A 112,881-nucleotide genomic window follows, 5' to 3' on the forward strand; every position below is an offset into this window, starting at 1 on the left:
TTCGATTACATCGAGATGTTTTACAACCCCAAGCGACGACATGGTTTCGCTGAGAAGCTGTCACCGATAGAGTTCGAACGTCGTTATTTTCTGAGGCAGGATGGTCTCTAGAAAACCGGGGCCTATTCACCATCCTGTTCTGCGCGCGGCCTGGATGGCTACTTATCCGTCGTCAGCACCACACGGAAACAGGTGCCGCCTGCCGGCAGGTTGCTCACGGTAATGACCCAGCCCTGCCGGGTGCAGATCCGTTTGACCAGCGACAGCCCCAAGCCCAGGCCCTCGCCACGGGGCTGGATACCGCGGACAAAGGGCTGGAAGATGCTTTCATGCTGCTCAAGCGGAATCCCCGAGCCGCTGTCCTCCACACGCAACCCCGCTGGTTCGAGCACCAGGCGCACGAAGCCCTGCTCGGTGTAGTGCAAGGCATTGCGCAGCAGGTTGCTAACCACCGTGCTGAGCAGGGTCGGGTTGTATAGACCACCATCCGCGCCTTCGTTGATGAACTGGAAATCCAGCCCCTTGTCCCTGAGCAGCGGCCCCCAGCGGTTGGCTTGCTCGCTGGCGATACTCGCCAGACTATTGCTGGGGGCCGGGGCACAGGCATTGGCCTTGTCACGCGCAAGTTGCAGAAAAGTCTGCACCAGCTCACGCATTTCTTCGCTGGCGCGGCTGATGCGTTGCAATTGATCGCGCTCACGTGGCCCCAGCGGGCTTTCGGCCAGCAGCTCGCAGGAGCTGGCGATCACCATTAGCGGGGTGCGCAACTCATGGCTGACATCGCTGGTAAACAACCGCTCGCGCTCCAGAGACTGGCGCAGCTGGCCCAGGGTGCTGTCGAAGGCATCTGCCAGCTGCCCCACTTCATCGTCCGGATACTCCGGAGCAAGGGCCGGCGCCAAGGGGTTGAGCTGGTCGCGATGGCGCACCTGACGGGCCAGGCGGGTAATCGGCTCCATGACCTTGCGCGCCATGATCACACCCAACGCCCAGGCAGCGATCACCGTCAGCAGAAAGCCCGCCAACACCACATCGAACAGGGCCTGTTCACGCGCCTCGAACTCTTCCTGCTGCTGCACCAGCATATAGGTACGGCCATTGAGTTCATGGGTGTAGACATAGAGCGCCTGGTCGCCCTCCATGACTTCGTTGAAGCCCAACGACAGCCCGGCAAACTGCTCGGGAATAGCATAGTCGGCCAGGTCGGAGGCGAAGAAGCGCGTCGCCGAGTCCAGCCGGGGCGGTCGGCCCTGGCTGATATCGGCATGCAGCACTTCGTTCAACTCACGGCTCAGCTCCTGCGACACCAGGTGCTCTTCAATAAAGTGCACCACCGCCACGATGCTCAGGGAGAACAACCCGCTGACCAGGGTGGTCATCAGCACGAAGGCGATCAGAATGCGCCGCGCAAAGGGTTGTTTAGAGACCATTGTCCGGCTCCGCCAGGCGGTAACCAACGCCATGCTGGGTATGCAGCAACGCCGTGGCGAATGGTTTGTCGAGCACCTGGCGCAGTTGGTGGATATGGCTGCGCAGGCTGTCGCTGTCCGGGCAGTCATCGCCCCACAGCGCCTCTTCGAGTACTTCACGGCGCACCACGGCCGGGCTTCTCTGCATCAGTACTGCCAATAGCTTGAGCGCCAGCGGGTTGAGTTTGAGCGCCTGACCGGCGCGGCTGACATGCAGGGTATCGAGGTCATAGAGCAGGTCAGCGACTTTCAACTGACGTTTGCGACTGCCTTGACTGCGCCGCAGGATGGCCTCGATGCGCGCCACCAGTTCAGAGAGGGCAAAGGGCTTGATCAGGTAATCATCAGCGCCCACCTGCAGGCCCTGAAGGCGGTCGTCCAGCGCATCGCGGGCGGTCAGCATAAGGATCGGCACTTCGTTGTGGCCGTCTTCACGCAGGCGTTGGCAGACCTGATAGCCGTCCATGCCGGGTAGCATGATGTCGAGCACGATCAGGTCGTAATGGCCGGTGGTCGCCAGGTGCAAACCGCTCAGTCCGTCCTGCGCGCAATCGACGGTAAAGCCTTTGAGTTGCAGGTAGTCCAGCACATTGGCAAGGATGTCACGGTTGTCTTCGATGACCAGAATTCGCATCGTTGGCTCTCTATTTCGGGGTTTAACGCTTTTTTCACAACGCGTTGACGCGCGCCTCACAGGCCCACTCACAGACTGCGGCACGTTCATCCAACAAGGATCATACGATGCCTCAACTCTACTTCGCCCAGCTGCGTTATCTGTCCATCATTGTGCTCGCGTGGCTGCTGGTGTTCTTCCTGACCCGCAGCGTATTGCTGGTCAGCCACCTGGGCGATGCCCACGGCAACCTGCTGCAACTGAGTGCGGTGTATGCCATCGGCCTGGTCTACGACCTGGGCTTTCTACTCTATGCCACTTTGCCCTTGGCGCTGTACCTGTTCCTCTGCCCGCCCAGACTTTGGCGGCAACGCTGGCACCAGCGCCTGCTGTTCGCCCTGGTGGCGTTCAGTCTGTTTGTCATGCTGTTCACTGCCGTGGCCGAATGGCTGTTCTGGGATGAGTTCGGCGTGCGCTTCAACTTCATTGCCGTGGATTACCTGGTGTATTCGGAGGAGGTGCTCAACAACATCCTTGAGTCTTACCCGATCTACCCGCTGCTGGCCCTGCTCGCCCTGCTGGCAACCGCTGCCAGCATTGCCCTGCGCAAACCCGTGCAGGCCGCACTGGATGCCCCCCTGCTGACCCCATCGCGGGCCTTTGCCAGCCTGGCCCTGGTACTGCTACTGACTGGGCTGAGCAGCCTGACCATCGGCCAGGATGCACCACGCGGCATGGGCGGCAACACCTACCAGCGCGAGCTGGCCAGCAATGGTCCGTTCCAGTTCTTCGCCGCCTTTCGCAACAATGAACTGGACTACCAGCAGTTCTACAGCACCCTGCCCGCTGACCGCGTCGCCAGCCTGCTACGCGATGAAGTGCGCGAACCCAACGCGCGCTTTATCGGCAGCGACCCGCAGGACATTCGCCGGCTGATCGACAACCCAGGGCCGGCCAAAAAGATGAACGTGATACTAGTGACGATCGAGAGCCTGAGCGCCAAATACCTTGGCAGTTTTGGCGACACCCGCGGGCTGACTCCCAGCCTCGATGCGTTGCGCCAACACAGCTTGGCCTTCAGCAACTTCTACGCCACAGGTACGCGTACCGACCGAGGCCTGGAGGCCATCACCCTGTCGATCCCACCCACGCCGGGGCGCTCCATCGTCAAACGGATTGGCCGCGAAAGTGGTTACGCCAGCCTCGGCCAGCAGTTCAGTGCGCTCGGCTATGACAGCGTGTTTCTCTACGGTGGGCGTGGCTACTTCGACAACATGAACGCCTTCTTCGGCGGCAACGGTTACCGGACTGTCGACCAGAGCAGCGTGGCCGAAGCGGACATGGCCTTCCAGAACGCCTGGGGCATGTCCGACGAAGACCTCTACAAGCAAACGCTCAAGGTAGCCGACAGCGACCATGCCGCCGGCAAACCGTTCTTCCTGCAACTGATGACCACCTCCAACCACCGCCCCTACACCTACCCGAATGGACGCATCGACATCCCCTCAGGCGAGGGCCGCGAGGGCGCGGTGAAATACACCGACTACGCCATTGGCCAGTTCCTCAAACAGGCCCAGGACAAGCCCTGGTTCAAACAGACTGTGTTCGTCTTCGTTGCCGACCACACCGCTGGCAGTGCCGGCCAGGAAGACCTACCCGTGGCCAACTACCACATTCCGCTGTTCATCTACGCCCCGGCTCTGCTCGAAGCGCAAACCTTCAGCGCCGTGGCCAGCCAGATTGATCTGGCCCCCACCCTGCTGGGCTTGCTCAACATTGATTACAGCTCGACCTTTTTCGGCCGCAACCTGCTGCGCAGCGACCGCGCGCCTGGCCGCGCCCTGATCGGCAACTACCAGCACCTAGGCCTGTTCGATGGACAGAACCTGGCCATCCTCAGCCCCCGCCAGGGCATGCGTCGCCACGACGATGCTCTGGGCATCAGCCGCGAGTCCACGAGCAACCGCGAAGACCCGCTGCTACAACGCGACATTGCCTATTACCAGGGCGCCAGCCATGCCTTTGAGCAACACCTGATCACCTGGCAACCGACCATCTCCCCTGCCGAACAGTTCAGCAAACGTTAAGCCTGGCCGCGCACAGTAGCGACCAACAGAGGAGTGCCGTCATGGCTCACAGCCACACCCGCTATTTTGATTTTCGCCTCGCCCTGGGGATTCCCCTGGCTCTGATGGCACTGCTTTTACTGATCGACCCCAGCGGCCTGGATTTCGCCCTGGCGCAGCTGTTCTACGAACCCGGCCAGGGTTTTGTCGGTCGCCACAGCTTCTGGCTGGAAGACATCCTGCATGATCGCGCCAAACAGGCGGTGATCGCGCTCGGGGTCCTGGCCATCGGCGGCTTTCTACTCAGCCTGCTGCCCAGGTGGCAGGCGTGGCGGCGACCGCTGGGCTACCTGGTGCTGGCCCTGGCATTGTCGACCAGCATCATCACACCCCTGAAGAAACTCACCGGCATGCATTGCCCCTGGAGCCTTAGCGAGTTCGGCGGCACGCAAACCTTTAGCCCACTGCTCGGTGAGCGGGCACCTACCGACAAACCTGGGCGCTGCTGGCCAGGTGGCCATGCCGCGTCCGGCTTTGCCCTGTTCGCGCTGTTCTTCGTGCTGCGCGACCGCCGCCCCCGGCTGGCGCGCATTGCCCTGGGGTTCGCATTGGGACTGGGCACGCTGCTTTCCGCAGGGCGGATGATGCAGGGCGCACATTTTCTCTCACACAACCTGTGGACACTGCTGCTCGACTGGCTGATCTGCACCCTCTGCTACCGCTGGCTGCTCTATCGCCCGCAGCCAGCGACTACGGCGCTGACCATCGACCACCGCCTGCACGAGGGCCAAACCTGATGCGTACCCTGCTGAGCAGCCTGCTCCTGTTGCTGTTGCTGACCACGCCACTGGCCTGGAGCAACAGTGCTCCCCACACGCGGCCGGCCGCCTGGGCGACACCACTGGACGCCCGCCTGAACCTCTATCGCATGGACCAGGGGCTTTACCGCAGCGCCCTGCCACAGGCCGACGATCAGCCGCTGTTGCAGCAGCTGGGCGTGAAGACAGTGATCAACTTCTACCAACGCAGCGATGCGCAGTGGCTGAATGCTCCCGGCATCCACCAGGTGCATCTGCCGCTGCGCACCGACCGCATTGATGATGCCGACGTGCTCGCCGTCTTGCGCAGCATCCGTCAGGCACAGGCCTACGGCCCAGTGCTGATTCACTGCAAGCACGGGCAGCACCGCACCGGTCTGATTGCCGCGCTGTACCGCGTGGTCTACCAGGGCTGGAGCAAACCTCAGGCCCTGGCGGAAATGCGCGGCGGCGGTTTTGGCGGTGAGGAGCGCCTGGCCGATGCCGAAGCCTACCTCCAGGACGTCGATATCAACGCCTTGCACCGCGCCCTGGCCAGCGGGGCCTGTAGCACCAGCCCCTGGGCACTGTGCAGCATCAGCAGCTGGCTGAATCATCAACTGGCCTGGAGGTGAACCATGCCACACGTACCCACGCGCAGCCGTAAAGGCCTGTATTGGCTGTTGGCCGGACTGATCGCCAGCCAACTGCTGGGCTGCCATAGCACCCGCGAACAACTCACCGCAGAAGGCTACCCGGCACCGTTTATCGACGGTTTCGAAGCCGGCTGCAGCAGCGGTCGGCAAGCGGCCGGTGCCCTGCAACCCTTTCGCAAGGATGTACCGCGCTACCTGCAGCAGCCCGACTACGCCACCGGTTGGGACGATGGTTTCCGCCAGTGCCAGGCCAGCCTGGAAAGCGACCTGCAACGCCGCTGGCATGAACAGGACGCAGACGATGACGCCTGGCGCAACGCGGTCGATCAGGGGATGGCCAAGGCGCTGCGCGCCAAGTGAGCATGCGCTGAGCGCTATTCCACAGCATGGATTACAGCTAGGCTGAACACCCACCTCGTGCGGAGAACCTCGCCTTGCTGCCCCGGATGCCCACACTCTTCGCCGTCATGCTGAGTGCGCTGCTGACCGGCTGCGGCGCAGCCAAACCGCTGACACTGATGTCCACCCCGGTGATCTACTACCAGGCAGCCATCGACCCTTTCGCGCACTTGCCTGAGACGGAGCGCGTGCCGGAGGTGTCGGTGTTCTACGCCACCAACCGCGCGCCCAGTAGCAGCGGTTATGGCAATCAGGTCAGCGACCGGCTGCACCTGGGCAGCGCCAGCGTTCGCCTGGGCGGCAGCGACGACCTGTGGCCGCAATTGCGCAACGCATCGCTCAGTGAAACCCGCCCGCGTGAGCTACCGCTGAGCCTGCTGCAAGCCCGGGAAGACGCCCACTTGCCACTGCACAGCGCTAACACTGGGACACTGCCAGCAGACGTGCAGGCGTATATGGATACGCTCAACCTGCAGCTGAGCAAGGCGCGCGACAAGGAAATCATCCTCTACGTGCACGGGGCGAAGGTGGACTTCGCCAACGCCAACCAGCTCACCGGTGAGCTGGTGCATTTTGCCGGGCGCGACTTCGTCGGCCTGGCGTTTGCCTGGCCTTCGCACCAGAACATCCTGAGTTACCTGCTCGGCGTCGATGTCGAGCGCGCACGCCAGGCCAGCCACGCGCTCAGTCAGTTGCTGGAACTGCTGGCCCAGCATAGCCATGCCGAGCGCATCAATCTGGTGGCCTACAGCGCAGGCGGACGCGTCACCTCGTTGGCCCTGCAGGAACTGGCAGCCCGACACGCCGAGCTGAGCCGAACCCAGCTGCAAACGCGCTACCGCATTGGCGCGGTGGTCTTCGCCGCTGCCGATGTGCCGGAAGAACTGTTCGAGCAACGCCTGCCCGGTATCAGCAGGATCGCCGAACAGGTGATGATCACCGTCTCCGACCAGGACGATGCCCTGCAATACGCCCACCTGCTGATGCCCGGTGGCCCACGGATTGGCAGCAGTCAGGCCGAGGCCAGCCTGCATCGCTTCACCCAGCGTCAGCACCTGGACAACGTCAACCTGCTGGATGTGTCGGGCCGCTAAGCCGAGCGCGGGTTCGATATCGTCGGCCATCACTACTGGTATCGCCATCCCTGGGTCAGCAGTGATGTAATCCTGCTGCTGCGCACCAACCTCAGCCCACAGGCCCGCGCGCTATCGCCTGGTGATCATCCGGCGCTGTGGTACATGCAGCACGATTACCCGGTGGCCGTTCGCAACGTCACCCGCGAGGTGCTCAAAGGGCAGTGGTAGATCAGGCTAGAACCAGCGAGGAGAAACAGAAGGCGGCCGATGTGGAACGGAGCGGGTAGCTCCGTTCCTGCGCCGCCGGGTAGGCGAGCGCAGCGCATCGAAATGCCAGAAGGGAAGAAACGCATCGTACCGGGCGGGTAACCCTCCGTTGCCGGGTGTACGACGGGCGCTGCAGAGCAGCATCAGGCACCTGGGCAAGGTGCCTGAGGGTGAAGCCGGTGTTGCCAACCACCCCGGCCGGCGAACCAGTCGAGGTGGGATGCTCGTAGAACCTGTTAGCCGATGGTCATCAGGCTGGCGTTGCCGCCGGCCGCTGCAGTGTTGATGCTCAGGGCGTGTTCGATCAGCAGACGCTCCAGCGGGATATCGGTTTCGCCTTTGTGCAGACCATGCACACCGATGATTGCGCCAGGACGCTGAGCCGCCAGCTGGCAGACTTCGCGCAGCTGATCGGAATCACCGTGATGGAGGATGGCGTCGAACACCGTTTCGCTCTCGCTCCACTGGCTGAGCAGGCTGATGCGTTGCTGCACGGCCTTGGGCAGCGCGGCAAACAGCTCGCGGGTCAGCTCGCTTTCCTGCCACAGCACCTGGCAACCCACGGCCAGGGCCGCCGCCAGTTGCACCAGCAGGTCGCTGCGCTCGTCCGCCAGGCACAGCACGTGCTCACGCGGCAGCAGGCTGTAGCTGTTGCGCTCGCCAGTCGGGCCGTTGAGCATCTGCACGGTGCCACTCTGCGCCAGTTCAACGTATTGCGCGCTTAGTGCGCTCAGGCTCGGTTCATGCTTGGCCGCCCACTCCTGCAGCGCCTGGATCACCTTGGCCTGCTCGGCCGGACGCTGGCTTTCGCCACCTTCCTGCTGCAGCTGCTTGGCCACGGCATCCTGCGGACGGGTTGCCAGCAGGCGGTACATATACAGCGGGCCACCGGCTTTCGGGCCAGTACCAGACAGGCCTTCACCGCCGAACGGCTGCACGCCAACCACCGCGCCAACCATGTTGCGGTTCACATACAGGTTGCCAACCTTGGCGGTGTTGACCACCTGAGCGATGGTTTCGTCGATGCGCGTGTGCACACCGAGGGTCAGGCCATAACCGCTGTCATTGATCTGCTGCAGCAGCTTGCCCAGTTCAGCACGCGGGTAGCGCACCACATGCAACACCGGGCCGAAGATCTCGCGCTGCAGTTCGTCAAAGCTGTCCAGCTCGATCAGCGTCGGCATGACATAGGTGCCACGCTTGATGTCGTCAGCCACGGCGCGGGCGGTCTGGAATACCTTGCGGCCCTTCTCGCGCATCTTCTCGATGTGCTGGTCGATATTGCCCTTGGCTTCCGCGTCGATCACCGGACCGATATCGGTGCTCAGCCGCTCCGGGTTGCCCAGGCTGTATTCGGCCATAGCGCCCTTGAGCATGTTGATCACCCGATCCGCCACGTCTTCCTGCACACACAGCACGCGCAGAGCCGAGCAACGCTGACCGGCGCTGTCGAAGGCCGAGGCCACCACATCGACCACCACCTGCTCGGTGAGCGCCGAGGAGTCGACGATCATGGTGTTGAGGCCGCCGGTTTCAGCGATTAGCGGCAGGGTACGCCCCTGGGCGTCCAGACGACCGGCGAGGTTGCGCTGGATGATCCCGGCCACTTCAGTGGAGCCAGTAAACATCACGCCGCGCACGCGCTCGTTGCCGATCAGGCCGGCACCGACGGTTTCGCCACGGCCCGGCAGCAGTTGCACGGCGCCGCTCGGCACACCGGCTTCGAGCAGAATGCGCACGGCTTGCGCGGCGATCAGCGGAGTCTGCTCGGCCGGCTTGGCCAGCACGGTGTTACCGGCCGCCAGGGCAGCGGCGACCTGACCACTGAAGATCGCCAGCGGGAAGTTCCACGGGCTGATGCACACCACCGGGCCCAGCGGGCGGTGGCTGTCATTGCTGAAATGAGTACGTGCCTGCGCCGCGTAGTAACGCAGGAAGTCCACGGCTTCACGCACTTCGGCGATGGCGTTGGCGAAGGTCTTGCCCGCTTCACGCACCAGCAAGCCCATCAGTTGCTGCATTTCCGCTTCCATCTGATCAGCGGCGCGATCCAGCACAGCAGCGCGCTCGGCCGGCAGGGTCGACTGCCAGATCTGCCCGCTGGACACGGCGCAGAGCACGGCATTGCGCACATCCTGCTCGCTGGCCTCGTACACATGGCCGACGATGTCGCGGTGATCAGCCGGGTTGCGCACCGGCTGTGCGTCGCCCAGCTCAGGGGCATCACAACCGAGCAGCGGCATGGCCTTGTAAACCGTGTTGGTGCTGCTCAGCAGCGCCGAGGACAGCGAACCCAGGCGGTGTTCGTTGGCCAGGTCGATGCCTTCGGAGTTCAACCGGGCGTCACCATACAGGGCGCGCGGCAGAGCGATACGCGGGTGCGGCAGACCGAGGCCGCCTTCCTGCGTGGCCATCTGCTCGACCTGTTGCACCGGGTCGAGCACCAGATCCTTGATCGAGATGCTGTGGTCGGCGATGCGGTTGACGAACGAGGTGTTCGCGCCGTTTTCCAGCAGACGACGCACCAGGTAAGCCAGCAGGGTTTCATGGCTGCCCACCGGTGCGTAGATGCGGCACGGACGGTTCAGCTTGCCATCGGCGACCTTGCCCACCACCTGCTCGTACAGCGGCTCACCCATGCCATGCAGGCATTGGAACTCGTACTGACCGGGGTAGTAGTTCTGCCCGGCCAGCTGATAGATGGCCGACAACGAGTGGGCGTTGTGGGTGGCGAACTGCGGGTAGATGGCTTCCGGCACAGCCAGCAGCTTGCGCGCGCAGGCGATGTAGGAAATGTCGGTGTACGGCTTGCGGGTGTACACCGGGTAACCTTCCAGGCCTTCGACCTGGGCACGCTTGATCTCGCTGTCCCAGTAGGCGCCTTTTACCAGGCGGATCATCAGGCGATGACGGCTGCGCTTGGCCAGATCGATGACGTAGTCGATCACATACGGGCAGCGCTTCTGGTAAGCCTGGATAACGAAGCCGATACCGTTCCAGCCGGTCAGGGCCGGGTCGAAGCACAGACGCTCCAGCAGATCGAGGGAAATTTCCAGGCGATCCGCTTCTTCGGCGTCGATGTTCAGGCCGATGTCGTACTGCTTGGCCAGCTTGGTCAGACCCAGCAGGATCGGGTACAGCTCGTCCATCACCCGGTCGTATTGCGCACGGCTGTAGCGCGGATGCAGGGCGGAGAGCTTGATCGAAATACCCGGGCCTTCGTAGATGCCACGACCATGGGAGGCCTTGCCGATGGCATGGATGGCCTGCTCGTAGGACGCCAGGTAGCGCTTGGCGTCTTCATCGGTCAGCGCGGCTTCACCGAGCATGTCGTAGGAATAGCGGAAGCCTTTGCTTTCCATGTTGGTAGCGTTGGCCAGGGCTTCGGCGATGGTTTCGCCGGTGACGAACTGCTCGCCCATCAGGCGCATGGACATGTCCACGCCCTTGCGGATCAGTGGCTCGCCGCCCTTGCCGATAATGCGGTTGAGCGACGTCACCAGGCCGGCCTCGTTGTGGGTCGACACCAGTTTACCGGTGATCAACAGACCCCAGCTGGCGGCGTTGACGAACATCGACGGGCTGTTGCCGAGGTGCTGGCTCCAGTTGCCGTTGCTGATCTTGTCGCGGATCAACGCGTCACGGGTGGCCTTGTCCGGAATACGCAGCAGCGCTTCGGCCAGGCACATCAGCGCCACACCCTCCTGCGAGGACAGCGAAAACTCCTGCAGCAAGCCCTGCACCAGGCCCTGACGGCCGCCGGCGTTCTTCTGGTTACGCAGCTTCTCGGCAATGCCCATGGCCAGCTTGTTGCTCGCCTCGGCCATGTCCTTGGGCAGACGCGCCTGCTCCAGCAGCATCGGTACCGCTTCGGTTTCCGGACGGCGATAAGCGCCAGTAATCGCCGCACGCAGCACCGATTGCGGGAGGATGCTTTCGGCGAAGTCGAGGAACACCTGCAGGCCCTGCTCAGTCAGGTTTTCCACCACTTCTTCGCCCGCCACAGCGGCTAGACCGGAGTGCTCGGCCGGAGTCAGGCCACCCTCGATCTGCTCGAGATAATTGAAGATCGCCTGCTTGATCAGCCAATGCGGCGTGCGGTCAATCGACTGCGCAGCCTGCTTGAGGCGATCACGGGTTGCATCATCGAGCTTTACGCCAAGGGTAGTGGTAGCCATTGGTTTGTCCTGTTATGAGCTGAAGCACGGCAAAGAAGCACCGGGAGCAATGTTGACCTCGCCCGTCATGGCCCTGAAAAGTGACGATGACCGCAAGCGGGGCACAAAAAACTGGCGAGAGATTAAACCTCCAGAGGCGCAAGGTGCAACTAGGTGCAACCAAACAAAGGCCAACCTTAAGCAACCCACCAGCCACCCCATAACTCCATCTCTCTGCGGCAACCCTCAAGTCTGGCGCTGCCCGCAGGGAAAACGCGATCTGCCGAGGTAAAACGGCTGTTTTAAAAAAGCCTGCACCTTCCGACGACAGGTACAACTCATACACACAACATGGTTGCACCCAATTACTCAACCCGCCTATTTGAGCAAAGCACAACCACCCGCATTGCGCACAACAGCCGACGGAGTGCGCGCCAGCAACCGGCGCGCCTGGCGGTACAACCCAGACGATGGAGTGAATAGCCGAGCAGGCCAGTCTCAGGCTAAGCTCAGTGGGGAATCATCAGGAGATGGCCATGACCGCCAAGGAAGCGCAATTGACTGAATTGCTCAGTCTGTCGACCCGCACCCTTACGCATTTGAGCGCGGCCATCACGGCCATGTCGTTCGAGTTGCTGAATACCCAGGACAGCGCCGTACACGCCACCGCGCACAAGATGATCGAGCGCATGCTGGCCATCAACACCGAGCTGGATCGGCAGTGGCAGCTGGTCGGCGAACTGGTCGGCACCCCGACAGAACCCGGCAACAGCCTGGAGCAGGTGGTTCTGCAGAGCCTGGAGCCGGTCAGCGACGAACACTGACCCGCCGCCAGGCCAGCCCCATGTTGCGCACCACTGCCATTATCCTCGGCACTGACCAGCTCAACATCTTCCGGCCCCCAGCTAACCCAGTTCTTCGAAACAGCGAAAAGCCTTATATAATATGTGGCATTTACTCATCGACCCACCAAGGATACGCCGTGAGCACTCTTCCACCCTGCCCTGAATGCAACTCCGAATACACCTACGAAGACGGCGAGCAGTTAGTCTGCCCGGAGTGCGCCCACGAGTGGTCCGCCACGAGCCCTGGCGACGAAACTAACAATGATGCGCGGGTGATCAAGGACTCGGTAGGCAATGTTCTACAGGATGGTGACACCATCACCGTAATCAAGGATCTGAAAGTCAAAGGCTCGTCCCTAGTGGTCAAGGTTGGCACGAAGGTCAAGGGCATCCGCCTATGCGATGGCGACCATGACATCGATTGCAAGATCGATGGTATCGGCGCAATGAAGCTAAAGTCAGAGTTCGTGCGCAAGGTCTGAACCAGTCTGCGCAAAGGCTAGCCCCCAGCCTGTACCGGGGCGTTGATTGGAATAAAAACGCCCCGGAGCAGCCTGCTCCGGGGGCACAAAAAATCAGTACGACTAGGCAGAGCACGGCAAGGTCTGCCGATACTGCTTGCTTCCAGGCTTGTTACCACCACAGAAACGAGACTACTGCTGCGCAGCGGAACATTGCTGCTCCTGCACTGGACAGAAGCCTCGGCAGCCGCCAGCGAAATCGCTTTATTACCGCCCTCAGATTAAACACCATGCGGCTGAACCTGCCTGCCAGTTCAACGCACCGCCAGCGGAAAACTGCGCCGCCAACGTCGCACGTGCCGCACAATTGGCTAGCATCAATAGCGAGCACTGCGCTCGCTGAAGCCCCTGGAGGACGCCATGCGTATTGTTGCGCTGTGTCTGTTGCTGCTGCCCTGGGCGCTACAGGCCGAGGATTGGAAAGTGGTAGGGGATGAGCAGTTTGCTCCCTACAGCTTTGTCACCGTCGAAAATGATCAGCCGCGCGGTCTGGATGTCGAACTGGTGGAAGCGGTGCTGCAGGAAGCCAAAATCCCCTACAACCTGCGGCTGTACCCCTGGGAGCGGGTCAAGCGCATGCTCGACCGCAATGAAGTGGTAATGGCCTTCCAGTTTGCCGGCACCCCCGAACGCATGCAGCAATACGAACTGGTCGGACCGATCCGCACCGGTTCCACGGTATTTATGACCACCGGCAAAACGGCCATCCGCGACTGGCAGCACCTGGATGACCTGCTGCCCTACGTACTTGGTCAGGTACGTGGCTACGCCTACCAATCGGACTTCGACAAGGCCGAGCTGCGCCGTGATACCAGCGCGCAGAACCCACGCCAGCTGGTGTCGATGCTACTGGCCGGACGGATCGATATCATCGTCGGTGATCGCGCACAGCTGATGTATTTCGTCCGCGAACAACGTGCCGAACAGGACGTACGCATCCTGCAACGGCCGCTGGTGGAAATGCCGCGCTATGTGGCCTTTGCCAAAGGTGATCGCGCCCGTGCCGAGCAGTTCGCAGCAGCCCTTGAGCGTTTGCGCCAGGCTGGTAGCCTGGATGCCATCTATAAACGCTGGCACTGACCCTGACTCCGGAGCCTCCATGCGCCATACCCTGCCTCTGCTCGCCACCACCTTGCTGCTCAGCGCCTGCGGCCTTGGTGAAACCGCCGCCACCGCCAGCCTGCAAGCCGAACAGGCAGCGCAGCTGCAACAGCAGACCGAACAACTCAAGCAACAGATCGAAGCAGCCAACGCGCAGAACAACAAACGCCTGGAAGAAGGATACTGACGCGCGCAGCGGGTGAGTGGCGAACGACGTTTCGGCGCAGGCTCTGGTGCTATTGCACCGGCAGGAAGTTCATAAACAGCAGACTCTGGGCATAGCTCACCCCCATACGCCGGTAACGCTCATCCAGCACATCGGTGAGCAAATCCAGACGCGCGACGATCTTGCCAAACTCCACGGCATAGCTGAGGTTGTGTCCATCCGCAGAAATCTCATTGGACAGCAGCCACGGCTTGCCCTCGGCATCGGTGCGCCGGGCCAGCATCCAACTGGCCTTCTCCATATTGCGCGCGGCGTTATGCACGAATTGTGGGTCCAGCGTGTCGCTCAGGTAGTACTCGGTGCGGCCGCCATGGGCGGTGATCAGCATGCTGGCCAGTGAATAGATAAACGCGCCAACCCGGTCACCCTGATACTCGGCGCTCAGGGCATAGCTCAGCGCGGCAATATCGGTGCGGCCACCCAACTGCGGCAACGGCTGATCCAGCTCAATGGCGCGGTGCACCGCACGCTTGGCGGCCTCGGCATCAGGCAGGCCGGTCTTGCGCCATTCGCGTGGGTTACGCAGGTACAGCTTGTCCATCAAGCGATAGAGGCTGTTGAGGTTATTGCGCATGCCCAGGGTGGCCATGCGGTCGGCGTGGCTCTGGAAGAATTCGGTGGGTTTGATCGGGCTGCTGTTGCTGATGATGCTCTGATGATCCTGCCGCGAAGCACAACCGCCCAACGCCAGCAGCGTGACCAGTGCCAGCCCGACCACAGCACCGCAGCGCCGCGACAGAGCCATGCTCGGCATGTCGTAGGCGCGTTGTTCCAGCCTGGGTAAACGCTGCACAGTACTCATCAGAGGAGGTCATCCGCTGCGGTGTGATGGGGGTAACGCTAGCAACAAAATCCAGATTGGCCAGTTTTTCTGCCCAAAGGCATGACTTGCAGCACAATCAAGCACCTAGCGATACAAGCTCAGGTTGTGTCCGAACAGACCACCGTCACGGCAAAAAGTTGAGAACCACCACCCGCATACCCGACGAACACCCCGTTGCAGAGCGGTTTTAACGGTATGATCCGCAGCTTTTTGCCGCCGAGAAGCCCATGCCGCACCTGCTTGTCCTGTTTTGCCTGCTGTTCGCCCTGCCCGCCTTCGCCGAAGCCCCACAAAGCTTCAATGCCGCCAAGAAAATCGCCTGGCAGATCTACGCCGCACGCCCCACCACCTTCTATTGCCAGTGTCACTACAGCGGTAACCGTGTCGATCTCGATAGCTGCGGCTACCACCCGCGCAAACAACAGCGCCACGCCCAGCGCGTGGAATGGGAACATGTGGTGCCGGCCTGGGTGATCGGTCACCAACGCCAATGCTGGCAACAAGGCGGCCGCAAGAATTGCGCGCGCAACGATGCACGCTTCAAGGCCGCCGAAGCCGACCTGCACAACCTGGTGCCGAGCATCGGCGAAGTAAATGGCGACCGCTCCAACTACGCCCTCGGCATGCTCAGCGACAAACCTACGCAGTACGGAAGCTGCCCGATGGTGGTCAACTTCAAGGCCAAGACCGCCATGCCGCCGCCGCAGGCACGCGGTGCAGCGGCGCGCATCTACCTGTACATGGCCGAACGCTACCAACTGCGCCTGTCCACACTCGACCGCCGCACCTACGAAGCCTGGAACCGCCAATACCCGATCAGCGAATGGGGGCGCTGGCGCAACCAGCAGGTTGGCTGCGTGATGGGCCACAGCAACCCCTATGTCGGCCCTATCGACCTGGGCCAGTGCCGCTCGCTGCAACGCGCTTCTGGCGAACACAGCAAACGCGGCTGAATACCGTTCAGCGCTTTTACACAGCCTTTACATTGGCCGCTGCAATGCCGAGCCCCGCGCAGTGTCGAAACAGGCAGCCGGGAAAGACCGGTTTGCAGAGGAGTTTCCATCATGCTGTCGCGTATCCCCCTTATCACAGGCCTGGTGACCAGCCTTGCGCTGCTTGGCCAGGCCCCGGCACAGGCCTCCAACCGCGACGCGGCCATTGCCGGCGCGGTGGTGGGGGCGGTGATTGGCGGTGTCATCATGAGCCAGAGCCGCCCGGTGCAGGTGTATGAACCGCCACCACCGGCGTACTACCCACCACCGCCAGCCGCCTACTACCCGCCGCCAGTGGTGTATTACGAGCCGCGCCCGGTCTACTACACCCCCGGCCCGGTGTATTACGTCCCCGAACCACCCCGCCGCCACCGTTGGCATGGCTATCAACACCGCCGCCACCACGACGGCTATGGCCGCCGCTGGTAACAAAAAGCCCCGCCAGAGCGGGGCTTTTTTGTAGGAGAAGGGTAAAGGTCAAAGCACATTGCCATCACTGCACATTGCCATTAGCCTGTGCGCCGCCCAGGGACGGGCGATAGCAGATGGTCGTTCCTTGCGCATTAACCCGCTGTATCGACAAGGATTCGCCATGAAAAAGATTGCCTACCTGCTGGCCCTGACCCTGCTCGCCACCCTGACCGGTTGCACCATCAAGCACCCGATTGCCGAGGACTACCCCGCCTACCTGAGTAACAACACCGGGGATAGCCAACTGCCCAGCGCCAGCGGCCCTGCCGCCTACACCCTGAGCCCGGCCACCAGCAGCCACCATTACGAATTCCGCTCCGCCGTGGTGGGCCATGCCAACCTGTGGATCGTCAACTTCGGCCAGATGCTCGACAACACCCTGCAATCGGCGGACGTACAACAAGCCTTCGGCCGCCTCGAAGCGCGCCAGAGTGGTGATTTGCCGCTGCTGAGCTTCGAGCTGCAGGAATACCGCTTCGCCGACTTCCGCGCCTACATCACCTTGAAGGTGAACGTCAGCGCCGATGAACAGCAGCTGTTCTCCAAAACCTACAAGGTCGAGGGCAAAAGCCAGGGAGGCAAAATGTTCTGGGGCGGCTCCTTCGCCATGAAAAACGCCATCCAGCAATCCACCAAACTGGCCCTGGACGACATCCTGCGCGAGTTTATTCAGGACTATAACCAGCTCAATCTGGCCCAGAAGTAAGCGGTAAAGCATCGACCCAACGATGAATTGGGCCGATTGATACTGGATTGACCGGGATTACGCTTTTCGCCCTTACGGCGAGTCACTTTCTCTTTGCGCGCGCAAAGAGAAAGTAACCAAAGAGAAAGCGCGCCCGGCATCCGGGTTTCGGGGATCGCGTTGCTTGGAAGATTTGTGGACGACAGAGCCTAAAAGCCAAAGCAAAAGCATCGCGGCCATGGGCCGCTCCTACGGGTACGTAGTCGTAGCCTGTAGGGCGGGTGAAACCCACCATGCTTTTTGCTTTTCAATCCACGATTACACAGACGACGCCAAACGCCCCATCAGAAGGCCGAGTGGAATCGTTGCGCAAGGGGTTGAGCGGCATGGATGCCGCGAGAGCCGCGATGGGCCAGGGATGGCCCTTCGCGGCGGGCCCCTGGAGCAATGATGGAACGAGGGAAGTCGAGCGCAGCGAGACCCGGATGCAAGGGGCAAGACCTTTTGCTTACTTTTGGGGCGTTTGCCAAAAGTGAGCCGCCGTAAGGGCGGAACCGTTAGACCAAACAACACAAAAGCGGCGGGTACACACCAACCGCCAAGCAACACACCCGTAGGATGGGTTGAGCAACGCGATACCCATCACCCAAACACCCACAATTCACGCAACTACACTCAGCCAACCCGGCTTCTGCAAAGGACTGCAGCCATGACTGACTACCGCCGCGACCACACACCAGGCTCCACCTGGTTCTTTACCCTCAACCTAGCCGACCGCCGCCAGGCGTTATTAACCGAACAGATCGACCTGCTGCGCGCCAACTTTCGCAAGGTCATGCGCCAACATCCCTGGAAAATTGATGCCATCGTGATCTTGGCGGATCACCTGCACGCGCTATGCACCTTGCCCGCTGGTGATGCCGATTTCGCCGTGCGCTGGCGATTGATCAAAACCGGCTTTTCACGCGCCTTGCCCTATGGCGAACGAACATCCGCCAGTCGCCAGCGCAAAAACGAACGCGGAATATGGCAGAGGCGTTATTGGGAACATCGCATACGCGACCAGGCGGATTTCAACCGCCATATCGATTACATCCACCACAACCCGCGCAAGCATGGACATGTACAGCACGTAGCCGATTGGCCATGGTCATCGTTTCATCGGTATGTGCGAGCGGGGATATTGCCGGGGGATTGGGCGGGTAGCGAAGGGATAGATGAAGCCGTTGGCGAACGCAGCAGTGATGATTTCAGATAGCCATTATTGATGGGTATCGCTACGCTCAACCCATCCTACGGGTCTGACCTTTTTTCTAATACATAGAGAAACCACAATGAACATTGAGGCAACACTCGATAAAGCCATACAAAATCGAAAGACAGAAAACAAAATAGTCAAATCATCTGTAATAGCCTCTAGCACATGGACAACACTTATTGCCCCGATAATTATTGGCGCCGCAATAACCCGAGCGATACCAACCAACAACATAACACTTGCAGAAGGTATTTCCTACGCAACCTTTGCCGCCATACACATTTTATGCACAATTATAATATTCAGATCATCATCAATGCACTCTCTATCAAATGACGCAGAAGAAATAATAGAAGAAAACAAAAAGCTGAACGAAGTACTTCTACCAGAAGCAATCCAATACTCTAAACTCCAGCAACTTCAAACAATCACATGCTACCTCGCAACATTAGAATTAGAACAAGCAATTGAAGAGCTCAATAAATCAAAAAACCTTACCATCAGCGAATTTATACAAACAGCAGACGGACACGTTGCAAGAATACTAAAACCCCTCAGCGACAATCGCGAAGACTTGTTCATGTACAAAGAGGGCTCTCTTTACAATATAGCTCTCTATATCCACGCACCCGAAACCAATCTTCTGAACATAAGATGGCGCGACTGCGACAAAAGACTTAACCAAACCAATAGGAGCTGGCAACCAGGCTTTGGACATGTCGGCTTATCTTTCCTTCACAATGAAATCAAAATATGTCCAGACATATCAAAAAGCACTGAATTAACTAGTAGCTATACTGAGTCCGACACCAAACAATACCGTTCATTTCTATCAGTACCAATCTCTGAATGCCAGCGATCAGATCATGAGACAAATGGTGCTTCACAAAAACCTTTTGGAGTGATAGTTTTAACAAGCGCTGCGCCTGAGCAGTTCTCGCTACAGCGAGATAAAGTATTGATGCTAACAATAGCCAAGCTACTATCCATATACATAGACAAGCTGCACAGTAGTTCCAGCATGATAGTCAAGGAGGAAACCAATGAAGAGCAAGCCTAATTTCTTCTCAAACTATGTGAAAAGTGAACTTAGTACAGAAAAATCAATTTCAATGAGCTTTGAAGGCGAATTGATTAGCAGCCTCTCATCAAGCACATCCTTTGCAAAGGAATGGATCTCCGCCGAGCAAGAGGAAGGAGCCAAATATTTGATTCATATCATGAAAGAAAAAGCAAAATTAGCCAGCTAATAATTCGTTGAGCCATCGACAGAAAGGCCCGCTGTATAGCGGGCCTTTTTCTTTCAATGTGAGTTTTAGACTCACGCTAATGAGGTCGCCTCACTCCTCCGCTCAGACTTCCTCACCTGATACTCCCTCGCCGCCTGATGAAACGCCCCCAACAGCGCGTTGTAATCCGCCTTTTCCCAATAGCGATACTCGGGATGCCACTGCACCCCAACAGCAAACGCCTTGGCCCCAATCACACTGACCGCCTCGATCTGCCCATCCTCGGCCACAGCCTCAACCTGCAAGCCCTCGCCAAGTCGATCAACCCCCTGACCATGCAATGAGTTGACCTTGATCTGCCGCTCGCCGAACAGCGAATGCAACACGCCGCCCTCGGTCAGGGCGACGTTGTGCATCGGGCCGTAGGCCACGTCATCCGGTACGTCCTTCACCTCGCGGTGATCGAGACGCCCTTCCACCTCATGCACCTCGCGGTGCAGGGTGCCGCCAAACAGCACGTTCATTTCCTGCATGCCCCGGCAGATGCCGAGGAAGGGAATGCCGCGATCAATACAGGCGCGCAGCAGGCGCAGTACGGTTTCATCGCGGGGTTTGTCGGCCAGGCCGAGACCGGGGTGGTCGTCGCCGTAGAAGCTGGGGTGCACGTTGGAGAGTGAGCCGCCGAACATGATGCCGCTGACGCTATCCAGCACCGTGTCCATATCCAGGTCATCGCCGAAAGCCGGGATCATCAGCGGGAAGGCACCAAAGCCGGTGACGGCGTGGATGTACTTCTCGCCGACCAGGTGAAACCAGCCGATATCACGGCTGGTCAGCTGCCAACGGCACAGGGGAAGGCCAATCATGGGTTTGCTCATTGCAAGGAGTCCTCTTCATTAGTCATTGAAGTGGGCTGCCCTTGGGAGAGCGGGCTTGCGGGCCAGGAAACCCTGAACCCGCTCACCCAAGGGGTGCCGTAACCTGCGGTCACTGCACAAACGCCGCGCCCGCGCGGCTGGTTTGTTGCGTAAAGCGGTACTGCTCCCCTCGCCCATTTATGGGAGAGGGGCTGGGGGAGAGGGTTGAAAACACCGCAAAGCGGGCAACTGCCCCCTCTCCCTAACCCTCTCCCCAAAGGGGCGAGGGGACTGATCGCATGTACGCGGATGGTCGCGAAGATCGCCAGCAAGCTGGCTCCTACAGGTCGTCATCCACATCTAAAAAGGGGGCTGATCCTGCGATCAGCCCCCTGGGTGTTACTTAGCCATTACTCGGGAAGGCGAACTGCGCCGCTTCGTGGCTGGCGCGCTGCGGCCAGCGCTGGGTGATGGCTTTTTTGCGGGTGTAGAAGCGCACACCGTCCGGGCCGTAGGCGTGCAGGTCGCCGAACAGCGAGCGCTTCCAGCCGCCGAAGCTGTGGTAGGCCACCGGCACCGGCAGCGGTACGTTGACGCCGACCATGCCGACTTCGATTTCGTCGCAGAACAGCCGCGCGGCTTCACCGTCACGGGTGAAGATGCAGGTGCCGTTGCCGTATTCGTGGTCGTTGATCAGCTGCATGGCCGCTTCCAGGCTGCCGACACGGACGATGCACAGCACGGGGCCGAAGATTTCGTCGGTGTAGATGGTCATCTCAGGCGTGACTCGGTCAAAAAGCGTGCCGCCGACGAAATAGCCATTCTCATGGCCAGCCACCACTAAATCACGACCGTCGACCACCAGGCTTGCGCCCTGGGCCACACCGGCGTCGATATAGCCTTTGACCTTGTCACGCGCCGCGCCAGTTACCAGCGGCCCCATGTCCAGGCCGCAGGAGGTGCCGGCACCGATTTTCAGCGCCTTGATTTGCGGGACGATCTTCTCGACCAGGGCATCGGCAATCTGGTCGCCGACGCACACGGCCACGGAGATGGCCATGCAGCGCTCGCCGCAGGAACCGTAGGCCGCGCCCATCAGTGCGCTGACGGCGTTGTCCAGGTCGGCATCGGGCATCAGTACGGCGTGGTTCTTCGCGCCGCCCAAGGCCTGGACGCGCTTACCGCGCTTGGTGCCTTCGCTGTAGATGTATTCGGCAATCGGCGTGGAGCCGACAAAGCTCAGGGTTTTGACTTCCGGCGCTTCGATCAGCGCATCCACCGCTTCCTTGTCGCCGTGCACCACGTTGAGCACGCCTTTTGGCAGACCAGCCTCTTGCAGCAGTTGGGCGATATACAGGGTGGAGCTTGGGTCACGCTCGGACGGCTTGAGGATGAAGCAGTTACCGCAGACGATGGCCAGCGGGTACATCCACAGCGGCACCATGGCCGGGAAGTTGAACGGGGTGATGCCGGCCACGACGCCGATTGGCTGCAGGTCGCTCCAGGCGTCGATATTCGGGCCGACGTTGCGGCTGTACTCGCCCTTGAGGATTTCCGGGGCAGCGCAGGCGAATTCGACGTTTTCGATACCGCGCTTGAGTTCGCCCACGGCGTCTTCGATGGTCTTGCCGTGCTCTTCGCTGATCAGCTTGGCGATGGTCGCTTCATGCTGCTCCAGCAGTTGCTTGAAACGGAACATCACCTGGGCGCGCTTGGCCGGCGGGGTGTTGCGCCAGGCCGGGAAGGCGCTCTTGGCCGAGTCGATGGCCAGTTGCATGGTGGCGCGGTCGGCCAGGGCAACTTTCTTGGTGGCGGCGCCGGTGGACGGGTTGAACACATCAGCGCTGCGGCCGGTGCCGGCAGTCAGTTCGCCGTGGATCAGGTGGTTAACGATGGTCATGGCAGTTCCTTAATAACGGATCTTGTTTTTGTAGGAGCCAGCTTGCTGGCGATCAGCCTTAAAAGCATCGCCAGCAAGCTGGCTCCTACAGGGAATAGTGTTTGGATTAATCCAGGCTGTTCAGCACATCGCCAACGGCGTTGAACACGGAGTCCAGCTGCTCGGGCGTGGTGTTGAAGGTTGGCCCGAACTGCAGGGTGTCGCCACCGAAGCGCACGTAGAAACCGGCGTTCCACAGTTTGATGCCGGCCTCGAAGGGGCGGATCACCGGGTCGCCGTCACGCGGGCTGATCTGGATCGCGCCGGCCAGGCCGCAGTTGCGGATGTCGATCACGTTCTTGCTGCCTTTGAGGCTGTGCAGCTTGTCTTCGAAGATCGGTGCCAGGGCCGCCGATTGCTCGATCAGGTTGTCGCGCTTGAGCAGCTCCAGGGTGGCCAGGCCAGCGGCGCAGGCGACCGGGTGGCCCGAGTAGGTGTAGCCGTGGCCGAACTCGACCATGTGCTCGGGGATCGCCTGGTTCATAAAGGTGTTGTAGATCTCGCTGGTGGCGATCACTGCGCCCAGGGGAATCGCGCCGTTGGTGATCTGCTTGGCGGTGTTCATCAGGTCCGGCACCACGCCGAAGAACTCGGCACCGGTCCACTTGCCCATACGGCCGTAAGCGGTGATCACTTCGTCAAAGATCAGCAGGATGTTGTGCTGGGTGCAGATTTCACGCAGGCGTTGCAGGTAGCCGACTGGCGGCACGATCACCCCAGCGGAACCGGACATAGGCTCGACGATCACCGCGGCGATGTTCGAAGCGTCGTGCAGTTCGATCAGTTTCAGCAGCTCGTTGGCCAGCTCTACGCCGCCAGTGGCCGCCATGCCCTTGGTGAAGGCCAGGTGCGACTGCAGGGTGTGCGGCAGGTGGTCGGCGTCCATCATCTGGCCGAACATCTTGCGGTTGCCGCCGATGCCGCCCAGCGAGGTGCCGGCGATGTTTACGCCGTGATAACCACGGGCACGGCCGATAAATTTGGTTTTGCTCGGCTGGCCTTTCAGGCGCCAGTAGGCACGAGCCATCTTCACCGAGGTGTCGGCGCACTCGGAGCCGGAGTCGGTGTAGAACACGTGATCGAGGCCGGCCGGGGTCAGCTCGGTGATTTTCTCGGCCAGCTGATAGGACAGCGGGTGGCCGTACTGGAAGCCCGGTGCGTAATCCAGGGTGCCCAGCTGCTTGGCTACGGCTTCCTGAATTTCTTTGCGGTTGTGCCCGGCACCACAGGTCCACAGCCCGGACAGGCTGTCGAACACGCGGCGGCCCTTGTCATCGATGAAGTAATTGCCGTCGGCGCCGACGATCAGACGCGGGTCGCGCTTGAAGTTGCGGTTGGCGGAAAACGGCATCCAGTGCGCATCCAGCTTGAGCTGGCTGGCCAGGGACGGGACTTCGGTCTGCGGCATGTTCATGGTGCGGCCTCGCGTATGGGCGACTGAGCGATGTAGATACCGTGGCAGGGGCTTTAGCCGCGAGGCTCAGCAGCTGTCGCGGCTGAAGCCCCTCCCACAGAGAAAGCGAATCTGTTGCCAGCAAAGGTGCCACGGGCTTAGAGTCAGGAAAACATGACTCTTCATATCTTTAGTTAACTGGTTACTAAACAATGAGCACCCGCCGCCCCGACCCGCTGGCCCAGGTCAGTGACTTTGATATTCGCCTGCTCAAGCTGTTTCGCAGCGTGGTGGAATGTGGTGGTTTCTCCGCCGCCGAAAGCGCCCTGGGGATTGGCCGCTCGGCAATCAGCCAACAGATGAGCGACCTGGAACAACGCCTCGGCCTGCGTCTGTGCCAGCGCGGCCGCGCCGGCTTTGCCCTGACCGAAGAAGGCCGTGAGGTGTACCAGAGCACCCAGCAGCTGCTGGCGGCGCTTGAGAGTTTTCGCACTGAGGTCAACGGCCTGCACCAGCACCTACGCGGCGAACTGAATATCGGCCTGACCGACAACCTGGTAACGGTGCCGCATATGCGCATCACCAACGCCCTAGCGCGCCTGAAAGAGCGTGGCCCGGACGTGCATATCCACATCCGCATGACACCGCCCAGCGAGGTTGAGCAAGGCGTACTCGACGGCCGCCTGCATATCGGCGTGGTGCCGCAGACCGTGGCGTTGTCCGGGCTGGACTACCAGGCGCTGTACGACGAGCGTTCGCTGCTCTACTGCGCGGTCGGCCACCCGCTGTTCTATGTCGATGATCAGCAACTGGAAGACGCGCGGCTGAACGCTCAGGAGGCCATCGCCCCGACCTTCCGCCTGCCGCCCGAAGTGCAGAGCCACTACCAGGCACTCAACTGCACCGCCAGCGCCTCGGACCGCGAAGGCATGGCCTTTCTGATCCTCACCGGGCGCTATATCGGCTACCTGCCCGACCACTACGCTCAGGCCTGGGTGCAGCAGGGCCGCCTGCGCGTACTCAAGCCGGCCAGCCGCTTCTACGACATCAGCCTGGCCTCGGTGACGCGCAAGGGCCGCCGCCCGCATCTGGTGCTGGAGAGCTTTCTGCAAGCTCTGGCCGAGGCCTGAGACCCGGATCAGAACAGCGCCAAATACGCACAAGGACGGTGCAAAGCTCGCTTAAATAGGGCTTGTAACGCTTTTTCCGCCCCTTGCGCTTGTCACCTCGGCGGCGCTGGGGTATCAGTGCAGGCGTCCGAAAACCTGACCCCTGCGGAACCGCCCATGACTGTTGAAGTACTTGCGCACCGAGCCGATCCGACCAACAAACCTGCCGGCCGGATTCGGCAGAAAAACGAAGAGGCGATCATCAAGGCCGCCGAGGAAGAGTTCGCCCGCCACGGCTTCAAAGGCACCAGCATGAACACCATCGCGCAGAACGTTGGCCTGCCCAAGGCCAACCTGCACTACTACTTCAGCAACAAGCTGGGGCTGTATCAGGCGGTGCTGGTGAACATCCTTGAGCTGTGGGACAACACCTTCAACAACCTGACTGTCGACGACGACCCAGCCACCGCGCTGGCTGCGTATATCCGCGCCAAGATGGAATTCTCCCGCCGCCACCCGAAAGCTTCGCGCATCTACGCCATGGAAGTGATCAGCGGTGGCGAGCACCTTTCACAGATGCTCAATCAGGATTACCAGGCCTGGTTCCGTGGCCGCGCTGCGGTGTTTTCCGCCTGGAGTGCGGCCGGCAAGATGGACCCTGTGGACCCGGTGCACCTGATCTTCCTGCTGTGGGGCAGCACCCAGCATTACGCAGACTTTGCTTCGCAGATCTGCCGCGTCACCGGCCGCTCGCGCCTGGTGAAAGCCGATTACGAAGAAGCCGCCGACCAGCTGATCGCCATCATCCTCAAGGGCTGCGGCCTGACCCCGCCAACCAAAGACGCCTGATGCCCTTCACCCTGCTCGGCCCTTGCGAGTACCGCGAGGAAATTCGCAAAAGCCGCTTTATCGCCCTCGCCGCGCCGGTTGCCAGCGCGGCCGAGGCGCAGGCATTTATCACCGCGCACAGCGATGCCAGCGCCAGCCATAACTGCTGGGCCTGGAAGGTAGGGGCGCAATACCGTTTCAGTGACGACGGCGAACCCGGCGGCACCGCAGGCCGGCCAATCCTCGCTGCCATCGAAGCCCAGGTGATGGACCAGGTGGCGGTGCTGGTAGTCCGCTTTTACGGCGGCATCCAGCTCGGCACCGGTGGCCTGGCACGCGCTTATGGCGGCAGCGCCAATAAGTGTCTGCAAAGCGCCCCGCGCCGCGAGCTGATCGCCCGCGAGTCCTATCGCTGCCACTGCCTGTTTGCCGAACTGCCGCTGCTCAAGGCGCGCTTGGCGGAACTCGACTGCCTGCTGGAGAACGAAAGCTACGACGCCACCGGAGCCGAATTGCAACTGGCCCTCCCCGCACCCCGCGCTGCCGAACTGCAACGGCTGCTGGCGGATATAAGCCGTGGACGCATTGCGTTGCAACCGCTGTAGAGCCAGTCGCTGCTAAAGCCCCTCCCACAAGTAGCGCATCGCCCTACCGATTCGGCGAAATCCTGTCCTAGCGGTTAAACTTTGTCGCGACCCCGCCTGATAACGAGATCTGACCATGTACGACTGGCTCAATGCCCTGCCCAAGGCCGAACTGCACCTGCACATTGAGGGCTCGCTGGAGCCCGAGTTGCTGTTTGCCCTGGCCGAGCGCAACAAGATCAAACTACCCTGGAATGACGTTGAAGCGCTGCGCAGCGCTTATGCCTTCAACAACCTGCAGGAATTTCTCGACCTGTATTACGCCGGTGCCGATGTACTGCGCACCGAGCAGGACTTTTACGACCTGACCTGGGCCTACCTGCAAAAGTGCAAGGCGCAGAACGTCATCCACACCGAGCCGTTCTTCGACCCGCAGACCCACACCGACCGTGGCATTCCCTTCGAGGTGGTGCTGCGCGGGATCAAGCAGGCGCTGGTCGATGGCGAGAAACAACTGGGCATCAGCCACGGCCTGATCCTGAGCTTTCTGCGCCATCTGTCCGAGGAAGAAGCGTTCAAGACCCTGGAGCAGGCCATGCCGTTTCGCGATGCGTTTATTGCCGTCGGCCTGGACAGCTCGGAGATGGGCCACCCGCCGAGCAAGTTCCAGCGGGTGTTCGACAAGGCGCGCAGCGAGGGCTATCTGGCCGTCGCCCATGCGGGCGAGGAAGGCCCGCCCGAGTACATCTGGGAAGCCCTGGACCTGTTGAAGATCGAGCGCATCGACCACGGCGTGCGCGCCATCGAAGACGAGCGCCTGATGCAGCGCATCATCGATGAGCAGATCCCGCTGACTGTCTGCCCGCTGTCCAATACCAAGCTCTGCGTGTTCGATGACATGCGCCAGCACAACATCCTGCAGATGCTCGAACGCGGGGTGAAGGTGACGGTGAACTCGGACGACCCGGCCTACTTTGGCGGCTACGTCACTGAGAACTTCGCGGCTCTGTATGATAGCCTGAACATGACCCAGGAACAGGCCAAGCGCCTGGCGCAGAACAGCCTGGATGCACGATTGGTCTGAGGCTGAAAGTCGCCGCTAAAGCGCCTCCCACAGCGCATACACTCTGTGGGAGGGGCTTTAGCCGCGACAGATATAAACCTTAGTGATCCAGCTTGCGCCGCTTGCCGGTGACCATCGACAGCGGCAGGTTTTCTTTCAGGCGGTAGCTTTCAAACAGCGCCGCTGCGATGTGCAGGCCCACCAGGGCCATCAGCCCATCGGCGCAGAATTCATGGATCTGCAACGGCAGATCAGCGCCCCAGAAGTAATCGACCTCCTCCATCAGAAAGCCGGTCACGCCCAGGCCGAGCATCAGCAGCATCATGCCGATCATCACCAGGCCGCCCAGCGGGGAATGCCCCATGCGGTGGTAATCACGCCCGCTGAATAATGCCCGTAGGTGTTCGGCCAGGCGCGCCCGGGTCGGCCAGAAGTCCGCCCAGCGCGCTGCCGGTGTACCGATAAAACCCCACACCAGGCGAATCGCCAACCAGGCCACGGCGTAGTAACCGAACCAGCGGTGCCAGTTCTCGCCCTCTTCGGTGAAGAAGTAATTGGCCAGGAAAGCGCTCGCCAGAGACCAGTGGAACAGCCTGACCAGCGGGTCCCACAGGCGTGTGGTGGCAGTGTTCATCAGCCTTCAACGCCGCCTTTGATGGCCTTGCCAGTAACTGGATCGAAGTAGATTTCGACCTTCTTACCTTCTTTGTTGAAGCCGTAGATTTCGTAGCAGTTGCCGCCGGTAACTTTGAACTTCTTGATCTCGTAGCCCTGGGCTTTGAGGTCAGCCTGGAACTTGTCCTGATCCTGCCACTGCGCCTTGTCGGCGGTGGTGCATTGGGTGGCGGCGAAGGTCAGTGGGCTGGCCAGAACCAGAGACAACAGAAGCAGTTTGCGCATGATGAAGTCCTCGTGATGCAGGGGAAGTTGTGTGTCTGCGGGATCTACTTTCGCGCTTGAACCTTAAGGCTGTATTAGCCCGCAAAAATTCATCGCGCGGATGTGGGAGGGGCTTTAGCCGCGAGTCAAAAAGCTCGCGGCTAAAGCCCCTCCTACGACAGGACACATCAGAAGTCGAAATCGACCTTGGCCCACAACGTGCGGCCGGGCTCGTCGATACGGGTTTCGGCCGGGAAGCCGAAACCGGCATCACCGCCCAGGTTGAGGTGCTCGGCGTATTGCTTGTCGAGCAGGTTATCCACACCGGCGCTGAGCTTGACCTGCTCGCTGACGCGGTAGGCGCCATTGAGCGAGAACACGCCGAAGCCGGCGCTGTTGTCGAAGTCCTGCCCCACCACATTGCCGCGTCCATCTGCGATGCGGCCCTGGCCATCGACCACTCGCCACAGCGCGCCGACGCTCCAGTCATCACGCTGATAGGTCAGGCCCAGGCGTGCTTCCAGCGGCGGCATCTGCGGCAGCGCTTCGCCGTCACTGCTGTTCTTGCCCCAGGCATAGGCCAGGGTGGCATCGGTTTTCCAGTTGCTCGTCAGGTCATACGCCACACCCAACTCGCCGCCCATGATGCGCGCATCGACGTTGTCGGCCTGGGTGCTCATACCGCGATAGTCGAACAGAATGTAGTCACGCACCTGGCCGACATAAGCCGAGGCCCAGGCCTGCAGGGCGTCACCCTTGTACTGAATGCCGACATCAAGCTGGGTGGTCTTCTCCGGCTGAATGCCGTCGAAGGCGTTGTCTGCGCCAGCCGGGCCATTGAGCCCGGCGGAAAACAGCTCCCAGTAGTCAGGGAAACGCTGCACATGGCCGATACCGGCATAGACGGTGGTCGGCGAGCCGGACAGGTCGTGCTCGTAGCGCACAAAGCCGCTCGGCAATGTATCGGCGCGCGTCTCACCTGCCGTTGGGTTGGGCCGCGGCATACCCATCATGCTGCGAAAACTCTGCCGGTAGTCCTTGGCCGAGGCACGATCCACCCGCGCACCGGAGACCAGCCGATCATGCTCGGCCAGGCTCCAGGTGGCCTCGGCGAACGCGCCGTAGTTGTGCATCAGCGCGTCCTTGTCCCACGGGAAGCGATCAGCATCGACATAGGGCATGCCCATCATGCCGCCGTCGGAAACGCGCTGGCGGTGTTCGCTGCGCTGTGCATCGACGCCGGTGATCAGCTCGACATCCTGCCACTTCCAGGTGGCGGCAAGGCGCGCGCCCAAGGTACGGCGATCAACCTGCGCGGCCATCGGGCCAGGCATCATGCTGTTTGGATCGGGCATGCGCAGGCGGAAGTTGTCCATGATGTGGTCGGCGTAGTTGTAGTAAACCTTGGCCTCGACCTTATCCAGCACACCACCGAGGTTGCTGCGCTCCACGCGCAGGCCCAGGCTTTCACGCTGGAACTGGGTACCGTCCATGCTGCGGCCGCCATAGCGTGCTTCGCCATCACCACGGCCGGCGGTGAGTTCGATAAGGGTGTCGGCATCCGGCGTCCAACCCAGGGCCACGTCACCGTTCCACTTATCCCAGCGCGAGGGGATGGTGTCGCCGTTACCGTTGTCGTAATCGTCCGAGTGCGAGCGGTTACCGGTCACCCGCAGGTAGCCCTGCTCGCCGCCCACAGCGCCATCCAGGGTCTGGTCGAAACGGCCGTTGGAGCCCGCCAGCACGCTGGCATGCAGACGCGCGCCCAGCTCACCGAAACGCTCCGGCTCACGGTCGAAACGCACAACACCAGCCGAGGCACCTGGGCCCCAGATCACCGTTTGCGGGCCTTTGCTCACGGTCAGCAGGTCAAAGGTTTCCGGCGAGATATAGGAGCTGGGTGCATCCATCCGCCCGGGGCAGGCACCGAGCATCTGCCCGCCGTCGGTGAGCAGCAACAGGCGCGAGCCGAACATGCCGCGCAGCACCGGATCACTGTTGCTGCCGCCGCTGCGAATCGCGGAGAAACCGGGGATGGTCTTCAGATAATCCGCTGCATCACTGGCCGGCACCGGCTGGCGCGGATCCTTGGGGTCGGCCACCACGGTCAGCGGCGAGCTTTGCTGCACGGCGGTGACGACCGAGGGCGGCAATTGCAGCGCATGCTGCTCCGGGTCGTGTTCGGTGGTTTGCGCGGCATGCGCCTGAGTGGCCAACAGCAGGCCGACGCACAGCGGCGCCAGTCGAAAAGGTGCAGCGCTGATCAAAAGCGAACGAGTAGACATAGGTATTCCAGAATCGAGACAGAACCAGGGAGTGGCCGGTACCGCTCAACGGCACCAGCACAGGCAACAGGGCAATGGCGATCAGGAATAGGCAGGCGGTGCGCGGCTGCGCGAACCAGGGAAAATAGCTGAGCGGGCAACGCCACTGCGCACGGGCGCGGCATGCCGGTCAGCGGGTATCGCGGCGGCCAGCGCCAGGGTCGGGCTGACACAGCCAGTGGCTGGGCTGTTGAGCAACAGGGTGCAATAACCGCACTTGGCCCACAGCGCGTCGTGATCCAGCGGGTTGTTATGGCTACCGGCATGCTCCCCGCAGGCCAACTCCGTCAGCCAGGCCGGTTCAGCCGGCGCAGTGAGCTGCGACAGCAACGGCCCGACACTGAGCAATAGCATGGCCAACAGGGCCAGCCAGCTCGCGCGGTAATCGGCGGTGAGGGAGCGATTGTGAGGCATCACGACAACTCAAGAATCCTGCGCCGAGTATGACTAACGGCCTGAACAGGACGGCTGATGCAAATCAATGAGGGTGAACATCACCGAACAACAGCAACCCCGCTACAACGCAGCGGGGCTGGGCGTACAGATCAGTGCGCGTGGCCTTCGCCATGGGATTTCTCACCGGCAGGCGCATCCTTGTGTACGGCAATTTCCACGTCGACCTTGCCGGCCTTCTCGAAGGTCAGGGTGAGCGGGAAGCGCTCACCATCCTTGGCCTGCTGCTTCAGGTTGAACAGCATGACGTGGTAGCCCATGGGCTCGAACTTCACTTCACCACCGGCAGGAATGGCCACGTTCTGCACCTGCTGCATCTTCATCAGGCCATCGGCGTGAATATGCTCGTGCAACTCGGCCTTGCCCGCCACCGGGGTGCTGGCACTGAGCAGGCGGTCGGCTTCGCTGCCCTTGTTGTGCACCACGAAGTAGGCTGCAGCGGTGGGTGCTACGGCCGGCATTTCCCGCGACCAGGGATGTTCGATATGCAGCTCACCAGCGGTGTATTCGTGGGCGCTGGCGAACAGGCTCGGGCTCAGCAGAGCGGCAATCAGCAGGGTCTTTTTCAGCAGCATGGTATTTCTCCAAAGGTGGACTGACTGTCCATAACACGTGTTGTAACGCGAAGCCTTGGCGCGGGCCAAGCCCGCGCCGGTTAATCCATTCAGCCGTTGGCCAAACGCTGCCCGGGCAGGCGCGAGAGCAGCAGCCAGTCCAACGCCCAGATCAGCAACAGGGAAGCGCCCACCAGCGGGAAAGCCGCGCCCAGCAGGCCCATGATCACAATCGCGGCTTTCCAGCGTGGCAGGTCGTGGCGCAGTGGCGGTACGCCGAGCTTGCCGCTCGGCCGGCGCTGCCACCACATAATCAGGCCGCTGATCGCGCTCAGCAGTACCAGCAGGCAGACCGCGAGCATCAGCAACTGGTTGGCCAGGCCGAACAGCTTGCCCTCATGCAGCATGACCCCGGTTTCCACGGTTTTCGCCACCACGCCGTAATCCTTCCAGCGCACGTCGGCGAGCACTGCACCGCTGTACTGATCGATATGCAGAGTGGCGTCGTTACGCGGGTCGGCGGCGAACAGGGCGATGCTGTAGACCCCGGTTTCACCTTTCGGCAGGGTGATGCTGTAACCCGGCTGTACGCCACGCTCGGCCGCGGTGTCGACCACGTACTGCAGCAGGTTGGCCGGGGCGGCAGGCGTCTCGGCAGTGGCATGGCCGTTATGCGCAGCATGTGGATCGGAAGCCGGCAGCGGCGTGGTTTCCACCGCCCAGGCCACGGTCTGCTGACTGCTGGTGTTGAGGCTGCCAGCGAGCTTTCCGGACTGCGGTACGTCGTCCCACATCGCCGCCGGGAAGTGGTTCCAGGCACCGGCAAACTGGGCGCCCCAGAAGCCGGTCCAGGTCATGCCGGTGAGCAGCATAAACAGCAACAGCAGCGAGCCCCAGAACCCGGTGACCGCATGCAAGTCACGCCACAACAACCGCCCACGGGCACTCAACCTTGGCCACAGCACGCCCGCACCGGAACGCCCGCGCGGCCACCACAGGTAGAGGCCAGACACCACCAGCACAATGCCCCAACCGGCGGCCAGCTCGATCAGCCGATCGCCCAGGGTGCCGACCATCAGATCACCGTGCAGCTGGCGGGCGATGGCCTGCAGATTGAGCTGCGCATCCTGGCTGCCAAGAATCCTGGCGCTGTAGGGGTCAACAAACACATTCAGGCTCTGGCCCTCAGCCTCCAGGACAAACTGCGCACTGCGCTCGGCGTTCAGCGGCGGCAGGTACTGGCTGATGCTCGCCTGCGGATACGCCTGGCGCACCAACGCCAGCTGCTGATCCGCCGAGATGGCCTGCTCGGCAGGCGTGACCTGCAGCAGCTCGGCATACATCAACTGGTCAAGTTGCGGCTTGAACAGGTAGATGATGCCGGTGACCGAGAGCAGGATCAGAAACGGAATCACAAACAGCCCGGCATAGAAATGCCAGCGCCAGGCCAGGTTGTAGAACGAGACTTTATTCATCCCCAGCTCCTCGCAGGCTCATCAACGAGGTGCGCCGGCCGCTGTTCAGCGGTGTTTGCAGGCATTGTTGCGCACGGCGAAAAACGCCTGCACGGACAGATGTATAACCCATGGACTTCCCCAATTTCGGTTTATCGGGTGCCACCTGGACAAGGCCTCAGGCACCGATAAGCGCAATTTTTATCTGCGTTCAGGTAATGCACGCTGGCCATGACGTGGCCACGAGAACAACTCAAACCAGAGCAGGGGACGCGCGGGGATTGGCCGAGGGCCAGAGGTAGCGAACGGGTCGCAGGGAGAAGAAGGACGTCAGCAGGGGCGCGCGACTGGGCGCCAGCAGGCCCAGCAGACCGAACAACGCCGCCAGGATGATCGCGCTGAAGGTGGAACTCAGGGAGCAGCCGGAACCAGTGGCTGGATTGGGCACCACCACACCGGAGCCTTCCAGATCGGCACCGGCACCGAAGTTGCCCTCGAAGGAGCAGTACTGGCTGCCAAGCCCGCTGAGCTGCAGACCGGCCATCTGGCCGTGACCGATACTGCAGGCGAACGCACTGAACAGAACGCTGAAATACAGCATCCAGGCCAGCAGGCGACGATCAGTACGGGGCATTTTCATGGGGCGCGACTCTAGCATTGCTCCGGGGCGCATGTGACAAAGCCGCACTGCGATGGATTGCCGCAGCGCGCTGGCGGCAATCTTAGTTCGGCCACGGTGCTTGCGCCAACAACTCCGCGCAGCGAAGTTGCACGAACTCACGTAGCAAGAGCACCGGTTTGCTCAGTTGTGCGCGGTGCGCGCAGATCAGGTTGAGCGGCGTCGGCTCACCGCGCAGCTCAGGTAGCAGCACCTGGAGTCGCCCAGCACGCACATCGCCGGCCACATCCAGCCAGGATTTGTAGACCAGCCCGGCACCGCTGACTGCCCAGCGCCGCACCACGTCGGCATCGTCACTGACCCGGTCGCCTTTGACGTTGATGCCCTGCTCGCGCTTGCCATCGCTGAAGCGCCAGCGGTCATGCAGTCGCCCGCCGAGCATATAGAGCAGGCAGTTGTGTTCGCTCAGCTCATCGACCGTTTGCGGCGTGCCATACCGTTGCAGGTACTGCGGTGCGGCGCACAGCACGCGGCGGTTGGACGCGGCCACCGGCAAGGCGACCAGGCTGGAGTCCTCCGGTGCGCCGTAGCGCAGGGCGATGTCCACCGGCTCGCGAAACAGATCGGCCACGCGATCACCGAGCAGCAGACGCAGCTGCACCTGCGGATGCGCCTGATGAAATTCATCCAGCCAGGGCAGCAAGGTATTGCGGCCGAAATCCGACGGCGCAGAGAGCTGCAACGGCCCGCTGATACCAACCTTGCTACCGGCCAGCTGCTGCCGGCCGTCATCCAGACTCTGCAAGGCCAGGCGCGCATGGCCGAGAAACAGCTCGCCCTCGGGGGTCAGGCGCAGGCTGCGTGTGGAGCGGCTGAACAGCCGCGCTTCCAGCTGCTGCTCCAGGCGTTTGAGCGCAGCGCTGGCCACCGCCGGGGAAATATCCAGGCGCCGCGCGGCCGCCGACAGGTTGCCCAAGTCAGCGGTGGTGACAAACAACTGCAGGTCATCGAAACGCAGCATGGCGACTCATTATCAAAAAAATATTGAAAGAGACTCTAGTAGCCGCCGGTTTTTCTCGTCAATCAAATAACCGAGCATGGCAGCACTTGAACCGGAGTCCATCATGACCACGCCATTGACCTTGATTGCCACCATCACTGCCCTCCCCGGTCATGCCGAGGCGGTTGAAGCCGGTCTGCGCCAACTGGTGCCGCCCAGCCAGGCCGAAGCCGGTTGCCTGCAATACAACCTGCACCGCCATCAACAGCAGCCCAACCGCTTCATCATGGTTGAGCAGTGGCAAGACGCCGCCGCACTCAGCGCGCACCAGCAGACCGCGCACTTTCTGCACTTCGGCGAAACCTGCGGCAACCTGCTGGAACAGGTCGATCATCAACTGATGCAACGCATTGTCTAAGGAGCCCTTTATGAAAGCTGTCGCCTATTACCAGTCCCTGCCCGCCGACCACGCTGACGCGCTGCTGGATGTCGAACTGCCGACGCCAACGCCCGGCCCGCGCGACCTGCTGGTTGAGGTCAAGGCCATTTCGGTCAACCCGGTGGACACCAAGATCCGCCGCAATGTCGCCCCATCCGATGGTGACGCCAAGGTGCTGGGCTGGGATGCCAGCGGCATCGTCAAGGCGGTGGGCAGCGAGGTCAGCCTGTTCCAGCCCGGCGACCGGGTGTATTACGCCGGAGCGATCAACCGTGCCGGGGCCAACAGCGAACTGCACGTGGTGGATGAGCGCATCGTCGGGCACATGCCCAACAGCCTGCCTTTTGCCGAAGCCGCTGCCCTGCCGCTGACCGCGATCACCGCCTGGGAACTGCTATTCGAGCGTTTGCAGATACCCCAGGATAACGCCGATCAGGGCCAGAGCCTGCTGATCGTCGGTGCTGCCGGTGGCGTCGGTTCGGTGCTGGTGCAACTGGCCCGTCAGCTCACTGGCCTGACCGTGATCGGCACTGCCTCGCGTGCGGAAACCCAGGCCTGGGTTCGCGAACTGGGCGCCCACCATGTAATCGACCATCGCCAGCCGCTGAGTGAAGAGCTGAAACGCATTGGTATCGATCAGGTGACCCACGTCGCCAGCCTGACCCAGACCGACCAGCACTTCGCCCAACTGGTCGAAGCCCTGGCGCCGCAAGGTCGTCTGGCACTGATCGATGACCCGGAGCAGCCACTGGACATTATGCAGCTCAAACGCAAAAGCCTGTCGCTGCACTGGGAGCTGATGTTTACCCGCTCGCTGTTCGAAACCGCCGACATGATCGAGCAGCATCATCTGCTGGATCGGGTCGCTGAACTGGTGGATGCCGGCACCCTGCGCACCACCCTGGGTGAGCATTTCGGCAGCATCAACGCGGCCAACCTGCGCCGCGCCCATGCCCTGCTGGAGAGCGGTACCGCCAAGGGCAAGATCGTTCTCGAAGGGTTCTAACAGGTTGTTGAAAAACTACCTGCTAACGCTCCGCCAGAGCTGCGTTTGACGCGCAGCTTTTTCACTGCGCGGCCTGCATTAGACCAAGGGCCAGCTAGACTCACAGCAGCGCCTGCTGCAGTGTGCTGGCCCCAATCTCCTCGATTTATTTAGCCATTGGCGGTAAGGGATGCGACCCGATCTTCAAGGCTCACTGCGCCTGGCCGGCGTATATATCCTGTTCAGCACACTGTGGATCCTTGGCAGCGATTACCTGCTGTATGCGCTGATCAAAAACGAAACGTTGCTGACTGAGCTACAAACCATCAAAGGCCTTGTGTTTGTGCTGCTCAGTACCGGGCTGATCTTTCTCGTCAGCTACCGTGACCGCCAGGCGCAGAGCCAGTTGCTGGCCGAACTCACGCACAGCAGCCAGCTGCTCAAACAGGCCCAGCGCAATGCCGCACTCGGCAGCTGGGAATACTTCGATGGCTTTCACTGGAGCCCGGAGGCCCTGAGCCTGCTTGGACGCAGCGCAGATGATGCGCAGAGCAGCCTGGAACAACTGCTGAGCTGGTTGCATCCAGCCGAACGCGCAGCTGTCCAGCGTGCCATGCAGGCCCTGTTGCAGGAGCAAACCAGCCTGAGTGTCAGCGCCCGCCTGCTGCAGCCCAATCAGCCACAGAGCACCTGGCTGATGTTGCGCGGTGAATTCGACAGCAGCGGCAAGATCCTCGGCACCGTGCAGAACATCAGTACGCAGAAACGCGATGAAAGTGCCCTGCGCGAGAGTGAACAGCGCTTTCGCCAGCTGTTCGAACAGACCCCGCGCATTGCCGTGCAGGGCTACGACCGCGAGCGTCGGGTGATCTACTGGAACCAGGCCAGCACCCAACTCTATGGCTATGCCGTGCATGAGGTCATGGGACGCCGCCTGGAAGAACTGATCGTGCCACCCCAGGCACGCAGCAAGGTCATCAGTGGCATCACCCAGTGGCAGCTGGGTGGGCAGCCCATACCAGCGGCGGAAATCCAGTTGCAGCGCAAGGACGGTAGTCTGGTCTGGGTCTATTCCAGCCACCTGATGCTGCGCAACAGCCTCGATCAGCTGGAACTGTACTGCATCGATATCGACCTGACCGAACAGAAGAAAATCGACAACGAACTGCAGGTCAGCGAGACCCGCTACCGCTCGCTGGTGGAGCACCTGGGCGACGCGATTTTTATCACTAATGCGGCTGACCAACTGAGCTTCCTCAACCCTGCCTGGGAGCAGGTCAGTGGCTACCCCATCCATGAAAGCCTGGGCAGTCCACTGCAGCGCTTTATGCCGGAGCTGGGTCAGGTACCGCTGAACCAGCAACTGCAGGCGCTACACAAGGGCGAACTGGACAACCTGCGTCTGGAGTGTCAACTGTTGACGCGCGGCGGCCAGGTGCGCAGGGTCGAGCTGCAGCTCAACTTCAGTCCGCTGGAACAGGGCCTGCACGGCAGCCTGCGCGATGTGCATGAGCGCCACCAGGCGCAACAACTGCAACAGGCGCGCAACGCCGTACTCGATGAACTGCTGGGGCTGCACCCGCTGCACAGCATCCTGGCCGGCATCACCCGTCGCCTGGAAAGCCTGCAACCGCAGATGCGCGTCTCCATCATGCTGCTCGACGAACATCAGCGTCTGCATATCGGTGCTGCGCCGAGCCTGCCGGAAACCTACAGCCAGGCCATCGATGGCATCCCGGCCGAGCTGGAGGTCGGTTCCTGCGGGCATGCTGCCAGCAGTGGCGAACTGGTGATCGCCGAAGACCTCAGCCGACATCCCTACTGGAAAAATTACCAAGCACTGGCACTGCATGCGGGCCTGCGCGCCTGCTGGTCGCTGCCGTTCAAGGATGACAGCGGCCAGGTGCTGGGCACCTTTGGCATCTACTACCCGCAACCGACACGCCCGAGCGCCGCCGACATTGCCCTGGTCACCGAATTCACCCGCCTGGCCGGCCTGGCCGTGCAGTTCAGTGCCGCCACGGTGAGCTGATCAGACCAACGGCGCGGCAGCCGTCATTGAATTGTTACAGGTCAATGAAAGTTCATAGTGAGCGACTAGACTGCCTGCTCTTGCAGAGGAGATTGGCTATGGACGTCATGATCAAACCGGTAAAAACCGCCGCCGGTCGCGGCTGGCAGGTCTGTCTGGGCAAGCAGAGTGTCACCTTTCGCAGTGAGAACGAGGCACACCAGTTTGTCAGCACCCTGCAGGCACGCCTCAACGCCCCGCATGTGCTGCCGACAGTAGGCCAGCGCGCGGCTGGCTAACCCTTGGCGGCAGCTTCGGCCCAACGGGTGAACAGAGAGAAGCCCACCACCAGCAGGCCGCAGCTGAAAATCACCACCGCAACCGGCCAGGCCGTGCCGTCATGCAACACACCAACCATGGCTGCAGCACTGGCGGCGATGACGAACTGCAGGCTCCCCAGCAGCGCCGAGGCACTGCCGGCATGGCTGCCCTGCCCGGCCATGGCGCACGCCGAGGCATTGGGCAGCAGGATGCCCAGGCTGGCAATGCAGCCAAACAGCGGAATCAGCAGCGGCCACAAGGCCTGTGGCTTGGCCAACGCCACCAGCAGCAGAGCCAGGCCACAGGCCAGGTAAAACCACACGGTCTTGCCCAGCCAGTACGCCGGGCCGTGCCGCGCTACCAGCCAGGCATTGAGCTGCGCCACCAGAATAAAGCCCAGGGCATTGCTGCCGAACAACCAGCCGTAATGCTCAGCCGGTATGCCGTACAACTCGATGAATACGAAGGGTGAACCGGCGATATAGGCAAACATCCCGGCAATCGCGCAACCGCCCGTCAGGGCATATCCGAGAAACGGCAAATCAGCCAACAAGCGTTTGTACTCACCCAATGCGCCGCGCAGGGGCGCTGGCGGCGCATCCTTGGCCAGGGTTTCCGGCAGCCACAGGGCCACTGCCAGCAGGCAGACAAAGCTGAACAGCGTCAGGCTGATAAAGATCGATGGCCAGCCCAGGGTGCTGAGCAGCAGCCCACCGCCCAGCGGCGCGAGAATCGGCGCCAGGCCCATCACCAGCATCAGTTGGGAAAACACCTTGGCCGAGCGGATCGGGTCACACAGATCACGCACCACGGCCCGCGAAATCACCATCCCGGCGCAGCCGCCCAGCGCCTGGACAAAGCGCGCAGCAATCAGCCATTCCAGGCTCGGCGACAGGGCGCAGGCCAAGGACGCCAGGCTGAACAGCGTGACGCCGACCAACAGCGGTTTACGCCGACCAAAGCGATCAGCCAGCGGACCGTACGCCAGTTGGCCGATGGCCAGGCCAACAAAGTAGGCCGCCAGCGACAGCTGCACATGCTCGACATCCGTGGCAAACACCCGCGCCAGGGTAGGAAAGCTCGGCAGGTAGAAATCGATCGCCAACGGCGCAAAGGCGCTCAGGGCGCCGAGGATCAACAGAATTCGTAAAGGCATGGGTATCCAGATAGGTCAGAACAGCAGAGCCCTGTGTGCCCGTGCATGCACGCGGCGACTCACGGCTTGGCCGCGCGAGCCCGACACCTGGTCGGGGCTCGCGCGGCACGCCCGTCAAAGGGCAGAGATCAAGCCGCGTGGTCGGCCTGTTTGCGGCCTTTGCCGAGTTTGGCCGCCAGCGACTCCACCAGCAGGTAGAACATCGGAATCATGAAGATCGCCAGGAAGGTCGCTGCCAGCATGCCGCCGATCACCCCGGTACCAATCGAGTGACGACTGGCCGAACCGGCACCGGAGCTGATCGCCAACGGCACAACCCCCAGGATAAAGGCCAGCGAGGTCATGATGATCGGACGGAAGCGCAGGCGCGCCGCCTCCAGTGCCGACTCGAAAATGCCCATGCCTTGCTGGCGACAGAGCACGGCGAACTCGACGATGAGGATGGCGTTCTTCGCCGCCAGACCGATCAGGGTGACCAGACCGACCTGGAAGTACAGATCGTTTTCGATGCCACGCAGCCACACCGCAAGGATCGCCCCGAACACCGCAAACGGCACGGCGGTGACCACCGCCAACGGCAGGGTCCAACGCTCGTACTGCGCGGCGAGGATCAGGAACACCATGATCAGGCCGAAGATAAAGGCACTGCTGCCCGAACCTTGCGAGGCCACTTCCTGGAAGGCCGAGCCGGTCCAGCCGATGCTGTAATCACTGCCCAGCACTTCCTCCGCCACCTGCTGAATCGCAGTCAGGGCCTGACCGGAGCTGTAGCCGGGTGCCGGCCCGCCAAGGATCTTCGCCGCCGGGTAGACGTTGAAGCGGGCATAGGTGTCCGGCCCGAGAATGCGTTCGACCTTGACCAGGCTGGCCAGCGACACCAACTCACCACTGGCGGCGCGCACATAGACCTGAGACAGGTCTTCCGGCTTGCTGCGGAACTCCGCTTCGGCCTGCAGGCTGACCTGGAAGGTGCGCCCATACAGGCTGAAATCGTTGACGTAATAACTGCCGAAGGTGGCCTGCATGGCGGTGAACACATCGTTCACCGGCACGCCAAGGGCACGCGCTTTGGTGCGGTCCAGGTTGATAAAGTACTGCGGCACGTTGGCGCTGAAGGTGCTCTGCACCCCCGCCAGCTCCGGACGTTTCGCGGCGGCGGCGAGGAAGGCCTGAACTTTGCTCGCCAACTGCGCCGTGGTGCCGCCACTGCGGTCCTGAATAAAGCCCTCAAAACCACCCGTGGTGCTCATGCCAGTGATCGGCGGTGGGTTGAAGCTGAGCACCACGCCATCCTTCTGCGCAGCGCCCATGCCCATGAACTGGCCCGTGAGGTTACGTGCATCCAACTCCGGCGTGGTGCGCTCGCTCCAGTCTTTCAGCGGCACGAACGACACCCCGGCGTTGCTGCGGGTACCGAAGGTCAGCACGTCGAAACCGGCAAAGGTCACCACATCCTGCACCGCCGGATGCTTCATCAGTTGCTGGGTCACGTCACCGGTCAGCTTCTCGGTGCGGGTCAGCGAGGCCGCTGGCGGCAGGAAGTAGGCGTTGATCACATAGCCCTGGTCTTCACTGGGCACCAGGGAGCTGGGTACGCGGTTGAACAGCAGCACCATCACCGCAATCATCGCGCCGAACAGCAGCAGGCCGACCGCTGAACGCTTGAGGAAGAAGCGCACGCCGGCGGTGTAGCCGCTGGTGAATTTATCGAAAACCCGGTTGAAGGCACGGAACGGCGCCGCCGGCTCGTGGTGCCCGGGCTTGAGCAGCAAAGCGCAGAGGGCCGGGCTCAAGGTCAGGGCGACGATGCCGGAGATCACCACCGACACGGCAATGGTGATGGCGAACTGTTTATACATCTCCCCGGCCAGGCCGCCGAGGAAGCCCACGGGCACGAACACCGCGCAGAGCACCAGTACGATGGCGACGATCGGCCCGGTGACTTCTTCCATGGCCTTGATGGTCGCCTCACGCGGGCCGATCTTGTCGGTGGCCATCACCCGCTCGACGTTCTCGATCACCACAATTGCATCGTCCACCACGATGCCGATGGCCAGCACCATGCCGAACAAGGTCAGCAGGTTGATGGAGAAACCGAGCATGTACATCCCGGCGAAGGTGCCGACCAGCGAAACCGGAATGGCCAGCACCGGAATCAGCGTGGCGCGCCAGTTCTGCAGGAAGATGAATACCACCAGCACCACCAGCACCAGGGCTTCGAAGAAGGTGTGGATCACCTCCGTGATCGAGACCTGGACGAATTTGGTGGTGTCATACGGCACCTTGTAAGTCATGCCGCTGGGGAAGTTCTGCGACAGCCGCTCCAACGTCTTGCTCACGGCCGCAGCGGTATCCAGAGCATTCGCACCGGGCTGCAGGTACACGCCGAAGGCGGCGTTCTGCTGACCGTTGAGCGAGGTCATCAGCGAGTAGTCCTGCGCCCCCAACTCGATCCGCGCGACGTCCTTGAGCAACAGGCTGGCACCGGTTTCATCGGTACGCAGAATCACGTTTTCGAACTCTTTCGGGTCGGTGAAGCGGCCCTGAGTGGTGACCGTGTAGGTGAAGTCCTGCTCCTGCTTGAGCGGCTGCTGGCCAAAGCTGCCTGCGGCAAACTGCGAGTTCTGTTCACGGATCGAACTGACCACATCGCTGGGCGTCAGGTTGTACTGCGCCAGCTTGTCCGGGCGCAGCCAGATGCGCATGGAATAGTCTTTCGAACCGAACTGGCTGACATCGCCCACGCCTGGCAAACGCTTGAGTTCGTCGATCACGTTGATCAGCGCGTAGTTACTGATATACACCGGGTCGCGCGAACCATCCGGCGAGTACAGGGTGACCACCTGAAGAATGTCCGAGGACTTCTTCTGCACCTTGACGCCCTGGCGCCGCACTTCTTCCGGCAGCTTGGCCAGTGCGGCCTGCACGCGGTTGTTGACGTCGATGGTGGCCTGGTCGGGGTCACGCCCCACCTCGAAGTACACCGACAGGCTCATCACGTTACCGCCGGAGTTGGACTGCTGGTAGATCATCCCTTCCACGCCGTTGATCGACTGCTCCAACGGCGCGGCTACGGTTTCGGCAATCACCTGGGCGCTGGCACCGGCATAGCTGGCGCTGACCGACACCTGGGGTGGCAGGATCTGTGGGTACTGGGCAATCGGCAGCGTGCGCATGGCCATCAGGCCCGCCAGCACGATGATGATCGAAATGACCGCGGCAAATACCGGGCGGTCGATAAAGAAGCGTGAGATCACCGGAGGCGCTCCTTAGGATTGACTGGCGGCTGGGGCGGCAACTTTTACCGGCGTGTCCGGGCGCACTTTGGGCAGGCCCTCGACGATTACCCGATCACCGGCACTGATCCCGGAGACAATCACCCAACGGCCCTTGGCCGTATGCCCGGTGGTGACCTGACGCATGCGCGCCACGCCGCCCTCATCCACCACGTAGACGAAGGTGCCGCCCGGCCCCTGAGCAATCGCACGCTCCGGCAGGGTCATGGCGTTGGGAATGCTCAAGCCCTTGACCTGCACACGCACAAACTGGCCCGGCAGCAACTTCTGATCCGGGTTGGGCACCACGGCGCGAGCGCTGACGGTGCCGGTGCCACGGTCAACCAGGCTGTCGGTGAAATCGACCTTGCCTTCCAGCGGGTAGAGGCTGCCGTCACCGAGCTTGATCTGCACACTCATCTTGCCGTCTTCAGGCAGCATCAGGCTGCCGTTTTGCAGGCCGCTGCGCACGCTTTCCACATCGGAATCCGGGGCGGCAAAGTTGACGTAGATCGGGTCCAGCTGAGTGATGTTGCTCAGCAGGCTGGCATTGGGGTCGCCAGCCACCACCAGGCTGCCTTCGGATACGGTTTCCTTGCTGGTGATTCCGGAGATCGGCGCCTTCACCGTGGTGTAGTCGAGGTCGATCTGCTTGGACTGCACCTCGGCCTCGGCCGCCTGGATGTTCGCTTTGCTTTGCTCGAAGTTGGAGACGGCGTTGTCCAGCTCGCTTTCGCTGGCAAAGCCCTTCTTCTGCAACTCGCGGATGCGCTTGAGATCGCGCTCGGTCTGCCGGTAGCGCGCCTGCTCCTGCGCCAACGCGCCCTTGGCCCGGCTCAACGCCGCCTGGTAGGTGCGCGAGTCGATGCGGAACATCACCTGGCCCTTCTTGACCTGGCTGCCTTCCAGGTAGGTGCGCTCCTGCAGGATGCCGCTGACCTGAGCGCGCACCTGCACCTCACGAAAGCCCGCCGTACGCGCGGAATACTCCAGTTCCAGCGGAAGCGACTCCGCCTTGACGGTTTCCACCACCACCTCAGGGGCCGGCGGGGCATCGGCAGCATGCAGCGGGGAAGCCAAAACAGCGAGCAACAGGGAACCGGCAGCGACCGGCAGATGGCGGGCAAAAAGCATGAATGTCTCCGAGAACACGCAAGGCGCAACATGTGAGACCGGCAATGCTAGTTACATACATAAGTGTTTGTAAATAGAACATTGCCCCTAAATTCATTACACTTCGGCCTTGAGCCTAGCCAGAAATCCGCCTGCTGCCATGCGCCGAACCAAAGAAGACGCCGAGAAAACCCGCATCGCCATCCTTGAGGCCGCTGAAACCCTGTTTCTGGAAAAAGGCGTGGCGCACACCAGCCTGGAGCACATTGCCCGGCAAGCGGGGGTGACGCGCGGTGCGGTGTATTGGCACTTCGCCAACAAGGCGCATTTGTTCAACGCCATGCTCAATCAGGTGCGCCTGCCCCCCGAGCAACTGGCCGAACGCATGCACGGTTGCGCCGAGCACGATCCGCTGCTGACCCTGCGTGAACTGTGCATCGATGCCATTACCAACCTGGTGCACAACCCGCAGAAACGGCGAATCTTCACCATCCTGCTGCGCCGCTGTGAGTTCACCGAAGAGTTGCGCGAGGCCGAAGAACGCCACGAGGCCTTTATCAACCTGTTTATCGAGCTGTGCGAGCAACAGTTCGACAGCCCGCAGGTCATGCCGCGCCTGCAAAGCGGGCTCAGTCCGCGCCTGGCAGCGCGGGCCGTGCATGCGCTGCTGGTCGGGCTGTTTCACGACTGGTTGCGCGATCCCAACCTGTTCGACCCGCTCAGCGACACCGCACCGATGGTCGACGCCTGCTTTCGCGGGCTGATTCGCGACTGGCCAGCACAGCCCCGGCAGACTCAGGCCAAGCCAGCCCCGTAACCCGCCTCGGCAATTGCGACGATCAACTCATCGCTGGACAGGCTGCTAGTGACCCGCACCTCGCCACCCTGCAGTTTCACCGTCACCTTAGCCGCCGCATCACGGGCCAGCACAGCCTCGGTCACTGTCTTGACGCAATGTTGGCAAGTCATGCCTTCGACCCGGAATGTATGAACGCTCGCTGCCTGCATCACTTGTCACCTGTATCGTCAGTAGAGGCGCACAGTGTCCTCCTTGCCAACGGGGGAAGGTCAAGCCATAAAAATCGCCTGGTGCATGAGCGCAATGACCGACGAATGCATTGGCACTTGACCTTACCAAGGTGGCAAGGTTGATCCTGTCGGGAAATGCTCTGGAGGATCGCGCATGTCCAACCTCACCCACTTCGATCTGCCAATTACCGGCATGACCTGCGCCAGCTGCGCCGGACGGGTCGAACGCGCCCTGGCCAAGGTGGCCGAGGTCACCCAAGTCAGCGTCAACCTGGCCAGCGAACAGGCCCGAGTCGAAGCCCCTAGCGGCAGCCTGCAACTGCTGGTCAATGCTGTCAGCGCCGCCGGTTATGCCGTGCCCAGCGAGCGCCTGGAGCTGGCCCTTGGCGGCATGACCTGCGCCGGTTGCGCGGGCCGTATCGAACGCGCCCTGACGCAGCAGCCGGGCGTGCTCTCGGTTAGCGTCAACCTGGCCAGCGAGCGGGCGCAGCTGCAGGTGCTGCGCGGCACTGATCATCAGGTGCTGCTACAGGCCGTCAGCCGCGCCGGCTACCACGCCAGCGTCATTGGCGATTCACAAGCAGATCAGACCACACCAAGCACAGCGTTGCAGCGCGAACGCTGGGCACTGCTGGTGGCCATGCTGCTGACACTGCCACTGGTGATTCCCATGTTCGTCGAACCCTTCGGCCTGCACTGGATGCTGCCGGCCTGGCTGCAATTCGCCTTGGCCACACCGGTGCAACTTATCTTCGGCGCGCGCTTCTACCGCGCAGCCTGGAGCGCCCTGCGTGCCCGCGCGGGGAATATGGATCAGTTGGTGGCCATCGGCACCAGCGCCGCGTATGGCCTGAGCCTGTATCAGTGGGCAGTGAGCCCAGCCGGCAGCATGCCGCACCTGTATTTCGAAGCGTCGGCGGTGATCATCACCCTGATCCTGCTCGGCAAATACCTGGAAAGCCGCGCCAAACGCCAGACCAGCAGCGCCATCCGCGCCTTGCAAGCGCTGCGCCCGGAGCGCGCCCTGCGCCTACAAGGCGGCATCGAACAATGGGTGGCGCTGGCGGAGCTGCAGTTGGGCGACGCCATCGTGGTCAAGCCCGGCGAACGCTTCCCGGTCGATGGTCTGGTGCGCGAAGGCCAGAGCCACGCCGACGAAGCACTGATCAGCGGTGAAAGCCTGCCACAGCCCAAACAACCAGGCGATAGAGTCACCGCAGGAGCCATCAACGGCGAAGGTCGCCTGCTGGTGGAAACCACCGCCCTCGGCACGGAAACCGTGCTGTCGCAGATAATTCGCCTGATCGAAGATGCCCAGGCAGCGAAAGCGCCGATCCAGAAGCTGGTGGACAAGGTCAGCCAGGTCTTTGTCCCCAGCGTGCTGCTGATCGCCCTGGCCACCCTGCTGATCTGGCTGCTGTTCGGCGCAACGCTGGAAAGCGCACTGCTCAACGCTGTGGCCGTGCTGGTGATCGCCTGCCCATGTGCCCTCGGCCTGGCCACCCCCACGGCGATCATGGCTGGCACTGGCGTGGCGGCGCGCCATGGCATCCTGATCAAGGACGCCGAAGCCCTTGAAGTCGCCCATTCGGTCAGCCTGGTGGCCTTCGACAAGACCGGCACCCTGACCGCAGGCAGCCCGCGTATTGCCCATCTGCGTTCCGTCGATGACGACACCACACAACTGCTGCAACTGGCTGGTGCCCTGCAGCGCGGCAGCGAACATCCGTTGGCCAAGGCGGTGTTGGACGTTTGCAGCGAACAGCATTTGCAACTACCCGCAGTCAGCGCCAGCAAGGCCCTGGCCGGGCGCGGTATCGCCGGGCAAATCGGCGAGCGGCAGCTGGCCTTGGGTAACCAGCGCTTACTGGAAGAACACTTTCTGCACCACGACGAACTGGCAATCGACGCCCTGGCCTGGGAGGCCGAAGGCCGTACCCTGTCCTGGCTGCTGGAGTTGGCGCCGCAACCGCAGGTGCTCGGTCTGTTTGCCTTTGGCGACACACTTAAACCCGGCGCAGCCGAGGCCATCGCTGCGCTGACCGCGCAAGGCATTGCCAACCACCTGATCAGCGGCGACAACCCTGGCAGCGTCAAAGCGGTAGCGGGTGCCTTGAGCATCACAGAGGCACATGCCGAAGTGCTGCCGGCGGACAAGGCTGCGATCATCAGCGAGCTGAAAAAACACGCGGTGGTGGCCATGGTCGGCGACGGCATCAACGATGCCCCTGCGCTGGCGGCGGCCGATGTCGGCATCGCCATGGGCAGCGGCACCGATGTGGCCATGCACGCCGCCGGCATCACCCTGATGCGCGGCGACCCGCGCCTGGTGGCCGACGCCCTGGATATCAGCCGGCGTACCTACAACAAGATCCGCCAGAACCTGTTCTGGGCCTTTGCCTATAACCTGATCGGCATTCCGTTGGCCGCTGCCGGCCTGCTTAACCCGATGCTCGCGGGTGCGGCCATGGCGCTAAGCAGCGTCAGCGTGGTGAGCAATGCCTTGCTGTTGAAAACCTGGAAACCGCCACAACACAAATAACCCGTAGGAGAACCTGATGAATATCGGCCAAGCCGCCAAGCAAACCGGCCTGAGCGCGAAGATGATTCGCTACTACGAAAGCATCGACCTGCTGCCCGCCGCCGGCCGCAGCGACAGCGGCTACCGCCAGTACAGCCAGCAGGACCTGCACCGTCTGGCGTTTATCAAGCGCTCACGCGACCTGGGCTTTTCCCTGGCCGAAGTCAGCCAGCTGCTGGCCCTGTGGCAGGACCGTCAACGCGCCAGCGCCGATGTGAAGGCCCTGGCCGCCGCGCATATCGCCGAGTTGGAGCAGAAGATCAACGAACTCAGCGGCCTGCGCGACACCCTCAAGGAGTTGATGGACAGCTGCCAGGGCAATGACCGCCCGGATTGCCCGATCCTCAAGGATCTGGAGTCTGGCTGCTGCCACTGAAAATGGGGAATGCGTAGGACGGATGACGCTTCATCCATCCACGCTGGGTGCAATGGGTGGATGGATAAAACGCCTGCCCCTACAACAGCTGCTGCAACGCCCGGCAATCCACTGCGAAATGATCGGCCAACTGCGGCCAGGGGTTTTCCGCCAGGTTGACCAGCACGCTGCGCGCGCCGGCAGCGCGGGCACACTCCAGGTCAAAGCGGTAATCGCTCACCATCACCAACTCGCTCGGCGCCACCTGCCAGGTGCGGGCGAAATGCAGCAGCCCGCCCGGATCGGGCTTGGGCGGTGCTTCGTCACGGCCGATCACGTCCACCACGGCAAAGCAGTCATCCAGACCGATGGCGCGCAAGGTCAGCAGCGCCAGTTCATGGGCATTGCGGGTGAGAATACCGAGGCGACAGCCACGCCCGTGCAGCTCGCGCACCAGCTCAATCGCCCCAGGTGCCGGCTCGGCGGTCAGCGCCAGTTCGCGCTCATGCTCCAGCAGCCAGGCGTGTTTGGCCGCTGCCACCGCCTCAGGCAGCGACGCCAGATGACCAAGAATGTCGTCCGCCAGCGGAATATCCAATGCCCGTTTGATCGCCTCGAAATCATGCACCGCCTGGGTCAGGGTGCCGTCCATATCAAACACCCAATGGCGGGCAGCGCTCAGACTCACTTGCAATCCTCACGGCTCATTTCCAGTCCTCACGGACCCGGGTCAGCCCCTCCTGGGCGACCGAGGCAACCAACTGGCCCTGGCGGTTGAAGATGCTGCCACGGGAGAAACCACGGGCGTTGCCGGCCCAGGGGCTGTCCATGCTGTACAGCAGCCAGTCGTCCATACGCAGGTTGCCGTGGAACCATAGCGAGTGGTCGAGGCTGGCGACCTGCATAAACTTCTGCCACACCGACACGCCGTGCGGCAGCATCGAGGTGGTCAGCAGGTTGAAGTCGCTGGCGTAAGCCAGCAGCAGCTTGTGCAGTTGCGGCTCGTCCGGCAGCTCGCCAGCGGCGCGAAACCACACATGCTTGGCCGGTTCGCTGGGTTTGGGCGCAAACGGGTTGCTCAGGGTGACCGGGCGAATCTCGATCGGTTTGTCACTTACCGCGCGCTCCCGCATGCGCTCCGGCAAGGCATCCACCACCAGGCGCGCCAGCTCGGTTTCCGATTTCAGGCCTTCGGGCCCCGGCACGTCCGGCATGCTGTTCTGGTGATGAAAGCCCTCTTCATCGAACTGGAACGACGCGCTGCAGGTAAAGATCGGCTTGCCCTTCTGGATCGCCGTCACCCGCCGCGTGCTGAAACTGCCGCCATCGCGTACGCGCTCGACCTGATACACCACCGGCAAGGTGGCATCGCCGGGACGCAGGAAGTAGCCGTGCATGGAATGCACATGGCGCGCGGCCTCGACCGTCTGACTGGCCGCCGATACACATTGACCGAGCACCTGACCGCCATACAATTGGCGAAAGCCGAGGTCCTGGCTGACCCCGCGAAACAGATTCTCTTCGATGGTTTCCAGGGTCAGCAGGGCGACCAACTCATTCAACACCTGACTCATGCATGCTCTCCTGTTAACGCATCTGGCTGGGGGCGAGATGGTAAAGACTTCGCCGAAGTTTGTCGGCCCGACTGAAAGATGGATGTGGACAATAATGGCAGCATTCTAGCCAATCGAGCGCCGGACTTGAGCCAGGCCAGGGCGCTCGCCATACTTCCAGCCCGATTGCTCGAGCCTGTCAGCATGCGCCTGCCGCTGGTCTACCACGACGACTACAGCCCGCCCTTCCCGGCCAACCACCGCTTCCCCATGGAGAAGTTTCGCCTGCTGCGCGACCACCTGGTGGACAGCGGCCTGAGCACCGATGCCGCACTGCTGCGCCCCGAGCTGTGCCCCACCGACGTACTCGCCCTGACGCACTGCCCGGCCTATATCCAGCGTTTTGCCAGTGGCGAACTGGCGTATGAGGAACAGCGCCGCCTCGGCCTGCCCTGGAGCGCCGCTCTGGCCCAGCGCACCATTCGCGCCGTGGGCGGCTCGCTGCTGGCCGCTGAGCAGGCGCTGCAACACGGCCTGGCCTGCCACCTGGCCGGCGGCACCCACCATGCGCATTACGACCATCCAGCCGGGTTCTGCATCTTCAATGACCTGGCAGTAATCAGCCACTACCTGCTGGCCAGCGGCAAGGCCCAGCGTGTGCTGATCTTCGACTGCGACGTGCACCAGGGCGATGGCACCGCACGACTGCTGGAGAACACCCCGGAAGCGATCACCGTGTCGCTGCACTGCGAGAAGAACTACCCGGCGCGCAAGGCCGCCAGCGACTGGGACATTCCCCTGCCCAACGGCATGGCCGATGCCGACTACCTCAAGGTGGTCAACGACAGCCTCAACTACCTGCTGCCGCTGTACCAGCCGGATATCGTGCTCTACGACGCCGGCGTCGATGTACACCAAGACGATGCCCTCGGCTATCTCAACCTGACGGATGCCGGTATCGCAGCCCGTGACGAAGCGGTACTCAACCACTGCCTGAGCCGTGACATTCCCGTGGTCGGGCTGATCGGCGGTGGCTACGACAAGGACCGCCTGGCCCTGGCCCGCCGCCACGGCATCCTGCATCACAGTGCGGCCAAGGTCTGGCAAACGCGCGGGCTGGGATAAAACCAGCACACGCGCTGTCATATCGCCCACCTTTACTGCCAAGGACTCTCACACAGCATGTACGCAAAACTCAGCACCCTGCTGGCCGCACTGGTATTCGCCACTGCCGCCCAGGCCGACGACACACTGCAGTCGCTGGTAGATGAAACCATTCGCCCGCTGATGGCGGAACACGATATTGCCGGCATGGCCGTGGCGATCACCCACAACGGCCAGGCGCACTACTTCAACTACGGCGTGGCGAGCCTGGACGACCAGCAGCCAGTGAGCAGCGACACCCTGTTTGAAATCGGCTCGCTGAGCAAACCGCTTACCGCCACCCTCGCCGCCCTGGCGCAAAGCACCGGCAAGCTGACCCTCAGCGACAGCGCCGGCCAGCACTGGCCCGAATTGCAAGGCAGCCAGCTGGAACACGCCAGCCTGCTCAACCTCGGCACCTACACCGCCGGCGGGCTGCCGCTGCAGTTCCCTGACAACGTGACCGACCCGGCCAGCATGCTCGCCTATTACCGCCAGTGGCAGCCTGAATACACGGCCGGCACACACCGGCGCTATTCCAACCCCAGCATTGGCCTGCTCGGTTACCTCGCCGCACGCAGCATGGGCCAGCCGTTCCCCACACTGATGGAGGGCAGGTTATTTCCCGCGCTCGGTATGTCGCACAGCTATATCCAGGTGCCCGCGCAGCAGATGCCGCGCTATGCCTTCGGCTACAGCAAGGACAACCAGCCACTGCGCGTCAACCCGGGGATGCTCGACGCCGAAGCCTATGGGGTGAAAACCAACACCAGGGACATGCTGCGTTTTGTCCAGGCCAACCTGAATCCTGCTGGCCTGAATAAAGACCTGCAGCACGCCATCGCCATCACCCACACGGGTTATTACCGCGTCGGCGAGATGACCCAGGGCCTCGGCTGGGAGCGTTACCCCTACCCGATTAGCCTGGAGCGTCTGCAAGCGGGCAATTCCCCGGCCATGGCCCTGGAGTCGCAACCCGCTACACGCCTCGCACCGCCGGAAACCGAGCCAGGCGACAGCCTGTTCAATAAAACCGGCTCAACTGGCGGCTTCGGCGCCTACGCGATGTTTATCCCCAGTCAGAACTTCGGCCTGGTTATGCTGGCCAACAAGAACTACCCCAACGCAGCCCGAATCGAAGCTGCCTATGCCATATTGAGCGCGCTGGATAAGCATTCCCCCACACATTGAATGGAACTCCGTCATGGATGACTCGTTTGCCCTGAACCAAGCCAACTGGAATGAGCGCGCCGCCTTGCATGCGGCGTCGCCCGATTACCAGGTTCAGCTGTTTATCGCCTCGCCCACGCACTTATCCGAAGTGGTGCGCTTTGATCTGCCGCGCCTCGGCGATATCCGGGGTCTACGCGCGGTGCACCTGCAGTGCCATATCGGCACTGACACCCTGTCGCTGGCCCGCATGGGCGCGCAGATAAGCGGCTTGGACTTCTCATCCGCCTCACTGGAACAAGCCCGTAAGCTGGCCAATGCCTGCGGCGAGCACATCACGTTTGTCGAGGCCTCGGTCTACGACGCCGCCAAGGTGCTCGGCGTTGAGTCATTTGACCTGGTTTATACGGGCATCGGCGCGCTAAACTGGCTACCGCAGATCGATGACTGGGCGCGCAATGTCGCAGCTCTGCTCAAGCCTGGCGGCCGCCTGTTTCTGCGCGAAGCCCATCCAGTGCTGATGGCGCTCGACGAGGACTGCGAGGGCGCCCTGCAGATTGCCCACCCTTATTTCGAACACCACCAACCCACCGTCTGGGATAGCGAGTACACCTATGTCGAAACCAACACCCGGTTGAACGCCAGCATCACCCACGAATGGAACCACGGCCTGGGCGAAATCATCACCGCGCTGCTCGGCCACGGCATGCGCCTGACCGCCCTGGAAGAACACACCAGCCTGCCCTGGGAAGCGCTGCCGGGTCAGATGAGCCTGGGTGAGGATGGTGAATGGCGGTTGAACAATCAGCCGGAACGACTGCCGCTGAGCTATACGCTGCAGGCGGTCAAGGTCACCTAAAACCGTAGGATGGCGTTGAGCGCAGCGATACCCATCAGCCGGTATCGCAACGCCTAGGGAGCGATGGGTATCGCGATGCGATACCCATCCTACGCACTAACTACCCCGCCAAAACCTTATCCAGCGCCTGCTCCAGGGTAGCCACGGTGCGCTCGATATTGCCTAGTTTGTCCAAACCGAACAGGCCCAGACGGAAGGTCTGGAAATCCGCCGGCTCATCGCACTGCAACGGTACACCGGCAGCGATCTGCAGGCCCTGGGCGGCGAATTTGCTGCCGTTCTTGATGCTCGCGTCGGTGGTGTAGCACACCACCACCCCGGGGGCTTCGAAGCCTTCGGCGGCGACGCTTTTAAAGCCTTTGCTGGCGAGCAAGGCACGCACCCGCTCACCGAGCTCCTGCTGCTGCCCGCGCACCTTAACGAAACCAATGGCTTCGGCCTCGCGCATGGCATCGCGGAAACGCGCCAGGGCGTCGCTGGGCATGGTGGCGTGGTAGGCGTGGCCGCCCTGCTCATAGGCCTGCATGATCTGCAGCCACTTCTTCAGATCGCAGGCGAAGCTGGTGCTTTGTGTGGCTTCGACGCGGGCCAGGGCAGCTTCGCTGAGCATCACCAGGGCGCAGCAGGGTGAGGCACTCCAGCCCTTTTGCGGCGCGCTGATCAGCACATCGATGCCGCAGGCCTGCATGTCCACCCAGAGGGTGCCGGAGGCGATGCAGTCGAGCACAAACAGACCGCCCACCGCATGCACGGCATCCGCCACGGCGCGCAGGTAATCATCCGGCAGAATCATCCCCGAGGACGTTTCTACATGCGGGGCAAACACCACCTGGGGTTTTTCCAAGGCGATTACCGCCAGCACATCAGCCAGACGCGGTGGGGCATACGCCGCCTGACTACCCTGGGAGACAGGCCGTGCCTTGAGCACTATCGATTCAGAGGGAATCTGGCCCATCTCGAAAATCTGCGTCCAGCGGTAGCTGAACCAGCCGTTGCGCAGCACCAGGCACTTCTGCCCGGTGGCCAGCTGGCGCGCTACCGCCTCCATGCCGTAGGTGCCGCTACCGGGCACGATGGCCATGGCATGGGCGTTATAGACCTGTTTCAGGGTGCTGGAGATATCCTTCATCACGCCCTGGAACGACTGCGACATATGGTTGAGGGAGCGGTCGGTGTAGACCACCGAGTATTCGATCAGGCCGTCGGGGTCGATGCTGGGGTAGAGGTCAGACATAAGGGGCTCCAGTCAGAAATTCACCTCACGACCCTGCCCGAAGCCGGGGCAAATGACAAGGCGGACGCCGCCTCGGCTAGAATGCACCCCCTTCGTTCCTGCCCGACACCGCCATGACCAATCGCACTCAACATCCAGCCCCTCGCGTTGCCATTATCGGCGGCGGCCCCGCCGGGCTGATGGCGGCCGAAGTGCTGGCCCAGGGCGGTGTGCAGGTCGATCTTTACGACGGTATGCCTTCAGTGGGGCGCAAGTTCCTCCTGGCTGGGGTCGGCGGGATGAATATCACCCATTCCGAAGCCAAGCCGGCGTTTGTCGCGCGTTATGGCACGCGCCAGACAGAAGTAGCCGAACTGCTGCAGGATTTCGATGCCGATGCCCTGCGCGCCTGGATTCATGACCTGGGCATCGACACCTTTGTCGGCACTTCCGGCCGGGTGTTCCCCACCGATATGAAAGCCGCACCGCTGCTACGCGCCTGGCTCAAGCGCCTGCGCGAGCTGGGTGTGCAGATCCACACCCGCCATCGCTGGCTGGGCTGGAATAGCGAAAGTGCGCTACGGATCACCTCGCCCGCTGGCGAACAGACCGTGACCGCCGACGCCACACTGCTGGCCCTGGGCGGTGCCAGCTGGGCACGACTGGGTTCAGATGGCGCCTGGGTCAGCCTGCTGCAAGCGCGTGGCGTGACTATCGCGCCCTTGCAGGCGAGTAACTGCGGCTTTGATGTCAGCGCCTGGAGCCCGTTTCTGCGGGACAAGTTCGCCGGCGCGCCACTCAAGAACGTCAGCCTCAGCCTGCCCGGAGTAACACCTCGCCTGGGTGAGTGTGTGCTGACCGCCAGCGGCCTCGAAGGCAGCTTGGTGTATGCCCTGTCAGCCGCTATTCGCGAAACGATCAACCAGCATGGCAGCGCCAGCGTGCACCTCGATCTGCTGCCGCAAACGCCGCTGAGCAAACTGCAGGCGGCCTTGAGCAAACCGCGCGGCTCACAGTCCATGGCTAAACACCTGCATCGCCAGGCGGGGATCGACGGGGTCAAAGCAGCTCTGCTGCGCGAGCTGGCCAGCGCAGCAACCTTCAATGATCCGGCGCTGCTGGCCAGTGCAATCAAGGCCCTGCCGATCACCCTGGTGCGGCCACGGCCCTTGGATGAAGCCATCAGCACGGCTGGCGGTGTGCCGTTCGAGCAGCTGGACGGGCAACTGATGCTCAAGGCGCTGCCCGGCACCTTCTGCGCAGGGGAAATGCTTGATTGGGAGGCGCCGACTGGCGGTTATCTGCTGACCGCCTGCTTTGCCAGCGGCCGCCGCGCCGCCCTGGGCATGCTCCACTGGCTGCAACGCTCTGTCGAATAAGAACACCGCGAGCAATCGCTAGCGGCTATGCTTGAAGAAAACCGCCCGAGAGCGGTGATCTTCCACGCGCATAGGTACCCTACCGCCGTGATTCCATTAGTGGTCTGCGACGACTCGAATATGGCGCGCAAGCAGTTGATCCGCGCCCTGCCGCCCGAATGGCCAGTGACCATCAGCCAGGCTGCCAATGGCCAGGAAGCCCTGGCCGCCCTGCGCCAGGGCCTCGGCCAGGTGATGCTGCTGGACCTGACTATGCCGGTGCTCGACGGCTATGAAACCCTTGCGGCCATGCGCGCCGAAGGGCTGGCCTGCAAGGTGGTGGTGGTCTCTGGTGACGTTCAGGACGAAGCCGTGCGCCGGGTCAAGGAACTCGGCGCACTGGCCTTTATCAAGAAACCCGCCGATCCCGATACACTGCGCAGCACCCTGCTCGAACTCGGTCTGTTCGACCCAAAGGCCACCCCTACCGCCATCGCCCAGGCCGCCGTACTGGATGAGTTGAAGGTCAACTTCCGCGATGCCTTGCGCGAGGTGACCAACGTCGCCATGGGCCGCGCTGCCGCGCTACTGGCCAAGGTGCTGAACGTATTTGTGCAGCTGCCGGTGCCGCAGGTGAATATCTTCGAGGTCAGCGAACTGCATATGACTCTTACCGATGCCATGCGTGGTGAACGCCTGAGCGCGGTGTGCCAGGGCTTTATTGGTGACGGCATCGCCGGCGAGGCGTTGCTGCTGTTCCATGATTCGGAAGTCGCCGGCATGGCAAAACTGCTGGGCTGGCAGCCCAAGGACGATACTCAGACCTCGGAAATGCTACTGGACCTGGCCAGCATTCTGACCGGCGCCTGCCTGGCCGGGATTGCCGAGCAGATTGACGTGCGTTTTTCTCAGGGCCACCCGCAACTGCTGGGCCAGCATTCGTCCATCGAGCGGCTGATCCACCTCAACCAGCGGCGCTGGCGCAAGACCCTGGCCATTGAGGTGAGCTACAGCCTGGAAGCCCACAGCATCCACTTCGACCTGTTGCTGCTGTTCACCGAAGACTCAATCAAGCGCCTGACCAACAAGCTCAACTACCTGATGAACTAGGCGGAACCTGCTCATGCCCGCACAGATAGATATCAAAGAGGTTCACTGGCTGCTCGATATCGTGCAGTGCATCGATGTCGGGGTGATCGTGCTCGACCGCCAATACCGGGTTGAGGTGTGGAACAGCTTTATGGAAAACCATTCCGGCCTGGGCCCAGACGAGGTGCACGGCAAAACCCTGTTCAGCCTGTTCAGCGAGATCGACGAAGCCTGGCTGCGGCGCAAGGTCGATACCGTCGTGGCACTGGGCACCCGCGCCTTCAGCCTGTGGGAGCAGCATCCCTACCTGATGCACTTCAAGAACTACCAGCCGATCACCGGCCAGGAAGATTTCATGTACCAGAACGTCACCCTGCTGCCGCTGGGCGGCGCGGGCGATGCGGTGGAACATATCTGCGTGGTGATCTACGACATGACGGCCGCCGCCACCCACAAGAAGCAACTGGAAGCGGCGCAGGCCAGCCGTTAATCTCTGCTCGCCAGGCTCCGCCAGAGAGCCGGCACAACCGTAATAGCCTGTCCGACATCACTCGCGCAGGAACCATTCGATGTTGCACAGCATTGAACTGAAAACCTTCGTACCGGCCCGCGACTTCGCCCTGAGCCAGGCGTTCTATCAAGCCCTGGGCTTCAAGCCGGGCTGGGTCGGCGATGGCCTGGCCTATTTCAGCCACGGCGATCACTGTGCCTTTTTGCTGCAGGACTTCTACGTCAAGGAGCAGGCGGAGAACTTCGTCATGCACCTGCTGGTGGAAGACGTCGATGCCTGGTGGCAGAAGGTCGTGGATGAGCGGATTGGCGAGCGCTTCGGCGTGCGCCTGGTGCCGCCGCAGGACCAGCCCTGGGCCATGCGCGATTTCGTGGTTATCGACCCCAGCGGCGTGCTCTGGCGCATTGCCCAGAACATTTAGCGCCTCTGGTGGACAAGCTCAGCGCTGTCCACCCTACGACTGAGGTTACTTGGCAAACTTCCCGGGTTTGCCTGCTTTCCCGCCAAAGCTCGGTACCTTGCGCACCGCCTTGACCGACGGTGCAGCCGGCTCATCGGCCTCCATCCAGCGCCCGAGGCTGCCGCCCTTGCCGCCGCCGACCACTTTGGGTTTCTTCGGTTTCTTCGGCTTTTTCACCACCTGGCCGCCGGGCAGGGTCTGCGGCACGCGGTGATCAGGGATAAAGTCCGGCTCCTCGATACGTTGCAGCACCTGCTGGGTCAGGGTTTCGATGGCCGAGAGCAGCTGCACTTCATCGGCACAGACCAGCGACACGGCCTGACCGGTGGTGCCGGCACGCCCGGTACGACCAATGCGATGCACATAGTCTTCGGCGACGATGGGCAAATCGAAGTTGACCACCAGCGGCATGTCATCGATATCCAGGCCACGGGCCGCCACATCGGTAGCCACCAGCACCTTGACCTCACCATCCTTGAAACGCTGCAAGGCGCGCTGACGGGTGGCCTGGGGTTTGTCGCCGTGGATCGAATCGGCGCTGATGCCGTGGCGCTGCAGCTCGGCTTCCAGCTCATCCACGCCCTTGCGGGTTTTCACAAACACCAGGGCCTGGCTCCAGCGCTTGCTCTGGTAAAGGTGCAGAAACAGCTCGCCCTTGCGCTTCTTGTCCACCGGAATCAGCCACTGTTTGACCGACTTGGCCGCCGCGTTGCGCGGGCTGACTTCGATACTCAGCGGGTCTTTGAGCATCTGCCCGGCCATGGCGCGAATGGCATCGGAGAAGGTCGCGGAGAACAGCAGGGTCTGGCGTTTTTTCGGCAGCGCCGCGAACACACTTTCCAGCTCGTTGGCAAAGCCCAGGTCGAGCATGCGGTCGGCTTCATCCAGCACCAGGGTCTGCACCTGGTTGAATTTCACCGCGTTCTGCCGGTACAGGTCGAGCAAACGACCCGGTGTGGCTACCAGCACGTCCACGCCTTTGCGCAGCTTCATCATTTGCGGGTTGATGCTGACCCCGCCATACACCGCATAACTGCGCAGCGGCAGATGCTGGCCATAGGTGATAAAGCTCTGCAGCACCTGTTCGGCCAGCTCGCGAGTCGGCACCAGCACCAGCGCACGCACCGAATTACTGGCCACCTGCGGCCCTTCCATCATCAACCGCTGCAGCACCGGCAGGGCAAAGCCAGCGGTCTTGCCGGTGCCGGTTTGCGCGGCGGCCATCAGGTCACGCCCCTTGAGCACCGGCACGATGGCCTGGGCCTGCACAGCGGTGGGAGTTTTGTAGTCGAGGCTGTCGAGGGTGCGCAACAGAGGTTCGATCAGGCCGAGGGAAGCAAAGGTCATAGGGCTAACCGCAGAAATAAGTCGATGGCGCAGAGTTTATCCTGCTTGGGTGCAGACGGCCTGGCTGTCTTCAGCAGGCCATCAACTACAAAGCCCGGAATGATCCGGGCTTTGGCAGCAAACATAAGTACGTAGATTAGGGTTTGTGCGGCCGTGCGAGAAACTCGTGCGACTGCATTTCCAGCAAACGACTGAGCGTGCGCTGGAACTCGAAGGTCAGGCGACCGCCGGTGTAGAGATCTTTCAGCTCCACTTCGGCGGAGATGATCAGCTTGACGTTGCGGTCGTAGAACTCGTCCACCAGGTTGATAAAGCGCCGGGCCATGTCGTCCTTGGCGGTGCTCATCTGCTCGACGTTGGCCAGCAGCACGGCGTGGAAGATCTTGCCCAGTTCGATGTAGTCATTCTGGCTGCGCGGGCCATCACACAGCTCGCGAAAGTCGAACCAGGCCACGTCATCACCGACCTTGCGCGCCACAATGGCACGGTTCTCGATCATCAGCGCCTCGTTTTCCTGCACCACGCAGTGCTCGGGCAGCAGGCTGACAAAGCTCTTCTGCAGGCTCTCCTCGGCGGCAGCGCCCAGTGGCCAGTGGAACAGCTCGGCCTGCTCGAGCGCGCGCAGGCGGTAATCGATACCGCTGTCGACGTTGACGATCTCGGTGTGCTGCTTGAGCAGGGCGATGGCTGGCAGGAAGCGGGCGCGCTGCAGGCCGTCCTTGTACAAGCCGTCTGGCACGATATTGGAGGTGGCAACCAGGCTCACACCGTTCTTGAACAGCTCTTCCATGAGGGTGGCGAGGATCATGGCGTCGGTAATGTCACTGACGAAGAACTCGTCGAAGCAGATGACCTTGGCTTCGTCGGCGAAGCGCTTGGCGATAATGGTCAGCGGGTTCTTCTCGCCCTTGAGGGTGCGCATTTCTTCATGCACGCGCTTCATAAAGCGGTGGAAGTGCGTACGCATCTTCTTCTCGAACGGCAGCGCGTCGAAGAAGGTGTCGACCAAGTAGGTCTTGCCGCGACCGACGCCGCCCCAGAAATACAGGCCCTTGACCGGCCCCTGAGGCTTTTTGCCGAACAGCTTGCCGAATACGCCGGCGCTGCCCTTGTCGGCGGCGATCAGCTCGTCATACAGACGCTGCAGATGACGTACCGCCGTTTCCTGGGCAGCGTCATGGAAGAAATCAGGGCGTTTAAGGTCAGCCTGGTAGCGTTCTAGGGGCGTCATAAATTCGTTAGCCGGGCAAGTAAAACGGGGGCGTCACTTTAGCGACGCCCCCGTTGATTGGCAACGGCTTATAGACGGCGTACCGGTCTGTGGGAGGGGCTTTAGCCGCGACAGTCTGTTGGTATCGCTGCGTCGCGGCTAAAGCCCCTCCCACAAGCCATCTGGCAGCGCATCACTCTTGAGGAGCAAGCGCCTCACGCAGGCGCTGAATCGCCGCCTGACAGGCACTGCTGTCGGCGAATGCCGGGCTTTGCGCCACGCACTCATCGTCCAGCCAGACGGCAAAACCGCCGTCCTGCTCGCGAACATCCAGCGCTTCACCGGACTGCAGACGCTTGTTGACCATCCCTGCGGCCTTGCCATCAGCAAAGGATTTGGACAGCAACAACTGCTCGCCAGCGGCATCCAGCAGGCGGAAACGGAAGCTGCCGTCGTCGTCGCGGAAGCTGACAAAGCGTGCGCTCTTGCCGGCTTTTTTCTTCTCGCCAGCCGTGCTGATAGCCTCGCTGCGGAACGAGCGCAGGCCCACGGCCTCACGCAGCTCACCGAGAAACGGCGTAGCGATCTTGCGCGCCTTGGCCGCACCAGCCAGCAGAATATCTTCCAGATCAGCCGGTTTGCTGATCAGCGCGTGATAACGCTCGCGAGCTTCGCCCAACTCGGCTTCCAGCAGGTTGCACAACGCTTGCTTGGCTTCGCCCCAGGCCAGGCCGTCTTCCAGCGCAACGCGGAAATCCGCCTGCTGGGTCGGTGCGGCAAAGGCCTGGTAGAGGGTGAACAGGTGCGAGCTGTCCGGGTCTTTCGGCTCGCCCGGCAGTTTGGAATCGGTCACCACACGTGCAACGGCATCCTTGAGCTGCTTGGCACTGCCGAACAACGGGATGGTGTTGTCGTAGCTCTTACTCATCTTGCGCCCATCGAGGCCCGGCAAGGTCGCTACATCTTCCTCAATCACCGCTTCAGGCAGGGTGAACAGTTCCTTGCCCTTGCCGAACAGGTGGTTGAAGCGCTGGCCGATATCGCGGGCCATTTCCACGTGCTGGATCTGGTCGCGGCCGACCGGCACCTTGTGCGCGTTGAACATCAGGATGTCCGCCGCCATCAGCACCGGGTAACTGAACAGGCCCATGGTGATGCCCGCATCCGGGTCTTCGCCTTGCTCAACGTTCTTGTCCACCGAAGCCTTGTAAGCGTGGGCGCGGTTAAGCAGGCCCTTGCCGGCGACACAGGTGAGCAACCAGCACAGCTCGGGAATCTCGGGGATATCCGACTGGCGGTAGAAGGTTGCCTTGTCGGTATCCAGGCCCAGCGCCAGCCAGGTAGCAGCGATTTCCAGACGGGAACGCTGGATACGCGCCGGCTCATCGCACTTGATCAGCGCGTGATAGTCGGCCAGGAAGTAGAACGAATCCGCATCGGCGGCGCGGCTGGCGACGATGGCCGGGCGAATCGCGCCCGCGTAGTTGCCCAGGTGCGGCGTGCCGGTGGTGGTGATGCCGGTAAGGATACGAGTGGTCATAACGTTCGCTTATTGAGGCTCAATCAGTTCAGAGTCGCGGCAGCAGCAAATCTTTGAGATCGGTCAGCTTGCCGTGAAAAAAGTGGCCGCATTCTGCCACTTTCAGCAGCTCATGGGCACGCCCGAGTGCCGCCGACCACTGGTACACCACCTGCGGGTCGATCACTTCATCGTCTTCGGGCTGGATCAGGATCAGCGGGCAATGGCTGGCCGGTGGCGTTTCTGCGGTCAGGCGATGCACGGCCGGGGCCACCATAAACAGCTTGTCGAGTTTCACACCCTGGGCTTCCAGGCGGGCGCCGAGCGCAGCGGCGACAAAGCCACCGAAGGAAAAACCCAGCAAGGTCAGCGGTAACTCGGGGTGCTGAGCACGCAGCCAGCTGGCCACGGCCTCGGCGTCATCCACCTCACCGCTGGCCATATCGTGGCTGCCTGCGCTGGCGCCGACACCGCGGTAATTGAAACGCAACGTGGCCAGGCCACAGTCACGGGCCGTGCGTTGCAGGGTGGAAACCACCTTATTGAGCATGGTGCCACCCTGCACCGGGTTGGGGTGGCAGATCAGCGCTACGCCACGGGCGTCAGGGGTATCCAGCCACAGGGCTTCGAGTTGGCCGCTGGGGCCGGCAATCATCAGAGGGGTTTCGCGGGTGAGCAACAGGGAACTCCGTGACCTCGCAGTGGGTCGACTCGTCTAGCTGACAGCCTGCGCCATAGACAACACCGCAAACATTTCGGCATTGCATTGCGGTATACAGCGCAGGTTCGAGCCGTTAACGTAAAGCAAAGCCGTTTAGAGAGGAAGGACTCGTGGAACAGACGCTTACCGCCTGGTTGCTACCCGCCATTACCCTGGTAGCAGGCATTGCCATTGGCTTCCTGATTGCTCGCCTGGCACCCAACGCAGCCCCCAGCCGCACCCAGCGCCAGCTGGATGAAATGCAGGAGCGTTTCGACGCTTACCAGAGTGAAGTGGTCAGCCACTTCAACACCACCGCCAGCATGGTGAAGAAACTCACCCAGAGCTATCAGGATGTGCAGGAACACCTGTCCGACGGAGCCAACCGCCTGGCCCTCGACGAGCTGACTCGCCAACGCCTATTGGCCACCCTGCATGCCGAAGATGCCAGCGAAAAACGCGAACGCCTGACGCCACCGAAGAACAACGAAATGCCCAAGGATTACGCGCCGAAAAGCGCCGATGTGCCAGGCATGCTCGATGAAAACTATGGTTTGAAGAACAAGTAATAATCGCCCGCCCATAAAGCCCTGGTCCAAACAACCGGGGCTTTTTTGTTGGAGTCGGGACTGCAGGAATGGCTGGGATGCCTCGTTCATGCACGCAAAACAGCTATCACGGGCAAGAACCCGCGTCCAATAAAAAGCCCCGCACTGGGCGGGGCTTTTTATTGGACGGTGGCGTTAGATCGCGCCACGTTCGCGCAACAAAGCCAACACCTGCTTGACGCCCTCTTCCACCGACACCGACTGCGTATCGATCACCAGATCGGCATTCAGCGGAATGTCGTACGGGAAGGACTCGCCCGGGATATTGTCACCACCGGCGGCGTACAGACCCTGCGGATCACGCTCGGCGCAGACCTGCGGAGACGCCTGCACGTAGACGGTGATCAGGCGCTCGGCACCGATCAGCGCCTTGGCCTGTTCGCGGCCTTCGGCATCTGGGGCGACGAAGGCTGCCAGGGTCAACAGACCGGCTTCGTTGAACTGACGCGCAACATGGGCGGCACGGCGCCAGTTCTCGGTGCGCCCGGCGCGATCCTGTGGCAACCCCTTGTTCAGGTCATGGCGCAGGTTCTGGCCATCGAGTACATAGACCGCACGACCAGAGTCGAACAGCTTGCGCTCCACAGCGTAGGCCAGGGTGCTCTTGCCCGCGCCAGACAGGCCGCTGAACAGCACAGTAGCCGGCTGCTGACCGAAGCGCACGGCACGCTCTTCGGTGGAGACATGCGCCAGCTCGCCGTGGTGGCTGCCACCACCAGCGCCAACCGGATCGGCGATGATCATGCCGGCACCCACGGTGCCGTTGGTCAGGCGGTCGATGACGATAAACGAACCGGTGGTGCGGTTGTGCGCATAGCCGTCGAGCGCAATCGGCGCATCCAGAGCAATACGCACCTGGCCGATTTCATTGAGCTGCAGGCTGCTCGCCGCACCATGTTCCAGGGTGTTCACATCAACCCGGTGGGTGATGCTGGCAATCGAGCCCGGCACATAGCTGGTGGCGCGTTTGATGTCGTATTTCTTGCCCGGCAGCATCGGCTCTTCAGCCATCCACACCAGCATGGCGTCGAAGCTGTCGACCACCTGCGGACGGTTGTCGGCATGCACCAGCATATCGCCACGGGAGACGTCGATTTCGTCCTCCAGGGTGATGGTGATCGCCTGACCCGGACCGGCCTGCTCCAGCTCACCTTCGAAGGTGACAATGGACTTGACCTTGCTGCCCTTGCCCGACGGCAGCGCAATGATTTCGTCACCCTTGCGCACGATGCCGCTGGCCAGGGTGCCGGCGAAACCACGGAAGTTCAGATTCGGGCGGTTGACGTACTGCACCGGGAAACGCAGGTCGGTGAAGTTGCGATCGCCGGCGACTTCAACGGTTTCGAGAATTTCCATCAGCGACTGACCGGTGTACCAGGGCGATTGCTCGCTCTTGTTCACCACGTTGTCGCCTTTCAGCGCGGACATCGGCACGAAGTGCAGCGAGGTCGGCTTGAGCGCGATACCTTCGGCGAACTTCAGGTAGTCAGCCTTGATCTGCTCGAATACGCCTTGATCGAAGCCCTTGAGGTCCATCTTGTTGATGGCCACGACGATGTGCTTGATGCCCAGCAGGCTGGCGATAAAGCTGTGGCGTTTGGTCTGGGTTTGCACACCATAGCGCGCGTCGATCAGGATGATCGCCAGATCGCAGGTGGAGGCGCCAGTGGCCATGTTACGGGTGTACTGCTCATGGCCGGGGGTGTCGGCGATGATGAACTTGCGCTTGGAGGTCGAGAAATAGCGGTAGGCCACGTCGATGGTGATGCCCTGCTCGCGCTCGGCCTGCAGGCCGTCGACCAGCAGTGCCAGGTCGATGTCATCGCCGGTGGTGCCGACTTTCTTCGAGTCCTTGCTGATGGCTTCCAGATGGTCTTCGTAGATCATCTTGGAGTCGTGCAGCAGGCGGCCAATCAGAGTGCTTTTGCCGTCGTCGACGTTGCCGCAGGTAAGGAAGCGCAGCAGTTCTTTACGCTCGTGCTGGGCCAGGTAAGCGAGGATGTCTTCGCTGATCAGATCGGATTGGTGCGACATATTAAAAGTACCCCTGACGTTTTTTCTCTTCCATGGAACCGGCAGCATCGTGGTCGATGACGCGGCCCTGACGCTCGGAAGTACGGGTCAGGAGCATTTCCTGGATGATGTCAGTGAGGCTGGTGGCCGAGGACTCCACCGCGCCGGTCAGCGGGTAGCAGCCGAGGGTACGGAAACGCACCATCTTCTTGGTGATACGGGCTTTCTCTTCATCGGAAAGGTGCTCGAGGATGCGATCGTCGTCGATCATGATCAACGTGCCGTTCTTCTCGATCACTTCACGTTCGGCAGCGAAGTACAGCGGCACGATCGGGATCTGTTCCAGATAGATGTACTGCCAGATGTCCAGCTCGGTCCAGTTGGACAGCGGGAACACACGGATCGACTCACCTTTCTTGACGTTGCCGTTGTACACATTCCACAGCTCGGGACGCTGGTTCTTCGGGTCCCAGCGGTGCTTGCTGTCACGGAACGAGTACACGCGCTCCTTGGCGCGGGATTTCTCTTCGTCGCGGCGCGCGCCACCGAAGGCGGCATCAAAGCCGTACTTGTCCAACGCTTGCTTGAGCCCCTCGGTCTTCATCACGTCGGTGTGCTTGGCACTACCGTAGGTGAAGGGGTTCATGTCCTGTGCCACGCCATCTGGATTGATGTGAGTGATCAGGTCCAGGCCGTACTCGTTGACCATCTTTTCGCGGAAGGCGTACATCTCCTGAAACTTCCAGCGCGTATCGACGTGCATCACCGGGAACGGCAGCTTGCCTGGAAAGAACGCCTTACGTGCCAGGTGCAGCATCACGGCGGAGTCTTTACCGATGGAATAGAGCATTACCGGGTTGTCGAATTCGGCGGCCACTTCACGAATGATGTGGATACTTTCCGCCTCCAGCTGTTTCAGGTGGGTCAGTTTATCGAGCATGGCTACTCACGGATTACGATGTGTTTGGGCCGGCGGGCCGTGGACGAGGGCGCACTCTAGCACAGCACCCTCTTCTATTCAGGAGGCCACTTAGATCGAAACGATCTAGCTTTATACCGGCAGGGAAGGCCGCAATGGCAGCCTATATGGGGTTAGGGCAATCGATAAAAAGATGCTCAATGGCAAAACGCCGCGCCAGGTAATCGCCTAAAGCCTGCACACCATAACGCTCGGTGGCGTGATGGCCGGCGGCGATAAAGCTGATGCCATTTTCGCGGGCACTGTGGAAGGTCTGCTCGGACGCTTCGCCGGTCAGGTACAGATCGACCCCAGCGGCAATCGCCTGATCGATATAACCCTGGCCGCCGCCTGTGCACCAACCAATTCGACGAATCATCGCGTCGCCTTCGACCAGCAGTGGTTCACGGCCCAGCACCTGATGCACATGGTGGGCGAAGTCGCGCGGGCTCATGGCCTCGGCCAGCGAGCCGATCAGGCCAACGGTGCGTGGGTTTTCCGGCTCCAGCGGACCTTCCACGGTAATGCCCAGCTGCGCGGCCAGTTGCACGTTGTTACCTACATCAGCGTGCACATCCAGTGGCAGGTGATAGGCCAGCAGGCTGATGTCGTTGGCCAGCAGGGTTTGCAGACGACGACGCTTCATCCCGGTGATGCAGGGGTTTTCGCCCTTCCAGAAGTAACCATGGTGCACCAGCAGTACATCGGCGTCGGCTTCTACAGCGGCCTCGATCAGCGCCTGGCTGGCGGTCACGCCACTGACAATACGCCGCACCTGCGGCCGCCCCTCGACCTGCAGGCCATTGGGGCAGTAATCACTGATTCGCGCCGCGTTGAGGTAGCGGTCGGCCTCTTCCACCAGGGTCGCCAGAGCTATGGCCATCGTGTTTCCTTATCAACAGGTGTGCGGGCGCTGCTTTATTCGCAGCCACCTCTCTATAATGGCGCACCTTAAGGGGCGCACCTGCCCCCGGCAACCCTCAGGATTGGATCGATGTTCAAGGCCCTGCGTTTCCTCGGCTGGCCCCTGCTGGTCGGCGTGCTGTCGGCACTGCTGATCATGCAATATTTCCCCCAGTGGGTCGGTTTGCCGGGACAGGACGTGAACGTGCGTCAGGCACCGTTCTACAGCCGCATGCAGGAAGGCCCGGTGTCCTACGCCGACGCAGTGAACCTGGCCTCGCCGGCCGTCGCCAACCTGTACACCACCAAGTTCGTCAACAAACCTGCGCATCCTCTGTTCGAGGACCCGCAGTTCCGCAAGTTCTTCGGTGACAACCTGCCCAAGCAGCGGCGCATGGAGTCGAGCCTCGGTTCGGCAGTGATCATGAGCCCGGAAGGCTATCTGCTGACCAACAACCACGTGGTCGCGGGTGCTGATCAGATCGTCGTGGCCTTGAAGGATGGCCGCGAAACCCTGGCCCGGCTTATCGGCAGCGACCCGGAGACTGACCTGGCGGTACTGAAGATCGACCTGCAGGATCTACCGTTTATCACCCTCGGGCGCTCCGACAATATTCGCATCGGTGACGTGACCCTGGCCATCGGCAACCCCTTTGGCGTCGGCCAGACCGTGACCATGGGCATCATCAGCGCCACCGGGCGCAACCAGCTGGGGCTCAACACCTACGAGGATTTCATCCAGACCGACGCGGCGATCAACCCCGGCAACTCCGGCGGCGCGCTGGTGGATGCCTACGGCAACCTGGTGGGCATCAACACCGCGATCTTCTCCAAATCGGGCGGTTCGCAAGGCATCGGCTTTGCCATCCCGGTGAAACTGGCGATGGAAGTCATGCGGGCAATCATCGAACACGGCCAGGTGATTCGTGGCTGGCTGGGCATCGAAGTACAACCGCTGACTCCGGAACTGGCGGAATCCTTCGGCCTGGACGGACGCCCCGGCATCGTCGTAGCCGGCATCTACCGTAATGGCCCCGCACAGAAAGCCGGCCTGCAGCCCGGTGACCTGATTCTCAGCATCGACGGTGAAGCCGCCGGTGATGGCCGCCGCTCGATGAATCAGGTGGCACGTGCCAAGCCGGGCGAGAAGATCCGCATCGACATCCTGCGCAACGGCAAACCACTGCAACTGACTGCAGAAATCGGCGTCAGACCGCCCGCCAACGGCAGCTAATCCGCAAAATTTTCAATTTGTGCAACGCAATCGATAAACCCTCTCAACTTTAATGTTATGTTATTACATTAAATACAGTAGAAGGATATTTTACCTTGCGCGCCGCCCACGCCTTACTTGCCAGCCTGCTGGTTCCCAGCGCTGTTGCCGCTGCAGCAGAAAACCCCGTTGAGCTCTCTGCCATAACCGTCACCGCTCGACAGGAGCGCGCAGATGGTCCGGTTCAGGGCTATCGCGCTACCCGCTCAGCCAGCGCGACACTTACCGATACGCCGATTGAGCAGATCGCCCAGAGCATCAACGTGGTGCCCGCGCAGGTGCTCGATGACCTGGGCACCCCACGCATCGACCGCGCCCTGGACTTTGCCGGCGGCGTATCCCGGCAGAACAACTTCGGTGGCCTGACTTTCCTTAATTACAGCGTGCGTGGCTTCACCACTGGCGAGTTGTACAAGAACGGCTTTGCCATCAATCGCGGCAGCTACAGCTCGCCGGACGCCTCCGGCATCGAACGCATCGAGGTACTCAAAGGCCCGGGCGCCAGCCTGTATGGCCGTGGCGACCCCGGCGGCATGATCAATATCGTCAGCAAGAAACCCCAGGCCGAGGCCTTCAGCCAGCTCAAGGCCAGCGCTGGCAGCTGGGACCGCTACCGCAGCAGCCTGGACGTCAACACCCCGCTGAATGACGAGGGCACCCTGCTGTCACGGGTCAACCTGGCGGTCGAGGACAACCAGAGCTTTCGCGACCACGTGGGCAGTGAACGGCAAATCGTCAGCCCTTCGCTGAGCTGGCAGCTGAACCCCGATACCCTGCTGCTGATCGAGAGCGAATTCACCCGCACCGAGTCGGTATTCGACCGCGGTATCCCGGCGGTGAACAACCGCATGGGCGCGGTTAACAACTCCAGCTTTATGGGTGAGCCGAACGACGGCAGCATCCGCAACGACAACCAGATGTTGCAGGTCAGCCTTGAGCATTACCTCAATAACAGCTGGAAGCTGCGCCTGGCCAACCACTACGCCCAGGGCCGCCTGCGGGGCAACAGCTCCGAGCAGTCGCGCCTGGTCGGCGACACCCTGACGCGTTTCTATCGCCAGCGCAGCTTCGAATGGAACGACAGCATCACCCAGGCCGAGCTGCATGGCAGCTTCAACCTCGGCAGCTGGCAGCACCAGACCCTCGCCGGCCTGGAGTACGAAAACTACCGCAACAGCCAGAAGTACCCGCAAAGCGCGACCACCCTGGGCTACGGCCAGAACATCTACCAACCGCAGTACGGCCAGACCAAGCCAGCCATCGTCAACCCCAACGATTTCTTCGAGCATACCGAGAGCTATGCCCTCAACCTGCAGGATCAGATCAGCTTCAGCGAGCGCCTGAGCGGTTTGCTTGGCACGCGCTTCGAACGCTATGAGCAGACCGCGCTGAACCGCAGCACGCGGGTCAGCAATGAGCAGAACAAGGATGTCGCCACCGCCCGCACGGGCCTGCTGTATCAGCTGACGCCACAGGTCGGGATGTTCGCCAACGTATCCACCTCGTTCAAGCCCAATAGCATCAGCAGCCGAGGTACGGTGTTCAAGCCGGAGAAGGGCCTGGGCTATGAAACCGGGCTCAAGCTCGACCTGCTCGACAGCCGCCTGGGCGCAACCATTGCGCTGTTTCATATCGACAAGGAAAACGTGCTGACCGCCGACCCGGCCAATCCCGGCGACAGCATCGCCGCTGGCAAGGCGCGTAGTCAGGGCCTGGACATGCAGTTCAGCGGCCAGCTCAGCGATGCCGTGCGCATCATCGGCGCCTACGCCTTTATCGATGCCGAAGTCACCGAAGACAACAGCCTGCCGCTGGGCAGCAAGCTGCTCGGCGTCGCCCGCCACAGCGGCAGCCTGATGACGGTCTATCAGTTTCAAGAAGGCCGCCTGCGCGGCTCGGACATCGGCGCCGCGTTCAACTATGTGGGAGATCGCTCGGGGCAAGCCGGCAGCGACTTCGAGTTACCGGCCTACAGCACCGTCGACCTGCTGGCGCGCTATCAGGCCAGTGACGACCTGAGCATCGGCCTGAACCTCAACAACCTGTTCGACCGCGAGTACTACGAGCGCGCCTTCAACAACGTCTGGGTGATGCCCGGCGACCCGCGCAACCTCAGCCTCAGCCTGACCCTCAATCTCTAACCAACAAGGAACCCACCATGCACATAGCCAAACCTACCCTGCTCACTGCGCTATTCGCCGCCATGCTCGCCGGACAGGTCCAGGCCCACGGCCTGTGGACCGAACAGCGTCGCGGTCATATCGAAACCATCTACGGCCACGGCGCCGAGGACAACGCCTTCAAGGCCGAGAAAATCAGCGGTGCCTGGGCCTATGACAGCGCCGGCAAGATGATCCCGGTCAGCGTTCAGCGCCTGGACGACCACGCCCGCCTGCAACCGCTGAAAACCCCGGCGGTGCTTGGCGTGGCGCTGGACAACGGAGCCTGGTCGCTGACGCCGGACAAGCAGTGGATCAATCAGGGCCGTAGCCAGGTGCCGAACTCGACCAAGTCGCTGCACACCTTCAAGTACAGCCTGGCGATCTATCAGGAAGGCGCCAAGTTGCCGAAGCTGGATCAGTTAAAGATGGTCATCCTGCCGGAAGTCGATCCGCTCAAGGTCGGCTCGGGCAAATCTCTACCAGTACGCGTGCTGGTGGATGGCAAGCCGGCAGCAGGGGTCGAGCTGGTCGGCGATTACCGTGGCGCACCGCATCAGATCAGCGCGAAAACCGACGCAGAGGGCCGCGCCCAGGTGCTGGTACGCAATGAAGGGCTGAATATCATCAGCGCCTCCATCGACCTGCCCGTTAAAGGCGACAAGGATATCGAGACGCGCGGCCTGTTTACCTCGCTGACCTTCCTCGGCCAGGCGCACCACGAATAGCCCGCGCGTAAAACTGCAGGCGATAAAAAGCCGGAGCACTGCTCCGGCTTTTTTATGGTGTCGAATTACAGGCCCTGCAGCGCATCCAGCAGCGCCTGATTCTGCTCCGGCGTACCAATGGTGATACGCAGAAACTGAGCAATGCGCTGCTGCTTGAAGTGACGCACGATCACCCCCTGCTCGCGCAGCCCGGCAGCCAGGGTAGCGGCATCCTTCCCCGGATGGCGGGCAAACACGAAGTTCGCTGCCGACGGCAACACCTCAAAGCCCAGCTGCTCCAACCCGGCCACTACCGCCTCACGGCTGTCGATTACCCGCTGGCACGTCTGCTCGAAGTACGCCTTGTCCTCGAACGCCGCCGCCGCGCCGGCAATCGCGATACGGTCCAACGGGTAGGAGTTAAAGCTGTTCTTGATCCGCTCCAGCGCTTCGATCAGATCCGGATGGCCGACCGCGATACCCACCCGCAAACCGGCCAGCGAGCGCGACTTGGACAGGGTCTGGCTGACCAGCAGGTTGGGATACTTGTCCACCAGGCTGATCGCCGTCTCACCGCCGAAGTCGATATAGGCTTCATCCACCAGCACCACAGTATTCGGGTTGGCCTTGAGCAGGCGCTCAATCGCCTCCAACGCCAGCGCGCAGCCGGTCGGGGCATTGGGATTGGGGAAGATGATGCCGCCATTGGGCCGCGCGTAGTCTTCCACACGAATCTGGAACTGCTTATCCAGCTCAATCGCCTCGTACGGGATGCCGTACAAGCCGCAGTAAACCGGGTAGAAGCTGTAGGTCACGTCCGGAAACAGCAGCGGTTGGCCGTGCTGGAACAGACCGTGGAAGGCGTGCGCCAGCACCTCGTCGGAACCGTTGCCGACAAATACCTGAGCCGTCTGCACGCCGTAATAGTCAGCGACCGCCTGCTTCAGGCGGTCGCTATTCGGGTCTGGGTACAGGCGCAGGCTGTCATTGACCTCGGCCTGCATGGCAGCAATCGCCTTGGGCGAAGGGCCATAGGGGTTTTCGTTGGTGTTGAGCTTGACCAGCTTGGCCAGTTTCGGCTGCTCACCTGGTACATAAGGCACCAGGTCTTTAACGAAGGGGCTCCAGAATTTGCTCATCTGCCCTTCTCTCCTCAAATTCGTTAGCTGTGCTTTCGTAGGAGCCAGCTTGCTGGCGATTCGCTCTCAAAAGCATCACCAGCAAGCTGGCTCCTAAAGGGTTCGACTTAAGGCTTGATGCGGTACTCCGCGCTGCGGGCGTGGGCGGTCAGCGACTCGCCACGGGCCAGCACGCTGGCCACCTTGCCCAGCTCCGACGCACCTTCGGCCGAACAGTGAATGATCGACGAGCGCTTCTGGAAGTCGTACACCCCCAGCGGCGAGGAGTAGCGCGCGGTACCGGAGGTCGGCAGCACATGGTTGGGCCCGGCGCAGTAATCACCCAGAGCTTCGGCGGTGTAGCGGCCCATAAAGATCGCCCCGGCGTGACGGATCTGCGGCAGGTGCTCGTCAGGGTTTGCCACCGACAATTCCAGGTGCTCCGGCGCGATACGGTTGGCCACTTCAATGGCCTGGGCCATATCGGCGACCTGAATCAGCGCGCCACGACCTTCCAGTGAGGTGCGCGCAATCGTCTCGCGCTCCAGGGTCGGCAGCAATTTGGCGATGCTTTCAGCGACACGGTCAAGGAAGGCAGCATCCGGACTGACCAGAATCGATTGCGCGTCTTCATCGTGTTCGGCCTGGGAGAACAGGTCCATGGCGATCCAGTCCGGATCGGTCTGGCCGTCACACACCACGAGAATCTCCGACGGGCCGGCAATCATGTCGATGCCAACCTTGCCGAACACGTGGCGCTTGGCGGTAGCGACGTAGATATTGCCGGGGCCGACAATCTTGTCCACCGGCGGTACGCTCTGGGTGCCGTAGGCCAGCGCAGCGACGGCTTGCGCACCACCGATGGTAAATACGCGATCGACGCCAGCGATGCAGGCGGCGGCCAGGACGATCTCGTTGATTTCGCCGCGCGGGGTCGGCACCACCATCACCACCTCTGGCACACCGGCGACCTTGGCCGGGATGGCGTTCATCAGCACCGAAGACGGATAGGACGCTTTGCCACCCGGCACATACAAACCGGCACGGTCCAACGGAGTGACTTTTTGTCCCAGCACGGTGCCGTCGGCTTCGGTGTAGGTCCAGGAGTCCTGACGCTGGCGCTCGTGGTACAGGCGCACGCGCTCGGCAGCCTTTTCCAGGGCGCTGCGCTGCTCCGGAGTGATGCGGGTCAGGGCCAGTTCCAGGCGCTCGCGCGGCAGAATCAGGTCGGCCATCGAGGCGACATCCAGGCCGTCGAACTGCTTGGTGAATTCCACCAGTGCCGCATCGCCGCGCTCACGCACGGCCTTGATGATATCCAGTACGCGCTGGTTGACCGCGTCGTCCGAAACACTTTCCCAGCTCAGCAGATGATCCAGATGCTGGGCAAAGTCCTGGTCAGCGGCATTGAGTCGGCGAATAGCGATAGGAGCGGTCATAGCGGGCCTCTTAAATTGGCAAATGCTCGGGCGTCGCTAGGCTACCAAGCCCACCGTATGGACGCCCGAGAAAAGTGGCTATGACACGGATAGGCAAACGCGACGTAATGCCGCGCTGAGGGTATTAGCGGGGGTGTCGTGCCTCGACCGCATCACGCAGGGTGTCGATCAACGCCTGAATGCGCGCATGCTGCATCTTCATCGACGCCTTGTTGACCACTAGGCGCGAGCTGATCGGGGCAATCAGTTCCTGGGCTTCCAGGCCGTTGGCACGCAGGGTGTTGCCGGTATCCACCACGTCGATGATCTTGTCAGCCAGCCCCACCAGCGGTGCCAGTTCCATCGAGCCATACAGTTTGATGATGTCGACCTGGCGGCCCTGTTCGGCGTAATAACGCTTGGCCACGTTGACGAACTTGGTGGCGACGCGCAGCCGGCCTTTCGGCTCTGGCGCACCGACTGCACCGGCAGTCATCAGTTTGCAGCGGGCAATACGCAGATCAAGCGGTTCATACAAACCCTGGCCGCCATACTCCATGAGCACGTCTTTGCCAGCCACGCCGAGATCGGCGGCGCCATGCTCGACATAGGTCGGCACATCGGTGGCACGCACGATCAGCAGACGCACATCATCCAGGGTGGTGGGGATGATCAGCTTGCGACTTTTATCCGGGTTCTCGGTCGGCTCAATGCCCGCCGCCGCCAGCAGCGGCAGGGTGTCATCGAGAATCCGGCCTTTGGAAAGGGCAATGGTCAGCATTACAAAACTAATTCCTACTAAAAGCGGTTTAAAAACGTCGCGAGCGCAGGTCAGGCAAGGCCAAAAAAGACGAGGAAACGGAGTGTACTGCTGTACATGAGTATTCCGAATCTGTTTTTAACGCAGCATCACCAAGCGCAGCAGTTTTAAAACTGCTTTTAGCCCGGCACACGGCGAATCTTCGCCCCCAGAAGCTGCAGCTTCTCTTCGATGCACTCGTAACCACGGTCGATGTGGTAGATGCGGTCGATCAGGGTGTCGCCTTCAGCAACCAGCGCCGAAATCACCAGACTGGCCGAAGCACGCAGGTCGGTGGCCATCACGGGGGCGCCTTTGAGCTTCTCGACGCCGGTAACGATAGCGGTGTTGCCTTCAACCTGAATCTGCGCGCCCATACGGATCATTTCATGCACGTGCATAAAACGGTTTTCGAAGACGGTTTCGATCACCGTGCCGGTGCCCTCGGCAATTGCATTGAGGGCAATGAACTGTGCCTGCATGTCCGTCGGGAACGCCGGATAAGGGGCAGTGCGCAGGTTGACGGCTTTAGGCCGCTTGCCGTGCATGTTCAGCTCGATCCAGTCATTACCGCTGGTGATTTCTGCACCGGCTTCCTGCAATTTGGACAGCACTGCTTCCAGGGTGGTCGGATCAGTGTCCTTGACCTTGACCCGGCCACCGGTAACAGCCGCAGCCACTAGGTAGGTGCCGGTTTCAATACGGTCAGGCATCACACTGAAGCGTGCACCGTGCAAACGCTCAACGCCATCGATGGTGATGGTGTCGGTGCCAGCGCCACTGATTTTCGCGCCCATGGCGATCAGGCAGTTGGCCAGGTCGACCACCTCCGGCTCGCGTGCGGCGTTTTCCAGCACGCTGCGGCCTTTGGCCAGGCTCGCGGCCATCATGATGTTTTCAGTACCGGTCACACTGACGGTGTCGAAGAAGAAGTGCGCGCCACGCAGGCCGCCTTCCGGCGCCTTGGCCTTGATATAGCCGGCCTCGACATCAATGATCGCGCCCATGGCCTCAAGGCCACGGATGTGCAGATCAACCGGACGCGAACCAATGGCGCAACCACCCGGCAGGGCAACTTCGGCATAACCAAAGCGTGCAACCATCGGGCCGAGTACCAGGATCGATGCGCGCATGGTTTTTACCAGCTCGTAGGGCGCGACCAGAGTTTTGATCGCCCGCGCGTCGACTTCAACGCTGAGCTTTTCATCAATGATCGGCTCGATCCCCATACGACCGAACAGCTCGATCATGGTGGTGATGTCGTGCAGGTGCGGCAGGTTGCAGATGGTGACAGGCGCATCACCAAGCAGGGTCGCGGCGAGAATCGGCAGGGCAGAGTTCTTCGCCCCGGAAATGCGGATTTCGCCATCGAGGCGCACACCGCCGGTAATAATCAGTTTGTCCATGATTCTCTCGGTTTAGGAGCGCGCGGCCCAATCGGCACGGCTGAAGAATTTCATACTCACGGCGTGAATGCTGCCATCGGCGATCCAGGCATTGAGGTGAGCGTAGATCTGTTGCTGGCGCTTGACCGGACTGAGGGCTGCCAGCTCATCACTGATCAGGTTCAGCTGAAAGTTGCAGCCTTCGCCTTCGACTTCCACTTGGGTATCCGGCAATTTAGCCTCAAGGAGACTCTTTACTTCTAAGGCTTGCATGCTCAACCTCGATCAATGCATGAATTAACGACTGCCGAGCCTACGCTCGCGGGCCGAGCATCATACAAAAAAGCCCCACGCCTGCGAACCCCGCATTATTCCCAGCCGACCGAAGCCCTGCTCAAGCTTGTAGCGGAAGAATTTCCAGCAGGCCGCAGACGCTGGCAATTTCGCGCATGTCATTGGGCAGGTTACGCACACTCAGCGTCTTGTTGTGGGCACTCGCGTCACGCATAAAAGCCAGCAGCAGCGACACACCGACACTGCTGGATTTTTCCACACCACAGCAATCGATCACGCAGGCTGCGGCCTGGGTGGCCTTGAGCAGCTTCCCGCCCTGCTCACGTAAGGCCGGGGCACTCAGGTAATCCAGCACGCCGACCAGTTGCAGAATACCGGGGGCGGCCTCAGTGATATTCGCCTGACTCACGAGGCATTGGCCCCTTGGCGCGCCTTGGCAACGGTTTCGGCCCAATTGTCGATGACCTTGTCCAGGTCATTGCGATTGTCCTGCATGGCCTGGGCAAACTGGTCGCGGAACAACTTGCCGACGTTGATGCCATTGATGATCACGTTGCGCATCTTCCAGGTGCCGTCCTGGCTGACCATGGTGTAGGACAGCGGATAGACCGTGCCCTTGCCGTCCTTGATCTCCATATTCACCGAGGTGCGCTCTGGGTCTTGCTGACCGCTGACCGGTAACACGCGGATATCCTGGTTGTTGTACTCAAGCAGAGCATTGCCATAGAACTGCATCAGGCTGCGCTTGAAGTTTTCCTGAAAGCGCTGCATCTGCTCAGGCGTGGCCTGGCGCGAATAACGCACGGTCATCACCCCACGAGAAATGCCATCCACATCCACCACCGGACCGAGAATGCTGTCCAACGCGTTGTAGAACGCCCCCGGGTCCGTGCGGTAGTGCTCCTTGTTAGCCTTGAGGTCGGCCAGCAGGGTGCTGGTGGTCTGCTGCACCACCTCATGGGCGGCCGGTGCCGCAAACAATGGCAGGGATACGACGGCCAAACAGATAAACAGACCGTTACGCAGTGCTTTGAACATAGTCAGTACCTCTATTAATTAGCCTGGTCTTTGTTGACCGAATTGAGCAGGAACTTGCCAATCAGGTCCTCCAGCACCAGCGATGACTGCGTGTCGTGGATGGTGCTGCCTTCACGCAGCACCTCCTCTTCACCACCCACACTAATTCCGATGTATTTCTCACCCAACAGACCAGCAGTGAGAATCGAGGCGGTGGAATCTGCCGGCAGATTGTCTACGGCATCATCCAGCTGCATGGTGACGCGCCCCATGTAACTGTTGCGATCCAGATCGATGGCCGTGACCTTGCCAATCGTGACGCCCGCCATGGTCACCTTCGACCTCACGGTCAGACCGGCAATGTTGTCAAAGTGCGCATAGATCTTATAGGTATTATCGCTGCTACCCACGGTCAGGCCACTGACGCGCAAGGCCAGCAGCAAAAAGGCCAACAACCCGGCCAACAGGAACAAGCCGACACCCACTTCCAGCGTGCGGTTCTGCATCAGAAATCTCCAAACATCAAAGCGGTCAGAATGAAGTCCAGCCCCAATACGGCGAGCGAGGCGTACACCACCGTCTTGGTGGTGGCACTGCTAATCCCTTCCGAAGTCGGCTCACAGTCATAGCCCTGGAACACGGCGATCCAAGTCACGACAAACGCAAAGACCAGGCTTTTGATAACCCCGTTAAGAACGTCTTCGCGAAACGAAACACTGCTCTGCATATTGGCCCAGAACGAGCCTTCATAAACCCCGAGCCAGTCTACGGCAACCATGGCCCCACCCCAGATGCCGACCACACTGAAAATCATCGCCAGCAGCGGCATCGAGATGAAGCCCGCCCAGAGACGCGGCGCGACAATATATTTGAGCGGGTCTACACCGATCATTGCCAGGCTGGACAGCTGCTCGGTGGACTTCATATTGCCGATTTCCGCGGTCAGTGCCGAGCCAGCACGTCCCGCGAAGAGTAGAGCCGTTACCACCGGCCCAAGTTCACGCAGCAGCGTCAGGGCGACCATCTGCCCTACCGCCTGCTCCGAACCGTACTTGGCCAGAATGCTAAAACCCTGCAGCGACAACACCATGCCGATAAAGATGCCGGACACAACTATGATCGCCAGGGACATCACCCCAACCGAATACAGCTGTTTGACCAGCAGCTGAAAGCTGTTGCCTGCCGCACCACGCCCAAACAAGGCACGCAGCAGGAAAATCACCGAGCGGCCCAGCGTGGCGACCACATCTATACCGGCGCGACCGAACAGGCGCACCCGTTCGAGCACAGACGTCTTGCGCATCAGCGCCCCCCCAACAGGTCGTCGCGGTAATTGGCCGCAGGAAAATGAAACGGTACAGGTCCATCTGGCGTGCCCTGCATAAACTGACGCACGCGCGGATTATCCGAAGCCATCAGCTCGGCCGGCGTACCTTGGCCCAACACCTGGGTATCACCTACTACATAGATGTAGTCGGCAATGCTGGCGGTTTCCGCCAGATCATGGGACACCACGATACTGGTGATGCCCAATGCATCGTTGAGCAAACGAATAAGGCGCACCAACACGCCCATGGCAATTGGGTCCTGACCGACGAACGGCTCGTCATACATCAGAATCTGAGGATCCAGGGCGATCGCCCGGGCCAAAGCCACGCGACGCTTCATCCCGCCAGACAGCTCATCCGGCATCAAATCCAGCGCACCACGCAGCCCCACGGCCTGCAGCTTCATCAACACGATGTCGCGAATCATCTCTTCCGGCAGCTTGGTGTGCACCCGCAGCGGAAAGGCAACGTTCTCGAAAACATCCAGGTCGGTAAACAGCGCACCGCTCTGAAACAGCACCCCCATCTGCTTGCGCATGTCGAACAGCTCACTGCGCGACAAGCCTGGCAGGTTCACCCCATTGACCCAGACTTCGCCCTCGCTGGGCTTGAGCTCAGCGGCGATCAAACGCAACAGCGTGGTCTTGCCACAGCCGGACGGCCCCATGATCCCAGTGACCTTGCCACGGGGAATGTGGATATCGACATTCTTGAAAATATCCCGCTCGCCGCGTTTAAAGCTGACATTCTTCAGCTCAACTGCATACGGGTTCTCGGCGCTCATCTGGACTCCTTGCTCAACGCTTGCCTGACTGACGTAGCCTCCCGAGAAAAGGGCACTACACGCCGCCGAACGTACCGAAAATGGCCGCAAACTATACCATTGCGCCCGCCCCCACCCAAGATTGAACTTGTTGCGGGAGATAAGCGCCTCACAATTCCACCGCCCCCCCCACAGTCGAAATGCTGGGCAGGCGCAGCATTACCGTTATAATCGACAACTTTTAGCCGACCGCCACAGAGTCCCAATGAGCCAGCCAACCGACCTGATTCAGTCCGCACAGCGCACCATTCGCCTGGAAATCGAGGCGATACAGGACCTGTTGCAACGTATCAACGGTGATTTCGTGCGTGCCTGCCAGCTGATTCTCAGCAGCAAGGGCCGCGTGGTCGTGGTTGGCATGGGCAAATCCGGCCATATCGGCAACAAGATCGCCGCCACATTGGCCAGTACCGGCACTACGGCCTTTTTTGTGCACCCGGCAGAAGCCAGCCACGGCGATATGGGTATGATCACCCGCGACGATGTCGTACTGGCGCTTTCCAACTCGGGTTCAACCGCAGAAATCGTTACCCTGCTGCCACTGATCAAACGCCTCGGCATCACCCTGATCAGCATGACCGGCAACCCCGATTCGCCACTGGCCAAGGCCGCGGAAGTCAACCTGGATGCACGCGTTACCCAGGAAGCCTGCCCCCTGAACCTGGCACCAACCTCTTCTACCACCGCTTCTCTGGTACTGGGTGACGCCCTGGCCATTGCCCTGCTGGAAGCTCGCGGCTTTACCGCTGAAGATTTTGCGTTCTCCCACCCCGGTGGCGCACTGGGCCGTCGCCTGCTGCTCAAGGTGGAAAACGTTATGCATGCCGGCGACAGTCTGCCACGCGTCAGCCGCGGCACCTCGCTGCGTGATGCACTGCTGGAAATGACCCAGAAAGGCCTGGGCATGACCGTCGTCACCGAAGATGATGGCCGCCTGGCCGGAATATTTACCGACGGTGACCTGCGCCGCGCACTCGATAAAGGCATTGATGTACGCGATGCACTCATCGACGACGTCATGACCCTGCACGGCAAGACCGCTCGCGCCGAAATGCTCGCCGCCGAAGCCCTGAAGATCATGGAAGACCACAAAATCAGCGCACTGGTGGTGGTAGATGAACGCGACCACCCAACTGGCGCATTCAACCTTGGCGATCTATTGCGCGCAGGAGTGATGTGATGAGCGACCTGCAGCAGCGTGCCTGCGCAATCAAACTGGCGGTATTCGATGTCGACGGCGTACTGACCGACGGCAAGCTGTACTTCCTGGTGGACGGCAGTGAATTCAAGACGTTCAACACCCTCGACGGCCACGGCATCAAGATGCTGATCAACTCCGGGGTACGCACCGCCATTATCAGCGGCCGCAAAACGCCAGTGGTTGAGCGTCGCGCACAGAATCTGGGCATTCAACACCTGTATCAGGGTCGCGAGGACAAGCTTGTTGTACTGGATGAACTGCTTGGCGAACTTGGCCTGAGCTATGAACAAGTCGCCTATCTGGGCGACGACCTGCCGGACCTGCCCGTTATGCGCCGTGTCGGCCTGGGTATGGCCGTTGCCAGCGCCGATGGTTTTGTCCGCCAGCACGCCCATGGCGTGACCCAGGCACGTGGCGGCGAAGGCGCCGCACGCGAGTTCTGCGAACTGATCATGCGCGCCCAAGGCACCCTTGAAGCCGCCCAAGCCGCTTATCTATAGGTCAACCATGCCCCGCAAATTACTCAATATCCTGCTGTTCGCCTGTGCCGCCCTACTGGTTGCGGCACTTGGCTACTGGAACCTCAGCCCGGAAGGTTTCAACCAGCAGCCGCAAACAGCTGCTGCCGATAACGCCATCGACTTCTATGCCAGCAACACCTATACCGTGCAGTATCAGGCCGACGGCAAGCTGCATTATGAGTTGACTGCCGACAAGGTCGAACACATCAAGGCCAGCGATATCACCCTGATGACCGCCCCGAACATGAACCTGTTTCGCGGCAGCGAACTGCCCTGGAAGATCCGCAGCGAACGCGGCGAGGTCTCGCCGGGCGGCGTCGAAGTCGAACTGATCGACAAGGTACGCGTCGAACGCACCGACGCTAAAGGCCGCCCGACCATTCTCACCACCAGCCGCCTGACCGTATTCCCCGATAAGGAATATGCGCAGACCCAGCAAGCCGTTAGAATCGACGCGGCCAATGGGGTGACCACGGCACAAGGAATGAAAGCGTACATGAATGACGGCAGGATGCTCCTGCTGTCCAACGTAAGAGGTCAGCATGAGGCTCGTTAACACCCTCCCCCTACTACTCAGCCTCAGCGCCGCACTCGGAAGTGTCAGCGCCTGGGCCCTGCCATCCGACCGCGAGCAGCCGATCCGCATCCAGGCTGACAGCGCCGAGCTTGATGACAAGCAGGGTGTTGCGGTCTATCGCGGCGATGTGGTGATTACCCAGGGCACCATGAAAGTGACTGGCGACACCGTGACCATCACCCAGAACGCTCAGGGCGATGTCGAGGTCTTCACCTCGGTCGGCAAACCAGCCTATTACGAACAACTGCCGTCAACCGACAAGCAGATCGTCAAAGCCTATGGCCTGACCATCCAGTATTTTATGGCCAATGACCGCGTGGTACTGATCGACCAGGCCAAGGTGATTCAGGAAGGCAACACCTTCGAAGGCGAGAAGATCGTCTATGACACCCAACGCCAGATCGTCAACGCGGGCCGCGCAACAGGCAGCAATGTCACCGCACCACGGCCACGCATCGACATGGTGATCCAGCCGAAGAACAAACCAGCCGACAAGCAGGCGCAGTAATAATGGCCACATTGAAAGCCCAACACCTGGCCAAAAGCTACAAAGGCCGCCAGGTCGTGCGCGACGTCAGCCTGAACATCGACAGCGGCCAGATCGTCGGCCTGCTTGGCCCTAACGGTGCCGGCAAGACCACCTGTTTCTACATGATCGTCGGCCTGGTACAGGCTGACCAGGGGCGTGTTCTGATCGACGGCCTGGACGTCAGCCACCAACCGATGCACGGCCGCGCCCGTGCCGGTATCGGCTACCTGCCACAAGAAGCCTCGATCTTTCGCAAACTCAGCGTGGCCGACAACATCATGGCCATTCTGGAGACTCGCAAGGACCTCAACGCCAGCGCGCGTCAGAAGGAGCTTGAGGGATTGTTGCAGGAATTTCACATCACCCACATCCGCGACAACCTGGGCATGAGCCTGTCCGGCGGTGAACGTCGCCGGGTAGAAATCGCTCGCGCCCTGGCCACCAACCCCAAGTTCATCTTGCTCGACGAACCCTTTGCAGGCGTCGACCCGATTTCCGTGGGCGACATCAAGCAGATCATCCACCACCTCAAGGCCAAAGGCATCGGCGTACTGATCACCGACCACAACGTACGCGAGACGCTGGACATCTGCGAAACCGCCTATATCGTCAGTGATGGTCAACTGATTGCCGAAGGTGACGCCGAAACCATTCTGGCCAACCAGACGGTAAAAGAAGTGTATCTGGGCCATGAGTTCAGGCTGTAACCACAGCTTTTCTCAGGCCGACTGCAGCCAAGGCTAGGCAAAACCCTTGAAGTCAGGCATATAATTTGCTTCCTAGTGGCGCTTTTTAACGGCGCCCTGTAGTGGATTGCGCACAGACGCCGGTAAATAAGGTCTGCAATGAAACCATCGCTAGTCCTGAAGATGGGCCAGCAGCTGACGATGACGCCGCAGCTGCAACAGGCCATCCGCCTACTCCAACTGTCGACCCTGGATCTGCAACAAGAGATTCAGGAGGCGCTGGAGTCCAACCCGATGCTCGAACGCCAGGAAGATGGCGATGATTTCGACAATTCGGACCCCATGGCCGATGGCGCAGAAAGCGCCAGCTCCAGTGAACAGCAGGAAACGCCCTACCAGGAGAGCAACTTTCAGGAAACCACGCAGACTGTGGACAACCTGGAAGAAGGCGACTGGGGCGAACGTATCCCCAATGAGCTTCCGGTTGATACTGCCTGGGAAGACATCTACCAGACCAGCGCCAGCAGCCTGCCCAGCAGTGCCAGTGAGGACGACGAGTGGGATTTCACCACCCGCACCTCCGGCGGTGAAAGCCTGCAAAGCCACCTGCTCTGGCAACTCAATCTGGCGGTGATGTCCGACAAGGACCGGCTGATCGGTGTCACACTGATCGACTGCATCAACGACCAAGGCTATCTCGAAGAAACCCTGGAAGAAGTCGTCGAAGCCTTCGACCCGGAACTGGATATCGAGCTCGACGAAGTCGAAGCCGTACTGCACCGCATCCAGCAATTCGAACCTGCTGGCATTGCTGCACGCAACCTGGGCGAATGCCTGCTTCTGCAACTGCGTCAGCTGCCCGCGAAAACCCCCTGGCTGAACGAAGCCCAGCGCCTGGCCAGTGACTACCTCGACCTGCTCGGCAGCCGCGACTACAGCCAACTGATGCGCCGAATGAAGCTCAAGGAAGACGAGCTGCGCCAGGTCATCGAACTGATCCAGAGTCTCAACCCGCGCCCAGGTTCGCAGATCGAATCCAGCGAACCTGAATACGTGGTGCCCGACGTGATCGTGCGCAAGCACAACGAACGCTGGCTGGTGGAGCTGAACCAGGAAGCCATGCCGCGCCTGCGGGTCAACGCGCAGTATGCCGGCTTCGTCAAACGTGCCGACTCCAGTGCTGACAACACCTTTATGCGCAACCAGCTGCAGGAAGCGCGCTGGTTCATCAAGAGCCTACAAAGCCGCAACGAAACCCTGATGAAGGTCGCCACGCAGATTGTCGAGCACCAGCGTGGCTTCCTCGACTATGGTGATGAGGCGATGAAACCCTTAGTGCTGCACGACATTGCCGAAGCAGTCGGCATGCACGAGTCGACCATTTCGCGGGTGACCACGCAGAAATTCATGCACACCCCGCGCGGTATTTACGAGCTGAAATATTTCTTTTCCAGCCACGTCAGCACCTCCGAAGGCGGCGAATGCTCGTCCACTGCGATCCGCGCCATCATCAAAAAACTGGTCGCCGCGGAAAATGCGAAAAAGCCGTTGAGTGACAGCAAGATCGCTGGTTTACTGGAGGCACAGGGCATTCAAGTAGCCCGCCGCACGGTCGCCAAGTACCGTGAATCCCTCGGAATAGCGCCCTCCAGCGAGCGCAAACGATTGATCTAGGGCGGCATCAAGAAGGAAGACAGATCGCACTGACCGAACACTCCAGGCCACGCCTTTTCGCAAAAGCAGCCATACTGCCATTAAGCAATCAGCGCCCGTGCCAGGCTCGTTCTGTCAGAGTCTTCCACGCCACAGTGTTCCGGCGGCAGGCCTCTTGCCTGCCTCTTACACACGGCAACAAGGAGAAAGCGGTATGCAAGTCAACATCAGTGGACATCAGCTGGATGTGACCGACGCCCTGCGCGACTACATCGTCGAAAAACTCGGACGATTGGAGCGCCACTTCGACAAGATTACCAACGTGCAAGTCATCATGGAGGTCGAGAAACTCAAGCAGAAAATCGAAGCGACCCTGCACATAGCTGGCGGCGAAGTGGTCGCCAATGCCGAGCACGACGACATGTACGCCGCCATCGATCTACTGACTGACAAACTCGATCGACAACTCATCAAACACAAGGAAAAACAGCTCGAACGTCAACAGGGCGCAATGGCCCGCTGACCTCGTCTATCTCCTATGATCCAACTTGAAACCATCCTGACCCCCGGCCGTTCCTTGGTGAACGTGCCGGGAGGCAGCAAAAAACGTGTTCTCGAACAGATTGCCAACCTGGTGGCGCGCGAGCTGCCTGACTTGGACGGCCAAGACATCTTCGAAAGCCTGATCGCCCGCGAAAAGCTTGGCTCGACCGGTTTTGGCAATGGCATTGCCATTCCGCACTGCCGCCTGGCCGGTTGCAGCGCCCCGATCAGCGCCCTGCTGCGCCTGGATGCAGCAGTCGACTTCGACGCCATTGACGGTGCGCCAGTGGACCTGTTGTTTGTCCTGCTGGTACCCGAGGCGGCTACCGATGCGCACCTGGAACTGCTCCGCCAGATTGCCAGCATGCTTGACCGCAGTGACGTGCGCACCCGCTTGCGTCAGGCCGAGAGCAGCGAGGCGCTGTATCAGGTGGTGGTGGACGTACAAAGCCAACTCAATCGAGCCTGAGCATGCGCCTGATCATCGTTAGCGGTCGCTCCGGCTCCGGGAAGAGCACTGCCCTCGATGTACTTGAGGACAACGGTTTTTACTGCATCGACAACCTGCCGGCCGGGCTCTTGCCTGAGCTTGCAGAGCGCGCGTTGCTGCACACCGAACTGTTGCACCCTCTGGTTGCTGTATCCATTGATGCACGCAACCTGCCCAGTCAGCTCAAGCGCTTTCCCGAACTGCTCGATGAAGTACGCGCCCGCCACATCCAGTGCGATGTGCTCTATCTGGATGCCGATGAAGAAACCCTGCTCAAGCGCTTCTCGGAAACCCGTCGGCGTCATCCACTGACCAATGAAACACGCTCACTGGCAGAAGCCATTGCCGATGAAAGCCTGCTGCTCGGTCCTATCATCGACCTGGCCGACCTAAAGATCGACACCACCCACCTCAACCTTTATCAACTGCGCGACAGCCTAAAGCTGCGCCTGCTCAACCAGCCTGAACCGGGCACCGCGTTCCTGATCGAGTCCTTCGGTTTCAAGCGTGGTATGCCGGTGGATGCTGACCTGGTCTTCGATGTGCGCTGTCTGCCCAACCCCTACTGGAAGCCGGATCTACGCGACTACTCCGGCCTTGATCAGCCGGTGGTCGATTACCTCTCGGCCCAGGCCGATGTTGAAGAAATGTACCAGGACATTCTCGCCTACCTGAGCAAGTGGCTACCGCGCTTTGCCGCCAGCAACCGCGCCTATGTAACGGTGGCGATTGGCTGCACCGGCGGGCATCACCGATCGGTATATCTGGCCAACCGCCTGGGTGAAACGCTCAAGCCCATCCTGAAAAACGTTCAGACTCGCCACCGCGACCTCAGCTAAGGAATTGCCGCGATGCCCGCCTGCGAAATCACCATTATCAACAAGCTTGGTCTGCACGCCCGTGCCGCCGCCAAGTTCGTTGGCGTCGCCGGGCGTTTTCCTTGCCAGGTCAAGATCGGCCGCAGCCCGGAAAGCATGGTCGATGGCAAGAGCATCATGGCCGTAATGATGCTCGCAGCCGGTAAAGGCACCACCGTGCACCTGCATACCGAAGGCACAGAAGACAACGATGCCCTCAACGCCCTTTGCGCGCTGATCAACAACTACTTCGACGAAGGCGAATAAGCGCGCACAAACACAAAGGGGCCGAGCATCTGGATGCTCGGCCCCTTTTTTATGCCCGCAGCTCAGCTGCCAGCGACAGTCATGCGCTCGATCAGCACCGAGCCAGTGCGGATATTGCTACGCAGCTCCAGATCATTTCCGATGGCCACAATCTGCTTGAACATGTCGCGCATATTGCCGGCGATGGTGACTTCCTGCACCGGGAACTGGATCTCGCCATTCTCCACCCAGTAACCACCCGCGCCGCGCGAATAGTCGCCGGTGACCATATTCAACCCCTGCCCCATCAGCTCGGTCACCAGCAGGCCACGCCCCATGCGCTTGAGCAAGGCTTTCTGGTCTTCATCGCCATGGCTGACGAACAGGTTATGCACGCCGCCGGCGTTGGCCGTACTCGGCATGCCCAGCTTGCGTCCGGAATAAGTACCCAGCACATAGGACAGCAGTTCGCCACGCTCGACAAAGGACTTGGCATAGGTCGCCAAACCATCGCCATCGAAAGCCGCACTGCCCAGCGCCCGCGGAATATGTGGCCGCTCATCGAGTTTCAGCCAGCTGGGAAACAGCTGCTGACCCAGCGTGCCGTCAAGAAACGATGACTTGCGGTACAGATTGCCGCCGGAAATCGCCGCCAGAAAGCTGCCAAACAGCCCTGTTGCCAGCTCCGCAGAGAACAGCACCGGTACTTCGCAGGTAGGCACCGGCCGTGCGCCCAAGCGGCTAACTGCGCGTTCGGCGGCGCGCCGGCCAATGCTGCCGGCATCGGCCAGCAACTCGCCCTGACGATTGACGTCATACCAGTAATCACGCTGCATCTGCCCGCCGTCTTCGGCGATCATCACACAGCTCAGGCTGTGCCGCGTGCTGGCATAACCGCTGACAAAGCCATGGCTGTTGCCATACACCCGGCAGCCCTGATGGGTGTTGAGGGTGGTGCCGTCGGCATTCTTGATCCGGCTGTCTGCCGCAAACGCAGCGGCCTCACAACTGAGCGCCTGCTCAATGGCCTGCTCAGGGGTGATCGACCAGGCGTGGTAGAGATCCAGTTGAGGCAGCTCACGGGCCATCAGCCCCGCATCAGCCAAACCGGCGCATTCATCCTCGGAAGCATGTTTGGCAATCGCCAGTGCAGCCGCAACCGTTTCGCGAATAGCCGCTTCACCGCTGGCAGAGGTACTGGCCGAGCCTTTGCGCTGGCCGACATAGAGGGTGATGCCGAAGCCCTGATCACGGTTGAACTCGACCGTTTCCACTTCGCCCTGGCGCACCGTAGTGGACAAACCCTGCTCCACTGACACCGCCACTTCACAGGCACTCGCGCCCTGCTTTTTAGCCTCGGCAATGATCTGCTCCACCTGGGCCTGCAACTGCGGCACCGCCTGGGGGCCGACGCTCTCTACTGCACTCATAAACACTCCTGAACGATAAGCCGTACAGCGCCGCCACACAGGCCATCCGCTTACAGCTGGAAACTTGCTGCTATCATGTCGGCGTTTTCCACTGGACCGCCACCATGTCTGAATACCTTGACGACTTCTCCGGCGAGAAGAGCAAAAGCCAGATCAAACGCGAACTACACGCGCTGCAAGATCTGGGGCAACGCCTGACTACCCTGAAACTCGACCTGCTGAACAAGCTGCCGCTGACCGACGAGCTGCGCCGCGCGCTGGCCGAAGCGCCCAAGCACACCGCCAACGCGGCGAAAAAGCGCCACGTGCAGTTTATCGGCCGCCTGATGCGCGATCAGGACATTGAAGCCATCCTCACCCTGCTCGACCAGCTCGACGCCTCGACCCGCCAGTACAACGAGCGTTTTCACAACCTGGAGCGTTGGCGCGACCGGTTGATCAACGGTAACGACGACACCCTGGAAGCCTTCGTCGGCGAGTATGCCGACGCCGACCGCCAACACCTGCGCCAGCTGATCCGCCAGGCCCAGCACGAACTGGCGCAGAACAAAGCACCCGCCGCGTCACGCAAAATCTTCAAATACATCCGCGAACTGGACGAAACCCAGCGCGGTCTGCGCTAAAACAACACATCGATTGGGCTGCACACCATGCAACCCAATCGACGGTCTTTAGCTGCCTGTCCCGCCCACCGTAATCGCATCGATTTTCAGCGTTGGCTGGCCCACGCCAACTGGTACTGACTGACCATCCTTGCCGCAGGTACCGACACCGCTGTCCAGCGCCAGGTCGTTACCGACCATCGACACCTTGCTCATGGCCTCCGGGCCATTACCGATCAGGGTGGCGCCCTTGACTGGCGCAGTAATCTTGCCGTCCTCGATCAGGTAAGCCTCACTGGTGGAGAACACGAACTTGCCGCTGGTGATATCCACCTGACCGCCACCGAGGTTGGCGCAGTAGATACCCTTCTTCACCGAGCGGATGATTTCTTCCGGATCGCTTTCGCCGGCCAGCATGTAGGTATTGGTCATACGCGGCATCGGCAGGTGCGCATAGGATTCACGCCGGCCATTGCCGGTAGCTGCAACGCCCATCAGGCGGGCATTCAGCTTGTCCTGCATATAGCCTTTGAGCACGCCGTTTTCGATCAAGGTGGTGCACTGGGTCTGGGTGCCTTCGTCATCCATGCTCAGCGAACCACGACGCTCGGCCAAGGTTCCGTCATCGACAATGGTGCACAGGCTGGAGGCCACTTGTTCGCCCACTCGACCGCTGTAGGCCGAACTGCCCTTGCGGTTGAAGTCACCTTCCAGGCCATGACCAACCGCCTCGTGCAGCAGTACGCCGGACCAGCCAGCACCCATCACCACCGGCATACTGCCAGCCGGTGCTGGAATGGCCTCCAGATTGACCAGAGCCTGACGCAGGGCCTCGCGGGCATAGCCCATGGCTCGTTCTTCATTGTTGCTGGTTTGCGCCAGGAAATAGCGGTAGTCGGTGCGCCCACCACCACCATGGCCGCCACGCTCACGGCGGCCATTCTGTTCAACGATCACACTGACGTTGAAGCGCACCAGGGGGCGAACGTCCGCGCCCAGGCTGCCATCATTGGCGGCGACCAGAATGCGGTCCCAAACGCCGGCCAGGCTGACAGTAACCTGCTTGATCCGCGGATCGAGCGCACGGGTGGCGACATCGATGCGCTTGAGCAACTCGACCTTCTCTGCCCGACTGAGCACATCCAGCGGGTTGTCCTGGGCATACAGGGGCTTGAGCAAGGGACTGCTGAACGCTTGCACACGACCATTTTGTCCGGCGCGGGCAATTGAACGGGCGGCACGTGCCGCCTGGCTCAGGGCATTGGCGGTAATCGCATTGCTGTAGGCAAACCCGGTTTTTTCGCCGGACTGGGCGCGCACACCGACACCTTGATCGAGGTTGAAGCTGCCTTCCTTGACGATGCCATCCTCCAGCGCCCAGGTTTCCGAGACCTGACTCTGGAAATACAGATCCGCCGCATCGATACCCGGCCCGGCCAACTCGGCCAACACCCCCGGCAAATGCTCAATGCTCAGGCCGCCTGGGCCCAGCAGATGCTCACTGACGGACATCAACATAGTGTTCATGGCTGCTTTATCTCGTTCATGACTGTTGCATACCTGACTGCCGCAATTCGGCCGCCGCAAAAAATCGTTTATGACTGACCACCGGCATACGCTGACGGATCGCCGCCTGCTCCTCGGCATCACGCTCGGCCACCAGCACACCTGGGCCATGTGGCAGCTCGGCCAGCACGCGCCCCCAGGCATCGACCAGCGCCGAATGACCAAAGGTCTCGCGCCCGCCCGGGTGCGTGCCACCCTGCCCGGCAGCCAGCACATAGCACTGGGTTTCGATGGCGCGGGCGCGGGTCAGCACCTGCCAATGCGCCGCGCCAGTCACTGCAGTGAACGCGGCTGGCGCGCTGATCAACTCGACCCCAGCGGTACGCAGGGCGCTGTACAGCTCAGGGAAGCGCAGGTCATAACAGACCGTCAGGCCCAGACGTCCGACCGGTGTATCGGCCACTACAACCTGGCTGCCGAAGGCGTAATCGTCAGACTCGCGATAACGACCATGACTGTCGCTGACATCCACATCGAACAGGTGCAGCTTGTCATAACGCGCCACGCGCTGCCCCTGCGCATCGACCAGCAGTGAGCAGGCATGCGGTTTAGCGTCTGGCTGGTCATCGGGGGGCAAAGGCAAGGTGCCTGCCACGACCCACAAGCCCAGATCCCGCGCCGCCTGTCGCAGCCACGGCAGAATCGGCCCCGTACCCAGCGCTTCGGCATGCCCGAGGCTGGCCAGATCACGCCGGCCCATAGCCGCAAAGTTTTCCGGCAGCACCGCCAGGCGCGCCCCTTGCGCAGCAGCCTGCTCCAGCAATTGCCGCGCCTGCGCCAGATTGGCAAGGACGTCGGCCTGACTGACCATCTGAATCACCGCAAGGGTCATGACTGTCGTATCTCAACACAGGGCTATGCCATCAGCTTACAAGCCCTGCCGGCAGACTGCACGGCTGGGCGTTTGTCAGCCAGGCTTACTGAGGTTTTTCGAAGGGCTTGTCGAAGCTGATGTCGGGGTTCTGCCAAGGCCCGGTTACGTCATATTGCACGCTGGCAAAACGCGCCACGCGATCACCCAGCAACTTGTCAGCGACAAACAGCGCCCCGCCAATGGCCGGTGCCCCGACGATCAGCGCGGCCAATGGCAGGTTGTTGGTAACCGGCAAGGTGACCAGCAACTTGGCATCGATACGATCATTGGCCATGTCCAGCGTGCCATTGAGTTCCAGGTTGCTCGACGGCCCGGTCAGGGTGATCGGCTCGCGGGTGACAAACACACCGCTCTTGGCCTCCAGCACCCCCTTGACCCGGTCGTAGCTCAAGCCTTTGCCAAGCAGATCGGAGAAGTCCAGGCGCAAGCGCCGTCCGATCGAGTTGAAGTTGAGCAGGCCGAATACCCGCAGCGCCGAAGCCGGGCCTTCAACTTCGGAGAACTGACCTTTGCGCAGGGATGCATCAAGGTAGCCGCTGAAGCGTTTCATGCCGAACCAGGCCGGCGAGCCAGGCCAGTCGCCATCCACATCCAGATGGAAATCGCGACTGCTGGCAGTGGGCGCATAGCCCCAGGCAATCAGCACATCGGCCAGGTCAGCACCGCCCAGACGCCCTTTATAGGCGGTGCGTACACCGTTAGCCGTGTGTTGCCAGGTAGCCCGGCCTGCGACGTTCAAACCCTTGAGGTTGAGGTCCAGCTCATTGAAATGTACACCCGTGCTGACTGGCCGCGCCTTGAATGACCAGCCGCCTAGCGGCTCGATACCCTGAAAGACCTGGGCGACTCGCACATCCAGTGCCGGGAAAGCTGTCGGGTCGAAGCCGGCCAGCGGGTCTGGCTTCTCCACTTCCGGGGCATCGGCGATCTTCGGTTCCGCCGCCGGCAAGCGCAGGTAATCCAGCTGCACGGCGATGGGCTGGGTGGCCTCGTCCGGCAAACCTATCGTGCCTTTCAGACGCTGACTGTCGAGGCTGACCGCCCAGCGGGCTGCGTCACGCTGCACCCCGACCTCAAGGGCCTCCAGGCTGATGCCAAAGCCACTGAAACGGCCGATACGCAGTTGGGCATCCTTGAACAGTTGCTGGGCATCCTGCTTCGGCACCTGCGCATAGGGTTGCAACGCCTGCTGCCAGGCCGACCAATCCAGCTCGGCCACCCGTCCACGCACGCGCAGGCCAGGGCTGGTGGGCAGGCTGGCCGGGCCATCGGCCAGGCGCAGCTCACCGCGCCCCTGGTTGAACTGCCCCGCACTCGCAGCAAACGACAGGCTGAGCAGCTCGGCATACTCCAGCCAATAGCGCTGCTCACGCCCACCGAGGCTCATGCGCCACTGCGTTGCGCGCTCCTCGGCAGCGCTCTTGCCGAAGGGAGCCGGCAGCGCCACCGCAGCACCTTTAAGGCTGGAACTGACGCGTAGCTGACTGTCGGCACCGTCCAGGATCAGGTTCAGGCGATACGGCAGGTTGCCACTGACCGGCAGCGGCTGAGTCACGCCCAGCCAGCTACTCAGCTCCTTGACGGCGATCTGCCCATTGGCCTCAATGCGGCTGCGCGCTTTGCCCCGCGCCCCTTCGGCCAGGGCCTTGGCACGTACTGCGTGCCCCAGCACCTGGGCGCGAATATCCGGCGCGCTGAGGCCGCTGGCGGTGTTGTAACGGAAGGCCCCCTGCAACTGGGTGAACTGCAACGGTGGACTGGGCAGGCTGAGCTGCGCATCGGCCGTGGCAAAATCCACCACCACCGCAGACGCCAAGCCTTTGCGCAGCGGCAGATCGAGCTTCAGCTTGCCCGCCAGCGCGCCATCGCCACTCCAGCCGGCAAAGGTCGGCGCGGTACCGATGGGCGCCTGCTGCAGAATCTGCAGAGCATCAACCACGCTGCTGTCCAGTTCGGCATCGAGCAACAGGCGCGGCGGCTGACCCGGCAGCGCGGTGGCAACCACCGCCTGGGCATTGCGCACCTGGCTGTCGAGAATCCGCCCTTGAGCCAACTCGACACGCACGCCGCTGTCTTCGATCAGCACTCGCCCACGCCCCTCACGCAGCGACGGCCAGCCCGGCTGAAACGCCAGCTCGGCATCGTGCACGGCAAAGAACAGGCTGATACTGCGCGCGGCCGCCTCTGCCCCCTTGTTCAGCGAGCCCTGGTACTGGAAATAGCCTTCATCGACCGCGCCGGAGCGGATCGCCGCCTTCAGCCAGGCATCCAGATCGTGACTCATACCCGGCGAGCGGCTGGGCAGGTACTTCTCGGTAAAGCGTGCATCGCCATTGCGCAGGCCAACGCGCAGGTCCATGTAATCCTCTTCGGCAGGATCACGGCGCAGACGAATCAGAAAATCCCCGGCTACCGGCCCTTCCTCACCCACCACCTGCAAATACGGGCTGCGCAGGGTGAAGGCCTGCTCGTCGAGCTGCCAGGTCAAGCGGGCCTTGGCCGTCTTGTAGTGCCAGGGCAAGGGAAACAGGGTGTCCAAGTGCAGGGAGAAATCCTCACTGTCGACACGCAGCTCGCCCTGCCCGAGGTCACCGCTGATACTGCCGCTGACGTTTTCTGCTGCGGGCGAGCCGAGGTAGGCAGCAAAGCCGATGCGCTGCAGATTGGCGGCAAACTGCAGGCGCTTGCTGTCAGTCAGACGAGGTCGGTAGTCGAGCTGAATATTCTGCAACGTGCCATGTGGCTTGAGTTGCGCCAGTAACGCCAGAGCGTTATCCGGCAGCGGCGCCAGAGCTGCTACCAGCGGCTGCAGCGGCGCCAGATCAAGGCGGTCGGCACTGAGCAGCCATTGCTCCTGCAACTCTGCGCTCTCCGCTTGCTGGGTCAGGGCCAGGCGCACATCACCCCAGCGCTTGTCGTCTCGGCTGAAAGCCAGGTCATCCAGCAACAGCTTGAAACCCTGCTCGGTGCGGCTGAAATAGCCATTCAGCGTCAGATTGTGCAGGGCAACCGATTCACGCTCGGCATAACCAGCCTGGATCTGCGGGGCATGCAGACGGCTGACCACGCGTTGCACCTGGCCCTTGGCCCAGGCCAGCCAGACTTCGCCGCCCAGTTGCAGCTGCTCAAGCCGCCACTGTGCCAGCAGGCTGGCCGGCACCCAGGCTGCCCAATCGCTCTGTGGCAGGCTCAGATAGACGTCGACCTGGGCATCCTGCCAACGTTCGGCGCGCAGGCGGGTACGCACTTGCAACGCCAGTGGCTGCCCGTCCGGCAACAGCAGCCGGCCATCCAGGCGTTGCCGCACAGGGCCGTTGAGCAAACTCAGGTTGACATAGGTCAGCGTGCGCGCCGGCTGTGCATAAGCCTGCAGAGTGACCTGACTGTTGAGCAGCGACAGCCGCTTGACCACCTGCAGCTGACGCAGCGTCTGGGCCAGATCCAGCGGTGCCGCCGGGTTGCGTTGCGGCAAGCCCTTGAGCGCCCACTGCCCCTGAGCATCCTGCTCCAGCACCAATTGCAAGCCGTCGACTTCAAGCCGCGCCACACGCAACTGACGCGCCAGCAGGCTGCCGAGCACATCCGGCACCACCCGCACCTGATCCAGCTGCAGAGCACCTGCGCCCTCGCCGACGGCCACGTCATGGGCGGTCAGTACGGGCGAAAAGCCCTGCCACAACCCTTCCAACGCGCCGATCTGCACAGGCATCGCCAGCGCTTCACGGGCCTTGTCTTCAGCATCAAGCCGGTACTCGGCCACCAGCGGCACCAGCTCGCGGCCCAGGCTGACATAAAACGCCGCCAGCACCAGCGCCAGGGCACACAGCCCCAATGCGGCTCGCACCAGCCAGGCAAATCCGCGCGCCAGCTGCTCCATTCAGTTCAGGCCCGCTTGCATGTCAGAGCAACACCACATCGTACTGCTCCTGGGAATACATGGTTTCCACCTGGAACTTGATGGTGCGACCGATAAAGGCTTCGAGATCGGCGACGTTACCCGACTCTTCATCGAGCAGGCGATCAACCACTTTCTGATTGGCCAGCACCCGGTAGCCTTCCGGCTGATAGGCGCGCGCCTCGCGCAGAATCTCGCGGAAGATCTCGTAGCAGGTGGTTTCCGCCGTCTTCAGCTTGCCGCGTCCCTGACAGGCGCTGCACGGTTCGCACAGCACTTGTTCAAGGCTTTCACGGGTGCGCTTGCGGGTCATCTGAACCAGGCCCAACTCGGTGATGCCGATGATGTTGGTCTTGGCGTGATCGCGCTCCAGTTGCTTCTCCAGGGTACGCAGCACCTGGCGCTGATGCTCTTCATCTTCCATGTCGATGAAGTCGATGATGATGATCCCGCCGATATTGCGCAGGCGCAGCTGGCGGGCAATCGCCGTGGCTGCCTCCAGGTTGGTCTTGAAGATGGTTTCTTCCAGGGTGCGGTGACCGACGAACGCGCCGGTGTTCACATCGATGGTGCTCATCGCCTCGGCCGGGTCGATGATCAGATAGCCGCCGGATTTGAGCGGTACCTTGCGCTCCAAAGCCTTCTGGATTTCATCCTCGACGCCATACAGATCAAAAATCGGCCGCTCACCGGGGTAATGCTCCAGGCGGTCGGCGATTTCTGGCATCAGCTCATCGACAAACTGGGTGATCTTGCCGAAGGTCTCGCGCGAGTCGACGCGAATCTTCTCGATCTTCGGGTTGACCAGGTCACGCAGAGTGCGCAGCGCCAGGGACAGATCCTCGTAGATCACCAGCGGCGTTGGGCCGACTTTCATCTGCGTGGCGATCTGCTCCCACAGCCGGCGCAGGTAGCGGATATCGGCGAGGATTTCATCGGCACCAGCGCCGTCAGCCGCTGTGCGCAGGATAAAACCACCAGATTCCTCAATGCCTTCAGCGGCCACACAATCGGCGACCACCTGTTTGAGGCGCTCACGTTCGGCTTCGTCTTCGATCTTCAGCGAAATCCCGACATGCGCCGTACGCGGCATGTACACCAGGTAGCGCGAGGGAATCGACAGCTGCGTGGTCAGGCGTGCGCCCTTGCTGCCAATCGGGTCCTTGGTCACCTGCACCACCAGGCTCTGGCCTTCGTGCACCAGAGCGCTGATGCTTTCCACGGCCGGGCCTTCACGGCTGGAGATTTCCGCCGCATGGATAAATGCCGCGCGCTCCAGGCCGATGTCGACGAACGCCGCCTGCATGCCCGGCAGCACGCGCACCACCTTGCCCTTGTAGATGTTGCCGACAATGCCGCGCTTCTGCGTGCGCTCGACATGCACTTCCTGCAGCACGCCGTTTTCCACCACCGCCACGCGCGATTCCATCGGCGTGATATTGATCAGAATTTCTTCGCTCATGCATCCCACTCTGCGCGATGACGCGACCGCCCAAACCCTTGGTTGAAGCGGCAGCCTCTTAACTGTTGACCGGCACTGTCTGCCAGCACGGAATAGCAAATTCTGCGAGTAACGCTGCGGTCTCACACAGGGGTAACCCTACCACTGCCGAGTAGCTGCCTTGCAGCTGGCTGACAAACACCGCCGCCAAGCCCTGGATTCCATAACTGCCGGCCTTGTCTTGCGGCTCGCCGCTGGCCCAGTAGGCCTCGATTTCCGCCTGAGTCAACGGGCGGAAGGTCACCTGGCTTGTGACCACCCGCGCGACCTGGCGTTCGCGGCTGACCAAGGCCACCGCCGTGAGTACCTGGTGGCTGCGTCCGGACAAGGCCTGCAAAGTCGCCAAAGCGTCTGCACGGTCGCGCGGTTTGCCAAGAATGTGCCCATCCAGCACCACAGCCGTATCGGCACCAAGTACCACCGCGCCATCGGAATCGGCCAAGGCCGCCAGCCCGGCATGCCCTTTGGCGAGTGCCAGGCGCTCTACATAGGCGAGCGGCGACTCACCTGGCAATGCATTTTCATCAATCGGTGCGATTTGCGTGAGAAAGGGCACACCAATTTGCGTCAGCAACTCACGCCGACGCGGCGACCCGGAGGCAAGATAGAGGGTGGCCATGCAGACTTCTCCCTGTCGGATGGTGCAAGGCCGAGGCGCCTGCTCAGTTGACGCCGGTACGCTGATGCAGCCCACGCAGGATTGCGCAGACCCAGGGCCAGAGCAAGGCACTGACCAGCGCCGGCAGGACAAATTCCAGGGTGGGTGGGCGACTACCGGTCAGCGCGTTCAGCCACAGCTGCACCAGCTGGGCCAGCCCGAAGACCACCAACAACACAGTGCTCTGCTGCCACATCGGAAACATGCGCAAACGCTGGTGCAGGGTCAGCACCAGGAAGGTAATCAGGGTCAGGATCAGGGCGTTCTGCCCCAACAGGGTGCCATTCAGAACATCCGCCAGCAGCCCCAGGGCCCAGGCTGTGGTCATGCCCACGCGATGCGGCAAGGCCAGCACCCAGTAGGTCAGAAACAGCGCCAGCCACAGCGGGCGGCCTAGTTCCATAAACTTGGGCATGCTCGATACGCTGAGTAACAGCGCCAGAGCGAACGTCAGCCAGACCACCCAGATATTGCTTGATCGTGCGGCCATTATTGCGCTGCCTCCGACGGCGTGGCGGGGGTCGCAGGCGCTTCGGCAGCCTGAGTCGCGGGTTGTGCCTGCTGCAGAATTTCTCGGTCCAGGGCTTCCTGGGCCTGCGCCGATTCGGTGGCCCGCTGTTCCGGGGTGCGCGGATCAGTGAACACCAACAGCATGTAACGGCTGCGGTTGAGCATGGCGGTTGGCACCGCACGCACGATGGCAAAAGGTTGCCCCGAGTCGTGGATCACTTCACTGACCATGGCCACCGGGTAACCGGCCGGGAAACGCTGACCAAGACCGGAGCTGACCAGCAGATCACCTTCCTTGATGTCAGCGGTATCCGCCACATGCCGCAGCTCTAGACGCTCCGGGTTACCGGTACCACTGGCAATGGCTCGCAAGCCATTGCGATTGACCTGTACCGGGATGCTGTGGGTAGTGTCCGTGAGCAGCAACACACGCGAGGTATAGGGCATGACCTCGACCACTTGCCCCATCAGACCACGTGCATCAAGTACGGGCTGCCCCATCACCACGCCGTCCTTCTCGCCCTTGTCGATCAGGATGCGGTGGGTAAAGGGATTGGGGTCGATACCGATCAGCTCAGTAGCCAGCACGTCGTCGTCGACCAGCGCGGCCGAGTTGAGCAGCTCACGCAGGCGCACGTTTTGCTCGGTAAGAGCGGCAAGCTTTTGCAGGCGGCGCTGCATCATCAGCTGTTCAGCCTTGAGCCTCTCGTTCTCGGCGGTCAGCTCGCTGCGGCTGCTCAGCTCCTGCGTAGCGCTTTCCCACAGACGTACCGGCAAGCGCCCGACCCAGTAAACCGGCTCGACAATCAGGCCCAGCTGCGCACGCAGCGGCTGCAACAGGGTGAAGCGCGCGTCGACCACCATCAGCGCAGCCGACAGCACGGTGAACACCAGCAGGCGCACACCCAGCGAAGGACCTTTGGCAAATAGCGGTTTGATCGGCAGCTCCTCACAGCGTCAGGCAGCAAAACAAAAGCTGCAAGCGGGGAACCCCGGCTTGCAGCTCAAGACTTGGAGCGGTCGCGCTTATTCCGAGGACAGCAAGTCCATGGTGTGGCGATCCATCATTTCCAGAGCCTTGCCGCCACCGCGAGCCACGCAAGTCAGCGGGTCTTCGGCAACGATAACCGGCAGGCCGGTTTCCTGCGACAGCAGCTTGTCCAGGTCACGCAGCAGCGCGCCACCACCAGTGAGCACCAGGCCACGCTCGGCGATGTCCGATGCCAGCTCTGGCGGCGATTGTTCCAGCGCGCTCTTCACCGCCTGGACGATGGTCGCCAGGGATTCCTGCAGCGCTTCGAGCACTTCGTTGGAGTTCAGGGTAAAGCTGCGCGGTACGCCTTCGGCCAGGTTACGGCCACGGACGTCGACTTCACGCAGTTCGCCACCGGCGTAGGCGGTGCCGATTTCCTGCTTGATGCGCTCGGCGGTGGATTCACCGATCAGCGAGCCGTAGTTGCGGCGCACGTAGGTGATGATCGCTTCGTCGAAACGGTCGCCGCCGACACGCACGGATTCGGCATACACCACCCCGTTCAGCGAGATCAGGGCGATTTCAGTGGTACCGCCACCGATATCGACGACCATCGAACCGCGGGCTTCTTCAACCGGCAGGCCGGCACCGATGGCAGCAGCCATTGGCTCTTCGATCAGGAACACTTCACGGGCGCCGGCACCGAGGGCCGATTCACGGATGGCACGACGCTCTACCTGAGTGGATTTGCACGGCACGCAGATCAGCACACGTGGCGAAGGCTGCAGAAAGCTGTTTTCGTGAACTTTGTTGATGAAGTACTGCAGCATCTTTTCACAGACGCTGAAGTCGGCGATCACGCCGTCTTTCATCGGGCGGATAGCGGCAATGTTGCCTGGGGTACGGCCAAGCATGCGTTTGGCTTCGGTACCAACCGCCACCACGCTCTTCTGGTTACCGTGGGTACGGATCGCCACAACCGACGGCTCGTTCAGGACGATGCCGCGCTCGCGGACATAAATCAGGGTATTGGCAGTGCCCAGGTCAATCGACAGATCGCTGGAAAACATGCCACGCAGTTTTTTGAACATGGGATAGGGACCCTAGGCAACGCGTGGGTAAAAAAGTGCGGCAAACTCTAACAACGGCAGGGATTTTGAGCAAGGCACCAATATGTTAGATTGCCGGTTTTTCCGGGCTTTACGGCCCATCATCGCGGCCTTTGACCGCCACCTGCCATGCTCCGTTCCCTGCACTTCCCAGCATGGCTACCCGCTCACATTTGCACAGGCAGCCAGCAACTGCGCTGCTCTATATAGGAAGAAACCTGATGGCGCTTGACCGCTCCGACGTGGAGAAAATCGCTCATCTGGCTCGACTGGGCCTGAATGAAGCCGATATCCCGGGTACCACTGCGACCCTCAATAACATTCTCGGCCTGATCGATCAGATGCAGGCCGTCAACACCGACGGCATCGAGCCACTGGCTCACCCGCTGGAAGCCACTCAGCGCCTGCGCGCCGACCAGGTTACCGAACACAACCAGCGCGAGGCCTATCAGGCCATCGCTCCGGCCGTGGAAAACGGTCTGTACCTGGTTCCGAAAGTCATCGAGTAAGGGAAACGCCCAGCCATGTATCAACTGACTCTGGCAGAGATCGCCCGCGGACTCGCCGACAAGCAATTTTCTGCCGAAGAGCTGAGCCGCAGCCTGCTGGCACGCATCAAGCAGCTCGACCCGCAGCTCAACAGCTTTATCAGCGTCACCGAAGACCTGGCCCTGAGCCAGGCCAAAGCGGCCGACGCCCGCCGCGCGGCTGGCGAGAGCGGCGCCCTGCTCGGCGCACCAATCGCCCACAAGGATCTGTTCTGCACCCAGGACATACTGACCAGCTGCGGCTCGAAAATCCTTAGCGGCTTCAAGGCCCCGTATAACGCCACGGTGGTCGAAAAACTCGCCAGCGCCGGCGCGGTGACCCTGGGCAAGCTGAACATGGACGAATTCGCCATGGGCTCAGCCAACGAATCCAGCCACTACGGCGCAGTGAAAAACCCCTGGGACCTGACTCGCGTACCCGGCGGCTCTTCCGGCGGCTCGGCAGCAGCAGTCGCCGCGCGCCTATTGCCGGCGGCCACTGGTACCGATACCGGCGGCTCGATTCGCCAACCAGCAGCGCTGACCAACCTTACCGGGATCAAGCCCACCTACGGCCGCGTCTCGCGCTGGGGCATGATCGCCTACGCCTCCAGCCTCGATCAGGGCGGCCCACTGGCCCGCACTGCAGAAGACTGCGCGCTGATGCTGCAAGCCATGGCCGGTTTTGACAGCAAGGACAGCACCAGCGTCGATCAACCGGTTGACGACTACCTCGCCGCCCTGAGTCAGCCGCTCGCTGGCCTGCGTATCGGCCTGCCGAAGGAATACTTCGGCGCCGGCCTCGACGCCCGTATCGGTGAGAAAGTGATGGCTGTAGTGGAAGCGCTGAAAAAGCTCGGCGCGACCGTCAAGGACATCAGCCTGCCGAATATGCAGCACGCGATTCCCGCCTACTATGTGATCGCCCCGGCCGAAGCCAGCTCCAACCTGTCGCGCTTTGACGGCGTGCGCTTCGGCTACCGCTGCGAGAACCCGAAAGACCTGCAGGACCTGTACAAGCGCTCGCGCGGCGAAGGCTTTGGCGCCGAGGTCAAACGTCGCATCATGGTTGGCACCTACGCGCTGTCCGCCGGTTACTACGACGCTTACTACCTGAAGGCGCAGAAGATCCGCCGGCTGATCAAGAACGACTTCATCGCCGCGTTCAATGACGTCGACGTGATCCTCGGCCCAACCACGCCAAACCTGGCCTGGAAGCTTGGCGAGAAGAACAGCGATCCGGTCGCCGCCTATCTGGAAGACATCTACACCATCACCGCTAACCTGGCCGGCATCCCCGGCTTGTCGATGCCTGCCGGCTTCGTCGATGGCCTGCCGGTCGGTGTGCAACTGCTCGCCCCTTACTTCCAGGAAGGCCGCTTGCTCAACGTCGCCCACCAGTACCAACAGGTTACTGACTGGCACACACAAGCCCCGGCTGGATTCTGAGGACGACTGAATATGCAATGGGAAACCGTAATCGGGCTGGAAATTCACGCCCAGCTCAGCACCCAATCGAAGATCTTCTCGGCCAGCGCCACCACCTTCGGCGCCGAGCCCAACACCCAGGCCAGCCTGGTTGACCTGGGCATGCCCGGCACCCTGCCGGTGCTGAATGCCGAAGCCGTGCGCATGGCCTGCAAGTTCGGCCTGGCGATCGATGCGCACATCGCGCCGCACAACGTCTTCGCCCGCAAGAACTACTTCTACCCGGACCTGCCCAAGGGCTACCAGACCAGCCAGATGGATCACCCCATCGTCGGCAAGGGCTTCCTCGACATCACCCTGGAAGACGGCACGACCAAGCGCATCGGCATCACCCGCGCGCACCTGGAAGAAGATGCCGGCAAGAGCCTGCACGAAGACTTCCACGGCATGAGCGGCATCGACCTCAACCGCGCCGGCACGCCGCTGCTGGAGATCGTTTCCGAGCCGGACATCCGCTCGGCCAAGGAAGCGGTGGCCTACGTTAAAGCCATCCACGCGCTGGTGCGTTACCTGGGCATCTGCGACGGCAACATGGCCGAAGGCTCGCTGCGCTGTGACTGTAACGTCTCGGTACGCCCGAAAGGCCAGGCCGAGTTCGGCACCCGCGCCGAGATCAAGAACGTCAACTCCTTCCGCTTTATCGAAAAAGCCATCAACCATGAAGTGCAACGGCAGATCGAGCTGATCGAGGACGGCGGCAAAGTGGTGCAGGAAACCCGCCTGTACGACCCGAACAAGGATCAGACGCGCTCCATGCGCAGCAAGGAAGAAGCCAACGACTACCGTTACTTCCCCTGCCCGGACCTGCTGCCGGTGGTGATCGAACAGAGCTTCCTCGATGAAGTACGCGCCAGCCTGCCGGAACTGCCGGTGCAGAAGCGCGAGCGCTTCGAGGCGCAGTTCGGCCTGTCCGCCTACGACGCCACGGTGCTGGCCGCCAGCCGCGAACTGGCCGACTACTTCGAAGCCGTCAACGGCGTGTGCGGCGATGCCAAGCTGGCCGCCAACTGGGTGATGGGTGAGCTGTCCAGTCTGCTCAACAAGGACAACCTGGAGATCGAGCAATCGCCGGTTTCCGCCGAACAGCTGGGCGGCATGATCCTGCGCATCAAGGACAACACCATCAGCGGCAAGATCGCCAAGATGGTGTTCGAAGCCCTGGCCGCCGGCGAAGGCGCCAGCGCTGACGAAGTGATCGAGAAGAAAGGCCTCAAGCAGGTCACCGACTCCGGCGCCATCGAAGCCATGCTGGATGAAGTGCTGGCGGCCAACGCCGAGCAGGTCGAGCAGTACCGCGCCTCTGATGAAGCCAAGCGCGGCAAGATGTTCGGCTTCTTCGTCGGCCAGGCCATGAAAGCCTCGAAAGGCAAGGCCAACCCCGGCCAGGTGAACGAACTGCTGAAGAAAAAGCTCGAAGGCTAAGCCGGCAACGCCACGGCAAACGCTGGCCCGGCGACCGACCATGGATGGCCGGGCCGGCACGCCTTACAAGTCAGGGATGGCTTGCTCTATCAACGCCGGGTCAGCCCGGCGTTGTTCTGTCCGCCGCCCATCTGCCCAGGAGCCACCATGCGCCTGTTACTGATCGCCATCACCAGCTTGCTGCTCAGCGCCTGCGCCAGCCATCAGGGCCAGATCGACCCACAGGGTTACCGCGCCGAGGGCCAGGCGTCCTATTACGGCGCGCGCCACCACGGCAACAAGACCGCCAGTGGCGAACGCTTCGACCAGAATGCGCTGACCGCCGCGCACCGCAGCCTGCCCTTCGGCAGCCGGGTGCAGGTCACCAACCTGCGCAACGACAAACGCGTGGTGGTGCGCATCAATGATCGCGGCCCCTACGCCAAGAAGCGCATTATCGACCTTTCGCAAAAAGCCGCCGAACAGCTGGATATGCTGCGCGACGGTGTGGTGCCGGTGCGCGTGGAACAACTGGCCGACTGAACACAGCTGTTTACAAAGATGCGCTAGACAGCCCTGATCAGCCTCTGGCGCAACGCAAGCCGATGATTAAACTAGCGCCACTTTTCTGGAGCTCCCTGCAATGACCCTGATGACCTTTGTTTATCTGATTGCCGGCCTGGTGCTGTTGGTGGCCGGTGCTGAAGTACTGGTTCGCGGCGCGGCCAAGCTGGCGGCGCAATTTGGTATTCCACCACTGATTATCGGCCTGACCGTGGTGGCCTTCGGCACCAGCGCGCCGGAAACTGCAGTCAGCGTACAAGCAGCGCTCAATGGCAGCGGCGATCTGGCTATTGGCAACGTAGTGGGCAGCAATATCGCCAACGTCCTGCTGATTCTTGGCCTGACCGCAGTGGTTGCGCCGCTGATCGTCTCGCGCCAACTGATCCGCTTGGACGTACCGATCATGATCGGTGCCAGCCTGGTCGTGTATGCCCTGGCCTGGGACGGCAGCCTCAGCCGCCTCGATGGCGCCCTGCTGTTTGCTGGCGTGCTGGCCTACACCGGTTTTCTGATTGTCAGCTCGCGCCGCGACAAGAGCAGCAATGAGGACGACGAGTTCGCCAAGGAGTTCGGCCTCAATGAGCCGGCCAAGCCCTACGCCTGGGCGATCAATCTGGGCCTGATCATTGCCGGCCTGGTGCTGCTGGTCAGCGGCTCCAACTTCCTGGTGGAAGGCGCCGTGACACTGGCCCGCTCCCTGGGCATTTCGGAACTGGTGATCGGGCTGACCGTGGTTGCCATCGGCACCTCGCTGCCAGAACTGGCCACCTCGATCATGGCGGCCATCAAAGGCGAGCGTGATATCGCCGTGGGCAATATCGTCGGCAGCAACATCTTCAACCTGCTCTGCGTGCTTGGCCTGGCGTCGCTGGTTTCGCCGCAGGCGATCAACGTGGCCGCCAACGCCCTGGCCTTCGACTTCCCAGTGATGATTGCCGTGGCCGTGGCCTGTTTGCCGATCTTCTTCGCCGGCTATCGCATCAACCGCTGGGAAGGCCTGCTGTTCCTCGCCTATTACGTGGCCTACACGGTCTACCTGGTGCTGTCGTCGACTGGCAAGCCATTCGCCGAGGTCTTCGGTGACGCCATGCTCGGCTACGCCCTGCCACTGACCGCCGTGACCCTGGTGATCATCGCCGGCCGCGCCTGGCACAAGCAGAAAGCCTGACGGCCCACTGGGAGGAAAGCCGCATGAGTGATAGCCACGCACAAGGCCTGAAAGTCCGCCGTGAGGTGATGGGTGACGCCTTTGTCGACCGCGCCCTGGGTAACGCCACGGACTTTACCCAGCCGCTGCAGGACTTCGTCAATGAGCACGCCTGGGGCGGCGTGTGGACCCGGGGCGGGCTGGACCGCAAGACCCGCAGCCTGATCACCCTCTCGGCACTGACCGCGCTGAAATGCCCACAGGAACTCAAGGGCCACGTGCGCGGTGCGCTGAACAACGGCTGCACGGTGGAAGAAATCCGCGAAACCTTGCTGCACTGCGCGGTGTATGCCGGCGTGCCGGCCACTATCGATGCTTTTCGCGCAGCCCAGGAAGTGATCGACGACTTCCAGCAGGCCTGATCGCAACAAACTAAAAAGCCGGGCATTGCCCGGCTTTTTTATGCCCGCGCGCAGGCTAGATCCAGCCCGCCCACTGCAGCACGAACAGCCCGAGGTTGGTGGTCAGCACCGTGGCCAGGGTGGTCAGCACGATAATCGCCGCCGCCAACTGATGGTTGCCGCCCACCGCCTTGGCCATAACGAAACTGGCCGCCGCCGTGGGGCTGGCGAAGTACAGAAAGAGAATCGCCAGATCAGCATCGCGAAAGCCCCACAGCCAGGCCCCTAGGGTGGCCACCAGCGGCAACCAGAGCACCTTCATCAGGCTTGAGCTGATCGCCATGCCACTGCTCTCACGCAGCGATTCTAAGGTCAGGGTGCCGCCAATGCAGATCAGCGCCAGCGGCAGGCTCATCTGCGCAAAATATTCCCCGGAGGTGAGTAACCAGGCCGGCAGGGGAATCTGCCAGGCGGCAAAGGGAATGGCCGCCAGCACACCGATGATCAGCGGATTGCTGAGGATGTTCTTGGTCAGGCTCCAGGCATCGGTCTTGGCCTCAGGGCTGTAGATCGCCAGCACAATCGCCGACAGGGTGTTGTAACTGAGGATCACGACCCCGCCAAGCACCGCACCGACCGACAGGCCGTAGTCTCCGTACATGCTGGTGGCCAGCGCCAGACCGATAATGCCGTTGTTGCCGCGAAATGCGCCCTGGGTGTAGATGCCGCGATCCGCCTCCGGGCAACGCAAAATCGCCCAGCCCCAGGCCAGCAGAAAACAACCCAGGGTCGCCAGCACGAAATACACCAGCAATGCCGGTTGCAAGGCGGTACGCAGGTCCGCCTGGACGATGCCGAGAAACAACAGCGTGGGCAGCGTGCCGCGAAACACCAGCGCCGATGCGGTGTTGATAAAGGCCGCATCAATCAGCCCCAGACGCTTGAGCGCCACGCCGAGAAACAGCATGGAGAACACCGGGGCAGTGACGCTGATGGTTTGCTGAACGACGGCGAGCATGACAGCCCCTGATCAGATAGATAGGCGGCTAATGGTAACAAGGCTGCCTAGCAGAAAGCTTTCAGCAGCCTTTCATGCGGGGAAAAAACGCCGGGAGCGTTTTTAACGTCGCACAGCGACGGCCCGCAGGGCGGGGCCGCCATTGGCAGACAGGCTTACCAGCAGCCTTTAGCGGCGTACCGGACGCTTCTGCAGCTTGCGTTGCAAGGTGCGCCGGTGCATGCCCAGGGCGCGGGCAGTGGCGGAGATATTGCCTTCGTGCTCGCTGAGCACACGCTGGATATGCTCCCATTGCAGGCGATCCACCGACATCGGGTTGTCCGGCACCAGGCTTTCCAGATCGGCATGCTGGGTCAGCAGCGCGGCCAGCACATCGTCGGCATCAGCCGGTTTGCACAGGTAGTTGCAGGCACCACGCTTGATCGCCTCCACCGCGGTGGCAATGCTCGAATAGCCGGTGAGAATCACCACACGCATTTCCGCGTCCAGTTCCAGCAGCTTGGGCAGCAGCACCAGGCCGGAGTCGCCTTCCATTTTCAGGTCAACCACGGCGTAGTCCGGCAGATCCTGCTCGGCCAGGGCCAGACCCTCCTCGGCTGAACCGGCGGTGGACACGCGCAGGCCGCGACGGCTCATGGCACGCGCCATCACACGGGTGAAGGTCGGGTCATCATCAACCAGCAACAGGTGGGGTTGTTCTTCACCTTCGAACAGCACTTCATCGCTCATTCGGGTTTTTCCTTAAGCTCGACCGTAGGCACGCGGCAATTTCAGCTCGGTGAGCGTGCCGCCTTCTTCGTGGTTATACAGTTTAACCGTACCGCCGGCACGGGTGACGCTGGCCTGACTGAGGAACAACCCCAGACCGAACCCCTTGCCCTTGGTGGTGAAAAACGGCCGCCCCAGCTGTTCGGCAATCGCCAGCGGCACACCGGCACCGAAGTCGCGAATGCTCAGGCGCAGCCACTGGTGATCCCAATCCAGGCGAATATCCAGCTTGTCCGGGCAGGCGTCGGCCGCGTTGTTCAGCAGGTTGAGCAGGGCCTGGGTCAGATCGGCCGGCGGCATCATCTTGGGCGGAGTGCCACGGCCCAGGCATTGGTAGCGATAGCTGGCTTCCGGGCGCATCAGGTGCCAGCGATTGAGGGTGGTTTCCAGCCACTCTACCGAAGACAGCTCGATCACCGCCTGACGGCGATCCGCTTCGGCGGCGCGCACCAGATGCTGCAGGGTTTCCTTGCACAGTTTGACCTGTTCCTGCAGCACCGCCAGATCCTCTTGCAGAGTCGGCTCCTGATGCTCGCGGCGCAGTTCCTTGATCAGCACGCTCATGGTCGCCAGTGGCGTACCCAATTCGTGCGCCGCACCAGCAGCCTGGGTCGCCACGGCGAGCAGTTGCTGGTCGCGCAAGCCTTCTTCCCGGCGCTCGGCACGCAGCTCCTCCTGGCGGCGCAGCTCTTCGGCCATCTTCGCCACGAAGAAAGTAATCAGCCCGGCAGCCAGGGCAAAGCTCAGCCACATGCCGTAGATCAGCAGGCTCTCACGCGGGCCGGACGGCAGATCCAGCGGGTGTGACCAGACCAGCAGAAAGGTGTAACCGCCCAGCGCCAGGCCGGACAGAGTGATGGTGTAGAGCCAGGGCAAGGTCGCCGCGGCGATGGTCAGCGGCACCAGGTAATAGGAGACGAAGGGGTTGGTCGAGCCGCCCGAGTAATACAGCAGCAGGCTGTGGATGATCAGGTCGCAGCCCAGCTGCACCGCATACTCCTGCTCAGTCACCGGCCAGGGGCCACGCAGGCGCAGCGCGGTCAGCAGGCACAGCACCAGGGAGATGCCGAGGGTGACACTCAGTTCCAGCCAGGGCAGCGGTAACGCACCCGACTTGTACGCCAGGCCCACAGAACCGGCCTGCGCGGCCAGCACCAGAATGCGGATCAGGGTCAGACGCCAGAGGTTTTGCCGGCTCGCCGACAGTAGCTGCACAGGTGCGAGCATAGAATCTCCAAGATGCCCATTTAGCGAGCCGCAGGAGTATAACCAAGCCTCTGCGAGGCTATCTGCGGCAACACGCCGCAGCGGCAAGCTTGTTGAAAAAAGTGGAACCCGATTTAACCCGTTCAGTCAGATAGCTACGTCTACCCTCTGGAAAGCCGCGCATAACCCATGCGCCCAACATATAAAGGAATCGTCATGCTGCCACTGTCCCGCCTCGCCACTGCCCTGCTGCTGAGCACCACCACCCTGCTGAGCGCCACGGCCATGGCCGACGAGGCCCGATACAACCAGGTTGCCCTGCGCGCTGAAGTGAGCCAGGAAATCGCCCACGACCTGATGCACGTCACCCTCTACAGCGAAGCTCAGGACAGCGACCCGGCCGCCCTCGCCGCGCAGATCAGCAAGACCCTGAATGCCAGCATCGCCCAGGCCCGCCAGGTCAAGGGCGTCAGCGTCGCTTCCGGCAGCCGCAACAGCTACCCGGTTTACGATGAAAAGGGCCAGAAGATCACCGCCTGGCGCGAGCGCGCCGAACTGCGCCTGGAAAGTGCTGACTTCAGCGCGCTGTCCAAGCTCACTGGGGAAATGCTGCACACCCTGAAAATGGGTGGAATGAACTTCAGTATCGCTTCAGACACCCGCAAGACCCACGAAGACGCCCTGCTCAAGGATGCCGTCGCCGCCTTCAAGGCCCGCGCGCAACTGGCCACCGAGGCCCTTGGTGGCAGCGGTTACAAGCTGGTCAGCCTGAACCTCAACAGTGGTGGCTTCCAGCCGCCGATCATGCGTATGGAAGCAATGAAGGGCGCGGCAATGATGGATGCCGCCGCACCGGAAATCGAAGCGGGCTCCAGCCAGGTCAGCATTAATGCCGATGGGGTGATTGAAGTGCAGATGCCCTAAATCTGCTACATCTTGCTACACAGACAAGCAGCGCCGTTATCCGACGATAGCGGCGCTTTGCCATGTTTTTCTCGTCCATTTATAGAAATGCGACACCACGTACAGCTGCATCGTCATTCCTGTTCTCTCTGCGACATACCACTTGTCTACGGCATACGCCCTGCATAGCTTCACCCAAGGTCTCCACAAGAGGCCCCTCAGGATCACAACCACAATAACCATGAGGTCACTATGCGTAAGAACGCCGTCATCCAGGCTTTACTCGCCGCTGGGCTGATCGCCAGCACACCCCTTGCCAGCGCCGCCGGCAACCTGGTGTTCTGCTCCGAAGGCAGCCCCGCCGGGTTCGACCCTGGCCTGTACACCACCGGCACCGACTTCGATGCCGCAGCGGAAACCGTGTTCAACCGCCTGAGCCAGTTCGAGCGTGGCGGCACCGCCGTAATCCCTGGCCTGGCCGAGAAGTGGGACATCAGTGAAGACGGCCTGAGCTACACCTTTCACCTGCGCCCCAAGGTGAAATTCCACACCACCGAATACTTCAAACCGAGCCGCGACTTCAACGCCGATGACGTGCTGTTCACCTTCCAGCGCATGCTCGACAAGGACCACCCGTTCCGCAAAGCCTACCCGTCGGAGTTCCCCTACTTCACCGACATGGGCATGGACGCGAATATCGCCAAGATCGAAAAACTCGACGACATGACCGTCAAGTTCACGCTTAATGAAGTCGACGCCGCCTTTATCCAGAACCTCGCGATGAGCTTCGCCTCGATCCAGTCCGCCGAATACGCCGATAACCTGCTCAAGGCCGGCAAGGCCGCCGATATCAACCAGAAGCCCATCGGTACCGGCCCCTTCGTGTTCAGCCGCTATCAGAAGGACGCGGTGATCCGCTTCAAGGGCAACAAGGAGTATTGGCAACCGGATGAGGTGAAGATCGACAACCTGATCTTCGCCATCAACACCGACGCCTCGGTGCGCATGCAGAAGCTCAAGGCTGGCGAATGCCAGGTGACCCTGTTCCCCCGCCCGGCCGACCTCGATTCGCTGAAGAAAGACCCGAACCTGAACATGCCCGAGCAAGCCGGCTTCAACCTCGGCTATATCGCCTACAACGTCACCCATCCGCCGTTCGACAAACTCGAAGTGCGCCAGGCGCTGGACATGGCGGTGAACAAGCAGGCAATCATCGACGCGGTATACCAGAGCGCCGGTCAGTTGGCGGTGGGCGGCATGCCGCCCACCCAGTGGTCGTATGACACCAGCATCAAGGACCCCGCCTACGATCCGGAAAAGGCCAAGGCGCTGCTCAAGGCCGCCGGCATCAAGGAAGGCACCGAGATCACCCTGTGGGCCATGCCGGTGCAGCGCCCGTACAACCCCAACGCCAAGCTGATGGCCGAAATGCTGCAAAGCGACTGGGCCAAGGTCGGCATCAAGGCCAAGATCGTCAGCTACGAATGGGGCGAGTACCTCAAACGCGCCAAGGCCGGCGAACACGACGCCATGCTGATTGGCTGGAGCGGCGACAACGGTGACCCGGACAACTGGCTGGGCACCCTGTACGGCTGCGACGCCGTGGACGGCAACAACTTCTCCAAGTGGTGCGATGCCGACTACGACAAGCTGGTGAAAGCCGCCAAACGGGTGACCGACACCGCTGAGCGCACCGAGCTGTACAAGCAGGCTCAGGTGATTCTCAAACGTGAAGTGCCGATCACCCCGATCGCCCACTCCACGGTCTACCAGCCGCTGAGCAAGAAGGTCGTAGACTTCAAGATCAGCCCGTTCGCGCTGAACTCGTTCTACGGCGTCGGCGTCAAGTAAGCACGCGCTGCACTCCGCTTGGCGGGCCGTTTATCGGCCTGCCAAGCGGACACCACCCGCATAACAGCGCTCGGCCCTTGCAGCCGGGCGCATATGGGAGCACCCATTTATATGCTGTCCTTTATTGCCCGCCGTTTGGGGCTGCTGATCCCCACCTTTTTCGGCGTCACCCTGTTGACCTTCGCGCTGATCCGCATGATCCCCGGCGATCCGGTGGAAGTGATGATGGGCGAACGCCGCGTCGACCCGGTGATGCATGCCGAGGCCATGGAGCGCCTGGGCCTGAACAAGCCGCTGTACGCTCAATATTTCGACTATATCGGCCAGCTGGCCCAGGGCGACCTGGGTGAATCACTGCGCACCCGCGAAAGCGTATGGAGCGAATTTCTCACCCTGTTCCCCGCCACCCTGGAACTATCCCTGGCCGCCCTGCTGTTCGCCGGCACTCTCGGCCTGATTGCTGGAGTGATTGCCGCCCTCAAGCGCGGCTCGCTGTTCGACCACGGCGTAATGGGCATCTCGCTGGCCGGTTATTCCATGCCGATTTTCTGGTGGGGCCTGCTGCTGATCATGTTCTTCTCGGTGTGGCTGGGCTGGACGCCGGTGTCCGGGCGCATCGACCTGCTCTACGACATCCCGCCGGTCACCGGTTTTATGCTGATCGACACCCTGCTTTCCGGTGAAGAAGGCGCGTTTGTCGACGCCCTGCGCCATCTGATTCTGCCGGCCATTGTGCTCGGCACCATTCCGCTGGCGGTCATCGCGCGGATGACCCGCTCGGCAATGCTCGAAGTGCTGCGCGAGGACTATGTGCGCACCGCCCGCGCCAAGGGCCTGTCGCCGGCCCGCGTAGTGTTCGTGCACGGCCTGCGCAATGCACTGATCCCGGTGCTCACGGTTTTCGGCCTGCAGGTCGGCGCGCTGCTGGCGGGCGCGGTACTGACCGAAACCATCTTCTCCTGGCCGGGCATTGGTAAATGGCTGATCGAGTCGATCAGCGCGCGTGACTACCCGGTGGTGCAGAACGGCATCCTGCTGATCGCCTGCCTGGTGATCCTGGTCAACTTCGTGGTGGACATCCTCTATGGACTGGCCAATCCACGCATTCGCCATCAGCGCTAAGAACCTGCCCATGGCCAGCTGCGCGTCGGCGATACCGTGTCAAAACCAGCTTCGGAAGCTGCTTGCTGCTAACGCCATTCAGGGCGGCCCCAGAGGGGCGAGCGAAGCGAGTCATGCTCATGTGCAACAGCACACTCCGCTTCCTCAGCTGCTTTTTCCTTGTCTCGCGCTAGCTCGCGAGACCATGCACAGGTTCTACGGAGCCCACTATGACAACTGAAAGCCTAAACACCAGTCTTGATCAATCGCTGCTCTACCCCTCGCCGCTCAAGGAATTCTGGCAGGCCTTCGCCCACAACAAGGGCGCAGTCGCCGGGCTGGCCTTTATGATCCTGCTGGTGATCTGCGCGCTGTTCGCGCCGTGGATCGCCCCGCACGACCCCAGCGAGCAATACCGCGAATTCCTGCTCACCCCGCCGGCCTGGCTGGAAGGCGGCCAGTTGCAGTTCCTGCTGGGCACCGATGAAGTAGGCCGCGACCTACTGTCGCGGCTGATCCACGGCGCGCGACTGTCGCTACTAATCGGCCTGGCCTCGGTGTTGATGTCGTTGATCCCCGGCATCCTTCTCGGCCTGGTCGCCGGCTTCTTTCCGCGCCTGCTCGGCCCGTCGATCATGCGCCTGATGGACATCATGCTGGCCCTGCCCTCGCTGCTGCTGGCGGTGGCCATCGTCGCCATCCTCGGCCCAGGGCTGATCAACACCATCTCCGCCATCGCCATCGTCTCGCTGCCGTCCTACGTGCGCCTGACCCGCGCTGCGGTGATGGGCGAGCTGAACCGCGACTACGTCACCGCTGCGCGCCTGGCCGGTGCCAGCCTGCCGCGGCTGATGTTTATCACCGTGCTGCCAAATTGCATGGCACCACTGATCGTGCAGGCCACCCTGAGCTTCTCCTCAGCAATTCTCGATGCCGCCGCCCTGGGTTTCCTCGGCCTCGGCGTACAACCGCCAACCCCTGAGTGGGGCACCATGCTGGCCTCGGCGCGCGACTATATCGAGCGCGCCTGGTGGGTGGTCAGCCTGCCGGGCCTGACCATTCTGCTCAGCGTGCTGGCAATCAATCTGATGGGCGACGGCCTGCGCGATGCACTCGACCCGAAACTCAAGAATGCGCAGTGAGGAACCCCGCATGAGCCTGTTGGATATCAAAAACCT

The 112,881-nt window shown here is 61.5% G+C and carries 111 protein-coding genes (1 of these 111 only partly in view); 60 read left to right on the plus strand and 51 right to left on the minus strand.

Features of this window, described 5'->3' with window-relative positions; all coding sequences use genetic code 11:
• A partial coding sequence (locus IOD17_RS14670; RefSeq protein WP_233686017.1) for an IS3 family transposase occupies positions 1–111 on the plus strand: 111 nt, incomplete at its 5' end.
• Positions 112–158: 47 nt separating this feature from the next.
• Here the strand turns inward: IOD17_RS14670 and IOD17_RS14675 are convergent.
• Together IOD17_RS14675 and IOD17_RS14680 are read right to left on the minus strand one after the other, a co-directional pair.
• Complete coding sequence (locus IOD17_RS14675; protein WP_233685808.1) at positions 159–1,430, minus strand: sensor histidine kinase; 1,272 nt, start codon at positions 1,428–1,430, stop codon at positions 159–161.
• Complete coding sequence (locus IOD17_RS14680) at positions 1,420–2,103, minus strand: response regulator transcription factor (protein ID WP_233685809.1); 684 nt, start codon at positions 2,101–2,103, stop codon at positions 1,420–1,422. The genes IOD17_RS14675 and IOD17_RS14680 overlap by 11 nt, the downstream gene beginning before the upstream one ends.
• A 107-nt stretch (positions 2,104–2,210) precedes the next feature.
• On the opposite strand from IOD17_RS14680, the gene IOD17_RS14685 reads away from it, so the two are divergent.
• The 5 genes from IOD17_RS14685 to IOD17_RS14705 all read left to right on the plus strand — a co-directional run bounded on the left by IOD17_RS14685 (position 2,211) and on the right by IOD17_RS14705 (position 7,094).
• On the plus strand, positions 2,211–4,169 hold the full coding sequence (locus IOD17_RS14685; RefSeq protein WP_233685810.1) for an LTA synthase family protein: 1,959 nt from the start codon (positions 2,211–2,213) through the stop codon (positions 4,167–4,169).
• 41 nt (positions 4,170–4,210) lie between these two features.
• Complete coding sequence (locus tag IOD17_RS14690) at positions 4,211–4,945, plus strand: phosphatase PAP2 family protein (RefSeq protein ID WP_233685811.1); 735 nt, start codon at positions 4,211–4,213, stop codon at positions 4,943–4,945.
• Positions 4,945–5,580: a tyrosine-protein phosphatase gene (locus tag IOD17_RS14695; RefSeq protein ID WP_233685812.1), complete on the plus strand. Its 636-nt coding sequence runs from the start codon at positions 4,945–4,947 to the stop codon at positions 5,578–5,580. Before IOD17_RS14690 ends, IOD17_RS14695 begins: the two co-directional genes overlap by 1 nt.
• Positions 5,581–5,583: 3 nt before the next feature.
• A complete protein-coding gene (locus tag IOD17_RS14700; RefSeq protein ID WP_233685813.1) occupies positions 5,584–5,961 on the plus strand; it encodes a hypothetical protein in 378 nt (125 codons plus the stop codon).
• 86 nt (positions 5,962–6,047) lie between these two features.
• Positions 6,048–7,094, plus strand: coding sequence for an alpha/beta hydrolase (locus IOD17_RS14705; protein WP_233685814.1), 1,047 nt, complete (start codon positions 6,048–6,050; stop codon positions 7,092–7,094).
• A 485-nt stretch (positions 7,095–7,579) separates the two neighbouring features.
• Here IOD17_RS14705 and putA read toward each other — a convergent pair whose 3' ends face one another.
• Complete coding sequence (gene putA, locus IOD17_RS14710; RefSeq protein ID WP_233685815.1) at positions 7,580–11,521, minus strand: trifunctional transcriptional regulator/proline dehydrogenase/L-glutamate gamma-semialdehyde dehydrogenase; 3,942 nt, start codon at positions 11,519–11,521, stop codon at positions 7,580–7,582.
• Positions 11,522–12,036: 515 nt separating this feature from the next.
• Between putA and IOD17_RS14715 the strand changes: the two genes are divergently transcribed.
• From IOD17_RS14715 to IOD17_RS14730, 4 genes are all read left to right on the plus strand, one after another.
• On the plus strand, positions 12,037–12,324 hold the full coding sequence (locus IOD17_RS14715; RefSeq protein WP_233685816.1) for a hypothetical protein: 288 nt from the start codon (positions 12,037–12,039) through the stop codon (positions 12,322–12,324).
• 158 nt (positions 12,325–12,482) lie between these two features.
• Positions 12,483–12,827, plus strand: coding sequence for a zinc ribbon domain-containing protein YjdM (locus IOD17_RS14720; protein ID WP_233685817.1), 345 nt, complete (start codon positions 12,483–12,485; stop codon positions 12,825–12,827).
• A gap of 399 nt (positions 12,828–13,226) precedes the next feature.
• On the plus strand, positions 13,227–13,946 hold the full coding sequence (locus IOD17_RS14725; protein ID WP_233685818.1) for a substrate-binding periplasmic protein: 720 nt from the start codon (positions 13,227–13,229) through the stop codon (positions 13,944–13,946).
• Positions 13,947–13,965: 19 nt separating this feature from the next.
• Positions 13,966–14,154, plus strand: a complete 189-nt coding sequence (locus IOD17_RS14730) for a hypothetical protein (protein WP_233685819.1) — start codon at positions 13,966–13,968, stop codon at positions 14,152–14,154.
• Between the two features lie 49 nt (positions 14,155–14,203).
• Here the strand turns inward: IOD17_RS14730 and IOD17_RS14735 are convergent, their stop codons facing one another.
• Positions 14,204–14,947, minus strand: a complete 744-nt coding sequence (locus tag IOD17_RS14735; protein ID WP_233686018.1) for a hypothetical protein — start codon at positions 14,945–14,947, stop codon at positions 14,204–14,206.
• 296 nt (positions 14,948–15,243) lie between these two features.
• Between IOD17_RS14735 and IOD17_RS14740 the strand changes: the two genes are divergently transcribed.
• From IOD17_RS14740 to IOD17_RS14765, 6 genes are all read left to right on the plus strand, one after another.
• Complete coding sequence (locus IOD17_RS14740; protein ID WP_233685820.1) at positions 15,244–15,969, plus strand: endonuclease; 726 nt, start codon at positions 15,244–15,246, stop codon at positions 15,967–15,969.
• 111 nt (positions 15,970–16,080) lie between these two features.
• A complete protein-coding gene (locus IOD17_RS14745; protein WP_233685821.1) occupies positions 16,081–16,437 on the plus strand; it encodes a hypothetical protein in 357 nt (118 codons plus the stop codon).
• A 163-nt stretch (positions 16,438–16,600) separates the two neighbouring features.
• Positions 16,601–17,185: a lipoprotein gene (locus tag IOD17_RS14750; protein WP_233685822.1), complete on the plus strand. Its 585-nt coding sequence runs from the start codon at positions 16,601–16,603 to the stop codon at positions 17,183–17,185.
• Between the two features lie 688 nt (positions 17,186–17,873).
• On the plus strand, positions 17,874–18,422 hold the full coding sequence (locus IOD17_RS14755) for an REP-associated tyrosine transposase (RefSeq protein ID WP_233685823.1): 549 nt from the start codon (positions 17,874–17,876) through the stop codon (positions 18,420–18,422).
• Between the two features lie 76 nt (positions 18,423–18,498).
• The gene (locus tag IOD17_RS14760) at positions 18,499–19,482 is read left to right on the plus strand and encodes a hypothetical protein (protein ID WP_233685824.1); all 984 of its coding nucleotides are present in this window, start codon (positions 18,499–18,501) and stop codon (positions 19,480–19,482) included.
• The gene (locus IOD17_RS14765; RefSeq protein ID WP_233685825.1) at positions 19,466–19,672 is read left to right on the plus strand and encodes a hypothetical protein; all 207 of its coding nucleotides are present in this window, start codon (positions 19,466–19,468) and stop codon (positions 19,670–19,672) included. Before IOD17_RS14760 ends, IOD17_RS14765 begins: the two co-directional genes overlap by 17 nt.
• A 71-nt stretch (positions 19,673–19,743) precedes the next feature.
• Here the strand turns inward: IOD17_RS14765 and IOD17_RS14770 are convergent, their stop codons facing one another.
• From IOD17_RS14770 to IOD17_RS14780, 3 genes are all read right to left on the minus strand, one after another.
• The gene (locus IOD17_RS14770) at positions 19,744–20,517 is read right to left on the minus strand and encodes a gamma-glutamyl-gamma-aminobutyrate hydrolase family protein (protein WP_233685826.1); all 774 of its coding nucleotides are present in this window, start codon (positions 20,515–20,517) and stop codon (positions 19,744–19,746) included.
• 394 nt (positions 20,518–20,911) lie between these two features.
• Entirely contained in the window at positions 20,912–22,408 is a 1,497-nt protein-coding gene (locus tag IOD17_RS14775) for a CoA-acylating methylmalonate-semialdehyde dehydrogenase (RefSeq protein WP_233685827.1), read from the minus strand.
• 106 nt (positions 22,409–22,514) lie between these two features.
• Positions 22,515–23,861, minus strand: coding sequence for an aspartate aminotransferase family protein (locus IOD17_RS14780; protein WP_233685828.1), 1,347 nt, complete (start codon positions 23,859–23,861; stop codon positions 22,515–22,517).
• Positions 23,862–24,052: 191 nt separating this feature from the next.
• Here IOD17_RS14780 and IOD17_RS14785 point away from each other — a divergent pair, with 191 nt between their 5' ends.
• The 4 genes from IOD17_RS14785 to IOD17_RS14800 all read left to right on the plus strand — a co-directional run bounded on the left by IOD17_RS14785 (position 24,053) and on the right by IOD17_RS14800 (position 27,445).
• A complete protein-coding gene (locus IOD17_RS14785) occupies positions 24,053–24,970 on the plus strand; it encodes a LysR family transcriptional regulator (protein WP_233685829.1) in 918 nt (305 codons plus the stop codon).
• A 156-nt stretch (positions 24,971–25,126) separates the two neighbouring features.
• Positions 25,127–25,798, plus strand: a complete 672-nt coding sequence (locus tag IOD17_RS14790) for a TetR/AcrR family transcriptional regulator (protein WP_233685830.1) — start codon at positions 25,127–25,129, stop codon at positions 25,796–25,798.
• Positions 25,798–26,382 carry an IMPACT family protein gene (locus tag IOD17_RS14795; RefSeq protein ID WP_233685831.1) on the plus strand — a complete coding sequence of 195 codons (585 nt, stop codon included), beginning with the start codon at positions 25,798–25,800 and terminating at the stop codon, positions 26,380–26,382. Before IOD17_RS14790 ends, IOD17_RS14795 begins: the two co-directional genes overlap by 1 nt.
• 115 nt (positions 26,383–26,497) lie before the next feature.
• Positions 26,498–27,445 (plus strand): adenosine deaminase, encoded by a 948-nt coding sequence (locus IOD17_RS14800; protein WP_233685832.1) that lies wholly within the window; start codon positions 26,498–26,500, stop codon positions 27,443–27,445.
• Positions 27,446–27,524: 79 nt separating this feature from the next.
• On the opposite strand, the gene IOD17_RS14805 is transcribed toward IOD17_RS14800, so the two are convergent.
• The 8 genes from IOD17_RS14805 to IOD17_RS14840 form a co-directional block, all read right to left on the minus strand.
• Entirely contained in the window at positions 27,525–28,058 is a 534-nt protein-coding gene (locus tag IOD17_RS14805; protein WP_233685833.1) for a cytochrome b/b6 domain-containing protein, read from the minus strand.
• Positions 28,058–28,324: a PepSY domain-containing protein gene (locus tag IOD17_RS14810; protein ID WP_233685834.1), complete on the minus strand. Its 267-nt coding sequence runs from the start codon at positions 28,322–28,324 to the stop codon at positions 28,058–28,060. Before IOD17_RS14810 ends, IOD17_RS14805 begins: the two co-directional genes overlap by 1 nt.
• A gap of 167 nt (positions 28,325–28,491) precedes the next feature.
• On the minus strand, positions 28,492–30,588 hold the full coding sequence (locus IOD17_RS14815; protein ID WP_233685835.1) for a TonB-dependent copper receptor: 2,097 nt from the start codon (positions 30,586–30,588) through the stop codon (positions 28,492–28,494).
• A gap of 81 nt (positions 30,589–30,669) precedes the next feature.
• Positions 30,670–31,041, minus strand: a complete 372-nt coding sequence (locus IOD17_RS14820) for a DUF2946 family protein (RefSeq protein ID WP_233685836.1) — start codon at positions 31,039–31,041, stop codon at positions 30,670–30,672.
• A 131-nt stretch (positions 31,042–31,172) separates the two neighbouring features.
• The gene (locus IOD17_RS14825) at positions 31,173–31,655 is read right to left on the minus strand and encodes a copper chaperone PCu(A)C (RefSeq protein WP_233685837.1); all 483 of its coding nucleotides are present in this window, start codon (positions 31,653–31,655) and stop codon (positions 31,173–31,175) included.
• A gap of 89 nt (positions 31,656–31,744) precedes the next feature.
• Entirely contained in the window at positions 31,745–33,109 is a 1,365-nt protein-coding gene (locus IOD17_RS14830; protein ID WP_233685838.1) for a PepSY-associated TM helix domain-containing protein, read from the minus strand.
• 232 nt (positions 33,110–33,341) lie between these two features.
• A complete protein-coding gene (locus IOD17_RS14835) occupies positions 33,342–33,728 on the minus strand; it encodes a DUF2946 domain-containing protein (RefSeq protein ID WP_233685839.1) in 387 nt (128 codons plus the stop codon).
• Between the two features lie 82 nt (positions 33,729–33,810).
• The gene (locus IOD17_RS14840) at positions 33,811–34,728 is read right to left on the minus strand and encodes a LysR family transcriptional regulator (protein ID WP_233685840.1); all 918 of its coding nucleotides are present in this window, start codon (positions 34,726–34,728) and stop codon (positions 33,811–33,813) included.
• A gap of 103 nt (positions 34,729–34,831) precedes the next feature.
• Between IOD17_RS14840 and IOD17_RS14845 the strand changes: the two genes are divergently transcribed.
• The 4 genes from IOD17_RS14845 to IOD17_RS14860 all read left to right on the plus strand — a co-directional run bounded on the left by IOD17_RS14845 (position 34,832) and on the right by IOD17_RS14860 (position 38,441).
• On the plus strand, positions 34,832–35,125 hold the full coding sequence (locus IOD17_RS14845; protein ID WP_233685841.1) for a putative quinol monooxygenase: 294 nt from the start codon (positions 34,832–34,834) through the stop codon (positions 35,123–35,125).
• A 10-nt stretch (positions 35,126–35,135) separates the two neighbouring features.
• The gene (locus IOD17_RS14850; RefSeq protein WP_233685842.1) at positions 35,136–36,152 is read left to right on the plus strand and encodes a zinc-binding alcohol dehydrogenase family protein; all 1,017 of its coding nucleotides are present in this window, start codon (positions 35,136–35,138) and stop codon (positions 36,150–36,152) included.
• Between the two features lie 169 nt (positions 36,153–36,321).
• Positions 36,322–38,163 (plus strand): PAS domain S-box protein, encoded by a 1,842-nt coding sequence (locus tag IOD17_RS14855; RefSeq protein ID WP_233685843.1) that lies wholly within the window; start codon positions 36,322–36,324, stop codon positions 38,161–38,163.
• A 98-nt stretch (positions 38,164–38,261) separates the two neighbouring features.
• The gene (locus tag IOD17_RS14860; protein WP_233685844.1) at positions 38,262–38,441 is read left to right on the plus strand and encodes a hypothetical protein; all 180 of its coding nucleotides are present in this window, start codon (positions 38,262–38,264) and stop codon (positions 38,439–38,441) included.
• Here IOD17_RS14860 and IOD17_RS14865 read toward each other — a convergent pair.
• The 3 genes from IOD17_RS14865 to IOD17_RS14875 form a co-directional block, all read right to left on the minus strand.
• On the minus strand, positions 38,438–39,619 hold the full coding sequence (locus IOD17_RS14865; protein ID WP_233685845.1) for a multidrug effflux MFS transporter: 1,182 nt from the start codon (positions 39,617–39,619) through the stop codon (positions 38,438–38,440). The genes IOD17_RS14860 and IOD17_RS14865 overlap by 4 nt on opposite strands.
• A gap of 128 nt (positions 39,620–39,747) precedes the next feature.
• Positions 39,748–42,876 (minus strand): efflux RND transporter permease subunit, encoded by a 3,129-nt coding sequence (locus tag IOD17_RS14870; protein WP_325175672.1) that lies wholly within the window; start codon positions 42,874–42,876, stop codon positions 39,748–39,750.
• A 12-nt stretch (positions 42,877–42,888) separates the two neighbouring features.
• Positions 42,889–44,028 carry an efflux RND transporter periplasmic adaptor subunit gene (locus tag IOD17_RS14875; RefSeq protein ID WP_233685846.1) on the minus strand — a complete coding sequence of 380 codons (1,140 nt, stop codon included), beginning with the start codon at positions 44,026–44,028 and terminating at the stop codon, positions 42,889–42,891.
• 139 nt (positions 44,029–44,167) lie between these two features.
• Between IOD17_RS14875 and IOD17_RS14880 the strand changes: the two genes are divergently transcribed.
• A complete protein-coding gene (locus IOD17_RS14880; RefSeq protein WP_233685847.1) occupies positions 44,168–44,824 on the plus strand; it encodes a TetR family transcriptional regulator in 657 nt (218 codons plus the stop codon).
• Here IOD17_RS14880 and IOD17_RS14885 read toward each other — a convergent pair.
• On the minus strand, positions 44,803–44,976 hold the full coding sequence (locus tag IOD17_RS14885; RefSeq protein WP_233685848.1) for a heavy-metal-associated domain-containing protein: 174 nt from the start codon (positions 44,974–44,976) through the stop codon (positions 44,803–44,805). The genes IOD17_RS14880 and IOD17_RS14885 overlap by 22 nt on opposite strands.
• 214 nt (positions 44,977–45,190) lie before the next feature.
• On the opposite strand from IOD17_RS14885, the gene IOD17_RS14890 reads away from it, so the two are divergent.
• Together IOD17_RS14890 and cueR are read left to right on the plus strand one after the other, a co-directional pair.
• Entirely contained in the window at positions 45,191–47,578 is a 2,388-nt protein-coding gene (locus IOD17_RS14890) for a heavy metal translocating P-type ATPase (RefSeq protein ID WP_233685849.1), read from the plus strand.
• A 16-nt stretch (positions 47,579–47,594) separates the two neighbouring features.
• Positions 47,595–47,993 (plus strand): Cu(I)-responsive transcriptional regulator, encoded by a 399-nt coding sequence (cueR, locus tag IOD17_RS14895; RefSeq protein ID WP_233685850.1) that lies wholly within the window; start codon positions 47,595–47,597, stop codon positions 47,991–47,993.
• Positions 47,994–48,072: 79 nt separating this feature from the next.
• Here the strand turns inward: cueR and IOD17_RS14900 are convergent, their stop codons facing one another.
• Positions 48,073–48,660, minus strand: a complete 588-nt coding sequence (locus IOD17_RS14900; RefSeq protein WP_233685851.1) for an HAD family hydrolase — start codon at positions 48,658–48,660, stop codon at positions 48,073–48,075.
• A gap of 16 nt (positions 48,661–48,676) precedes the next feature.
• On the minus strand, positions 48,677–49,546 hold the full coding sequence (gene tesB, locus IOD17_RS14905; protein ID WP_233685852.1) for an acyl-CoA thioesterase II: 870 nt from the start codon (positions 49,544–49,546) through the stop codon (positions 48,677–48,679).
• A 183-nt stretch (positions 49,547–49,729) separates the two neighbouring features.
• Between tesB and IOD17_RS14910 the strand changes: the two genes are divergently transcribed.
• The 3 genes from IOD17_RS14910 to IOD17_RS14920 are packed head-to-tail and all read left to right on the plus strand — an operon-like array spanning position 49,730 to position 52,697.
• Positions 49,730–50,650 carry a histone deacetylase gene (locus IOD17_RS14910; protein ID WP_233685853.1) on the plus strand — a complete coding sequence of 307 codons (921 nt, stop codon included), beginning with the start codon at positions 49,730–49,732 and terminating at the stop codon, positions 50,648–50,650.
• A 57-nt stretch (positions 50,651–50,707) separates the two neighbouring features.
• A complete protein-coding gene (gene ampC / locus IOD17_RS14915; RefSeq protein ID WP_233685854.1) occupies positions 50,708–51,859 on the plus strand; it encodes a class C beta-lactamase in 1,152 nt (383 codons plus the stop codon).
• A 13-nt stretch (positions 51,860–51,872) separates the two neighbouring features.
• The gene (locus IOD17_RS14920; RefSeq protein ID WP_233685855.1) at positions 51,873–52,697 is read left to right on the plus strand and encodes a class I SAM-dependent methyltransferase; all 825 of its coding nucleotides are present in this window, start codon (positions 51,873–51,875) and stop codon (positions 52,695–52,697) included.
• Between the two features lie 100 nt (positions 52,698–52,797).
• Here the strand turns inward: IOD17_RS14920 and IOD17_RS14925 are convergent, their stop codons facing one another.
• Positions 52,798–53,931, minus strand: a complete 1,134-nt coding sequence (locus tag IOD17_RS14925) for an aminotransferase class V-fold PLP-dependent enzyme (protein ID WP_233685856.1) — start codon at positions 53,929–53,931, stop codon at positions 52,798–52,800.
• Between the two features lie 113 nt (positions 53,932–54,044).
• On the opposite strand from IOD17_RS14925, the gene IOD17_RS14930 reads away from it, so the two are divergent.
• The 4 genes from IOD17_RS14930 to IOD17_RS14945 all read left to right on the plus strand — a co-directional run bounded on the left by IOD17_RS14930 (position 54,045) and on the right by IOD17_RS14945 (position 57,289).
• Entirely contained in the window at positions 54,045–55,289 is a 1,245-nt protein-coding gene (locus tag IOD17_RS14930; RefSeq protein WP_233685857.1) for a TIGR03862 family flavoprotein, read from the plus strand.
• Between the two features lie 87 nt (positions 55,290–55,376).
• Positions 55,377–56,378: a response regulator gene (locus IOD17_RS14935; RefSeq protein ID WP_233686020.1), complete on the plus strand. Its 1,002-nt coding sequence runs from the start codon at positions 55,377–55,379 to the stop codon at positions 56,376–56,378.
• Between the two features lie 13 nt (positions 56,379–56,391).
• Positions 56,392–56,847 carry a PAS domain-containing protein gene (locus tag IOD17_RS14940; RefSeq protein ID WP_233685858.1) on the plus strand — a complete coding sequence of 152 codons (456 nt, stop codon included), beginning with the start codon at positions 56,392–56,394 and terminating at the stop codon, positions 56,845–56,847.
• 79 nt (positions 56,848–56,926) lie between these two features.
• Positions 56,927–57,289, plus strand: a complete 363-nt coding sequence (locus IOD17_RS14945; protein WP_233685859.1) for a VOC family protein — start codon at positions 56,927–56,929, stop codon at positions 57,287–57,289.
• A 45-nt stretch (positions 57,290–57,334) separates the two neighbouring features.
• Here IOD17_RS14945 and IOD17_RS14950 read toward each other — a convergent pair whose 3' ends face one another.
• From IOD17_RS14950 to IOD17_RS14965, 4 genes are all read right to left on the minus strand, one after another.
• Entirely contained in the window at positions 57,335–58,675 is a 1,341-nt protein-coding gene (locus IOD17_RS14950; protein ID WP_233685860.1) for a DEAD/DEAH box helicase, read from the minus strand.
• A gap of 136 nt (positions 58,676–58,811) precedes the next feature.
• Positions 58,812–59,906 (minus strand): cell division protein ZapE, encoded by a 1,095-nt coding sequence (gene zapE / locus IOD17_RS14955; protein ID WP_233685861.1) that lies wholly within the window; start codon positions 59,904–59,906, stop codon positions 58,812–58,814.
• 172 nt (positions 59,907–60,078) lie between these two features.
• Positions 60,079–61,425 (minus strand): tryptophan--tRNA ligase, encoded by a 1,347-nt coding sequence (locus IOD17_RS14960; RefSeq protein ID WP_233685862.1) that lies wholly within the window; start codon positions 61,423–61,425, stop codon positions 60,079–60,081.
• A 28-nt stretch (positions 61,426–61,453) separates the two neighbouring features.
• Complete coding sequence (locus IOD17_RS14965; protein WP_233685863.1) at positions 61,454–62,083, minus strand: alpha/beta hydrolase; 630 nt, start codon at positions 62,081–62,083, stop codon at positions 61,454–61,456.
• 152 nt (positions 62,084–62,235) lie between these two features.
• Here IOD17_RS14965 and IOD17_RS14970 point away from each other — a divergent pair, with 152 nt between their 5' ends.
• A complete protein-coding gene (locus IOD17_RS14970) occupies positions 62,236–62,673 on the plus strand; it encodes a YhcB family protein (RefSeq protein WP_160089096.1) in 438 nt (145 codons plus the stop codon).
• Positions 62,674–62,847: 174 nt separating this feature from the next.
• Here IOD17_RS14970 and cysN read toward each other — a convergent pair whose 3' ends face one another.
• From cysN to IOD17_RS14985, 3 genes are all read right to left on the minus strand, one after another.
• Positions 62,848–64,746 (minus strand): sulfate adenylyltransferase subunit CysN, encoded by a 1,899-nt coding sequence (gene cysN / locus IOD17_RS14975; RefSeq protein WP_160089098.1) that lies wholly within the window; start codon positions 64,744–64,746, stop codon positions 62,848–62,850.
• 1 nt (position 64,747) lies between these two features.
• Positions 64,748–65,665, minus strand: coding sequence for a sulfate adenylyltransferase subunit CysD (cysD, locus tag IOD17_RS14980; RefSeq protein ID WP_233685864.1), 918 nt, complete (start codon positions 65,663–65,665; stop codon positions 64,748–64,750).
• Between the two features lie 142 nt (positions 65,666–65,807).
• A complete protein-coding gene (locus tag IOD17_RS14985; protein WP_233685865.1) occupies positions 65,808–66,566 on the minus strand; it encodes a Nif3-like dinuclear metal center hexameric protein in 759 nt (252 codons plus the stop codon).
• A 111-nt stretch (positions 66,567–66,677) separates the two neighbouring features.
• Between IOD17_RS14985 and algW the strand changes: the two genes are divergently transcribed.
• The 3 genes from algW (at position 66,678) to IOD17_RS15000 (ending at position 70,746) form a co-directional block, all read left to right on the plus strand.
• On the plus strand, positions 66,678–67,820 hold the full coding sequence (gene algW / locus IOD17_RS14990) for a Do family serine endopeptidase AlgW (RefSeq protein WP_233685866.1): 1,143 nt from the start codon (positions 66,678–66,680) through the stop codon (positions 67,818–67,820).
• Positions 67,821–68,002: 182 nt separating this feature from the next.
• Positions 68,003–70,000, plus strand: a complete 1,998-nt coding sequence (locus tag IOD17_RS14995; protein WP_418904277.1) for a TonB-dependent siderophore receptor — start codon at positions 68,003–68,005, stop codon at positions 69,998–70,000.
• 17 nt (positions 70,001–70,017) lie between these two features.
• Positions 70,018–70,746: a DUF4198 domain-containing protein gene (locus tag IOD17_RS15000; RefSeq protein WP_418904274.1), complete on the plus strand. Its 729-nt coding sequence runs from the start codon at positions 70,018–70,020 to the stop codon at positions 70,744–70,746.
• 65 nt (positions 70,747–70,811) lie between these two features.
• Here the strand turns inward: IOD17_RS15000 and hisC are convergent, their stop codons facing one another.
• The 10 genes from hisC to IOD17_RS15050 all read right to left on the minus strand — a co-directional run bounded on the left by hisC (position 70,812) and on the right by IOD17_RS15050 (position 78,868).
• Positions 70,812–71,864 carry a histidinol-phosphate transaminase gene (gene hisC, locus IOD17_RS15005; protein WP_233685867.1) on the minus strand — a complete coding sequence of 351 codons (1,053 nt, stop codon included), beginning with the start codon at positions 71,862–71,864 and terminating at the stop codon, positions 70,812–70,814.
• Positions 71,865–71,971: 107 nt separating this feature from the next.
• Entirely contained in the window at positions 71,972–73,282 is a 1,311-nt protein-coding gene (hisD, locus tag IOD17_RS15010; RefSeq protein ID WP_233685868.1) for a histidinol dehydrogenase, read from the minus strand.
• 124 nt (positions 73,283–73,406) lie between these two features.
• Positions 73,407–74,042 carry an ATP phosphoribosyltransferase gene (gene hisG, locus IOD17_RS15015; RefSeq protein WP_233685869.1) on the minus strand — a complete coding sequence of 212 codons (636 nt, stop codon included), beginning with the start codon at positions 74,040–74,042 and terminating at the stop codon, positions 73,407–73,409.
• A gap of 158 nt (positions 74,043–74,200) precedes the next feature.
• Positions 74,201–75,466, minus strand: a complete 1,266-nt coding sequence (gene murA, locus IOD17_RS15020; protein ID WP_233685870.1) for a UDP-N-acetylglucosamine 1-carboxyvinyltransferase — start codon at positions 75,464–75,466, stop codon at positions 74,201–74,203.
• A gap of 12 nt (positions 75,467–75,478) precedes the next feature.
• Positions 75,479–75,718: a BolA family protein gene (locus IOD17_RS15025; RefSeq protein ID WP_090255487.1), complete on the minus strand. Its 240-nt coding sequence runs from the start codon at positions 75,716–75,718 to the stop codon at positions 75,479–75,481.
• Positions 75,719–75,839: 121 nt separating this feature from the next.
• Complete coding sequence (locus IOD17_RS15030; protein WP_233685871.1) at positions 75,840–76,148, minus strand: STAS domain-containing protein; 309 nt, start codon at positions 76,146–76,148, stop codon at positions 75,840–75,842.
• A complete protein-coding gene (locus tag IOD17_RS15035; protein WP_233685872.1) occupies positions 76,145–76,777 on the minus strand; it encodes an MlaC/ttg2D family ABC transporter substrate-binding protein in 633 nt (210 codons plus the stop codon). The genes IOD17_RS15030 and IOD17_RS15035 overlap by 4 nt, the downstream gene beginning before the upstream one ends.
• A 14-nt stretch (positions 76,778–76,791) precedes the next feature.
• Positions 76,792–77,262, minus strand: coding sequence for an outer membrane lipid asymmetry maintenance protein MlaD (gene mlaD, locus IOD17_RS15040; protein WP_233685873.1), 471 nt, complete (start codon positions 77,260–77,262; stop codon positions 76,792–76,794).
• The gene (mlaE, locus tag IOD17_RS15045; protein ID WP_233685874.1) at positions 77,262–78,059 is read right to left on the minus strand and encodes a lipid asymmetry maintenance ABC transporter permease subunit MlaE; all 798 of its coding nucleotides are present in this window, start codon (positions 78,057–78,059) and stop codon (positions 77,262–77,264) included. Before mlaE ends, mlaD begins: the two co-directional genes overlap by 1 nt.
• Positions 78,059–78,868 carry an ATP-binding cassette domain-containing protein gene (locus IOD17_RS15050; RefSeq protein ID WP_233685875.1) on the minus strand — a complete coding sequence of 270 codons (810 nt, stop codon included), beginning with the start codon at positions 78,866–78,868 and terminating at the stop codon, positions 78,059–78,061. Before IOD17_RS15050 ends, mlaE begins: the two co-directional genes overlap by 1 nt.
• Before the next feature lie 244 nt (positions 78,869–79,112).
• Here IOD17_RS15050 and IOD17_RS15055 point away from each other — a divergent pair, with 244 nt between their 5' ends.
• From IOD17_RS15055 to IOD17_RS15100, 10 genes are all read left to right on the plus strand, one after another.
• Entirely contained in the window at positions 79,113–80,087 is a 975-nt protein-coding gene (locus tag IOD17_RS15055; RefSeq protein ID WP_233685876.1) for a KpsF/GutQ family sugar-phosphate isomerase, read from the plus strand.
• Entirely contained in the window at positions 80,087–80,608 is a 522-nt protein-coding gene (locus IOD17_RS15060; RefSeq protein ID WP_233685877.1) for a KdsC family phosphatase, read from the plus strand. The genes IOD17_RS15055 and IOD17_RS15060 overlap by 1 nt, the downstream gene beginning before the upstream one ends.
• A gap of 7 nt (positions 80,609–80,615) precedes the next feature.
• Positions 80,616–81,185 carry an LPS export ABC transporter periplasmic protein LptC gene (gene lptC / locus IOD17_RS15065; protein ID WP_233685878.1) on the plus strand — a complete coding sequence of 190 codons (570 nt, stop codon included), beginning with the start codon at positions 80,616–80,618 and terminating at the stop codon, positions 81,183–81,185.
• On the plus strand, positions 81,172–81,714 hold the full coding sequence (gene lptA / locus IOD17_RS15070; RefSeq protein ID WP_233685879.1) for a lipopolysaccharide transport periplasmic protein LptA: 543 nt from the start codon (positions 81,172–81,174) through the stop codon (positions 81,712–81,714). Before lptC ends, lptA begins: the two co-directional genes overlap by 14 nt.
• 2 nt (positions 81,715–81,716) lie before the next feature.
• The gene (gene lptB / locus IOD17_RS15075; RefSeq protein WP_233685880.1) at positions 81,717–82,442 is read left to right on the plus strand and encodes an LPS export ABC transporter ATP-binding protein; all 726 of its coding nucleotides are present in this window, start codon (positions 81,717–81,719) and stop codon (positions 82,440–82,442) included.
• Between the two features lie 138 nt (positions 82,443–82,580).
• A complete protein-coding gene (locus IOD17_RS15080; protein ID WP_233685881.1) occupies positions 82,581–84,095 on the plus strand; it encodes an RNA polymerase factor sigma-54 in 1,515 nt (504 codons plus the stop codon).
• A 193-nt stretch (positions 84,096–84,288) separates the two neighbouring features.
• Positions 84,289–84,597 carry a ribosome hibernation-promoting factor, HPF/YfiA family gene (hpf, locus tag IOD17_RS15085; protein ID WP_233685882.1) on the plus strand — a complete coding sequence of 103 codons (309 nt, stop codon included), beginning with the start codon at positions 84,289–84,291 and terminating at the stop codon, positions 84,595–84,597.
• Between the two features lie 15 nt (positions 84,598–84,612).
• A complete protein-coding gene (ptsN, locus tag IOD17_RS15090) occupies positions 84,613–85,086 on the plus strand; it encodes a PTS IIA-like nitrogen regulatory protein PtsN (protein WP_233685883.1) in 474 nt (157 codons plus the stop codon).
• 2 nt (positions 85,087–85,088) lie between these two features.
• Positions 85,089–85,946, plus strand: a complete 858-nt coding sequence (gene rapZ, locus IOD17_RS15095) for an RNase adapter RapZ (RefSeq protein WP_233685884.1) — start codon at positions 85,089–85,091, stop codon at positions 85,944–85,946.
• A 12-nt stretch (positions 85,947–85,958) separates the two neighbouring features.
• Entirely contained in the window at positions 85,959–86,231 is a 273-nt protein-coding gene (locus tag IOD17_RS15100) for an HPr family phosphocarrier protein (RefSeq protein WP_233685885.1), read from the plus strand.
• A gap of 62 nt (positions 86,232–86,293) precedes the next feature.
• Here IOD17_RS15100 and pmbA read toward each other — a convergent pair whose 3' ends face one another.
• Complete coding sequence (gene pmbA, locus IOD17_RS15105) at positions 86,294–87,640, minus strand: metalloprotease PmbA (RefSeq protein WP_233685886.1); 1,347 nt, start codon at positions 87,638–87,640, stop codon at positions 86,294–86,296.
• A gap of 104 nt (positions 87,641–87,744) precedes the next feature.
• Between pmbA and yjgA the strand changes: the two genes are divergently transcribed.
• Positions 87,745–88,263 (plus strand): ribosome biogenesis factor YjgA, encoded by a 519-nt coding sequence (gene yjgA, locus IOD17_RS15110; RefSeq protein WP_233685887.1) that lies wholly within the window; start codon positions 87,745–87,747, stop codon positions 88,261–88,263.
• A gap of 48 nt (positions 88,264–88,311) precedes the next feature.
• On the opposite strand, the gene tldD is transcribed toward yjgA, so the two are convergent.
• From tldD to mreB, 8 genes are all read right to left on the minus strand, one after another.
• Entirely contained in the window at positions 88,312–89,769 is a 1,458-nt protein-coding gene (gene tldD, locus IOD17_RS15115; RefSeq protein WP_233685888.1) for a metalloprotease TldD, read from the minus strand.
• 16 nt (positions 89,770–89,785) lie between these two features.
• A complete protein-coding gene (locus IOD17_RS15120) occupies positions 89,786–90,640 on the minus strand; it encodes a carbon-nitrogen hydrolase family protein (protein WP_233685889.1) in 855 nt (284 codons plus the stop codon).
• Positions 90,641–90,725: 85 nt separating this feature from the next.
• Positions 90,726–94,559: a YhdP family protein gene (locus IOD17_RS15125; RefSeq protein ID WP_233685890.1), complete on the minus strand. Its 3,834-nt coding sequence runs from the start codon at positions 94,557–94,559 to the stop codon at positions 90,726–90,728.
• A gap of 22 nt (positions 94,560–94,581) precedes the next feature.
• Positions 94,582–96,039 (minus strand): ribonuclease G, encoded by a 1,458-nt coding sequence (gene rng, locus IOD17_RS15130; RefSeq protein WP_233685891.1) that lies wholly within the window; start codon positions 96,037–96,039, stop codon positions 94,582–94,584.
• Between the two features lie 58 nt (positions 96,040–96,097).
• Positions 96,098–96,697, minus strand: a complete 600-nt coding sequence (locus IOD17_RS15135; protein ID WP_233685892.1) for a Maf family protein — start codon at positions 96,695–96,697, stop codon at positions 96,098–96,100.
• 43 nt (positions 96,698–96,740) lie between these two features.
• On the minus strand, positions 96,741–97,226 hold the full coding sequence (gene mreD / locus IOD17_RS15140; RefSeq protein WP_233685893.1) for a rod shape-determining protein MreD: 486 nt from the start codon (positions 97,224–97,226) through the stop codon (positions 96,741–96,743).
• Positions 97,226–98,185 (minus strand): rod shape-determining protein MreC, encoded by a 960-nt coding sequence (gene mreC / locus IOD17_RS15145; RefSeq protein ID WP_257777851.1) that lies wholly within the window; start codon positions 98,183–98,185, stop codon positions 97,226–97,228. Before mreC ends, mreD begins: the two co-directional genes overlap by 1 nt.
• An 87-nt stretch (positions 98,186–98,272) precedes the next feature.
• The gene (gene mreB / locus IOD17_RS15150) at positions 98,273–99,310 is read right to left on the minus strand and encodes a rod shape-determining protein MreB (protein ID WP_090255536.1); all 1,038 of its coding nucleotides are present in this window, start codon (positions 99,308–99,310) and stop codon (positions 98,273–98,275) included.
• 239 nt (positions 99,311–99,549) lie between these two features.
• On the opposite strand from mreB, the gene gatC reads away from it, so the two are divergent.
• The 6 genes from gatC to IOD17_RS15180 all read left to right on the plus strand — a co-directional run bounded on the left by gatC (position 99,550) and on the right by IOD17_RS15180 (position 104,877).
• Complete coding sequence (gatC, locus tag IOD17_RS15155) at positions 99,550–99,837, plus strand: Asp-tRNA(Asn)/Glu-tRNA(Gln) amidotransferase subunit GatC (protein ID WP_233685894.1); 288 nt, start codon at positions 99,550–99,552, stop codon at positions 99,835–99,837.
• A gap of 15 nt (positions 99,838–99,852) precedes the next feature.
• Positions 99,853–101,304 carry an Asp-tRNA(Asn)/Glu-tRNA(Gln) amidotransferase subunit GatA gene (gatA, locus tag IOD17_RS15160; RefSeq protein ID WP_233685895.1) on the plus strand — a complete coding sequence of 484 codons (1,452 nt, stop codon included), beginning with the start codon at positions 99,853–99,855 and terminating at the stop codon, positions 101,302–101,304.
• A gap of 12 nt (positions 101,305–101,316) precedes the next feature.
• Complete coding sequence (gatB, locus tag IOD17_RS15165; protein ID WP_233685896.1) at positions 101,317–102,765, plus strand: Asp-tRNA(Asn)/Glu-tRNA(Gln) amidotransferase subunit GatB; 1,449 nt, start codon at positions 101,317–101,319, stop codon at positions 102,763–102,765.
• A gap of 147 nt (positions 102,766–102,912) precedes the next feature.
• Positions 102,913–103,287 carry a septal ring lytic transglycosylase RlpA family protein gene (locus IOD17_RS15170; RefSeq protein WP_233685897.1) on the plus strand — a complete coding sequence of 125 codons (375 nt, stop codon included), beginning with the start codon at positions 102,913–102,915 and terminating at the stop codon, positions 103,285–103,287.
• Between the two features lie 100 nt (positions 103,288–103,387).
• On the plus strand, positions 103,388–104,476 hold the full coding sequence (locus tag IOD17_RS15175) for a calcium/sodium antiporter (RefSeq protein WP_233685898.1): 1,089 nt from the start codon (positions 103,388–103,390) through the stop codon (positions 104,474–104,476).
• Between the two features lie 23 nt (positions 104,477–104,499).
• Complete coding sequence (locus tag IOD17_RS15180) at positions 104,500–104,877, plus strand: carboxymuconolactone decarboxylase family protein (protein ID WP_233685899.1); 378 nt, start codon at positions 104,500–104,502, stop codon at positions 104,875–104,877.
• A gap of 55 nt (positions 104,878–104,932) precedes the next feature.
• On the opposite strand, the gene IOD17_RS15185 is transcribed toward IOD17_RS15180, so the two are convergent.
• The 3 genes from IOD17_RS15185 to IOD17_RS15195 form a co-directional block, all read right to left on the minus strand.
• Positions 104,933–105,874, minus strand: a complete 942-nt coding sequence (locus IOD17_RS15185) for an AEC family transporter (protein ID WP_233685900.1) — start codon at positions 105,872–105,874, stop codon at positions 104,933–104,935.
• A gap of 168 nt (positions 105,875–106,042) precedes the next feature.
• Positions 106,043–106,603, minus strand: a complete 561-nt coding sequence (locus IOD17_RS15190; RefSeq protein WP_233685901.1) for a response regulator transcription factor — start codon at positions 106,601–106,603, stop codon at positions 106,043–106,045.
• Positions 106,604–106,615: 12 nt separating this feature from the next.
• Positions 106,616–107,869, minus strand: a complete 1,254-nt coding sequence (locus IOD17_RS15195) for an ATP-binding protein (RefSeq protein WP_160089156.1) — start codon at positions 107,867–107,869, stop codon at positions 106,616–106,618.
• A 195-nt stretch (positions 107,870–108,064) separates the two neighbouring features.
• Here IOD17_RS15195 and IOD17_RS15200 point away from each other — a divergent pair, with 195 nt between their 5' ends.
• The 5 genes from IOD17_RS15200 to IOD17_RS15220 all read left to right on the plus strand — a co-directional run.
• Complete coding sequence (locus tag IOD17_RS15200; RefSeq protein WP_233685902.1) at positions 108,065–108,772, plus strand: SIMPL domain-containing protein; 708 nt, start codon at positions 108,065–108,067, stop codon at positions 108,770–108,772.
• 231 nt (positions 108,773–109,003) lie between these two features.
• Positions 109,004–110,602 (plus strand): ABC transporter substrate-binding protein, encoded by a 1,599-nt coding sequence (locus tag IOD17_RS15205; RefSeq protein WP_233685903.1) that lies wholly within the window; start codon positions 109,004–109,006, stop codon positions 110,600–110,602.
• A 111-nt stretch (positions 110,603–110,713) separates the two neighbouring features.
• Positions 110,714–111,724, plus strand: coding sequence for an ABC transporter permease subunit (locus IOD17_RS15210; RefSeq protein WP_233686024.1), 1,011 nt, complete (start codon positions 110,714–110,716; stop codon positions 111,722–111,724).
• Positions 111,725–111,933: 209 nt separating this feature from the next.
• Entirely contained in the window at positions 111,934–112,845 is a 912-nt protein-coding gene (locus tag IOD17_RS15215; protein ID WP_233685904.1) for an ABC transporter permease subunit, read from the plus strand.
• Between the two features lie 10 nt (positions 112,846–112,855).
• Positions 112,856–112,881, plus strand: partial view of an ABC transporter ATP-binding protein gene (locus IOD17_RS15220; RefSeq protein ID WP_233685905.1) — the 5' end (the start) only. 949 nt of this gene lie beyond the right edge of the window; only the first 26 of its 975 coding nucleotides appear in the window; it begins with the start codon at positions 112,856–112,858; the stop codon falls past the right edge of the window.

This window comes from Pseudomonas anguilliseptica, from assembly GCF_021375795.1.
In the GTDB taxonomy this organism is placed as follows: Bacteria; Pseudomonadota; Gammaproteobacteria; order Pseudomonadales; family Pseudomonadaceae; genus Aquipseudomonas; species Aquipseudomonas anguilliseptica_A.

Coding starts and splice junctions, on each gene's coding strand:
- IOD17_RS14675 (WP_233685808.1), bottom strand. CDS start 1,430: ATGGTCTCTAAACAACCCTTTGCGCGGCGCATTCTGATCGCCTTCGTG.
- IOD17_RS14680 (WP_233685809.1), bottom strand. CDS start 2,103: ATGCGAATTCTGGTCATCGAAGACAACCGTGACATCCTTGCCAATGTG.
- IOD17_RS14685 (WP_233685810.1), top strand. CDS start 2,211: ATGCCTCAACTCTACTTCGCCCAGCTGCGTTATCTGTCCATCATTGTG.
- IOD17_RS14690 (WP_233685811.1), top strand. CDS start 4,211: ATGGCTCACAGCCACACCCGCTATTTTGATTTTCGCCTCGCCCTGGGG.
- IOD17_RS14695 (WP_233685812.1), top strand. CDS start 4,945: ATGCGTACCCTGCTGAGCAGCCTGCTCCTGTTGCTGTTGCTGACCACG.
- IOD17_RS14700 (WP_233685813.1), top strand. CDS start 5,584: ATGCCACACGTACCCACGCGCAGCCGTAAAGGCCTGTATTGGCTGTTG.
- IOD17_RS14705 (WP_233685814.1), top strand. CDS start 6,048: ATGCCCACACTCTTCGCCGTCATGCTGAGTGCGCTGCTGACCGGCTGC.
- putA (WP_233685815.1), bottom strand. CDS start 11,521: ATGGCTACCACTACCCTTGGCGTAAAGCTCGATGATGCAACCCGTGAT.
- IOD17_RS14715 (WP_233685816.1), top strand. CDS start 12,037: ATGACCGCCAAGGAAGCGCAATTGACTGAATTGCTCAGTCTGTCGACC.
- IOD17_RS14725 (WP_233685818.1), top strand. CDS start 13,227: ATGCGTATTGTTGCGCTGTGTCTGTTGCTGCTGCCCTGGGCGCTACAG.
- IOD17_RS14730 (WP_233685819.1), top strand. CDS start 13,966: ATGCGCCATACCCTGCCTCTGCTCGCCACCACCTTGCTGCTCAGCGCC.
- IOD17_RS14735 (WP_233686018.1), bottom strand. CDS start 14,947: ATGCCGAGCATGGCTCTGTCGCGGCGCTGCGGTGCTGTGGTCGGGCTG.
- IOD17_RS14740 (WP_233685820.1), top strand. CDS start 15,244: ATGCCGCACCTGCTTGTCCTGTTTTGCCTGCTGTTCGCCCTGCCCGCC.
- IOD17_RS14745 (WP_233685821.1), top strand. CDS start 16,081: ATGCTGTCGCGTATCCCCCTTATCACAGGCCTGGTGACCAGCCTTGCG.
- IOD17_RS14750 (WP_233685822.1), top strand. CDS start 16,601: ATGAAAAAGATTGCCTACCTGCTGGCCCTGACCCTGCTCGCCACCCTG.
- IOD17_RS14755 (WP_233685823.1), top strand. CDS start 17,874: ATGACTGACTACCGCCGCGACCACACACCAGGCTCCACCTGGTTCTTT.
- IOD17_RS14760 (WP_233685824.1), top strand. CDS start 18,499: ATGAACATTGAGGCAACACTCGATAAAGCCATACAAAATCGAAAGACA.
- IOD17_RS14765 (WP_233685825.1), top strand. CDS start 19,466: ATGAAGAGCAAGCCTAATTTCTTCTCAAACTATGTGAAAAGTGAACTT.
- IOD17_RS14770 (WP_233685826.1), bottom strand. CDS start 20,517: ATGATTGGCCTTCCCCTGTGCCGTTGGCAGCTGACCAGCCGTGATATC.
- IOD17_RS14775 (WP_233685827.1), bottom strand. CDS start 22,408: ATGACCATCGTTAACCACCTGATCCACGGCGAACTGACTGCCGGCACC.
- IOD17_RS14780 (WP_233685828.1), bottom strand. CDS start 23,861: ATGAACATGCCGCAGACCGAAGTCCCGTCCCTGGCCAGCCAGCTCAAG.
- IOD17_RS14785 (WP_233685829.1), top strand. CDS start 24,053: ATGAGCACCCGCCGCCCCGACCCGCTGGCCCAGGTCAGTGACTTTGAT.
- IOD17_RS14790 (WP_233685830.1), top strand. CDS start 25,127: ATGACTGTTGAAGTACTTGCGCACCGAGCCGATCCGACCAACAAACCT.
- IOD17_RS14795 (WP_233685831.1), top strand. CDS start 25,798: ATGCCCTTCACCCTGCTCGGCCCTTGCGAGTACCGCGAGGAAATTCGC.
- IOD17_RS14800 (WP_233685832.1), top strand. CDS start 26,498: ATGTACGACTGGCTCAATGCCCTGCCCAAGGCCGAACTGCACCTGCAC.
- IOD17_RS14805 (WP_233685833.1), bottom strand. CDS start 28,058: ATGAACACTGCCACCACACGCCTGTGGGACCCGCTGGTCAGGCTGTTC.
- IOD17_RS14810 (WP_233685834.1), bottom strand. CDS start 28,324: ATGCGCAAACTGCTTCTGTTGTCTCTGGTTCTGGCCAGCCCACTGACC.
- IOD17_RS14815 (WP_233685835.1), bottom strand. CDS start 30,588: ATGTCTACTCGTTCGCTTTTGATCAGCGCTGCACCTTTTCGACTGGCG.
- IOD17_RS14820 (WP_233685836.1), bottom strand. CDS start 31,041: ATGCCTCACAATCGCTCCCTCACCGCCGATTACCGCGCGAGCTGGCTG.
- IOD17_RS14825 (WP_233685837.1), bottom strand. CDS start 31,655: ATGCTGCTGAAAAAGACCCTGCTGATTGCCGCTCTGCTGAGCCCGAGC.
- IOD17_RS14830 (WP_233685838.1), bottom strand. CDS start 33,109: ATGAATAAAGTCTCGTTCTACAACCTGGCCTGGCGCTGGCATTTCTAT.
- IOD17_RS14835 (WP_233685839.1), bottom strand. CDS start 33,728: ATGAAAATGCCCCGTACTGATCGTCGCCTGCTGGCCTGGATGCTGTAT.
- IOD17_RS14840 (WP_233685840.1), bottom strand. CDS start 34,728: ATGCTGCGTTTCGATGACCTGCAGTTGTTTGTCACCACCGCTGACTTG.
- IOD17_RS14845 (WP_233685841.1), top strand. CDS start 34,832: ATGACCACGCCATTGACCTTGATTGCCACCATCACTGCCCTCCCCGGT.
- IOD17_RS14850 (WP_233685842.1), top strand. CDS start 35,136: ATGAAAGCTGTCGCCTATTACCAGTCCCTGCCCGCCGACCACGCTGAC.
- IOD17_RS14855 (WP_233685843.1), top strand. CDS start 36,322: ATGCGACCCGATCTTCAAGGCTCACTGCGCCTGGCCGGCGTATATATC.
- IOD17_RS14860 (WP_233685844.1), top strand. CDS start 38,262: ATGGACGTCATGATCAAACCGGTAAAAACCGCCGCCGGTCGCGGCTGG.
- IOD17_RS14865 (WP_233685845.1), bottom strand. CDS start 39,619: ATGCCTTTACGAATTCTGTTGATCCTCGGCGCCCTGAGCGCCTTTGCG.
- IOD17_RS14875 (WP_233685846.1), bottom strand. CDS start 44,028: ATGCTTTTTGCCCGCCATCTGCCGGTCGCTGCCGGTTCCCTGTTGCTC.
- IOD17_RS14880 (WP_233685847.1), top strand. CDS start 44,168: ATGCGCCGAACCAAAGAAGACGCCGAGAAAACCCGCATCGCCATCCTT.
- IOD17_RS14885 (WP_233685848.1), bottom strand. CDS start 44,976: ATGACTTGCCAACATTGCGTCAAGACAGTGACCGAGGCTGTGCTGGCC.
- IOD17_RS14890 (WP_233685849.1), top strand. CDS start 45,191: ATGTCCAACCTCACCCACTTCGATCTGCCAATTACCGGCATGACCTGC.
- cueR (WP_233685850.1), top strand. CDS start 47,595: ATGAATATCGGCCAAGCCGCCAAGCAAACCGGCCTGAGCGCGAAGATG.
- tesB (WP_233685852.1), bottom strand. CDS start 49,546: ATGAGTCAGGTGTTGAATGAGTTGGTCGCCCTGCTGACCCTGGAAACC.
- IOD17_RS14910 (WP_233685853.1), top strand. CDS start 49,730: ATGCGCCTGCCGCTGGTCTACCACGACGACTACAGCCCGCCCTTCCCG.
- ampC (WP_233685854.1), top strand. CDS start 50,708: ATGTACGCAAAACTCAGCACCCTGCTGGCCGCACTGGTATTCGCCACT.
- IOD17_RS14920 (WP_233685855.1), top strand. CDS start 51,873: ATGGATGACTCGTTTGCCCTGAACCAAGCCAACTGGAATGAGCGCGCC.
- IOD17_RS14925 (WP_233685856.1), bottom strand. CDS start 53,931: ATGTCTGACCTCTACCCCAGCATCGACCCCGACGGCCTGATCGAATAC.
- IOD17_RS14930 (WP_233685857.1), top strand. CDS start 54,045: ATGACCAATCGCACTCAACATCCAGCCCCTCGCGTTGCCATTATCGGC.
- IOD17_RS14940 (WP_233685858.1), top strand. CDS start 56,392: ATGCCCGCACAGATAGATATCAAAGAGGTTCACTGGCTGCTCGATATC.
- IOD17_RS14945 (WP_233685859.1), top strand. CDS start 56,927: ATGTTGCACAGCATTGAACTGAAAACCTTCGTACCGGCCCGCGACTTC.
- IOD17_RS14950 (WP_233685860.1), bottom strand. CDS start 58,675: ATGACCTTTGCTTCCCTCGGCCTGATCGAACCTCTGTTGCGCACCCTC.
- zapE (WP_233685861.1), bottom strand. CDS start 59,906: ATGACGCCCCTAGAACGCTACCAGGCTGACCTTAAACGCCCTGATTTC.
- IOD17_RS14960 (WP_233685862.1), bottom strand. CDS start 61,425: ATGACCACTCGTATCCTTACCGGCATCACCACCACCGGCACGCCGCAC.
- cysN (WP_160089098.1), bottom strand. CDS start 64,746: ATGTCGCACCAATCCGATCTGATCAGCGAAGACATCCTCGCTTACCTG.
- cysD (WP_233685864.1), bottom strand. CDS start 65,665: ATGCTCGATAAACTGACCCACCTGAAACAGCTGGAGGCGGAAAGTATC.
- IOD17_RS14985 (WP_233685865.1), bottom strand. CDS start 66,566: ATGGCCATAGCTCTGGCGACCCTGGTGGAAGAGGCCGACCGCTACCTC.
- algW (WP_233685866.1), top strand. CDS start 66,678: ATGTTCAAGGCCCTGCGTTTCCTCGGCTGGCCCCTGCTGGTCGGCGTG.
- IOD17_RS15000 (WP_418904274.1), top strand. CDS start 70,018: ATGCACATAGCCAAACCTACCCTGCTCACTGCGCTATTCGCCGCCATG.
- hisC (WP_233685867.1), bottom strand. CDS start 71,864: ATGAGCAAATTCTGGAGCCCCTTCGTTAAAGACCTGGTGCCTTATGTA.
- hisD (WP_233685868.1), bottom strand. CDS start 73,282: ATGACCGCTCCTATCGCTATTCGCCGACTCAATGCCGCTGACCAGGAC.
- hisG (WP_233685869.1), bottom strand. CDS start 74,042: ATGCTGACCATTGCCCTTTCCAAAGGCCGGATTCTCGATGACACCCTG.
- murA (WP_233685870.1), bottom strand. CDS start 75,466: ATGGACAAACTGATTATTACCGGCGGTGTGCGCCTCGATGGCGAAATC.
- IOD17_RS15025 (WP_090255487.1), bottom strand. CDS start 75,718: ATGCAAGCCTTAGAAGTAAAGAGTCTCCTTGAGGCTAAATTGCCGGAT.
- IOD17_RS15035 (WP_233685872.1), bottom strand. CDS start 76,777: ATGTTCAAAGCACTGCGTAACGGTCTGTTTATCTGTTTGGCCGTCGTA.
- mlaD (WP_233685873.1), bottom strand. CDS start 77,262: ATGCAGAACCGCACGCTGGAAGTGGGTGTCGGCTTGTTCCTGTTGGCC.
- mlaE (WP_233685874.1), bottom strand. CDS start 78,059: ATGCGCAAGACGTCTGTGCTCGAACGGGTGCGCCTGTTCGGTCGCGCC.
- IOD17_RS15050 (WP_233685875.1), bottom strand. CDS start 78,868: ATGAGCGCCGAGAACCCGTATGCAGTTGAGCTGAAGAATGTCAGCTTT.
- IOD17_RS15055 (WP_233685876.1), top strand. CDS start 79,113: ATGAGCCAGCCAACCGACCTGATTCAGTCCGCACAGCGCACCATTCGC.
- IOD17_RS15060 (WP_233685877.1), top strand. CDS start 80,087: ATGAGCGACCTGCAGCAGCGTGCCTGCGCAATCAAACTGGCGGTATTC.
- lptC (WP_233685878.1), top strand. CDS start 80,616: ATGCCCCGCAAATTACTCAATATCCTGCTGTTCGCCTGTGCCGCCCTA.
- lptA (WP_233685879.1), top strand. CDS start 81,172: ATGAGGCTCGTTAACACCCTCCCCCTACTACTCAGCCTCAGCGCCGCA.
- lptB (WP_233685880.1), top strand. CDS start 81,717: ATGGCCACATTGAAAGCCCAACACCTGGCCAAAAGCTACAAAGGCCGC.
- IOD17_RS15080 (WP_233685881.1), top strand. CDS start 82,581: ATGAAACCATCGCTAGTCCTGAAGATGGGCCAGCAGCTGACGATGACG.
- hpf (WP_233685882.1), top strand. CDS start 84,289: ATGCAAGTCAACATCAGTGGACATCAGCTGGATGTGACCGACGCCCTG.
- ptsN (WP_233685883.1), top strand. CDS start 84,613: ATGATCCAACTTGAAACCATCCTGACCCCCGGCCGTTCCTTGGTGAAC.
- rapZ (WP_233685884.1), top strand. CDS start 85,089: ATGCGCCTGATCATCGTTAGCGGTCGCTCCGGCTCCGGGAAGAGCACT.
- IOD17_RS15100 (WP_233685885.1), top strand. CDS start 85,959: ATGCCCGCCTGCGAAATCACCATTATCAACAAGCTTGGTCTGCACGCC.
- pmbA (WP_233685886.1), bottom strand. CDS start 87,640: ATGAGTGCAGTAGAGAGCGTCGGCCCCCAGGCGGTGCCGCAGTTGCAG.
- yjgA (WP_233685887.1), top strand. CDS start 87,745: ATGTCTGAATACCTTGACGACTTCTCCGGCGAGAAGAGCAAAAGCCAG.
- tldD (WP_233685888.1), bottom strand. CDS start 89,769: ATGAACACTATGTTGATGTCCGTCAGTGAGCATCTGCTGGGCCCAGGC.
- IOD17_RS15120 (WP_233685889.1), bottom strand. CDS start 90,640: ATGACCCTTGCGGTGATTCAGATGGTCAGTCAGGCCGACGTCCTTGCC.
- IOD17_RS15125 (WP_233685890.1), bottom strand. CDS start 94,559: ATGGAGCAGCTGGCGCGCGGATTTGCCTGGCTGGTGCGAGCCGCATTG.
- rng (WP_233685891.1), bottom strand. CDS start 96,039: ATGAGCGAAGAAATTCTGATCAATATCACGCCGATGGAATCGCGCGTG.
- IOD17_RS15135 (WP_233685892.1), bottom strand. CDS start 96,697: ATGGCCACCCTCTATCTTGCCTCCGGGTCGCCGCGTCGGCGTGAGTTG.
- mreD (WP_233685893.1), bottom strand. CDS start 97,226: ATGGCCGCACGATCAAGCAATATCTGGGTGGTCTGGCTGACGTTCGCT.
- mreB (WP_090255536.1), bottom strand. CDS start 99,310: ATGTTCAAAAAACTGCGTGGCATGTTTTCCAGCGATCTGTCGATTGAC.
- gatC (WP_233685894.1), top strand. CDS start 99,550: ATGGCGCTTGACCGCTCCGACGTGGAGAAAATCGCTCATCTGGCTCGA.
- gatA (WP_233685895.1), top strand. CDS start 99,853: ATGTATCAACTGACTCTGGCAGAGATCGCCCGCGGACTCGCCGACAAG.
- gatB (WP_233685896.1), top strand. CDS start 101,317: ATGCAATGGGAAACCGTAATCGGGCTGGAAATTCACGCCCAGCTCAGC.
- IOD17_RS15170 (WP_233685897.1), top strand. CDS start 102,913: ATGCGCCTGTTACTGATCGCCATCACCAGCTTGCTGCTCAGCGCCTGC.
- IOD17_RS15175 (WP_233685898.1), top strand. CDS start 103,388: ATGACCCTGATGACCTTTGTTTATCTGATTGCCGGCCTGGTGCTGTTG.
- IOD17_RS15180 (WP_233685899.1), top strand. CDS start 104,500: ATGAGTGATAGCCACGCACAAGGCCTGAAAGTCCGCCGTGAGGTGATG.
- IOD17_RS15185 (WP_233685900.1), bottom strand. CDS start 105,874: ATGCTCGCCGTCGTTCAGCAAACCATCAGCGTCACTGCCCCGGTGTTC.
- IOD17_RS15190 (WP_233685901.1), bottom strand. CDS start 106,603: ATGAGCGATGAAGTGCTGTTCGAAGGTGAAGAACAACCCCACCTGTTG.
- IOD17_RS15195 (WP_160089156.1), bottom strand. CDS start 107,869: ATGCTCGCACCTGTGCAGCTACTGTCGGCGAGCCGGCAAAACCTCTGG.
- IOD17_RS15200 (WP_233685902.1), top strand. CDS start 108,065: ATGCTGCCACTGTCCCGCCTCGCCACTGCCCTGCTGCTGAGCACCACC.
- IOD17_RS15205 (WP_233685903.1), top strand. CDS start 109,004: ATGCGTAAGAACGCCGTCATCCAGGCTTTACTCGCCGCTGGGCTGATC.
- IOD17_RS15210 (WP_233686024.1), top strand. CDS start 110,714: ATGCTGTCCTTTATTGCCCGCCGTTTGGGGCTGCTGATCCCCACCTTT.
- IOD17_RS15215 (WP_233685904.1), top strand. CDS start 111,934: ATGACAACTGAAAGCCTAAACACCAGTCTTGATCAATCGCTGCTCTAC.